Raw genomic sequence first — 112,518 nt, 5'->3', positions numbered from 1 at the left:
GATGGTGGTGCGGCCGCGCATCAGCCGCTCCAGCGCTCTTTGCACCAGCGTCTCGCTCTCGGCGTCGAGCGCCGAGGTCGCTTCGTCGAGCAGCAGGATCGGCGCGTCGCGCAGGATGGCGCGGGCGATCGCGATGCGCTGACGCTGCCCGCCGGACAGCGTCACGCCACGCTCGCCGACCTGACTGTCATAGCCCTTGTCGAGTTTTAGAATGAATTCATCGGCAAGCGCATCCTTCGCTGCCGCTTCGATCTCGGCCTCGCTGGCGCCCGGCCGGCCAAAGCTGATGTTGTCGGCAGCGCTCGCCGCGAAGATGGTGACGTCCTGCGGCACGATGGCTATGCGCGCGCGGATGGCGGCGGGGTCGGCCTCGCGCACATCGACGCCGTCGATGACGATGCGCCCGCCCTCGGGATCGTAGAAGCGCAGGATCAGCGAGAAGACGGTGCTTTTTCCTGCGCCCGAGGGACCGACGATCGCCACTGTCTCGCCAGGCTTCACCTGGAAGCTCAGGCCGTGCACGGCGGCACGGTCCGGGCGTGCCGGATAGGAGAAGGAGACGTCGTCGAAACTGACGGCGCCTTTTGCCTTGGCCGGCAATGGCAAAGGATCGGCGGGTGGCAGGATGGCCGGTTTCTCGGCCAGGATCTCCGTTAGCCGCTCGGCGGCGCCCGCCGCCTGCGACAGCTCGCTCCAGACCTCCGACAGCGCGCCGAGCGCGCCGGCGGCAAACACCGAATAGAGCAGGAACTGGCCGAGCGTGCCCGGCGACAGGGTGCCGGCAAGCACGTCGCGCGAGCCGAACCACAGCACCGCGACCACCGAGGAGAAGATCATGAAGATGGCGAAGAAGGTCAGGAACGAGCGCGCGAACACCGAGGCACGCGCCGCCTCGAAGGCGGCGTCGACAGCATCCGCAAAGCGGCCGGTGACCAGCTTTTCGTTGGTGAAGGCCTGCAGCGTGCGCACCGCGCCGATCTGCTCGCTGGCATAGGCGGTGGCCTCGGCGAGCGTGTCCTGCGCTTGCCGGGACTTGCGCCGCACCGAGCGGCCGAAGGCGACCAGCGGCAGCACGATCACCGGAATGGCTGCAATCACCAGGCCGGAAAGTTTCGGACTGGTGACGACCATCATCGCCACCGCGCCGAGGCCCAGGATCAAATTGCGCAACGCGACCGAGGCGGTTGCGCCGACCGCCGACTTCACCTGCGTGGTGTCAGCGGCAAGCCGCGACACGATCTCGCCCGAAAGCGCGCGATCGAAGAACGCCGGCGACAGGGTCGTGACATGCGAAAAGACGTCGCGGCGTATGTCGGCCACGACCCGCTCGCCGAGCGTGATGACGAAATAGTAGCGGCTGGCCGAAGCGGCCGCCAGCAAGGCCGCCATCAGAACCAGCGCCGCGAAATACTCCGCGATGAAGGTGGAGCTAGCGGCCTGGAAGCCATGGTCGATCATGCGCCGCACGGCCATCGGCAAGGCAAGCGTCGTCACCGCCGCCACGATCAGCGAGATGACGGCGCCTATTACCAGCTCCCGGTAGCGGGTAACGTACGGAAAGAGGCTGCGGAGCGGCCGGACCGAGCGTCTGCGCTCGCTTGCGCTGCCACCGATTTCCGCCATGAGCGTTTCCTCTGGCCGCTTGGCGGGACCGCGCTTCAATATGCGCCCGCCGCGGCCTTGTGATTCAATTCCGGCTGATGTATAGGCTCGCCGACCGTTTTAGAAGCCGTGGCTTTTCATTAGCTGCGGCTTCGAGTTTTAAAAAGGGGCGCATCGACGCAGGCCTTCAGGCCCGTTGCCAGCGCCGGCAGCCAGGAAACACGACAATGAAGGCCGATATCCATCCCGACTACCACACCATCAAGGTCGTCATGACCGATGGCACCGAATACCAAACCCGTTCGACCTGGGGCAAGGAAGGCGACACGATGAACCTCGACATCGACCCGACCACGCACCCGGCCTGGACCGGCGGTCAGCAGACCCTGCTCGACCGCGGCGGCCGCCTCTCGAAGTTCAAGAAGCGCTTCGAAGGTTTCGGCCTCTAGGCCTTTGTCAGCTTTGTCGCAGATCAAAAACCCGCCTTCGTGGCGGGTTTTTTGTTGGCCGCATTCCTTCTCCCCGTTCTACGGGAGAAGGTGCCCGAAGGGCGGATGAGGGGCAGCGCCGACCTCGACAAGTTGGTCATCGGGCAAACAGGCTCATTGAGGCGCACTTTTCAGAATTCGGCGACAGTGCGCCTTTTCGACGACGCCAATGTCATAGGCCGGCGCAGCCCCTCACCTGCCTGCCGGCATCCTCTCCTCGTATAGTGACGGGGAGAGGGGCGCTCTCGCCGGCGATTTCGCCAATCGCCGACGCTGTGGGAAAGCGCCTGGGTTGTACCTACTCGCCCACCAGCTCCCTCAGCGCCATGCGCTTGTAAGCCGCGACCAGCCTGTCGCCCTCGTCCCGCTCGACGGAGATCGCCAGCCGCACCGCGGCCTCGCCCATCTGCCAGACGAGAAACGCGGCCGTCTCCAATTCGATCGGATCGGCATCGGGGCGAATCCGCTTCAGCACCGCGAGCAGGAAATCGGCATTGGCGCGGCTGTCGGCGAGCTCCAATTCGCGCAGCGCCTTGTCGGCTTGCGTGCCCGACCAGATGTCGCGCATCACCGGCTCGGCCAGGAACAGCTGGTAGTAGATATCGACCAGCTCCGAAAACGACCTGCGCAGGCCTTCAGCATCGCTGACATCCTTCAGCGCCGCGGAAATGCAGGCCTGGCTTTCGGCCGTGTAGCGCTCGGCCAGCGCCCAGACGATCGCCCGCTTGTCCGGGAAGAACTGGTAGAGCGAGCCGATCGACACCCCCGCCCGTTCCGCCACCTCGCCCATGCGCATCGCATCGCTGCCTTGCTCGGCAATCAAGGCCGACGCGGCGGCAAGCATGCGCTCGACCCGCTCGCGGCTGCGCTGCTGGCTCGGCGACCGGCGCGGCGAAGCGATTGCCGCCTGATCCGGCTTGGCGGTGACTTTTCCATCCATGGCTCTCTCCAGGCGATTCTCCGAAACCGGCTTGACTCACAAAATACGAGGGTTTATCACGTTTTGCAAATGTGAGGATTAGTCGCATTTTGAAATCGAGCAAAACCCGGCATTGGAGCAACTGAGATGATGAAACTTCTTCCCACCCTCACCTTTGTCGCCGCGATCGGCTCCGGCGTCGTCGGGGGCGTCTTCTTCGCCTTCTCGAATTTCGTCATGGCAGCACTTGCCCGGCTGCCTGTCCCAAGCGGCATCGCCGCGATGAATTCGATCAACGTCACGGTGATCACGCCGACCTTCATGACGGCGCTGTTCGGCACCGGCCTCATCTGTCTCGTGCTCATTGCTGCGGCTCTCTTCGGCTGGAGCCAGTCGGGCACCTATTGGCTGCTCGCCGGGGCCGTGATCTATTTCGTCGGCAATCCGATCGTGACCATGGTCTTCAACGTGCCGCTCAATGACGCTTTAGCCGCCGTCGATCCTGCCAGCGCCAACGGCGCCGCCGTGTGGGCGAACCATCTGAGCGAGTGGGTAATGTGGAATCACGTCCGCACCGTCACCGCGATCGTGGCGATGGCTTGCTTCATCATGGCATTGATCTGAAGACGGCGGCCCGCGAATGCACCCCCCGAAGGTTGCGTCCAACTTTCGGGGGCAGTTCGTCAGGCGGGGTCTTTTTTGCGATCCTTGCGATCGGCGTGACCGAGGTCGCGGTCGGGATCGATGACATCGCGAACCAGTTGCTTGAGCCTTGCCGCGTCCGGAAAGCCGCCGTCCCGTTTGCGATCCCAGATGAGCTGATCGTTGCAGGCGATGGTGAAGATGCCGCCGGTGCCAGGCACCAGCGTCACCTCGCCGAGATCGGTGCCGAAGGTCGAAAGCAATTCCTGCGCCATCCAGCCTGCCCGCAGCAGCCACTGGCATTGCGTGCAGTAGGTGATGCGGATGACGGGCTGCGGCTTCTCGCTCATGTCGTGTCGCGTGGCCGGTCAGGCCGCGCTGAGCTTGGCCATCGTCTCGTCGTCGACCTCGAAATTGGCGTAGACGCTCTGCACGTCGTCATCGTCCTCGAGGGTGGCGACCAGCTTCATCAGCGACTGCGCCCGCTCTTCGTCGACCGGGACGTTGTTCTGCGGCTGCCAGATCGGCTTGACCGATTCCGCCTCGCCGAGCGCCGCCTCGAGCGACTTCGAAACGTCGCCGAGATTCTCGAAGGCGCAATAGATGGTGTGGCCTTCCTCGTCCGATTCCACGTCGTCGGCGCCGGCCTCGATCGCTGCTTCCATCACCTTGTCGGCGCTGCCGGCCGAGGCCGAATAATAGATCTCGCCGGCACGGTTCCACATGAACGACACCGAGCCGGTTTCGCCGAGCGCTCCGCCGGCCTTGGTGAAGGCCGCGCGCACATTGGAGGCCGAGCGGTTGCGGTTGTCGGTCAGCACTTCCACGATCAGCGCCACGCCGCCGGGGCCGTAGCCTTCGTAGCGCACCGCCTCGTAATTCTCGCCGTCGCCCGTGGACGCCTTGTTGATGGCCCGCTGGATGTTGTCCTTCGGCATCGACACTGCCTTGGCGTTCTGCACGGCGAGGCGAAGCCGCGGGTTCATCGATACATCGGGCGTCCCGGTCTTGGCGGCAACGGTGATTTCGCGTGCCAGCTTGGAAAACATTTTCGACCGCACCGCGTCCTGGCGGCCCTTGCGGTGCATGATATTCTTGAACTGCGAATGGCCAGCCATGGCACCCCTGTCGTGTTCGCTTAGAGCATCTCGAAGCGAGGTTTTATCACCCTTGTCTTCGGGAAATGCTCGAATTCAAATTCTCAGAACGCCCCGGGCATGCCTGCGAAGGCGCGCGGCGCTCTTTGTCGGAATGGCCGGCTTATAGATAAATCGGCTCAATTCGTCCAGACGCTGTTGCTTCGGCGTTGAGCCGGCCGCTCACCCTTCCAGATCGGTTTTCAGCCGATCGAGAATGCTGATGGCGTGGCCGGCATACCGGCTGATCCAGCGGTCGTGGATCTGCTTGATCGGCAGCGCATTGAGGTGGTTCCAGCGTTCGCGCCCCTCTCGCTTCGCCACCACCAGATCGGCCTCCTCCAGCACTTTCAGGTGCATCATCACCGTGCAGCGGTCCATATCCGGGAAAGCCTCGCACAGCGCGCCGGTGGTCTGCGGCTGATCCTTCAGGCGATCCAGCAATTCGCGCCGGCGCGGATGCGCCAAGGCCTTGAAAACATGGTCGTCGGAGGTTTGACTTGACATGTTATATTTCTATAACATATCGTTTTAAGCAGCAAGGAAGGAGCTGTGGATATGTCCCTTGGTTTCAGGATTTCCGGGCGCATCGGCAAACCGGTCGCCGAGGTCTTCGACGCGGTCGTCAACCCGACAAAGCTCAGCGGTTATTTCACCACCATCGGCGGCGCCTCGGCTCCGCTTGTCGCCGGCACCACCGTCACCTGGTGGAAGTCTGCGCCGGTGGAGGTCGACGAGGTAACGAAGGACAAGCGCATCGTGCTGCGCTGGGACGCGACAGACGCCGACGGCAAGCCCGCCTACAAGACCCGTATCGAAATGAATTTCGAGCCGCTTGAGGACGGCGGCACCTTCGTCACCATCGCCGAGTCCGGCTGGCATGAAGGCGAGGCCGGCCTGAAGAAATCCTACCTCAATTGCGAGGGCTGGTCGCAGATGCTGGCCTGCATGAAGGCCTATCTCGAATACGGCATCAATCTGCGCGACGGCTACTACCGCAGCGAACTGCGCGGCGAGCCGGCCAACGAGACCAACATCTGAGGCCGACATTCAGGTCCCGATATCCGGCAGGAGAGGTCGCCCGATGACGAAAGCAACGCCATTCCTGATGTTCGAGGGAAAGGCCGAGGAGGCCATGACCCTCTATTGCGAGACCATTCCCGAGAGCCGTGTGCTCGACATCACGCGCTATGGCTCGGGCGAGGACGGGGCGGAAGGAACGCTGAAGCTGGCGCGCGCCTCGATCGGCGGCGTCGAGGTCAGGGTCTACAACAGCCCCGTCCACCACGCCTTCACCTTCACGCCGTCCTTCTCCTTCTTTGTCGACTGTTCGTCGCAAGAGGAACTGGAGCGGACGGTCGACGTTCTTGCCAAGGATGGTGGATTTCTGATGCCGCCAGGCAATTACGGCTTCAGCCGTCGTTTCGCCTGGCTCAACGACCGCTTCGGCGTCTCCTGGCAGATCAACCTGCCATGAACCGGCAATTTCAAGAAAAGCGTGCAGCGGTTTTAAGACCGGACGTGCGTAGCCACAAATACCTGCCGGCAATCGAGGAGGACTACAGTGGAACTCGAACGAGCCCCGATCGCCGAAACCGCCATGCTGATCCGTCGGCCGGTCGCTGAGGTGTTCGAAGCGATCGTCGATCCAGCGGTCACCACGAAATTCTGGTTTACCCATTCCAGCGGTCGCCTGGATGAGGACAAGTCGGTCGAATGGGAATGGCGCATGTATGGCGTCTCGACCAAGGTCGAGGTGAGCGAGATCGTCCGCAACGAGAAGATCATCATGCGGTGGAGCGATCCGCCGACCACCGTCGTCTGGACGTTCACCGAAATGCCGGATGAAGCGACCTTCCTCGAAGTCCGCAATTTCGGCTTCGCTGGTTCCGCCGACGAGCAGGTCAAGCAGGCTGTCGAATCCACCGGCGGCTTCGCGCTGGTGCTTGCCGGCGCCAAGGCATGGCTGGAGCAGGGCCTGGCGCTCGGCCTGATCGGCGACCGTCACCCGAAGGGTGTAGAATGAATTCGTCATGCTAGGGCGGAGCAAGGAGCGAAGCGACGCGCGCAGACCCTAGCATCCATGCCGTGACGCCGACGTTCCGCCGCGTCTCAGGATGATGAATACCCCAGTCGTTCGACAGCTGACACTCAGCCGTTACTTAATTCTGCTCCGCTGCATTCTTCGGCGTGGGTAACGGAATGGATTCTAGGGTCTGCGCTCCGCTTCGCGTCGCTCCGCCCTAGTTCTCCGACACAGGGATTTTGAAAGGTTGTCGTTTGTCTTGGTGCAAGATTTTCCGTTCATTTCCGTGAAACCAGCACAAACCGCCGGGGATTGGTTGAAGCCGCCCCAACCTCGTCATTCTATGGCGGAGCAAGGAGCGCAGCGACGCGCGCAGACCATAGAATCCATTCCGTGACTTGGAGGCGCCGCCTCGGTGCAGAAGTTTGCTCCGTTGCACGCCTTGGCGAAGGTAACGGCATGGATTCCAGACGTTATGACCGTGGTCTGAGCGGCGGCCCGTCCTTAGTCTTTGCAGCTGTAAAGCAAACGGGGGTTGCTTCGGGGAGTGCCCGAGCCGAGCCCCAAGCGAAGAAAGGACGGGCCATGACAAAAGATAATGTTTTTTACGTCGGTGTCGATGTGTCGAAAGCCAAGCACGCGATTGCGATTGCCGAGGGTGGCCGAGAGGGGGAGGTCCGCTTCTTCGGCGAGATCGATGCGACGCCGGCGGCGGTGGAGCGGTTCGTGCGCAAGCTGGAGCAAAAGCATTCTCGCCTGCATTTCTGCTATGAAGCCGGCCCGACCGGTTACGGGCTCCATCGCCAGATCGTCGCGCTCGGCCACCGCTGCGATGTCGTTGCACCCTCGCTGATCCCCAAGCGCCAGGGCGAACGCGTCAAGACGAACCGGCGCGATGCGGTCAGCCTGGCGCGGCTTTTGCGGGCCGGCGAGTTAAAGGGGATCTGGGTTCCCGACGCGGTGCATGAGGCGGTGCGCGATCTGGTGCGGGTGCGATCCACGGCGAGCGAGGATCTGCGCAAGAAGCGCCAGCAGCTGCTGTCCTTCCTGCTGCGCCATGGCCGGGTCTTTAGCGGCCACAGGAATTGGAGCTTGGCACATGCCCGCTGGCTGGCGGCGCAGAAATTCGATCATCCGGCCCAGCAGATCGTCTTCCAGGACCAGATCGACGTGATCACCGATGCGCAGGCTCGGCTGGAGCGGCTCGATGCCCAGCTGGCCGAGCTGGTGCCGAGCTGGTCGATGGCGCCGGTGGTGGCGGCCTATCAGGCGCTGCGTGGTGTGTCCTTCATCGTCGCCGTCACTTTCGTCAGCGAAGTCGGTGATGTCCGCCGCTTCGACAATCCGCGCCAGCTGATGGCCTTTCTGGGCCTGGTGCCCTCGGAGCGCTCAACCGGCGACACGGTCAAGCGCGGCGGTCTGACGCTGGCCGGCAACCGCCGCGCCCGCCGCGTCCTGGTGGAAGGCGCCTGGAGCTATCGCTATCCGGCCCGGGTGACGGAACCCATTCGCGCCCGCCTCGAAGGCCTGCCGAAGGCCGTGCGCGAGATCGCCTGGAAGGCACAGACCCGGCTTTGCGGCCGCTACCGGCGCCTGACGGCGGCGGGCAAGAAGACCCCCATCGTCGTTGCGGCGATCGCCCGCGAGATGGCGGCTTTCCTGTGGGCCATCGGCCACCAGGTCGAACCGGTGCGTTGAGATGCAGTGCGCTCCTGCATTGAAGATCAGGATCCCGGCAAGCGTCCCCTTGGCGCGGGCGCCGCCGGATTGAGGGCTCTGCCCGCGCCGGATCTCCGGCAGAAAAACCGGGCAGCACGGCGACGGGATGTGGCCACGGTGGGAATTCCCGTAGACCCTATGTGGCTGGCCCCACGGTCCAACGCCCGAATCCAGACAGGGAAAGCCCAAGACGAATTACGGAAGTGCGGTAACCACTCCGCGGATAAGAGTTGGATCAACCGTCGTCTCAAGGCCCATCCCGTCCCCGTGCTGCCCATCAACGAAGGACAAACCTGTGACAAAGGACATGGGGCGGAAAACTTCATCCATCACTCTTGACCACGGTCATAAGAGGGTCTTCGCGACGGAGCTTCGCTCCTGCTCCGCCCTGGAATGACGATCGCGATGGGCGTTTCGGCCAATCTCCAACGCATGCCACCAACGCAAACAGAGCCGACGGTCAAAATCCCTGTGCAGCGCCCTAGAATGACGAAGCTGTACCAGCCTCAATGCCCCTCGCCAGACCTCTGCCTCTTGCGCCGCCGCGCCAGCATGTTGAGGCCTTCGACCAGCGCGGAAAAACCCATGGCGGCGTAGATGTAGCCCTTGGGCACATGGTAGCCCATGCCGTCGGCGATCAACGTCATGCCGATCATCAAAAGGAAGCCCAGCGCCAACATGACGATAGAGGGGTTCCTGGCGATGAAATTGGCAAGCGGCGTCGCCGCCAGCATCATCGCGCTCACCGCCACGATCACCGCGATATACATGATGGCGATCTCGTCGGTCATGCCGACGGCAGTGATGATGGAATCGATCGAGAAGACGAGGTCGAGCAGGAGGGTCTGGAAGATCGCTCCGGCAAGGCTCATCTGCAGCGTGCCGCCGACCATCGTGTCCTGATGATCCTGCGGATCGACCGTGTGATGGATTTCCTTGGTCGCCTTCCAGACCAGGAACAAGCCGCCGGCGATCAGGATCAGGTCGCGCCATGAAAAGCCGTGGCCGAGGGCGGTGAACACCGGCGTCGTCAATTGCACGATGATCGAGATCGTGGCGAGCAGGATCAGTCGCATGATCAGCGCCGCCGAAATGCCCAGCCGGCGTGCGCGGGCGCGCTGCGCCTCCGGCAGCTTGTTGGTCAGGATCGAGATGAAGATCAGATTGTCGATGCCGAGCACGATCTCGAGCACCACCAGCGTCAAAAGCGCGACCCACGCGGTCGGATCGGAAACAAAATGAAAGTGCGGCGCCAGAAATTCGACAAGCTGCATGAAGGTCGTCCCCTCTACGATCTAGAGCAGTTTTCGCGGGTTTCGTCGCCAGTTAGGTATTGATCTTGCTTATATCAATGTCACGACCAGAAGGACGGCGCCGTTTCTTCCAGCCGCGGTCCGCGACGAAACGGCGCGATTTTCTCGGCAAGCCCGGTGCGATCGGAAATATCGACGCCGACGCCGCAGAGCGTCGCGGGTCCTGACGACGCCTCGAAACGGCCCTTCGGTACCTTCGAAAGGAACCGGTTCAGCGGTTCTTCCTTGTCCATGCCGAGCGAGGAATCATAGTCGCCGCACATGCCGGCGTCCGAAATATAGGCGGTGCCGCCATTGAGGATCTGATGGTCGGCGGTCGGCTGGTGCGTATGCGTGCCGACCACCAGGCTGGCGCGGCCGTCGACGAAATGCGCGAAGCACATCTTCTCCGAGGTCGCCTCGGCGTGGAAATCGATGACGGCCGCATCGGCCTGCTCGCCGAGCGGGCAGGCGGCAAGCTCACGCTCGCCGGCCTGGAAAGGGTCGTCGAGCTCGGGATGCATGAAGACGCGCCCCATGATGTTGGCGACCAGCACGCGCGCGCCATTGCGCGCAATGTAGACGCCCGAGCCGCGGCCCGGCGTGCCCCTGGGAAAATTGGAGGGACGCAGAAAACGCTCCTCGCGCGGCGCGAAGATCAGCGCATCGCGCTGGTCCCAGACGTGGTTACCGGTGGTGACGACATCCGCGCCCGCCGCAAGCGTCTCGCGAAAGATCTCCTCGGTGATGCCGAAGCCGCCGGCCGCGTTCTCGCCGTTGACGATGACGAAGTCCAGCTTGAAGTCGGAAATCAGCCCCGGAAGCTGCTCCCAGACTGCCGTGCGTCCCGTCTTGCCAACCATGTCGCCGAGGAAGAGAAGTCTCATACGATCCCGAGCCGAAGTCTGCCAAGCTGCATGACTTCCGCGAAGACCATCAGCCTCGCCGACTATCTATAATTGCGGCGTGAACCGGCGCAACCCGCTCTCGGTCAGTATTTCCGGAATGATGACGTCATGGTTCTCATCCGGCACGCGCTCGACTTCCTGGCAGTCGAAGGCGACGCCGATCAGCCTCGGCGTGATGCCCTTATCGGCAAGCCTGGCAATGGCGCGGTCGTAATAGCCGGCGCCGTAGCCGATACGGTGGCCGCGGCCATCGAAGGCGGCGAGCGGCACCAGCATCAGCATCGGGTCGAGCACTTCCGCCTCTTCATGCGGCCCGACCGTCCCGAATCCCATCTCGACCATCGGCGCGCCGCGCACCAGCTCGCGAAAGACGATCGTGGTCTTGTCGAGGATCGCCGGCAGGCAGAGCCTGGCGCCCTTCTCGCGCAGCGCGAACATCAGCGGCCGCACATCGACCTCCGAGCGCATCGGCCAGAAACCCGAGACGACCCGGCCAGGCTCGAAGTCGACTTCTTCCTTCGCGGTCTCGGCCATTTCGAGCGCTATCTCGACGCGCCAGAACTCGTCGAGCGCGTCCCGGCGCGCCAGCGCCTCCTTGCGAAGCTGTTTTTTCAGGTCTTTGGAAGGTGACATGCGCCGACGCTAGAAAAGGCCAGATTTGGATGGAGTTTTAGGAGCGACGCTTTCTAGCGCAATTCCAGGAAAACTGCGCAGCGGCTTTCCGTCCGGAATTACGTCAAAAACAGAGAGAAGACGCATGTCTCCCGAAAACGGGAGAGCGACGATCCACACAACCGGTGGAGAGGTCGATCCCGGGTGCCTACAAAGTAGGTGGGCGCCGTGTGAGAAAACCCACGGGTCTTCCCAGGGACAGCTCCCTAAGGATCGATAAGGCCCCGGGGATAAGTTTCTCCTGCCGGGAAGCGCAGACCGCCAGGAGTGAATATAGGCCGATGGTTAGCCGTGCGCCAGAGAAACGGGTCACCATTTGCGCATAATTCGTCTTGCGGACCGTCCCGATGGGAAGCTGTCCGGCAACCGCCCTTGCGCGGCCCGTCCAGCCTCCTTACGGTCCGCCGCACCGACAGGAGAAAAGATGCGCTTCGAAGGCACCGCGACTTATGTCGCCGACAAGGATTTGATGGTTGCGGTCAATGCCGCAATCGCGCTGGAGCGGCCCTTGCTGGTCAAGGGCGAGCCCGGCACCGGCAAGACCGAGCTTGCCCGCCAGGTGGCTTCGGCGCTTGGGCTCGAGTTCATCGAATGGAACGTCAAATCGACCACCAAGGCGCAGCAGGGCCTCTATGAATATGACGCCGTCTCGCGGCTGCGCGACAGCCAGCTCGGCGACGAGCGCTTCAACGACATCGCCAACTACATCAAGCGCGGCAAGCTGTGGGATGCGTTCGCTGCGCAAAAGAAGGTCGTGCTTTTGATCGACGAGATCGACAAGGCCGACATCGAATTCCCCAACGACCTCCTGCAGGAGCTCGACCGGATGGAGTTCTTCGTCTACGAGACCGGCGAGACGATCCGCGCCGAGTTCCGGCCTATCGTCATCATCACCTCGAACAACGAGAAGGAACTGCCGGACGCCTTCCTGCGCCGCTGCTTCTTCCACTATATCCGCTTCCCCGACATCGACACGCTGCACCGGATCGTCGAGGTGCACTACCCCGGCATCAAGCAGAACTTGGTGCGGTCGGCACTCACCCAGTTCTACGAGATCCGCGATGTGCCGGGACTGAAGAAGAAACCGTCGACCTCCGAAGCGCTGGACTGGATTCGCCTGCTGGTCGCCGACGACATCGCGCCCGAGGACCTGCGCGCCGATCCCAAGAACATGCTGCCGAAGCTGCACGGTGCGCTGTTGAAGAACGAGCAGGACGTGCACCTGTTCGAGCGCCTGGCCTTCATGGCCAGACGCCAGCAGCAATAGCGCTTTCCCCGGCTGTGGACCGTTGCCGGCAATCGGTCGCTGCCGCAGCTTCGGACCGAAAGCACTGGAGGAGAAAAGATGTCCGAGATCGCCATTCGCCCGTTCACGCAGTCCGACCACGCCGACTGGCGGCGCCTGTGGACCGCCTACCTCACCTTCTATGAGACGAAGCTGCCGGAAGAGGTTTACGACGTCACCTGGAAGCGTTTGTTCACGGCAGGCGAATTCGAGCCGAAAGGTTTCATCGCCACGCTCGACGGCAAAGCGGTTGGGCTGACCCACTACCTCTACCATCGCTCCTGCTGGTCACTGGTCAACAACTGCTACCTGCAGGATCTGTTCGCCGATCCGGAGGTGCGCGGCAAAGGCGTGGGCGCGGCGCTGATCAAAGCCGTGCAGGACGAGGCCGGCAAGATCGGCGTCAAGAACGTCTACTGGATGACGCACGAGACCAACGCCACGGCGCGAAGACTCTACGACAATGTGGCAAGGCGGACCGGATTCATCGAGTATGATCTGCTATGATGAGCGCGGGATTTTAAGCCGTAGAACGAATGACTGGCTATGTTGGAATTTTGGATGGCTCCAACGATGTATGGGCGTGCGGGTGCCCGACCTTCCAGGTTGCCACGGAGGCGGCGTAAGCCCCGGGCAAGCGATTGCCGACGCTGAGCTCGCCGTCCGCGAGTGGACCGAAGCACGGACGGCGAAGCGCTTGCCCATTCCCAAACCGCGTGCGCTGGTGGATTTGCTTCGATCCGGCGAAATCGACAGTGCCAGCGGTGATTCCGCCGTGATCTTGAGGCAGAGATAGCAGGTGTTCATCCCCTTCTTCCTCGAACTGAAGGCTGCGCGGGTTCCTGTTTCGCTCAGGGAATATCTGTCGCTGCTGGAGGGGCTGGAGGCCGGGCTCGTCGATTATGACGTCGAGGCTTTCTATTACCTCGCGCGCTCGGCGCTGGTGAAGGACGAGCGCCATATCGATCGTTTCGACCAGGTCTTCGCGCATGTCTTCAAGGGCGTTGAGGCGCTTGGCGGCCCGGATGCCGTCGATGTCGCCAACATTCCCGAGGAATGGCTGCGCCGTTTGGCGGAAAAGCACCTGACCGACGAGGAAGAGAAGCTGGTCGAAGCGCTTGGCGGCTTCGAGAAGCTGATGGAGACCTTGAAGCAGCGCCTCGAGGAGCAAAAGGGGCGCCACCAGGGCGGTTCGAAATGGGTCGGCACCGGCGGCACCTCGCCCTTCGGCGCTTATGGCTACAACCCTGAAGGCGTGCGCATCGGTCAGCATGAAAGCCGGCATCGCCGCGCGGTGAAGGTCTGGGACAAGCGCGAATTCAGGAACTTTGACGACACCGTCGAGCTCGGCACCCGCAACATCAAGGTGGCGCTGAAGCGGCTGCGCCGCTGGGTGCGCGAGGGCGCCGAGGAGGAGTTCGACCTGCCCGGCACCATCCACGCCACCGCCGAGCACGGCTATCTCGACGTCAAGACCCGGCCCGAGCGGCGCAATGCCGTGAAGCTTCTGATGTTTTTCGATGTCGGCGGCTCAATGGACGACCATATACGCGGCGTCGAGGAACTGTTCTCGGCCGCGCGCGCCGAGTTCCGCCAGCTCGAATATTTCTACTTCCACAACTGCCTTTACGAGCGCGTCTGGAAGGACAACCGCCGGCGCCTGGCCGAGACGATCCCGACCTTTGATCTCATCCACAAATACGGGCCGGACTACAAGGTGATCGTCGTCGGCGACGCCTCGATGAGCCCTTACGAGATCGCCCATCCCGGCGGCTCGGTCGAGCACTGGAATCCGGAGGCCGGAAGCGTGTGGCTGGCCCGCCTGTTGCAGCAATGGCCGAACGCGATATGGCTCAATCCCGAAGCCGAGAAGAACTGGCGCTACACGCACTCGATCCAGTTGATCGGCGATATCTTCGGCGGCCGCATGTTCCCGCTGACATTGGCCGGGCTTGAAGCTGCGACCAGGCAGTTGTCGCGCAGGCACTAGTTCCCCCGACACAGCGATTTTGAGAGATTGCCGTTGTCTTGGTGCAAGATTTCCGTTCATTTCCGGGAAATCAGCGCAAACGCCGGGGATTGGTTGATCCGCCCCAACCTCGTCATTCTATGGCGGAGCAAGGAGCGAAGCGACGCGGCGCAGACCATAGAATCCATGCCGTGACTTCGAAGCGTTGCTGCGGTGCAGAATTCTGCTCCGTTGCATTCCTTGGCGAAGGTAACGGCATGGATTCCAGGGTCTTCGCGACGGAGCTTCGCTCCTGCTCCGCCCTGGAATGACGATCGCGATGGGCGTTTCGGTTAATCTCCAAGGCATGCCACCTGACAACGCAAACAGAGCTGACCGAAGCCGACCGGTCAAAATCCCTGTGCAGTGCCACTAGCTCGCTTTCACTGGCGGCATTTGTAACAGATGCCTATGTTTGTGCGAATATCCGTTGCAAGCAACAACGAGCCGCCAAGGCCGAGGAGATTTCATGGACACCCACGCCTATCCCGTCACCCGCACCGATGCCGAGTGGCGCGCCCGGCTGACCCCGGAGCAGTATGCCGTGATGCGCAACCACGGCACCGAGCGCCCCGGCAGTTGCGCCCTGCTCTACGAGAAGCGCGCCGGCACCTTCTATTGCGTCGGCTGCGACCAGCCGCTGTTCGAATCCAAGCTGAAGTTCGAGAGCGGCACCGGCTGGCCGAGCTTCAACGATCCGGTCCCGGGCTCGATCGAGACCACCGTCGACCGCAGCTACGGGATGGTGCGCACCGAATGCCATTGCGCGCGCTGCGGCAGCCATCTCGGCCATGTTTTCGAGGACGGCCCGCCGCCGACCGGCCTGCGCTACTGCATCAATGGCGTGGCGCTGCGCTTCGAGCCTGCGGCCTGATCTGGGCTTCCAGTCTTCGCAAAGGGCGGCCTCGGCCGCCCTTTTTCATGCTCCGTCCGGCTCTACACAACGACCGTTGCGATTAGCCAGAGCGCGGAACCGAGCATTATCAGCTGCGCCTTGAAGCCCCCGACCTTCTCCGCGGTCCGCCAGACGGCGACCGTCAGGAAGATGGTGTAGGGAACCGGGAGGAAATGCACCGCCAGCACCAGCCAGAGCGGCAGCCTCAACCCGAGCAGGACCAGCGCCAGCGCCGAGGAGGCGATGTTCAGAATGGTACCGACCAGCAGCATATCGCGCCAGAACAGCCGGTCGAGCGGAACCTGGCCTCTCCAGCGCGAACGGAAAAAACCCGTCATCGCCGGCGACCTATCGCTGCCCGAGAACTTCGGTCACAGCTTCTTCGAAGCGTGAGCATTCCCGCACCAGCCAGTCGCTCATGGCCGGCCAATTATCCTCGGCGTAGCAGTTCACCCGCCACATCGAGTTGATGCCGAGACCTTCGCAGCTCTGCTCGGGCCTGAGCTTCAGCCTGGACTCGATCGCCGGCTGGAACGGTTTCAGCCGCGACCAGGACTCCGTGGCGCCGAACTTCTCATTGCGCCCGAAGAAGACGCCGACATGGTTCTGCGCCGGCGCGACATACATCGAAAGGACCAAAGCGAAATCCGGCAGCCCGCGCTGCCAGAACCATGGCCCGCGCCGAGCGAGCCTTTGCCTTTCTTGCGGGTGCCGTTCGGCGAATAGCGCCCAAAAGCCGCGATGGCGGAACTCCGAGGCGCGACGGCCGCCGAAGTCGAATTCGTTCATGGCCGGCCTCCGGCCACGCGCCTCAGACCATGCCGAGGGCGGCCTTGTAGAGATCCAGGATCGACTCTTCTTCCTGGCGCTCGGCCTGGTCCTTCTTGCGCAGCCGCACGATCGTGCGAACCGCCTTGGTGTCGAAGCCGGTGCCCTTGGCTTCGGCATAGACATCCTTGATGTCGTCGGAGATCGTCTTCTTCTCTTCCTCGAGCCGCTCGATACGCTCGATGATGGTGCGCAGCTGGCCGGCGGCTACAGTCTGGCTGGTCTCGGTGATTTCGTCGGCCATTTTTCTCTCCGCGTCTTCTGGAGCCGTGGCGATTCCCGCCACGGCAAATTGGAGCGGGTTCCCTGCCCGAGCGGGCGCGGCGGGTCAAGACACTTGTCGAGCGCCTGTGGACGGTTGCTGCCAACCGCCCTTCAAGCATCGCGCTGCGACCGTCATTTAAATGCGATCAACAGATCCTTCGCATCGATCTGATCGCCGGCCTTGACCAGCACCTCGGCGATCTCGCCGTCGCGTTCGGCGTGGAGTGCGGTTTCCATCTTCATCGCCTCGATCGACAAGAGCACGTCGCCCGCCTTGACCGCCTGTCCGGATGCAACGGCAAGCGCCGATACGACGCCGGGCATCGGCGCGCCGACATGTCCCTCATTGCCGGGTTCAGCCTTGCGGCGTGCCTTGGCGGCGGAAGCGCCATGCGCCCTGTCCGGCACCTTGACGCGGCGTGGCTGGCCGTTGAGTTCGAAGAACACGGTGACCATGCCCTTCTCGTCGACATCGCCGAACGCCTGGCAGCGCACCACCAGCGTCTTGCCCTTCTCGATGTCGAGGAAGATCTCGTCTTCCGACTTCATGCCGTAGAAATAGGTCGGCGTCGGCAGCACGCTCACCGGCCCGTAGGTCTCCTGCGCCGCGGCGAAGTCGGTGAACACCTTCGGATACATCAGCCAGGAGGCGAATTCATACTCCGAGAGCTTGCGGTCGAGCTTGCCCTCGATGTCCTTGCGGCTCGCCTTGAGGTCGGCGGACTTTAGCAGCGAGCCCGGTCGAACCGTAATCGGCTTGTCGCCCTTCAGCGCCTTCTTCTGCAGCGCAGCCGGCCAGCCGCCTGGCGACTGGCCGAGATCGCCGCGCAGCATCGACACCACCGAATCCGGGAAGGCGATGTCCTTGGCCGGGTTCTCGACATCGGCGACGGTGAGATCCTGGCTGACCATCATCAGCGCCATGTCGCCGACCACCTTGGACGACGGCGTCACCTTGACAATGTCGCCGAACATCAGGTTGACGTCGTGATAGGCCTGCGCGACCTCATGCCAGCGCGTCTCCAGCCCGAGCGAGCGCGCCTGTTCCTTCAGGTTGGTGAACTGGCCGCCGGGCATCTCGTGCAGGTAGACTTCCGAGGCGGGTCCCTTGAGATCGCTCTCGAAGGCCGCGTACTGGTTGCGCACCGCTTCCCAGTAGAAGGAAATGCGGCGAATCCATTGCGGATCGAGACCGGGGTCGCGCTCGGTGCCCTTCAGCGCCTCGACGATCGAGCCGAGGCAGGGCTGCGAGGTGTTGCCGGAGAAGGAATCCATCGCCGCGTCGATCGCGTCGGCGCCGCTCTCCACCGCCGCCAGCACCGTCGCCGCCGACAGCCCTGACGTGTCGTGCGTGTGGAAATGGATCGGCAGGTCGGTCGCCTCCCGCAGCGCCTTGAACAGCACGCGCGCCGCGGCCGGCTTCAACAGGCCGGCCATGTCCTTGACGGCGATGATATGCGCGCCGGCCGCCTCCAGCTCCTTGGCCAGCCCGACATAGTATTTCAAATCGTACTTCGCCCGCGCCGGATCGAGGATGTCGCCGGTGTAGCACATCGCCGCTTCGACCAACTTGCCCTCGGCGCCGACCGCGTCCATGGCGACGCGCATGTTCTCGACCCAGTTAAGGCAGTCGAAGACGCGGAACAGATCGACACCGCCGGCTGCCGCTTGGGCGACGAAATGCTGGACGACATTGTCGGGATAATTGGTGTAGCCGACGCCGTTGGCGCCGCGCAGAAGCATCTGCAGCAGAAGGTTGGGCGCGGCCTCGCGCACTTTGCTCAGCCGCTCCCACGGATCCTCGGTGAGGAAGCGCATGGCGACGTCGAACGTCGCACCGCCCCAGCATTCCAGCGAGAGCAATTGCGGCAGCGCTCGCGCATAGGTGCCGGCGATGCCGGCGATGTCATAGGTGCGCATGCGCGTGGCGAGCAGCGACTGGTGGCCATCGCGCATCGTCGTGTCGGTGACCAGCACCTGTCGCTCCCCGCGCATCCAGGCCGCGAACTTCTCGGGACCCAGCGCGTCGAGCCTCTGCTTGCTGCCGTCCGGAACATGCCCGTTGAGATAGGGCACCACGGGTGCCGCCGCAGTCGCCTTCGGCATCGGCCGGCCGCGCGTCTCGGGGTGGCCGTTGACGCTGACATCGGCGAGGTAATTGAGCAGCTTGGTGGCGCGGTCCTGCCGCTTCACCTGCTCGAACAGTTCCGGCGTCGTGTCGATGAACCTAGTCGTGTAGGAATTGTCGGCGAAGCGCGGGTGATTGATGATCGCTTCGAGGAAGGTGAGGTTGGTGGCGACGCCACGAATGCGGAACTCGCGCAGCGCCCGGTTCATGCGCGAGATCGCCTCGCCGGGCGTCGGCGCCCAGGCCGTCACCTTTTCGAGCAGCGGGTCGTAGAAGCGGGTGATGACCGCGCCCGAATAGGCGGTGCCGCCGTCGAGCCGGATGCCGAAGCCCGCCGCCTCGCGATAGGCGGTGATGCGGCCGTAGTCCGGAATGAAATTGTGCTCCGGATCCTCGGTGGTGATGCGGCACTGCAGCGCGTGGCCGTTCAGCCTGATGTCCTTCTGCGCCGGCACGCCCGATTGCTTCGCGCCGATGGCGAAGCCGTCGAGGATGTGGATCTGCGCCTTGACGATGTCGATACCCGTCACCTGCTCGGTGACGGTGTGCTCGACCTGGATGCGCGGATTGACCTCGATGAAGTAGAACTTGCCGGTGTCGGCGTCCTGCAGGAACTCGACCGTGCCGGCGCCGATATAGCTGGTCTCGCGCGCGATCTTGAGCGCATAGCCGCAAAGCTCCTGGCGCAGCTCCTCGCTGAGATAGGGTGCCGGCGCGCGCTCCACGACCTTCTGGTTGCGGCGCTGGATCGAGCAGTCGCGCTCGAACAGATGCACCGCATTGCCGTGGGTGTCGCCCAGCACCTGCACCTCGACATGGCGGGCGCGCTCGATCAGCTTTTCGAGATAGACCTCGTCCTTGCCGAAGGCTGCCTTGGCCTCGCGCTTGCCTTCCATCACCTCGCGCGCAAGGTCGGTCTCGGCGCGGATGGCGCGCATGCCCCGGCCGCCGCCGCCCCACGAGGCCTTGAGCATCACCGGATAGCCGATCTGCGCGGCGAGCTTCTTCACCTCGTCCATGTCGTCCGGCAGCGGATCGGTTGCCGGGACGACCGGGACGCCGACTTCAATCGCCAGGTTGCGCGCGGCGACCTTGTTGCCGAGCCGGCGCATCGTTTCCGGCTTCGGGCCGATGAAGGTGACGCCGGCCTCGGCGCAGGCCTCGGCGAATTCCGGGCTTTCCGACAGCAGGCCGTAGCCGGGATGGATGGCGTCGGCGCCCGATAGCCTAGCGACCCGGATCACCTCCTCGATCGACAGGTAGCTCTCGATCGGACCCATGTCCTTGGCCAGATGCGGTCCGCGGCCGACCTGATAGCTCTCGTCGGCCTTGAAGCGGTGCAGCGAATATTTGTCTTCCTCCGCCCAGATCGCCACGGTTTTGAGGCCGAGCTCGTTGGCCGCGCGGAACACGCGGATGGCGATTTCGGACCGGTTGGCGACGAGTATCTTCGTGATGGCCAAGGAGTAGGCTCCAGCAGCGGAAGGGAGATGAACCGGCGCAATGATTAACGTGAAAATGCTGCAGCGCAAACAAATTTGCGCGACAGCTAAAACGATTTAAGTCGCCTGTTTGCGCCAAATCGTCATTGCTGTTCTTCGAACACGGATCATGGGTGGTGGACGGGTATTGCCCGGGGCGCGGCGCGGAGCTTCCGGTTGGCCTCGCCCGCAACGAAAATGCCCGGCGCGAGCGCCGGGCATTTCGAACAGTCGGCTAAAGCATGTCTCCCGAAGTGCGCAGCGGTTTCGGGACGAAGACATGCTTGAAATGAAGGACCTAAAGCAGGTCTCACGACCTGCTTTAGAGTTTGCCGGCTTATTTCTCGAAGTAGCTGTACTTGCCGTCGTCGCCCTTCTTCCATTCATAGATGACATAGTCAGGACGGGTGATGTCGCCCTTGGCGTCGTAGCCGATGTCACCGATGGCGGTCTTCCAGGTGTTGGCCCTGATCGTCTCCGCAACCTTCTGCGCGTCGTCGGCCGAGCCGGTCTTGGCGATGGCCTGGGCGATGATCTGCACCGCGGCATAGGAGTAGAGCGTGTAGGCTTCCGGCTCGAAGCCGTTGGCGCGGAACTTCTCGACCACTTCCTTGGCGGCCGGATTCTTGCGCGGATCCGGAGCGAAGGTATTGAGCGTTCCGGCAACGGCGTCGCCCGCGATCGAGGCCAGTTCGTTGGAGACGATGCCGTCGCCCGAGAACAGCGGCGCCTTCAGGCCCTGATCGGCCGACTGACGGATGATCAGGCCGGCTTCGGTGTGCAGGCCGCCCCAGTAGATGAGCGTGACGCCGTTTTCCTTCATCTTGGCGATGAGGGCCGAGAAGTCCTTGTCGCCGACATTCACGCCTTCGTACAACACTTCCGTGATGCCGTTGGCGTTGAGGTTCTTCTTGGTCTCGTCGGCAAGGCCCTGACCATAAGGCGTCTTGTCGTGGATGATGGCGATCTTGGCATCCTTGAAGTTCTTGGCGATGTAGTCGCCGGCCACCTTGCCCTGCTGGTCGTCACGACCGCAGGTGCGGAAGGTGTTCCACATGCCGCGCTCGGTGAACTTCGGGTTGGTCGCGGCCGGCGTGATCTCGAGGATGCCGTTTTCCTGGTAAACTTCCGAGGCCGGGATCGACACACCGGAGTTGAAGTGGCCGTCGACGAACTTGACGCCGTCGGCGACGAACTTGTTGGCGACCGAGATGCCCTGCTTGGGATCGGAGACGTCGTCACCGATCTCGAGCTTGAGCTGCTGGCCATTGACGCCGCCCGCCGCGTTGATGTCGGCGACCGCCTGTTCCGCGCCCTTCTGCAGCTGTGCGCCGAAGGCGGCGTTCGGGCCGGTGATCGGACCGGCGACGCCGATCAGGATGTCAGCGGCCCACGCGCTGCCGCTGAACGCGACGAACGCGGTCAGCGCAACGGCGGACAAGAGTGATTTTTTCATTGAAACGCTCCCATTTACGGAGTGGGCGTGGATGATACTTTCATGCGATGCCCACCCTTATCGCAGAAAGCATAGAATGCCGATTTTCAGGCACTTGTCACGCCGATTCATCCCCGAAACGGCGTAATGGTGAACGTCAACCTTTCGGTTTCCAGCTTAACAAGGAAGCTCTTTCATAGAGCCAGTTATACTGCGTGACCATTTGGTTGGTGCGCGTGTATTGATAGCCGAGGAAGCCCAGTATCATCAGCACGATGGTGTCGACGATATAGTAATGCAGCGAGAACATCGTGCCGCCGAACAAGGCGTGATGGATGAACCTGACGCCGATACCGAGACCGAGCAGGAAGAAAAACAGCCGCAGATACGTGCTCCAGGTCTGGGCCGCCGCTTTGCCTGTCATCCATGCCGCCCCGCCGCCAAGCAGGCCTGTGACGAACAGAAACTGCCAGATCGTGGCCTCTTCGTAGATAATGCCCTGCATGATAGATGTCCCCAGATCTTAGCTTGATCCCGAAAAGTCGCAGACTTTTCGGAGAAGATCATGCTTCAAGAACAAAGCCCTAGAGCGAGATGGCGATCCTGGGAAAGTCATCGCGCTCTAATGATGTCCGCCTTCGAGATAGGCGGCGCGCACTTCCGGATTGGCAAGCAATTCCTTGCCGGTGCCGCTCATCGTCACATTGCCGTTGACCATGACATAACCGCGCGTGGCGAGCTTGAGCGCGCCGAAGGCGTTCTGCTCGACCAGGAACACGGTCAGCCCCTGCGTCTTGTTGAGCTCGCGGATGGCGTCGAAGATCTGCTTGACGATCAGCGGCGCGAGGCCCAGCGAGGGCTCGTCCAGCAACAAAAGCTTCGGCCGCGCCATCAGCGCGCGCCCGATCGACAGCATCTGCTGCTCGCCGCCCGACAGCGTGCCGCCGCGCTGGGCGATGCGCTCTTTCAGCCGCGGGAACAGCGTGAACACCCTCTCGACGTCCTCGTCATAATGCCTGAGGTTGTCGAGGCTGGCGCCCATCTGCAGATTTTCCATCACCGTCATGCGCGGAAAGATGCGTCTGCCTTCCGGGGATTGCGCGATGCGCAGGCGTGCGATCTCATGCGTCGGCATCTTGGTGATGTCGGTGCCGGCGAAGGTGATGGTGCCGGTGCGGGCGCGCGGCGCGCCGAAGATGGTCATCATCAGCGTCGACTTGCCGGCGCCGTTGGCACCGATCAGCGCCACGATCTCACCCTGGTTGACGCTGACATCGACGCCGTTCAGCGCCCGGATGTTGCCGTAGTAAGTTTCGACACCCTTGATGTCGAGCAGCGTTGTGCCGGCCATTATTTACGCCCTCCACGCGTCGCGGGCTTGGCCGCCGCTTCCTTCGCCAGCGTCTTCGCCTGGCCGATCCAGTCTTCGCGAGCAATGCGCCCGTCAAAGGCGAGATAGGCCTCCGCGGCCTCGATGTCGGCCTTCTTCCAGGCCGCTATCTGGTCGAAATGGAAGATGCCGTGCTCGTTGAGCTTGCGCTCGTTGACCGGGCCGATGCCTTTGATGCGGATCAGGCTGTCCGCCTTGCCGCCGCGTGGCGCGTCGAGGCGATTCGAGATGTCGCCGGCTTTCGCCGGCGCCTTGCCGGGAGCCTTCTTTGCAGGGGCTTTCGCCGTCGGCTTGCCTTTCGCGGCGGCCGACTTTGTCGCTGGCGCTGGAATCGGTTTGCTGGCTATCGATGCGGCGCGCGCGTCGACTTGCGCCGCCTTCGAGGCGCCCTTCGACACCGTGACCCGCTCGCCCTTATTCCCATGTTCGACCGAATCGGAAACCGGCCCGGCCATCATGGAAGCGGAATTTCCCGGCCCATGCGCGGAATCGGGGCCGGTATCGAGCTGTTCGATCACGTCCTCATCGCCGACCTCGGTCAGCACCGTCTCGACCTCCTCGTCGTCGACGCCGAGATAGGCCGCGATGACGCGCGGATCGGTGCGGACCGACGCCGGATTGCCGTCGGAGATCTTGCGGCCGTATTCGAGCACGACGACATGGTCGGAGATCTGCATCACCACCGACATGTCGTGCTCGATGAGCAGGATCGACGTGCCGGTGCTCTTGATGCCCATCAACAGCTCGTTGAGCGCCGCAGATTCCTTCGGATTGAGGCCGGCGGCCGGTTCGTCGAGGCACAGAAGCTCCGGCCCCGTGCACATGGCGCGCGCGATTTCCAGGCGCCGCTGCGCGCCATAGGGCAGGTCGCCGGCCGGATCGTCGGCGCGCTCGACAAGATCGGCCTTCTCCAGCCAGTGCCTGGCGAGCTCGATCGACTCGGCCGAGGCCTGGCGATAGCTCGGAAAGCCGAACAGGCCGAGGAGAGTATAGCCCGAAGCCTTCATCAGCTTGTTGTGCTGCGCGACCAGGAGGTTCTCCAGCAGCGTCATGCCCGAGAACAGGCGGATGTTCTGGAAAGTGCGCGCCACCTTGGCGCGCGCCGGGATCTCGTGGTTGGGCAGGCGCTCGAGCAGATAGGTCGAGCCGTCGTTCCGGTTCAGCGTGATCATGCCTTCAGACGGCTTGTAGAAGCCGGTGATGCAGTTGAACACCGTGGTCTTGCCGGCGCCGTTCGGGCCGATCAGCGCGGTGATCTCGCCGCGCCTGGCCTGGAACGACAGGTCGCCGATGGCGACCAGGCCGCCGAACTTCATCGACAGATGCTCGACCTGCAGGATGAAATCGTTCGAGGAAGGGGTCGCGTTCATCAGCCGTGCCCCTCCTTGGTGAAGGAGCTTGAAACCGCTCTTCGCTCCTTCAGGAAGGCTGTCGGCTCGCGGCTGCCGACGAAGCCGCGCGGCTTCCACAGCATGACGATGACCATGGCCATGCCGAAAAGCAGCATGCGGTAGAGTTCAGGCGTGAAATCGGGACCGAAGACCCGCTTCAGGAAGTCGAGTTCCCGCAACGCTTCGGTGCCGCCGATCATCACCAGCGCCGCTACGGCGATACCGACCAGCGAACCCATGCCGCCGAGCACGACGATGGCGAGGACAATCGCCGATTCCAGGAAGACGAAGGATTCGGGGCTGACGAAACCTTGCCGTGCGGCGAAGAACGAACCGGCGAAGCCGCCGAACATGGCGCCGGTGGCGAACGCCGTCAGCTTGGTGGTGGTGGTGTTGATGCCGAGCGAGCGACAGGCGATCTCGTCCTCGCGCAGCGCTTCCCACGCCCTGCCGACCGGCAACCGGCGCAGCCTGATGGTAACGAAGGCGGTCAAAAGACAGAGTCCGAGGATCAGATAGTAAAGGAAGATTTTGTAATAGGCGCTCGACGTGGCGATGTGCAGCACCTTGGCGATGTAGTTCGGGTCCGAGACGTTGAACGACATCAGGCCGAAGAAGGAGACCTTTGGAATGCCGGAAATGCCGGCCGAACCGTTTGTCACCTCGCGCCAGTTGATCAGGACGAGGCGGATGATCTCGCCAAAGGCAAGGGTGACGATCGCCAGGTAGTCGCCGCGCAGCCGCAGCACCGGGAAACCGAGCATGACGCCCCAGAAGGCGGCCATGCAGCCGGCGGCCGGAAGCAGGATCCAGAAGGAGAGGCCGAAATGCGTGCCGAGCAACGCGTAGGCATACGCGCCGACGGCATAGAAGGCGACGTAGCCGAGATCGAGCAGGCCGGCGAGGCCGATGACAATGTTGAGCCCCCAGGCCAGCATCACATAGATCAGGATCTGGATGCCGAAATTGTCGACCCACTTCAGAGAGCCCTGAAAACCTCCCGCCATCGATCCTGTTACCAGCGCAAGCACCAGCACGACGACGATCGGATAGAGCGCCAGCGCACTGACGCCCAACGCCGAGAAGTGGGCGTGGATGAAGGCCCGGAAATAATACATTACCCAGGCGACGGCATAAATGATCGCTAGCGCCCGCACAAAGCGTGCGTAGCCGGCAAGGTCGGGTCCGAGCAGCCCGTCAAGCGAGCCGGCCAGCACGAACAGCAAGGCTACGACAACGACCGCGGCTATGAAATAAGGCGCCCTGAAGAAGCGTGCCGCCATGGTGTCGGGCAGCAGGCCTGTGTCGATGTCGGCGATCTTCAGGCTGGCCAGGAAGGGCTGGCCATAGGCGACATAAAGGAAGCGGCCCCCGGCGGTGGCGATGACCACCAGGGCGAGCAGGCCCCAGCGCTGCACCAGGATCAGTTCGTTGGAGATATTCTGATCGGTCCTGAGACCGATAAACAGCACGAACAGGCCGAGCGCGATGGCGCCTGCATAGAGCGCTTCGCGAAAAGCGCGCTGAACTGGAGTGGCGACGGTGTCGCGCTCCGAAGACACGGTAACGGCCATCAGGATCAGACCTTTTCGACTTCAGGCCGGCCGAGGATGCCGGAGGGCAGGAAGATGAGCACGATCGCCAGGATCGAGAAAGCGGCGACGTCCTTGTAGTCGATCGAGAAATAGGCCGACCACATGCTCTCGATGAAGCCGATGAGCAATCCTCCGAGCACCGCGCCAGGCAGCGAGCCGATGCCGCCAAGCACGGCCGCCGTGAAAGCCTTCACGCCCGGCACGAAGCCGTCCGAGAACACCACGACGCCGTAATACATCAGGAACAGGGTGCCGGCGACGGCGGCAAGGGCTGCGCCCATGATGAAGGTGATGGAGATGGTGCGGTCGACGTCGATGCCGAGCAGCGCAGCCATCTTGCGATCCTGCTCGCAGGCACGCTGCGCCCGCCCGAGCGCGGTTCGGTTGACGAGGTACCAGAAGATCGCCAGCAGCGCGACGGTGACGATCACGATGATGATCTGCTTCAGCGAGATGCTGATGCCGTCGATCGTGTAGACTTGGCTGACCAGCGGCGGGATCGGCTTGTTGCGCGGGCCCTGCGTGACCTGCACGAAATTGGACAGCGCGATCGACATGCCGATGGCGGTGATCAGCGGCGCCAGCCGGAACGAGCCGCGCAGCGGCCGGTAGGCCACCTTCTCGATCGTCCAGTTGTAGAGGCTGGTGAGAAGCATGGCGACGATCATCATGATCAGAAGCGCCACCACGACCGGCACCGAATAGAACAACGCGCCGAGGATCAGGAAGACGATGAGGGCGGTGAAGGCGCCGACCATGAAGATATCGCCATGGGCGAAATTGATCATGCCGATGATGCCGTAGACCATCGTGTAGCCGATTGCGATCAGGCCATAGATAGATCCCAGCGTCAGCCCATTGATAAGCTGCTGGACGAAATACTGCATATTTACGCGGCTCCCCTGGAATGTCGCCCGTTTCCGGGTCGCACTCCTTTTCGTATTTCCCCTAGTCGTAAAGTCTCGAGCCCGGATTGCAACGTGATTTTTCAATCGTCGAGCGTGTTTTGGAAGCACGCCGCCCGATTGTCCGTTTTTCGTACCCGGCCCCCTGGACTATCGCGGACCCTATCATTGGCACAACGCAATGTCTTTGACGATTCAGCCCTATAATGCCCACCCGCTCGAAGAAATCGCCGTCAAAATAAGTTGATGAGAAGATTTCTTGCGCGAACAGAGGCTGCCCATTTTGCGCGGCACGCCTTCCGTTGCGTGAGGCCGTGACGCTTATGTGACGACGAATCCATGCGCGAACGGATCGCGGTCGTCGATGAAGATGGTGTTCAATCCTGTCATGCGCGCCCAGCCGCCGATCGAGGGGATGATCGCCGGCTTGCCGGCCACGCTGACCTCCTTTTCGACCTTGCCTTTGAACAGCGAGCCGATGATCGATTCATGGACGAAACTGTCGCCGGCCTTGAGCTTGCCCTTGGCATGGAGCTGCGCCATGCGCGCCGAGGTGCCGGTGCCGCAAGGGCTGCGGTCGATCGCCTTGTCGCCGTAGAAGACGGCGTTGCGCGCATCGGCCTCGGCATGTTTCGGCTTGCCCGTCCACAGCATATGCGACAGCCGGTTGATGCCGGGGTTCTCCGGATGCACGAAGGAGTATTTCTCGTTGAGGCGCTGGCGCACCACCGGGCTCCAGGCGATGAGGTCGCCGGCCGAATAGTCGGCCATGTCCCGGTAGTTCTTCTGCGGCTCGACGATGGCGTAGAAATTGCCGCCATAGGCGACGTCGACGCTGATCTCCCCGAGCACCGGGCAGTCGACGGTCAAGCCTTCGGCATGGAGGAAGGAGGGCACGTTGGTGATGCGCACCTCCTCGACATATTCGCCGACCTGCTTGTATTCGGCGACGACCAGGCCGGCCGGCGTGTCGAGCCTGAGCACGCCCGGCGTCTTCGGCTTTATCAACCCGTGCTCGATGGCCATCGTGACTGTGCCGATGGTGCCATGCCCGCACATCGGCAGGCAGCCCGAGGTCTCGATGAACAGGATGGCGATATCGCAGTCCTCGCGCGTCGGCGGGTAGAGGATCGACCCCGACATCACGTCATGGCCGCGCGGCTCGAACATCAGTCCGGTGCGGATCCAGTCAAATTCGGCGAGGAAATGCGCTCGCCGCTCCATCATCGTCGCGCCCTCGAGCAGCGGCCCGCCGCCGGCGACTAGGCGCACCGGATTGCCGCAGGTGTGGCCGTCGATGCAGAAGAAGGATTTTTTGGCCATGGTTGCTCTCTTGCTGTCAGAACCGTTGCGGGCGGAAAGGGGCGAGATCGAGGGGCGGAGTCTGCCCGAGAACGAGATCGCGGATCAAGCGGCCGGTCGCCGCCGACTGGGTCAGGCCGAGATGGCCGTGACCAAAAGCGTAGTAGACCTTCGGCGCGCGCGAGGCGCCGATCACCGGCAGGGAATCCGGCAGCGAGGGGCGAAAACCCATCCACTCGCGGCCGCCCGACGGATCGAGCCCGGGCAGGAAGCGCTTCGCCTTCTCCAGCATCGCTTTCGAGCGAGCGAAATTCGGCGGCCGCTCGATGCCGCCGAGCTCGACGGCGCCGCCGACGCGCAAGCCGGTCTCGAGCGGCGTGATGACGAAGCCATGGCCGGAAAAGATCAGCTGCCGTTTCACGTCGAAGGCCGACACCGGCAGCGTCGTATTGTAGCCGCGCTCGGTTTCAAGCGGGATGCTGTCGCCGAGATCCCTTGCCAGGAGATGGGACCAGGCGCCCGCGGTGATCAGAAGCGTCTTTGCCGTCCGCCTGCTGCCGTCGGCCAGAACGATCGAGGCGCCCTTTGCGTCGGCCTCTATGCGCGCGACCCGCGCATGCTCGAAACGGGCGCCAAGCTTTTCCGCATAGGTCCAGACCGCTTTGCCGAGCAGCTTCGGATCGGCGACCGTCTTCCAGCCCGGTACGAAGGTGCCCTTAACGAAGCGCGGCGAAAGACCCGGCTGCAGCGCGGCCATCTCTTCGCCCTCGACATGGCGAAAGCCGATGCCGAAGCGCTCGCGCTCGGCCCAGCCGGGCAGCGAGGCGCGGAACTCCGCCTCGCTCTCATAGAATTCCAGCGAACCATCCTCGCGCAGCATCGGCCGCGTGCCGGAGCGGTCGAGCAGCGCCATCCATTCGGCTTCGGCGAGCTTCATCATGCCGACCTGCGCCGCCAGGCTCGCTTCGTAGTGCCTGGCGGCACCCGCCCGCCAGAAGCGGATAAGCCAGGGCAGCAGCTTGGGCAGATAGGCCGGCGGGATGGTCAAAGGTCCGAGTGGGTCGGCGAGCCATTTCGGCAATTGCCGGATCATGCCCTTATGCGCCAGCGGCAGCACGTCGGAGAAGGCGAAGGCGGCGGCATTGCCGGAACTCGTCTCCTCGCAGATGCCGGTGCGGTCGAAGACGGTGACGCTGCGCCCGGCCTCGCAGAGCAGGGTCGCGGCGCAGATGCCGATGATGCCGCCGCCGATGATGGCGATGTCTTCCGCTTCTCCCCGTGCACCGGCAGAAGATGCCCCAGTGGCGGAGCGCCGCTCCTGTTCCGAGGATTTGGAATTTCCTGGCACGTCGGTGCTGTCCCTTATTCGGCCGCCGCCAACCTGTCCGTCGATCGAGTAGACGTCTGCAACGCCGGCAGCGTCGGCCGCACCGCCAGCGCGTCCCGGACGATCTTCTCGACCGCCTCGCGGCGTTCGCCCGACAGCGGCTGGCGCGGCATACGCACGCGATCATTGGTACCGATAGCCAGCACTTCGGCAAGCTTGATGTTTTGGACCAGATAGGTCGAGACATCGAGGTCGAGCAAGGGTCGGAACCAGCGGTAGATCGCCAGCGCCTCGTCGCGGCGGCCCTGCCGCATCAGCTGGTAGATCGCGACCGTCTCGCGCGGGAAGGCGGTAACGAGGCCGGCGACCCAGCCGATGGCGCCAACCGACAGCGCCTCGAAGGCGAGGTTGTCGACGCCGGTGAAGAGATCGTAGCGACTGCCGAAACGGTTGATGATTTCTGTCGAGCGGCGGATGTCGTCGGAGGATTCCTTGATGGCGACGAAGCGGCTGTCCGGCGCCAGCTCCTCCATCAGGTCGACTGTGACGTCGACACGGTAGGCGAGCCGGTTGGAATAGATCATCACCGGCAGGTCGCCGGCTTCCGCGACGGCGCGAAGGGCGGCGACCGTCTCTTGCGGGTCGGTGTGGTAGATCGGGCTCGGCACCACCATCAGGCCGTCGGCGCCTTCCTTGGCGGCGCGCTTGGCGATAACGGCGGCCTCACGCGTGCCGGGCTCGTTGACGGTCAGCAACACCGGCTTGTCGCCGGCGACTTTCCGCGCCGTCTTCAGCACCTCGATCTTCTCGTCAGGCGACAGCATGGGTCCTTCGCCGAGCGAGCCGCAGACGATGATGCCGTCGCAGCCAGCCTCCATCTGCAGGGAATAGCAGCGCTCCATCTCGGCATGGTCGAGACGGTCGTCGGCGGTGAATTTCGTCGTGACGGCGGGGAAAACTCCGGCCCACATGGTTATTTCTCCTCTGATATATCAGTTGTATATCTATTAAGGATTAGCCTGTCAACGCTGAATCACCTATGATATATGAAAAATATATCAGGAGCCCGCCTTTGATCTCTCCGCTGATATCCATCGAGGCGAACGCGACCTTCGAGCCGGCGGCGACGAAGGCCTATCGCGCGCTTGAGCATATGATCGTCACGCTCGAGCTGGCGCCGTCGGGCTTCGTCACCGAAGGCGCGCTGATCGAGCGGCTGGGTCTCGGACGCACGCCGGTGCGCGAGGCGATCCAGCGGCTCGCCTGGGAAGGTCTCCTCGACATCAGGCCTCGCGCCGGCATCGCGGTCGCGCCGCTTCACGCCGGCGACTGGCTGCGGGTGCTGGATGCGCGGCGCGGCATCGAGGTGGTGCTCGCCCGCTCGGCCGCCCGCTTCGTCACCCGCGAGGCCGCCGACCTGTTCCATGAAGCAGCCCTGGCTATGCAGAAGGCGGTGATCTCGAGCAATGTGCTTGCCTTCATCCAGGCCGACAAGGCGCTCGACGAAGCGCTGGCGATCGCCGCCGACAACCCCTTCGCGGCGCGTGTGGCAGCCCCCTTGCAGACCCACAGCCGCCGCTTCTGGTATCGCTACAAGGCCGACACCGGTCTCGCCGAATCGGCCGAGCACCACGTGGCGCTGATCCGTTCCATCCTCGACGGCGACGAGGAAGCCGCCGCCAAGGACGCCAAGAAGCTGATAGCGCTGCTGCGCGGTCATGCCGAGGTGGCCGCCACGCGCTGAGCAGGACCAGCGCCTGCTCGAGGCGTCTCAGCCGCCCGGCTGCCCGACCGCGGTGGCCAGCGTGTCTTCCCACCCCTCGCCGGCGGCCAGGATGCAGCTCTGGCCTTTGACGTCGGTCATCAGGATGGTCCAGGTTCCGCCTGCCGAGACGAACACCTCGAAGATGGCGACTTGTCCGGCCACGCCATAGCCCAGCCGCTTCTCCTCGAATGCCTCCGCCAGCCTCGCGACCAGATAGTCATGGCCGCCGCAGATGACTTGCGCCCGCGCCGGAACTGCCGGCAGCGCCACCATGGCGCCAACGGCCGCAAGCTTGACCCATTGAAACGAAAATTCGCGTGCCATGGGGCACCTCCTTTGCCGTCGCATTCCGGCAAGGGAGGCACATTCGGCCGCCTCAGTGTGCCGGAAGGCTCCAGGCCGGATTGGACGTCTTCATCGCGTCACTCCTTCTGGCTTCCGGTCTGTCGTCGGGAGATCATGACTCCCTGGATTCGATATGGTGAAGCTCCGCTCCGTAAACAAGCGGCGCCGCGGAGAGCGCCTTGCTTGGCGCCACTTGACGCCCGAGCGCAGGAGCCGTTGTGGCGCGCACCCCGGCTCCCTGCCGGTTTCAGGCGCCCGGCATCGCCGCCGTGATCGTCGGGCTGTCCCAGCCCTCGCCGACGGAAAGCACGCAGCTCTGGCCTTTGGTATCGGAGGCGAGCACCGTCCAGCTTCCCTGGTCGGAGACGAAGATCTCGAGCACGACGTTCGGATTGATCAGGCCGCGCCCAGCCTCGGTTTCGTGGAACTTGTCGCCAAGCGCCTTGATGATGTCGGCGCGCGCCGCGCATTGCGCCGCCGCGCTCGCCGGCGCGGCTCCAACGGTCATCGCCGTCGCCGCCAACATTGCCGCCACAACAAATCGTGTCATCTGACACCTCCTCGCGCCAGACGAGAACCCCGGCTTGAACCGGCGCTGCTTGGTTGCCTGCACGAATGGCAGGAATACAGCCTAAGGCAGATGGTGGTCTGTTGGTTCCATCATACGGCGATGGAATTATTAGAATATGCGGATGCTCTCGACGTGCCGCGCGTCGAATCTTGCACTGGAATTGCGCCGCCATGACACGGGGCCGAAAGCGAGAGTGATGCTTGATAAAAGAAAGCGCGGCTTGCACCGCGCTTTCTCCGGTCTGCTTCGAAACCGTCAGGCTAGTTCATCGTCGGGATGACGAATTCCGCGCCGTCCTTGATGCCTCGCCGCGCGCCCGCAGCCACGAAGTGGCGAGGACGCGCAAACGAGCAAACCGTCGGGCTAGTTCATCGTCGGGATGACGAATTCCGCGCCGTCCTTGATGCCCGACGGCCAGCGCGAGGTGACCGTCTTGGTCTTGGTGTAGAAGCGGAACGCGTCCGGGCCGTGCTGGTTGAGATCGCCGAAGGACGATGCCTTCCAGCCGCCAAAGGTGTAGTAGGCGATCGGAACCGGGATCGGCACGTTGATGCCGACCATGCCGACCTGGACTCTGGATGCGAAGTCGCGCGCGGCGTCGCCGTCGCGGGTGAAGATGGCGACGCCATTGCCCATCTCGTGGTCGTTGGCAAGCTTGATGGCATCCTCGTAGCGCGGCGCGCGCACCACCGAGAGCACCGGCCCGAAGATCTCTTCCTTGTAGATGCGCATGTCGGCGGTCACATTGTCGAACAGGCAGCCACCCATATAGTAGCCGTTCTCATAGCCCTGCATCTTGAAGCCGCGGCCGTCGACGACGAGCTTGGCGCCTTCCTTGATGCCGATATCGACATAGCCCTTCACGCGCTCCAGCGCCTGTGCCGTCACCAGCGGGCCGAAATCGGCGGAAGAATCCGTCGAGGGGCCGACCTTCAGGCTTTCCACGCGCGGCACCAGCTTTTCCATCAGTCGGTTGGCAGTGTCGTTGCCGACCGGGACGGCCACCGAGATCGCCATGCAGCGTTCGCCGGCCGAGCCGTAGCCGGCGCCGATCAGCGCGTCGACCGTCTGGTCCATGTCGGCGTCGGGCATGATGATCATGTGGTTCTTGGCGCCGCCGAAGCACTGCACGCGTTTGCCGGAAGCGGTGCCGCGCGAATAGATATAGTGCGCGATCGGCGTCGAGCCGACAAAGCCGATGGCCTTGATGTCCGGATCGTCGAGGATGGCGTCGACGACTTCCTTGTCGCCGTTGACGACGTTGAGGATGCCGGCCGGCAGGCCGGCCTCGATGAACAGTTCAGCGATGCGGATCGGCACGCCCGGATCGCGCTCGGACGGCTTCAGGATGAAGGCGTTGCCGCAGGCGATCGCCGGCGCGATCTTCCACAGCGGGATCATGGCCGGGAAATTGAAGGGGGTGATGCCGGCGACGACGCCGAGCGGCTGGCGCATCGAATAGACGTCGATGCCGGGGCCGGCGCCGTCGGTGAACTCGCCCTTCATCATATGCGGCGCGCCGATGCAGACCTCGACCACTTCGAGGCCGCGCTGGATGTCGCCGCGCGCATCGGCGATCGTCTTGCCATGCTCGCGCGCCAGGATGTCGGCCAGCTCGTCATAGTCGCGGGCGACCAGCTCGAGGAATTTCATCAGCACGCGCACGCGGCGCTGCGGGTTGGTGGCGGCCCATTTCGGCTGCGCCGCCTTGGCGTTCTCGACCGCGGCGCGCAGCTCCGCCTGCGAGGCCAGCGCCACCGTGCCGCGCACGGAGCCGTCCATCGGCAGCATCACATCCTGCTTGCGCCCGCTGGTGCCGGCGACGCGCTTGCCGCCGATGAAATGACCGTATTCGATCATGTTTTTCTCTCCCTGTTTTGGTGATGGCACATTGTCCGCCTTTGCGGCGGCGATGGCAACGCGAGCCAAAACGCAACCGTTGTGCGGAAAATAGACAACGATCCCGAGGTGTGCATTAATTGCCGCAAATGATGGATTGCCTGCCGTGAAGGATTTCATAGGTTGAGTTTTGTCGCGCCCCCCTCTGTCCTGCCGGACATCTCCCCCTCTTGGGGGGAGATTAGCAGCTTCACCGACAGCGCTTTCGGCGATTGGCGAAATCCGCCGCGACATCTGATCTCCCCCCTAGAGGGGGAGATGGCCGGCAGGCCAGAGGGGGGCGCGAAGGAACGCAGCGTTGACAATCACAGAGCGGACCATTCCCATGAACTGGGATGATGTCCGCATCTTCCTTGCAGTCGCCCGCGCCGGCCAGATCCTCGGCGCGGCGAAGCGCCTGGAGCTCAACCATGCCACCGTCTCGCGCCGCATCGCCGCGCTCGAGGAGGCGCTTCGCACAAAACTCTTCCGCCGCCTGACCACCGGCAGCGAGCTGACGCCGGCCGGCGAGCGCTTCCTCGACATAGCCGAGCGCATGGAAGGCGACATGATCGCTGCGCGCTCGACCATTGCCGGCGAGGGTGACGATGTTTCGGGCACGGTGCGTATCGGCGCGCCGGACGGATTTGGCGTCGCCTTCCTGGCAAAGCGGCTGGGCGAGCTGACTGCGCTGCACCGCGAGCTCACCATCCAGCTGGTGCCGGTGCCACGCTCCTTCTCCCTGTCGCGCCGCGAGGCCGATATCGCGATCACAGTCGAGCGGCCGAGCGAAGGACGGCTGGTGGCGGGCAAGCTGGTCGACTACACGCTCGGCCTCTTCGCATCCCGCGCCTATGCCGAAGCCAACGGCCTGCCGAAAGTGCCGGCCGAGCTCGTCCGGCACACGCTGATCGGCTATGTGCCGGACCTCATCGTCAGCCCCTCGCTCGACTATGCTGCCGAGTTCAGCGCCGAATGGCGCACCAGCTTCGCCATCTCCTCGGCGCTTGGCCAGGCCGAAGCGGTGCGCTCCGGCGCGGGCATCGGCATCCTCCACACGTTCGTCGCCCGTTCGATGCCGGAGCTGGTGCCGGTCGACATCGTCGCGCCCATCCGCCGCGCCTACTGGCTGGTCTATCATGAATCGGTGCGGCCGCTGCGCCGCGTCCAGCTGGTCGCCAACTTCATCACCAAGGCCGTGGAACGCGAGCGCGGCCTTTTTGTCTAGAACATGATCCAAGGACCGCTTGACCAGAACGTTCCCGGCACGGAAATCTTGACCGGTCGGCTATGTTCGCGTTGGCATGTGGTTTGCTTTGGAGATTGGCCGAAACGGTCCGGCCTCATCATCCACGGGCGGAGCAAGGAGCGAAGCGACGCGCGCAGACCCGAGGGTCCTTTCCGTGATATCCGAGCGCTGCTGCGGTGCAGAATTCCGCTCCGCTGCACGCTTCGATCAAGGTCAAGGCATGGATTCCAGGGTCTCCGCGACGCCGCTTCGCGGCTGCACCGCCCTGGAATGACGAGATTGAGAGGCTTCAGCCATGCGCCGGCGTTTGCGTCGCAAAAAGAAAAAGATGCATCCCTCGCTGCGGCCGATTCTATCACAGGCAGTTGGTCGCCGCCGCCTTGCCAAGGCCAGGCTCTACCGGCTGCTGTTCAGCGACAGCAAGGTCAGGGAGGCGTTCTGAGCCGAGCCCGCCGAAGCAACTGCAAAGCCCCTCAGATAGGCTTCAGATACCGCTCCGGGCTCAGGTCGCGCGCGTTGATCTCCGGCACCCGGTTGGACATGATGTCGGCGAGCACCTTGGCCGAGCCGCAGGCCATGGTCCAGCCGAGCGTGCCGTGGCCGGTGTTGAGATAGAGGTTGGCAACCTCGCTTTGCCCGATCAAGGGCGGTCCATCCGGCGTCATCGGCCGCAAGCCGCACCAGAAGCTCGCCGCCTTGAGGTCGCCGCCGCCGGGGAAGAGATCGCCGACCGAATATTCGAGCGTGCGGCGGCGCGATTCCTGCAGGCGAAGGTCATAGCCCGAAATCTCCGCCGTGCCGCCGACCCGGATGCGGTCGCCGAGCCTGGTGATCGCCACCTTGTAGGTCTCGTCCATGACCGTCGACACAGGCGCGGCCTCGACATTGTCGATCGGCACGGTGATCGAATAGCCCTTCACCGGATAGACCGGAATCGGCCGCCCCAGCGAGCGCATGAACTGCGCCGAATAGCTGCCCATCGCCATCACGAAGGCGTCCGCCGATTTCCATCCGCTCTCCGTGAGGACGTTAGTGAGGCGGTTGCGGTTCCTGACGATGCGCCGGATGGTCGAGCCATATTCGAAGGTTACGCCGCGCGCCACGCACAGTTCGGCGAGCTTGTCGGTGAACATCTTGCAGTCGCCGGTCTCGTCGCCCGGAAGCCTGAGGCCGCCGACGAATTTCTCGCGCACCGCCGCAAGGGCCGGCTCGGCGCTGATACAGCCGTCGCGGTCGAGGATCTCGTAAGGCACGCCGTATTTCTTCAGCACCTCGACGTCGCCGCCGGTGCCATCGAGCTGCTTTTGCTTGCGGAACAGCTGCAGCGTGCCTTTGGTCCGTTCGTCATAAGTGATGCCGGTCGCCTCGCGCAGCGCCTTCAGCGTGTCGCGGCTGTATTCGGCAAGCGGCACCATGCGCGACTTGTTGAGCGCGTAGCGCTCGGCCGTGCAGTTGCGCAGCATCTTGAGGACCCAGGTCCACATATTCGGGTCGAAGGCCGGCCGCACCACCAGCGGGCCGTATTTCATCAACAGCCATTTGACGGCCTTGACCGGAATGCCGGGCCCGGCCCAAGGCGAGGCATAGCCCGGCGATATTTCGCCGGCATTGGCGAAGCTGGTCTCGAGCGCCGGCCCCGGCTGGCGATCGTAGACGGTCACTTCATGACCGGCCTCGGCGAGGAAGTAGGCGGTGGTGACCCCGATCACGCCGCCGCCCAGCACGATGACTTTCATTCAAAGCTCCCTCAAAGCCGATCATGCCGCCTGAGACATGGACATTCCCCTGTCTGCCGGATTTTGCGGCACCCGCCAAGTGCTGGGTTATCCGCCGATGTAACGGCGGTGAAAGCGCGCGCCCAGGCTGGTCAATATCTCGTAGCCGATGGTGCCGGCATGGCCGGCCGCGTCGTCGACGCTTTGCGACGGACCGATGAGGTCGACGAGGTCGCCTTCGCCGAGCCGGCCGACCGGAAGCGCCGAAATGTCGAGGATGATCGAATCCATCGACACGCGTCCGACGAACGGCAATCGCACGCCCTCGAACCAAGCGGCCGAAGCGGCGCGCCGGTGCCAGCCGTCGCCATAACCCAGCGAAATGGTCGCGAGATCGAGCGGTCCATCCGCCTGGTGGGTATGGCCATAGCCGATGCCGGCGCCGGCGCCGATCTGCCGCGTCTGCGCCACCTTGGCTTGCAGCCTTATGACCGGCAGCATCGGATTGGGCGCGTGTGGCGTCGGGTTGACGCCGTAAAGCGCGGCTCCCGGACGGGCAAGGTCACAGTGATAGGTCGGTCCGAGAAAGATGCCGGACGAGTTGGCCAAAGAGGCGGGCGCCGCGGGCAGCATCTTGCGCAGCCGTTCGAATTCGTGCCGCTGCCTCTCGTTCGCCGCCTGTTGCGGCTCGTCGGCGCGGGCGAGATGGCTCATGACGAAACGAATGTCGACGCCATCGAAGGCGCCGGCCTCCCCCGCGACCGCCTCGACTTCCGCTGGCGCCATGCCCAGCCTGGCCATGCCACTGTCGACCTGGATGGCGGCGGCAAGGCTTTGGCCCATGCCTCGCGCGATCTCGCGCCAGGCCTTCAGTTGCATGGCGCTGTTGATGACCGGCCAAAGCCGGGCCGCCGCGGCTTCCGGTTCCGAGCCGGGCGGCAGGCCGTTCAGCACGAAGATGTCCGGCCCCGGGCCGATCGCCTTGCGCAGCGCGATGCCTTCGCCGAGCAGCGCGACGAAGAAGATGTCGCAGCCCTCTTTCGCCAGCGCCGATGCCACCTGGGCGGCGCCAAGCCCGTAGCCGTCGGCCTTGAGCACGCCGGCGCAGCGGACGCCGTTCAGCCGCGCCTTCAGCCGGCGGTAGTTTTCGCGGATGGCCCCGAGGTCGATCGTCAGGATTGCGCCGGCGGCCGCCTCGCTGACCGATTGGCTGCCGGTCCCGCAGCGTCCTCCCAAAGCATGGCTGGCGTCGTCATCCATGGCGACTCTCCATCATTACATCGACAATCTGTCATCGACGCAGCACCTGCTCTGAGGCTGTCGAGATTCAGGTCAGGCCGAGTCGAAAATGGTGGCTTCCGAGAACCGGAGCGGAGCGTACTTGAAGTACGTGAGCACCGGAAGCGCAGGAAGCCGCCATTTGCAGACCGGCTTCACCTGAATATCGACAGCCTTAAGGGACGAGATGCTGGAACGCCGCCACCACCTGCTCATAGACCTTGCGCTTGAACGGCACGATCAGGTCGGGCAGCTCCCGCATCGGCCGCCAGGCCCATTCATCGAACTCGGCCTTATGGCCACCAGGCGGCGGATTGATCTCGATCTCACCTTCGTCGCCCTCGAAGCGGTAGGCGAACCATTTCTGCGTCTGGCCGCGATAGCGGCCCTTGAAGGCGACGCCGACCAGATGCTCCGGCAGGTCGTAATTGATCCAGCGCGGCGCCTCGGCCAGCAGCGACACGCTGCGCATGCCGGTTTCCTCGTAGAGCTCGCGCCCGGCGGCCTCGATCGGCTCTTCGCCCTTGTCGATGCCGCCCTGCGGCATCTGCCAAAGCTGCGTCGTGCCGGCAAACTCGCTGTCCGGTTCGGCAATGCGGTGCCCGACCCAGACCAGGCCTGCTTTGTTGAGGATCATCAACCCAACGCACGGACGGTAAGGCAGCGTTTCGGGATCGGTCTTCTTGGCCATGGGTCAGCGTTCCGTGTGAGTAGTGAGTAGTGAGTGGTGAATGGTGAATGGTGACGGCATCAAAAACCGTGGCGCGGCACTGAAAATCTTCTACTACTTACCACTTACTACTTACTACTACTTACTACTTACCAATTACTATTCACCACTGACCATTCACCCAGCTAGCCTTTTTGCGGATCGATCGCCACCGCCGAGATCGGCACGATCTCGATGCCGCGCTTCTTCGCTTCGGCAATCCAGGACGCCACCGTGTCGACGGTGATATCGAAGGCCGAACCGATGCCGACGGCGCTGCCCTTGGCCCGCGCCGTCGCTTCCAGGCTGTCCAGCTTCTTGAGGATTTCGCCGCGATCCTGCACGGCATCGATCGCCATGTTGCCGGCGACGAATGGCACGCCATCCTTCAATGCCAGGTCAGGCGCCACACTGCGCGATGACGAGCCGTCGTCGATATAGGCGAGCCCCCGCTTGCCGAGCTCAGCCATCAACGGCTCCATCGCCGCGGCGTCGGTCGAGAAACGCGCGCCCATGTAGTTCATGACCCCGGTATAGTTGGTGGTGCGCGACAGGGCCCAATGCAGGCTCTTCAAGTTCTCGTCCGGGCTGGCCGCGACAGTCAGCGTGTTGCGGCCGGGATTAACGTTCGGATAATCGAACGGCTCGAGCGGCACCTGCATGACGATCTCATGTCCGCTTTGCCTTGCCGCCTGCATCCAGCGGCCGATGCTGTTGCCTTGCGGCGCGAAGGCCAACGTCACTTCGGCCGGCAGCTTGGCGATCGCTGCCTGCGTGCCGGTCTGCGAGACGGCGAGCCCGCCGATGACGATCGCCACCCGTGCCCCGCGCGCGCCCGACCAAGGCCGGGCATAGACATCGAAGGGCCGCCGGCCGTCGGCGCCGCGTATCGGCAGCGGTCCGGTGTCGCCGGCCTCGATCAGCGCCCTGTCCGGGATATGGGCGACCTTGAGGTTCTGGCCGAGCGTTGACGGATCGCGAATCACGATCGCGGCCTTCGGCGGGCCGTCGCCTTCTTCGGTCTGGACGTGGACGATCTGCGGGCCGCCGCTCTTCATCGGCGTGCTGGCCTGTGGCGCCGCCGCCATCGGAGCCGGCGCGGGCCCAGGCGTCGCTGCCGCCGCAGGAGCAGCCTCGGCGGTGACCTTCGGCGTGGAAACGGCGACTTCTTCCGGCTTGCGGAACGGCTTTTCACGCAGCGCAATAGCGCCGGAAACACCGATCACGCCAAGCACGGCCAGCACAGCGATGAGCGAGCCGGAGCCGATGCCGCGCGAGGCCTTGCGCTGAGGCCGGATCGTCTGTCCGAGCGGGCGTTCGATGTCCTTGCCGATCTCAGCCAAGTCGTGTTTCCCCGGAAGCACGCCAGGGTCACTTTTTCGTGACATCTCGCGTGAACTTCGCAATCGCCGGCGCGATACCCAGACGCGTGGCGCCCCAACCGCGGTCCCCGAATCAAACTGCCGGAACCTCGCGGCCCCGGCAGCATTGCATTGCTTCGCGCAGCCGGCCAGAGCCGGACCGCATTACTGGTTCATCACGGCCTTGTCCGGGTTCGGCGGGAACGACGGATCGGTCTTTTCGCCGCGCAGAAGCTGCTCGGCATAGATCAGCTGCAGGTCGTTCTTCGGATCCGGCGGCACATAGGCGGCCGAGCCCGAGCCGGTGGAGCTCTCGTCGGCGCCCTTGATGTGGCCCTTGAGGTCGGATTCGCCGCGGGTCAGGTCGCGGCCCTGCAGATCCGGGGGCAACGGCTGGTCGACCTTGATGTCGGGCGTGATGCCCTTGCCCTGGATCGACTTGCCCGACGGCGTGTAATAGAGCGCCGTCGTCAGCCTGAGCGCGCCGTTCTCGCCGAGCGGGATGATGGTCTGCACCGAGCCCTTGCCGAATGACTGCGTGCCGACCACCGTGACGCGACGCAGGTCCTGCAGCGCGCCGGCGACGATTTCCGAGGCGCTCGCCGAGCCGCCATTGACCAGCACGATCATCGGCTTGCCGTTGATGTCGTCGACCTGCTTCGGCTTGGCATCGAAGCGGGTGACGTCCTTCGGATCGCGGCCGCGCGTCGAGACGATCTCGCCGCGCTTGAGGAAGGCGTCAGACACGCTGACCGCCTGGTCGAGCAGGCCGCCCGGATTGAGGCGCAGGTCGAGCACATAGCCCTTCAGCTTATCGTTCGGCACCTGCTTCTTGATGTTCTCGATGGCGTTCTCGAGATCGTCATAGGTCTTCTCGGTGAAGGAGGTGATCTTCATGTAGCCGATGTCGTTCTCGACCCGGTACTTCACCGCCTTGACCTTGATGACGTCGCGAACCACCGTCAGCTCGATCGGCTTGTCGGCGCCCTGGCGCAGGATGGTGAGCTTGATCGGCGTGTTGACCGGCCCGCGCATCTTCTCGACCGCGTCGTTGAGGGTGAGGCCGCGAACCTCCTCGCCGTCGATCTTGGCGATGTAATCGCCGGAAAGCACGCCCGCCTTGGCGGCCGGCGTGTCGTCGATCGGCGTGATCACCTTGACGAGGTCGTTTTCCATGGTGACCTCGATGCCGAGGCCGCCGAACTCGCCCTTTGTCTGCACGCGCATGTCCTGCGCCTGCTCGGCATTCATGTAGGAGGAGTGCGGGTCGAGCGAGGACAGCATGCCGTTGATGGCGTTCTCGACCAGCGATTTGTCATCCGGCGGCGTCACGTAATTGGCGCGCACGCGTTCGAAGATGTCGCCGAAGATCGCCAGCTGCTTGTAGGTCTCCGAACCCGCAGCATTCGCCGCCGAACCCGGTGCACCGTAAACCAGGCTCATTGCCGATGCGCCCATCAGCGCGCCGGCAAACAGAAGCGACAGTTTCCGCATCATTTCACGTCCTTCCAGAAAATCGGTCCGCCCACCATGGGGCCGGATCGACGGGTTTTCCATCCTTGCGGAACTCAACATAGAGTTCCAGCGCCGCATTTCCATTTCGCGAGGCCGAGGTGCTTGCCACCCGGGCCTCTCCCATCGCGCCGATCGGCTCTCCTGCGAGCACCGACTGTCCGGTCGCGACGCTGATTCTGCTCATCCCCGCCAGAACGACATGATACCCGTCGCCTGCGTTGAGGATCAAGAGTTGACCATACGAGCGAAACGGCCCCGCATAAAGCACGTTTCCATCCGCCGGCGCGGTGACGATGGCTCCCGATTGTGTCGCAACCATGTCGCCTTGCATCGCCGCGCCATTGCCGTCGTCGGCGCCGAAACGCAGCTTGATCTTGCCGATGACCGGCAACGCGATCTGGCCTTGCAATGCCGAGAACGGCGCCGATCCCGTGAGACGGTTCGCTTCCGGCACCGGCAGCGCGGCGAGCTCGGTGGTCGAGGCCGTGGTGTCGTTGTCCGTCGATTTGCGCTCGCCCGCCTTGGCCTGGTCCTGCGCCTTGCGCGCCTTGTCGGCTTCGAGCGAGACGATCAGGTCCTTGAGGCTGCTCGCCTTCGCCGCCAGCTGCTGCGAGTGCTGCTGTTCGGCCGCCATCGCGGCCTGGGTGTCGGCCTGCAGTTTCTTCTTGGCCTCGAGCAGCATGGTGAGTCGCTTCTTCTCCGCCGTCTGGTCCGTGACGGCGGTGGTGAGCCTGGCCCGCTCGGCCTCGATCGAGGCCGTTACACGCGTCTGCTCCTTGAGGTCGGCCATCAGCCGGTCGGTCTGCTGGCGCAGTTCCGGCACGACGGCGCCGAGCAGGATGGCGCTTCGCACCGACGACAGCGCATCCTCGGGCTTGACCAGGATCGCCGGCGGCGGATTGAGCCCCATGCGCTGCAATGCGCCGAGCACTTCGGCCAACACGTCGCGCCGCGCCATGAGCGAGGCGCGCAGCTTATTTTGCTCGGCCTTCAGCCCTTCGAGCTTGGCGCCGATGTCCTCGATGTCCTGGCCGAGCTTCTGCTCCGTCATCGCCGACTGGATGAGCGCTGCGGTGATCGAAGCATAGTCCTTGCGCACCGAAGCGATGTCGGCGGCGAGCTTGCCCAGCCGCTCCGACGAGAGCGTGATCTCCCTGGAAACCTGCTCGTATTCGGCCCGGCTCTGATCCGGGTCGGGCGCAAGGTCGAGCGAATTTTCGGCCGCCCGAACCGGCCCGAGCACCACCAGGGCGGCGACAACGGTCAAGCCGCAGCGGCCGCGCCAGGTGCGCGTAATCGGAGTCCAGCCTTCAGACATCAGGCCTCTAACCTATCCGCCGCTTCGTTAACGAACCATCAACCATGTTGGAAGCGCCGCTCAGAGCAATTCCAGGAAAAGTGTGTACGGTTTTCCGTCCCGGAATTGCGTAAGCACAATAATGACCGTGATGTCGCGCCATTGAGGCGGGAATCTGGATAGCCATGTGTCTCCTGGTTCCCCGACACAGGGATTTTGAAAGGTTGCCGTTTGTCTCGGTGCAAGATTTTCCGTTCATTTCCGTGAAATCAGTGCAAACGCCGGAGATTGGTTGAAGCCGCCCGATCTCGTCATTCTATGGCGGAGCAAGGAGCGAAGCGACGCGCGCAGACCATAGAATTCCGTGACTTCGAAACGACGCCACGGTGCGGAATTTTGCTCCGTTGCGATCCTTGGCGAAGGTAACGGCATGGATTCCAGGGTCTTCGCGCGTCGCTTCGCTCCTTGCTCCGCCCGGGAATGACGAAGGGGTAGGCGTTTCGGCCAATCTCCAACGCATGCCACCTGCCAACGCAAACAGAGCCGACCGTCAAATCCGTGTGCAGTGCAATTAGAGGCTTCGGCCCTGATTGCGCTGAATAACGTCCTGGGCCGACGCAGCGCGGAATTCGCTCTCGTCAGCTCTAAGACCCGGCTCAAGCTCGCGCTTCAGTAGGGCCCACACTTCGTTGCTGCCCTGCAAATCGCGACGAACCAGGGAACGGAATATGCTCGCCGGCGCGGACATGAATGCTGTTATCTGCGGCCATGACCCAATCCACTGTGTTCGTTGAAAATACGAAAACGCCGCAAATATCGCCACAGCGACATCACGACCGGTGATACGGGTGACCCGCCAGGATCGTCGCGATCCGGTAAAGTTGCTCGCCCAGCATGACGCGCACCAGCTGGTGCGGCCAGGTCAGCGCGCCGAAGGACAGCACAAGGTCGGCCTGCCCGCGCAGGGATCTGTCATGGCCGTCGGCACCGCCGATCGCGACGACCAGCGCCTTGCGGCCGCCGTCGCGCAAATGGCCGATGCGGGCGGCCAGGTCTTCCGAAGAAAGCGACTTGCCGCGTTCGTCGAGCAGGACGAGAACGGTGCCGGACTGCAATTGGGCCTGCAGCTTTTGGGCTTCCTCGCGGCGGCGCTCGTCGGCGCTCTGTCCGCGGCTCTCGGGGATCTCGACAATGCCGGCAAACTCCAGCCCGACCGCGGGCCCGCTCTTGGCGAAGCGCTCGAAATAGCGGTCGGCGAGTTCTCTCTCGGGGCCGGTCTTCATCCGGCCCACGGCATGAACGGTGATCTTCATCCTCGCCCCGGCGAGCTTGTCCTAACGCGCACCGTGACGGTTCACGGCACGCGGATCAAGGCTCAGTGCAAGGTCTCTTCCTCGAGATCCGGCGCCTGCCACATCTTTTCGAGATTGTAGAATTCGCGGACTTCGGGGCGGAAGACGTGGACGATGATGTCGCCCGAATCGATCAGGACCCAGTCGGCGCCGGCCAGCCCCTCGACGCGTGCCGTGCCGAGGCCGGCATCCTTCAGCGCCTTGAGGAGGTGATCGGCGACAGCCGAGACATGACGGTGCGATCGACCCGAGGCGACGACCATATAGTCGCCGAGGCTCGATTTTCCCTGAATGTCGATTGAGACGATGTTTTCGGCCTTGGAGTCTTCCAGACTGGCAAGGACTGTGTCGATGGCGAGGGACGCGGCGTCGTTTCCGCTGATCCCTGCCGGCGAAGGCATGATGTCAGCCTTCTTCCGCAGTGCTGTTCTCAGTGTGTTTCCTTTCCCAACAAGAACAACCAAATCACCAGGCAAATCAGGTGACACCACTTAGATAGGCAGAGTTCCGTTGCAGTTTCAAGACGGGCGCCTTCGAAGCGTGATCTCCGCGCGATGTTGAGGAGGCGCTCCGCCAAGCCGCAAAAGGCGGGAACCGATGCCAGGCGCACGGGTTATCGGCGCATTGACCAACGGGGCCCCCGCCATGCCCACCGACCCGCAAAGCGCCTTCATCACCATCCAGGCCGGGCTTGCGCAGCTGAGCACGCTGATCGTCTCCTATTCCTTCTCGGCCGTCGGCGCCGTCATCCTCCTGGTTGTCGGGTATCTCGTCGCCGGGCTTGCCGAGCGCTCGATCTATGCCGGCCTCGGCCACATCCACGGCTTCGATGAGACCTTGCGGCATTTCTTCTCGCAGGTCGTGCGTTATGCCATCCTGATCCTTGTCGTCATCATGGTGCTCGGCCAATTCGGCGTGCAGACCGCCTCCATCATTGCGGCAATAGGCGCTGCCGGCCTGGCCATCGGGCTGGCGCTGCAAGGCACGCTGCAGAACATCGCCGCCGGCATCATGCTTCTGGCGCTCAGGCCCTTCCGCATCGGCGAATATGTCGAGGTCGGCGCGATTGCCGGCACCATCGAGGAGATCGGTCTCTTCGCCACCAAGCTGCGCTCCGTCGACGGTGTCTATGTGATGGCGCCCAACTCGACGCTGTGGAACCAGCCGGTGCGCAATTTCACCCGCAACGGCGTGCGACGCACCGACGTCACCTTGAGCATCGGCTCGTGGAACGACATCGACCGCGCGCAAAAGACGCTGCTTGCCATCGCCGCCGCCGAAAAGCGCATCCGGCGCGAACCGGCGCCGATCGCCTTCGTGGCCAGTCTCGGCGACACCACCGTTTCGCTCACCTTGCGCTACTGGACGTCGGCCGCCGACTATTTCTCGACCCAGATCGACATGACCAAGCGCGCCAAGCAGGCTTTCGATACCGAGGGCATCTCGATCCCGCTGCCGCCTCCGGAAATGCCGGCGCCGGAGGCGCGCAAGCAGTAGTCTCGCAACAGCGATTTTCAATCTGCCGGCATCCTGAACCGATTTCGAGGTATCTCGGCCATTGCCGTGATTTCGATCTGCAAGTCCGGATGATAAAGGCGCACGATCTCGACGGTTGTCGTCACGGGATAGGGCTCTGAAAAGAACTCCTTGCGGATATCTCCGGACGCCATGAACCGCTCGATATCGGTCGTATACTGGGTCAGCGATACGATATCGGCCATCTCCCCACCGATAGCCGCGAGCACGGCCTTGATGTTTTCGAGGGTTTGCCGGACCTGAACCCGCATGTCGCCCTTCCCGACAATCTGCCCTTCACGGTCAAGCGAAACTTGGCCTTTAAGGTGAACGAGTTGCCCGCCCTCATGAATTTTCACCATGGAGAACGCGCCAAAAGGCTTCCACACCGTTGCGGGATTATAGCTCTTCGACATCTCTGATCTTGCTCGAATTTGGGCCAAAAAGTCGCGAAGATGCGCAGCTTGTCAATCTTTGACGTGTCGCTGCTGTTCGTCCGGCGCGAAGGCTAGCTCCACCGGCAAGGGCGTCTGCGCCGACATTGGCGCGAAACTGCCGCTTATGGCCGCGGGTGTCGGCCGGCCCGCCATCACGCGCCACAGCACGAACAGGCAGAAGGCCGCCGCGATGACGATGCCGACATAGATGAAGGTCTCGGTGCCGAAGACGGCGGAAAGCGCCGTCACGATGCCGGGCACGATGAAGCCGGCCAGCGACCAGGCGAACAGCATCGAGCTCGACAGCGCCAGAAGCTCGTCCTTGCCGGCGCGGTCGGCGGCATGCGCGCTGGAGAGCGCGTAGATCGATTCCGACGCTCCGTCCCAGATGAGATAGATCACCACCAGCGCCATCAGCGCGCCGCCGTCGAAGACGATGGCGAGCACGCTGGCGATCGTCGCGAGCGCCGCCGCGCCCGCCAGCACGTAGCGCCGGTCGGTGCGGTCGGATATCCAGCCGAGCGGAATCTGCAGGATGAGCGTGCCGACCGGCATCGCCGACAACAGCAGCGCGACGTCGGCTTGGCTGTAGCCCTTGGCGGTGGCATGGATCGGCGCGAAGCCGGAGACGATCATCGACAGGCCGCCGACCGCCAGCATGCCGGCGACGCCGACCGGCGAGATGCGCCAGGCGCGGCGCAACGCCACCGATGCGGCCTGCGGCGCCGGCGGCTGCGCCAGCCGCGTCATGCCGACCGGCAGGATGGAAAGCGCCGTGAAGGTGATGCCGATCAGCGATGCCGCGGCCGTGTGGATATCGATCACGGCGAGCGTCGCGTACCCCACGCCGAGCCCGCCTATATAGGCGACATAGAATACCGCCATCACCCGGCCGCGGATCGAGTTCGGCAACGCATCGTTCAGCCAGCTCTGCGCGACGATGAACAGCCCGCAGATAGCGAAGCCGTAGAGCGCCCTGGCCGCGATCCACAGCAGCGGGATCGGCCCGGCGCCGATCGCCGCGTTGGAAAGCGCGATCAGCGCTGAAAGCACCATGAAGGCGCGCGCGTGACCCACTCGCTTGACGAGCGGCCCGGTCAGGATGCAGCCGGCAAGACCGCCGGCCGAAAGCCCGGTGACGATCAGCCCGGCCCAGGTCGGGTCGAATCCGTCGGCACCGAGGCGCACCGGGATATAGGCGAACATCAGCCCATTGCCGATCGCGATCAGCGCCATCGACACGATGACGCTGGCAATGGCGATAAGCGGCGCCGATTGCGCGGCGCGGGCGGGTTCGGTTGTGGTGGGGTTCTGCTTCAGCATGCTTGTGCAGCTTGGCTTAGCCGCAGGTTAAAAGCCGCCTCAAAAGCGACATGCCGCGCTTCCCCTTCTCCCCTTGTGGGAGAAGGTGGATCGGCGCATAGCGCCGAGACGGATGAGGGGTGTTCCAGCAAAATGAGACGTCTGCATTCCCTGGAACACCCCTCATCCGCCGCCTTCGGCGGCACCTTCTCCCACAAGGGGAGAAGGAGGGCGCCTACCCCTCCGCCGCGTTGCGGAGCGCGGTGGATGACAGCGACGAACGCGGACCGTGGATGAAGGTCCAGGCCGGTGCCGGCATGCGGGCAAGCAGCGGCGCGTCGCCCTCGTCGATACGGGCGTAGTCGAAGGTCTTGGCGACAACCGACGACAGGAAGGAGAGCGTGGCGCCCGGACGATCGATGACCGCGATGGGGAAGGTCAGCACGATCTCGCGCCAGCGCTGCCAGCGGTGGAAGTCGCGCAAACTATCCGCGCCCATGATCCAGACGAAATCGACGCCCGGGTTGCGCGCCTTGACCAAGGCAAGCGTGTCGGCGGTGTAGCGCGCATGCTGCGCCGCCTCGAAAGCGGTGACCTTGATTTTCGGATTCCTGGCGATCTTTTCGGACAGCTCGATGCGCTCGGCGAGCGGCGCCAGTTCGCGCGCGCTTTTCAGCGGATTGCCGGGCGTCACCATCCACCACAGCTGGTCGAGCGCGAGCCTTCTCAACGCGATCTCGGCGACCAGCGCATGGCCGGCATGCGGCGGATTGAACGAGCCGCCGAACAGACCGACGGTCAGCCCCTTGCCGGCATGGGGCATGCGAAGGTAGCGGGCGGGGACTGGCTGCTCAGGTTGGGAAAGCATGGTGCTAGGCCCCCCTCTCTGCCCTGCCGGCCATCTCCCCCTCGAGGGGGGAGATCAGATGTCGCCGCGACTTTCGCCAATCGCCGGCGTTGCAAGCCGAGCGCCGGCGCCGAAGCTGCCAATCTCCCCCCTCGAGGGGGAGATGGCCGGCAGGCCAGAGGGGGGGGCCTGGGCGCAAGCTTCAACCCTTTAAGGCAAACGACTTCAAGGCCTCACCTGTCCCGATCCGCGCACGCGGTATTTGAACGAGGTGAGCTGCTCGACGCCGACCGGCCCGCGCGCGTGCATCTTGCCGGTGGCGATGCCGATCTCGGCGCCCATGCCGAACTCGCCGCCATCGGCGAACTGCGTCGAGGCGTTGTGCAAGAGGATCGCCGAGTCGATCTCGTTGAAGAAGCGCTCAACCGCAGCCGTATCCTCGGCGACGATCGCCTCGGTGTGGTGCGAGGAAAACGTCTCGATATGCTCGATCGCGCCGGCGACGCCGTCGACCAGCTTCACCGCGATGACGGCGTCGAGATATTCCGTCACCCAGTCGGCGTCGGTCGCCGGGCTGGCGTCGGCGAAAGTTTTCATCACTTCGGCATCGGCGTGGATCTCGCAGCCGGCGGCGCGCAGCGCTTCCAGGATCGGCACCAGATGCTTGGAGGCCACCGCGCGGTCGATCAGCAAGGTCTCGGCAGCGCCGCACACACCGGTGCGCCGCATCTTGGCGTTGACGGCGATCTTGACCGCCATGTCGCGATCGGCCGAGCGGTCGACATAGAGATGGCAGATGCCTTCCAGATGCGCGAAAACCGGCACACGCGCCTCGGTCTGCACGCGCCCGACCAGGCTTTTGCCGCCGCGCGGAATGATGACGTCGAGATTGCCGCCGAGACCTTTCAGCATCTCGCCGACGGCGGCACGGTCGGTGGTCGGCACCAGCTGGATAGCGTCCTGCGGCAGGTCAGCGGCCTTCAGCCCCTCGACCATGCAGGCATGGATCGCGGCCGAGGAATTGAGCGAGTCCGAACCGCCGCGCAGGATCACCGGATTGCCCGCCTTGAGGCAGAGCGCGCCGGCGTCCGCCGTCACATTCGGCCGGCTCTCATAGATGACGCCGATGACGCCGAGCGGCGTGCGCACACGCTCGATATGGAGCCCGTTCGGCCGGTCCCAGGCGGCAATTGTTTCGCCGACCGGATCCTTGAGCACTGCAATTTCTCGGATACCGTCGGCCATCGCCTTGATGCGAGAGGGATTGAGCTTCAGCCGGTCCATGAACGAACCCGACAGGCCGGCCTCCTCGCCATTCGACGTATCGATGGCGTTGGCGTCGAGAATGGCCTGCTCGTTGCGCAGGATGGCTTCGGCCATGGCAACCAGCGCATCGTTCTTGGCCTTGGTGGAAGCGACGGCCAACGGTCGGGCGGCGGCGCGAGCGCGGCGGCCGATATCGGCCATCAGCGCCACGGTGTCTTCGCCGGACTTTTCATGCAGCTTCAGCATGGTTCATCCCTCCGCCCATCTCTTTATTCCACGCAACCCGAACGGAAAACCGCTCCGCACTTTTCCCGGAATTGCTCTAGTCGTCGGCCAATACTTGGTCGCCGGCAACGCTTACCACAAGGTCGTCGCGATGGATCATCGCCGATCGCGCCTCGTAGCCGAGCACGTTTTCGATCTCGGCCGTCTTCAAGCCTGCGATCCTTACGGCATCGGCGGCATCGTAGGCAACCAGTCCGCGCGCGATCTCGCGGCCCTCCGGAGATAGGATCGCCACCGTGTCGCCGCGCGAGAAATTGCCGCTGACCAGCTTGACGCCGGCAGCCAGCAGCGACTTGCCCGACATGAGCGCCCCGACGGCGCCCGCATCGACGGTGAGCCGTCCGGCCGGCTCGAGCTGCCCGGCGATCCAGGTCTTGTAGCCCTTCACCGGATTGGCGCTCGGCTTGAAAAACGTCGCGCGCTCGCCGCGCTCGATCGCCATCAGCGGCGACAGCCTTGTGCCGGACGTGATGATCATGGCGGTTCCGGCGGCATTGGCGATCTTGCCGGCATCGAGCTTGGTACGCATGCCGCCGCGCGACAACTCGGATGCGGCCGCGCCCGCCATCGCCTCGATGTCCGGCGTGATGCGGTCGACCACCGGGATGAACTTCGCTTGCGGGTCCTTGGCCGGCGGCGCCGTGTAGAGCCCGTCAATGTCGGAAAGCAGCACCAACAGATCGGCGCCCATCATCGTCGCCACCCGCGCCGCGAGCCGGTCATTGTCGCCGTAGCGGATTTCGGAGGTCGCCACCGTGTCGTTCTCGTTGATGACCGGCACCGCCTTCATCTTGAGCAGGGTCGAGATCGTCGCGCGCGCGTTGAGGTAGCGGCGACGCTCCTCGGTGTCACCAAGCGTCAAAAGGATCTGGCCCGACTTCAGCCCGTCCTTGCCGAGCGCGTCCGACCAGGCGCCGGCAAGCGCGATCTGGCCGACGGCGGCCGCCGCCTGGCTCTCCTCGAGCTTCAGCGCGCGTTTGCCGAGGCCCAGGATAGTGCGCCCGAGCGCGATGGCTCCCGAGGAGACGACGAGCACTTCGGCGCCGGCACCGGCAAGCACCGCGATGTCGTCGGCGAGAGAGGTCAGCCAGTCGCGCTTCAAACCGGTCACGCGATCGACGAGCAGCGCCGAACCGATCTTCACTGTGATGCGCCGGTATGATTTCAGCGATTTCATGGGTCTTATCGCCAGCGCGTGTCGACAGGAGCCGGAACGGCATCGCGCGCTTCCGCGACCACCGCCATCAGCGCGCGCAGCACGGCCTCGACGCCTTCGCCGGTGACGGCCGAGACCAGCATCGGCGCGCGGCCGGCGGCACGCTTCAGCGAGGCCGCCTTTTTCTTGCGGGCGTCCGCGTCGAGGATGTCGACCTGGCTGAGCGCCACGATCTCGACCTTGTCGGTCAGCCCATTGCCATAGGCATCGAGCTCGGCGCGAACTGTCTTGTAGACCTTGCCCGGGTTTTCCTCCTGCGCGGAGACGAGGTGGAGCAGCACGCGCGTGCGCTCGACATGGCCGAGGAAGCGGTCGCCGATGCCCACCCCCTCATGCGCGCCCTCGATCAGGCCGGGGATGTCGGCGAGCACGAATTCGCGGCCGTCGATGCGGGCGACGCCGAGGCCGGGATAGAGCGTGGTGAACGGATAGTCGGCGATCTTCGGCTTGGCCGCGGTGACGGCCGCAAGAAAGGTCGACTTGCCGGCATTGGGCAGGCCGACCAGGCCGGCGTCGGCGATCAGCTTGAGCCGGAGCCAGATGCTCAGCTCCTCGCCCGGCAGGCCGGGATTGGCGCGCCGCGGCGCCTGGTTGGTCGAGGTCTTGAAATGCTGGTTGCCGAAGCCGCCATTGCCGCCCTTGGCAAGCAGGAAGCGCTGGCCGACGACGGTCAGGTCGCAGATCAGCGTCTCATTGTCCTCGGCAAAGATTTGCGTGCCGGCCGGCACCTTCAGCGTGATGTCGGCGCCCTTGGCCCCAGTCATGTTGCGGCCCATGCCGTGCATGCCGGTCTTGGCCTTGAAATGCTGCTGGTAGCGATAATCGATCAGCGTGTTCAGCCCGTCGACCGCTTCCGCCCACACATCGCCGCCGCGGCCGCCATCGCCGCCGTCGGGCCCGCCGAACTCGATGAACTTTTCACGCCGGAACGACACCGATCCGGCACCGCCGTCGCCGGAACGGATGTAAACCTTGGCTTGGTCGAGGAATTTCATCGTTTCAAGTTTCTGCTATTGCACTTGCGGGATTGCTCTAAACCAAGGCAGGGCCGAGGGCGAGGCCGATTTGCGACTAAAGCGCCGGATGCCCTTTCGGCGCGCACGCGGTAGCACTGGCGGGGACCAAAGGGGCGCGGGAATGAAGATCGTTTCCTACAACATCCAGTACGGCATCGGCCTCGACCACAAATACGATGTCGGGCGCATCGCCGACGCCGTGCGCGGCGCCGACGTGATCGCGCTGCAGGAAGTGACCCGCAACAACCCGCGCAACGGCGACCGCGACATGGTGGCCGAGATCAGCGAGGCGCTGCCCGATTATTTTGCCGCCTATGGCAGCAATTTCGAGGTCAATATCGGCTCGCGGCTGGAGAACGGCCGCGCCATCTCGACTTCCTTCCAGCTCGGCAACATGGTGCTGTCGAAGACGCCCATTCATTTGTCGCGCAACCTCCTTTTGCCGCGCAGCCGCAGCCTCGAGGCCATGAACTTCCAGCGCGGCGCGCTCGAGGCGCTGATCGAGACGCCGCTCGGCTTCATCCGCTTCTATTCCACCCATCTCGACCACCGCAGCCCGGTCGAGCGCCAGAGCCAGATCCGCTTCCTGCGCCAGCGCCTCTTGAACTATGCGCTCGAAGGCGGCGGGCTGTCGGGCATTCCCGAGATCGGCCTGCCGGATCTGCCCTATCCGGAAGCCTTCATCGTCATGGGCGACTTCAACATGCTGCCGGGCTCCCCCGAATATGTCGAGCTCGCCGGCCGCCCGGATCATGAGTTCGGCATGCCGCTGACCGCCGATCTCGCCGTCGACGTCGCCCAGCGCCTTGCCGTCGCCGACCTCGTCACCTGGGTCGACCCCGACCGCCCCGACGACAAAAGCCGCCACAAATGCATCGACTACATCTTCACCAGCGCCTCGCTGGCCAGATCGCTGAAGCGTCTATGGTCCGACCGGGACGCCGTCGGCTCCGATCACCTGCCGCTCTGGGCCGAGCTGGGCTGAGCTCTGGACTCCCCCTCATCCGGCCGCTACGCGGCCACCTTCTCCCCGAGGGAGAAGAGATTGGCGCCGGCGCTTACCTGCTCCTCTCCCCTGGGGAGAGGTCGGATTGCCCCGAATTGCCCTTCGCAATTCGGTTGGCAATCCGGGTGAGGGGGCGCTTGCCCAGCCCAGCGAAGCAACCGTCAAAAATGCATCCAATTCCTCAGGCTCGTCCAGGTCTTCCTGTCGAGCCTGTAGCGCTCGACCGGCACCTGGCCCGCGACGATCGAGTTCAGCATGCCCTGGCCGGCATACTGGAAGCCGCATTTGTGGATGACCCGGCGCGAGGCCGGATTGATCACCCGGGTCGAGGCATGCAGCACCTGGATCGAGGTCCGCTGGAAGGCGAGGTCGACCAGGGCGTGCGCGGCCTCGGTGGCATAGCCGCGCTTCCAGTAAGGCTCGCCGATCCAGTAGCCCAGTTCCAGGCCGCGATCGGTGGTGTTGAGCCCGGCGCAGCCGACGAAGGTGCCGGCATCCTTGAGCGTCAGGGCATAGACGATGCCGGCGCGGCGCGACGCCGCCATGGCGAGGAAGGTGCGGCCCTCGGCCTCGCCGTAGGGATGCGGCATGCGGGCCAGCATTTCGGCGACATGCCGGTTGTCGGCCAGCGTGACGAGTTGCTCGAGATCACTCTCGCGCGGGGCGCGCATGGCCAGACGCTCGGTGGCCAGCACCGGGCAATCGATCACGTAACTTTCGTCTTCGGTATCTTCCGCTTCGGCAACCATTTTAGTCCTCCAGGGCAAGAAAAAATGAAAAAGGAGAGAGGGCAAACCCATCTCTCCTGATCCTTTTCCTGGCTTGGCCAGACACCGGTTCCCGAGATGGGCGCCGGTGTTATGGTGCGGAACCGGCTACTCCGCTGCTTTGGTAATCGGGTTCACCGATACGTAGGTTCGGCCGTTGGCTTTCTTGTTGAAGGTGACTGCGCCGGCTTCGAGCGCAAAAAGGGTGTGGTCCGTGCCCATTCCGACATTGACGCCGGGATGCCACGAGGTGCCGCGTTGGCGGATGATGATGTTGCCCGGGATGACGGCTTCGCCGCCGAACTTCTTCACGCCCAGACGCTTGGAGTGCGAATCGCGACCGTTGCGCGACGAACCGCCAGCTTTCTTGTGTGCCATCTAACTAACTCCGATACGCCGCAAGGGCGTTTGAATGGTCTTATGAACGCGTTCGCGTTCCGTTTCAAGTCCGCACCGGCGACGATCGTCGCCGGAAAAATTACTTCTTCGCCAGTTCCTTGGCCTGCTCGCGCCAGTCCTTGATCTGGTCGGCGCTGAACGGCATGTGCTCGTCGATCTTGGCGACATCCTTGTCGGAGAGCTTGGCGAGCTGCGCGAAGGTGACGATGCCCTGCTCGGCGAGGTCCTTCGCCGCGACCGGGCCGATGCCCTTGATGACCGTCAGGTCATCCGGCTCGCCCTTCGGCGCCTTGAACAGCGGCGCAGCCTTTGCCTCTTCGCCGGAAGCGGCCTCAGCCTTGGGCTCCTTCTTGGCCTTGGCCTCGTTCGGAGCGGCTTCGGCCTTTGCCTCGGCGGCGACTTCCGCCTTGGCTTCGGGGGCCTTGGCCTCTGCCTTGGCTTCCGGCTTGGCGGCAGCCTTCTTCGACGGCTTGGCGCCGCCCAGCAGGATCTCGGCGATCCTGACGGTGGTCAAAAGCTGGCGGTGGCCGATCTTGCGGCGCGAATTCTGGCGGCGGCGCTTCTTGAAAGCGATGACGGTGCGGTTCTTGCCCTGCTCGACGACTTCCGCCGTGACCAGAGCGCCGTCGACGAACGGCGCGCCGAAGGTGACATTCTCGCCCTCGCCATGCGCGAGCACATTGCCGATCTCGACGATGTCGCCGACCTTGGCTTCGAGTTTCTCGATCTTCAGAAGATCGTTGGCGGCGACGCGATACTGCTTGCCGCCCGTTTTGATGACTGCGAACATTTTTTGCCTTTCGCTGTTCGGTCGGCCTCGATGAACCGCCTCGGGCGGTTCGGCCGTCTTTTTGTCAGTCTGCGGGTTCAAAAAACAAGCGGCGCGGAAGAGCCTCCACGCCGAATGCGGGCTGTCCCTAACCGAAGGTTGCGCCGGAGTCAAGGCAAGCGGCTTGTCCTTGGGCGGCTTGTCCTTGGAGAGGCCGCGAGCGACGTTGCCGGCAAATATCGGTCCGTCCCGTCGCAATCGCTTTTCGCGGAAGCCGGAAATCGGTCGGATAGGGCCTTGTAACCGGAGCGGTCAGCCGTTATCTAGTGCGCCGCGCCGGCAACGGCCGACCATGACCTCGCGGAGAGGTGGCAGAGTGGTCGAATGCACCGCACTCGAAATGCGGCATACTCGCAAGGGTATCGGGGGTTCGAATCCCTCCCTCTCCGCCATCCTGCATTCGCGCTGCGCGCTTCGCAGGACAAGCGCGAAGCAGGATGCCCTCCGAAGCTTTAGCGAAGGAGGGGCGGCCCGGGAGCTGCTAACATCCCCTCACCGCGCCACGTCGGCCTCGCGAATTCCAAAGCCTTCACGTGACAAAAATCCGACCGTGATCGATAGTAATATGATCTCGGGGAGTCATTGCGCACAGGACCATTCGACATGTGCTCGGGGCGAAATCCAACAATGCCCGTCGCGGCTTCACAACGGGGGACAAGATGATCGCGCGAACAATCGCGGTTGCCCTTGCAATTGCGTTTTCCCTTTCACCTTCGCATGCGCAACCGCAGCATCGTCTGCCGAGCGGCTATAAATGGGGTCGCTGCCTGCTTGTCGTTAATGGTCAGACCCGCATCTCCGGAAAATGCTCTTACCAAATCGAGAAGGGCGGCGATTTCAACATCCAGGGGCCTCGTCAGGTTTTTGCGGGCATCGATTATCCCGACACTCACAGCGGGGCCGGTGAGATGTCGAAAGATTACTGGGCGGTTGTCTACAAGGACGGCGATCTTTGGGCAGGCTATGCGAACGCTGACATTCGCGACACGCACGGCGAGGCAGGCGATTGGGGAGAGCTTCGCCGCGAAGGCGCCTGCTATGTCGGGAAGGACGTCCGGGTGTGCCTTTGGCGTTGAACAATTCCAGGAAAGGCGATTGGGCTCGGCGGTTTCGCCGTAGCCGTCCGTCCGCAATTGCATAAAAACAAGGGGATAGAGTGGTTCGCCGTTTCCGTGAAACGGTGAACCGCTCCAGCCGGCTCAAGCGATTGCAGGGTTGAGTTCAGGCAGATCGATTGGCGAATAAGCGGGTCGCCGGCTGTTTTATCGGTGGTCTTCCATCCTTCCTCGCTCTTCAAGCTTCGCACGCGATTGCTTCGCGAAGGCGCCCTCCGAGGTCCCCGGCGAATGAAGGCGGCCGTGGAGAAAGCTATCCCAGCGCCACCAGGCGTTCGAGGAAGCGCCCCTTCCCGGCATGGCGCTCCCGGATCGACTGAAGCCGGAGACGGAAGTCCTCGGTGCTGCCCTGTTTTTCGGCTAGTGCCAAGAGATCGGAAAGGAGCGCCGCCGCCTTGTCGTAGCCGGCGGGGTTGCGCCGCCCGATCTCGATCTCGACCTCTTCCCAGACATTTTCACCCCGCTGGCGAAGGACCTCGACCCGGATGTCGCGGGCCTTCTCAGCCGCTTCCGCTTCCGATCGCCGCTGCGCTTCCGCCAGCTCCGCCTCGGCGCGCTCGCGGGCAAGGCGGATTTCTTCGGCCCGCGCCTGCAGATCCGCCGCTGTGCGCAAAGGGCCAAGCGAGATTGTCGTTTCGGGTTCCAAACGTGCCCGGATCGTGGCCCGCAACTCGGCGGACATATTCGGCTCACCATTGAAAACCCGCATGAGCAGACTGGTTTTCTCGACGTCGCTCATCGCCGCGACCACCCGCCGGGCGATATCCGGCGCCGCGCCATCGGGACCCGTTGTCGCGCTTCGCTCAGCCGCCGCCCGGACGAGATCACGACCGATGCCGAAGAAGGCTGCGAACGCTTCGAGCGCCTCGGTCAGCGGCCCGATTCCCGGCATCGGCTCGGGTTCCTCGGGTTCAATCGCGTCGGTTTCGACGGCCATTAACCAAAGCAGATAGAAAAGCCGAAGATCGCCCGCGAGCAGATCGGCCCGCAACGGCGCCAAGGCCGCGAGCCAACCCGAATCGTCACCGTCAGGGTACTCGAACTCCAACTCGTCGCGCGCGATGCTTATAATGATGTTCTCGCCAACGACCCTGAGCATGACGTCATCGGTCGCTCCAAGGAAGGCGTCCATGCGATCCCGGTCGACCAGCCGGGCCGGCAGCTTGATCATCAGGCGGCGGGAACCCCAATTGGCCCAATAAAGATGAAGATCGAACCAGCGCTCCATGAGCTCGTCCGGATCGCCTTTGAAATCCCCCCACTCATAGAAATTGGCGAAGCTTGTGGCGGTGATCCGCGCCCGCGATGACAGGTCGCGAAGCGCCTGGCGATCCGCGCTGCCAAGGGGACGGTCGACCGCCTGGAATTCATAGTATTGGTATTCGCTCATCGTCGCTCTCAGGATTGACACAAGTGTGCGGCTGGGGGATCGATAGCATACCGCTGGGCCGGGGCTCTATCGACGCGACTGAATGCGATGAAAAAAGAAGATCTGGAAAAACTGCTCTCCAACGACAGCGGCGACTTCGAGTTGTATCCGATAGACCGCTATCTCCAGGCCGTGGCGACCGAACGGCAGGTGCCGAATCTCGCAATCGCGGTCTGCACGATCAGGATAGAAGAATCAGCGCCGCCGCTGCGCGCGGTCCTTGAACGCGCCGCCAACGGACAGCCTTTGTCGGACGATGAAGAGATGCTGCTCTTCAGGGGCGTGTATATCCTCGGCGGCGCCCGCGACACCCAGGCATGCCAAGCTTTGCTGCGTCTGCTGCGCCGCCCTGGGAAGGAAGCCGACCGGCTGCTTGGCGACGCCATAACCGAAACCCTCTCGCGCATCATCGTAGGCGTGTTCGACGGCGACGCCGGCGCGCTGTTCGACATCATTGCCGACCGCTCCGCCGACGAATTCATCCGCGACGCCGCATTTGGCGCGGTGACCTTCTTGACCTGGGAAGGTCGCATCGAGCGCGACCGGACAAGGGATTTCGTGGAACGGTTCTACAAAGAGAGGCTGGCCGACGACTGGGATTACGCGTGGGTCGGCTGGCTGCAAGCCATCGCGATGCTTGCCCTGCGAGACCTCGTTCCGCTTGCCTACAGCGCCTGGGATGAGGGCCGCATCCCGGAAGATGCGCTTGAACGCAGCGATTTCGAAAGCGACCTGCGGGAAGCCGAGCAGCAACCCGGCGACATCGGCCGGTTCGATCGCGCCAGTCTGAGTTACATCGAGGATGTCCTTGTGGCACTGGATTGGACCCGCGGCCTTGACGATGACGACGATTTCGAGTTCGGCGACGATTTCGAGTTCGGCGACGACGATTTCGATCTTGACGAGGACGAGGATGGGCAAGCCTCATGGCTGGACCGGGCCTTGACCAGCGTCACTCCAGCCACCAACCCCTGGCGCGACGTCGGGCGCAACGATCCGTGCCCTTGTGGAAGCGGCAAGAAATTCAAGAAATGCTGCTTGGCAATCGCGGAATGACGGGGTGACGCGTCAAGGAAAACCCGTTCGTCAGTTCGACCCGCTCGCCTGATACGCCGCGATCGCGCTTACGAAGATCTCCCCGAATTCCTTGAGCTTCGCTGCGCCCACGCCGTTCACTTCGGCGAAGTCGTCGAGGTCGCGCGGACGGCGCTCGGCCATATCGATCAGGGTGCGGTCGGAAAACACCACATAGGCAGGTACCTGGCGTTCCTTGGCGAGCCGCAGCCGCAGCGTCTTGAGCGTCGCCAGCAAGGAAGTGTCCACGCCCTCGCCGCCCGTGGCGGAGCCCTGCGCGGCACGCTTCCTGCCGCGCGCCAGACGGTCCCGGCCTTCGACACGATATTCGAACGCAACCTCGCCGCGGCCGAGCGCGCGGCCGCTTTCCGAGATGGCGAGGCCGCCATGGCCGTCGGGATCCGGCACCAGGAAGCCGCCGGCGACAAGTTGCCGGATGAGCGACAGCCAGACCGGCTTCCTATGCATGATGCCGGTCCTGAAGCTGGCGAGCTGCTGATGGCCTCTAGCCAGCACCTTTTCGGTCTCATGGCCGAGCAGGATGTCGATGACATGGGCGGCGCCGAAGCGCTCGCCGCTCTGCGCGACGGCCGCGAGGATGATCCGCGCCTCCGTCCCGCCATCGGCGCGCGGCGCCTGGTCGAGGCAGTTGTCGCAATTGCCGCAGGCTTGCGCCTCCTCGCCGAAATAGCCGAGCAGCACCTGGCGCCGGCACTGCGCCGTCTCGCAATAGCCGATCAGCGTGTCGAGCCGCCGATGCGCCCGTCTTTTGTGCTCGGGCGAGGTATCCTCGTCGTCGATGAACATCCGGCGCGTGCGGATGTCGCCGGCGCCGTAGAGCATGTGCGCTTCCGCCGCCCGGCCGTCGCGGCCGGCGCGGCCGATCTCCTGGTAATACGCCTCCAGGCTGCCGGGCAGGTCGGTGTGGAAGACATAGGCGACGTCGGGCTTGTCGATGCCCATGCCGAAGGCGATGGTCGCCACCATGACGACGCCCGAAAGGCTCATGAAGGTGTTTTGGTTCGCCTCCCGCGCCTCCTTGCTCATGCCGGCATGGTAGGCGAGCGCGCGCACGCCGTTCTTCTCAAGGAAAGCCGCCATCTCCTCAGTCTTGCGGCGCGACAGGCAATAGATGATGCCGCTCCGGCCCTGGTGCCGCTCGATGAAGCGCAACAGCTGGCGCTTGCTGTCCTGCTTGGGTTCTATCGCCAGCTTGATGTTGGGCCGGTCGAAGCCCAGCACCAGGGTCTCGGCGCGCCCGGCAAACAGCCGCGCTTCGATGTCGGCGCGCGTGGCCTCGTCCGCCGTTGCCGTAAGCGCGATGATGGGCACCTGCGGAAACACGCCGCGCAACTGCGACAGGTCTTCATATTCGCGCCGGAAGGCCGGCCCCCATTGCGAGATGCAATGCGCCTCGTCGATGGCGATCAGGCCGACATCGAGCCGGGACAGGGCTTCCAGCATCCGCTCCGTCATCAGCCGCTCCGGCGCCATGTAGAGCAGCCGCGTCTGTCCGGACGCGACGCGGCGCCAGGCAGCGACATTGGCGTCGCGGTCGAGCGAGGAATTGATGGTGTCGGCGGCCACGCCGGCAAGGCGCAACGCGGCGACCTGGTCCTGCATCAGCGCCACCAGCGGCGACACCACGATGGTGAGCCCGCCTTTGACCAGCGCTGGAACCTGATAGCAGAGCGATTTGCCGGCGCCTGTCGGCATCACCGCCAGCACATGCCGCCCGGAGAGCAACGCCTCGATCACGGTCGCCTGCCCGGGGCGAAAATCGTCGAAGCCGAACACGTCTTTCAGGACGCGCCGCTTGTGATCCTCGGCCCGGATGCTCGCTGCCTGCGCCGGCATCAGGCAGACACCGGACAGGAGGTCGTTTTCGGGTTTATGTGAAGACCAGCCAAATGATTCACCGTGTGATGCCTTGGAGTAGCGCAGCGCTCATCAGGCCACAACCGCGCTTCGCGGGAAACCTGCCGCCTCACGCCGATGCCGTCATCGAAAAGTCGTCGCTGACCATCGGCTGGGGAGTTCCGCTGACGCATTCTCCGATGCTATGATTTTGAGCCGACCGCTGCCGGCGGCCGACGCAAAAGGAACCTTGGGCATGATCGATCCCGCCACGCTCGTCACCTACATCGCGGTCGTGTTCGGCTTCGTCTTCATCCCGGGCCCGGCGACGCTGCTCACGGTCGCGCGGGCGACGAGCTCGGGCACGAAGGTCGGCATCGCCACCGGCGCCGGTGTCGCGGCTGGCGACGTGATCCACACCATCATGGCAATCGTCGGCATCTCGGCCGTCATCGCCGCTTCGGCGATGCTGTTCAGCATCGTCAAATATATCGGCGCGGCCTATCTGGTTTATCTCGGCATCCGCGCCATTCTCGAAAAGGCGCCGGCAGATCTGGCGGCCAGGATGCTGCCCATCTCGGCGGGCAAAGCCTTCCGGCAGGCGATCCTGACCGAAGTGCTCAATCCGAAGACCGCGCTGTTCTTCCTGGCCTTCCTGCCGCAATTCGTGCACCCGCAAGGCGGTTTCGTGGTGCTGCAGCTGATGCTGCTGGGCATCATCTTTGTTCTGCTCGGGCTCTTCAGCACGGTCGTCTTCGCCGTCAGCGCGGGCGGCCTGGGTTCCTTCCTGCGCCGCAATCCGGCGGTGTTGAAATGGCAGGGCAAGGTGGTCGGCGGTATATATTGCGCGCTCGGCATACGCCTGGCGCTGCAGCAGCGCTGAAACGCTTCACCCGGCGGCGCCGGTCCAGGCAGGCATGTCATAGCCGAATTCGCGACAGAAGGCCCGCATGGCCGGCGTCGGCGGGGTGACGAGATCGGGCTTTCTTATAAAAGAAACCAAGCATATTCTTGCAGAACTCAGCCGCGGGCTTGCTGATATTATTCTTCCGCAGTCGTCCTGCTTCTCCGACACCAGCAATGGAATCCGTCTCTCCGCCATGGATTCGTCCGCGCCCGCGCTCATCTTCTATGCCCGCAACGACGCGCTTGGCGACGGCTTGCTGCGGATTCCGGCCCTGCGGGCGGCGAGGACGGCCTTTCCGCAATGCCATATCGTCTATGGCGCCATGCGCGGTTCATCGCTCTCTCATGTGTTGCGCAAGCATGTCGCGCATCTCGTCGATGATTTCAGGACGAAGACGCCGCTTTCCGCCATCCTCGCCGAATTCGCGCCGCGCGGCCGCAAGACCATCGTCGTCGATCTGCGCACCGGCGTGCCGGGCCTCATCCTCACGGCCCTGCAACTTGCTGGCCGGGGCATCCGCTATGAAGCGAACTTTGCCGGCCATCTTCTGTCACTGCGCTGGGGCACGCGGTTGACGCTGCGGCCGGAACACAATGCCTGGCGCTACCACCGGCTGGTCGAGCGCCTGGCGGGGCGGCACCTGCCTTTCGACCACAGGCTCGATGTGCCGGACGCCGCCCGGACACTGGCGCGCCAGCTGCGCGGCAGTTGCGGCCGTCCGCTCGTCCTGCTTGGCGGAAATGCCCAGGGCAGGAAGTGCATGAGCGAAGATCAGGTGGTGGCCGTTGCCGGCAATCTCATCGATGCCGGCTACCGGGTGCTGTATCTGGCGACCCCCGGCGGCGGACCGACGCCACTGGCGCTCCTCGCAAGGGAAGGCCGCCTCCAGGTGGCCGGTCCGGAACTGGCGCCGGACATTGCAAGCTTCGACGATCTCCTGCTTGCGCTGGGCGAGATGGCGGTCGCCTATATCGGCATGGAGGGCGGACTGGCGCATCTCATGGCCGCCGTCATGACGCCGGCGGTGATCGTCAACAACGGCGCCAATATGGAGCGCTGGCGCCCCCTTTCGAACGCGGTCGAAGTCGTCGCGGCGCCAAGGCGAGGCCGTTCGGCCAATGTCGCCGACGCGCAGGTCGAGGCCATACTCGAAGCCGCGCATCGCCTGCTCGCGGCAGGCCGCCGCGATCACATGGCTGCCGGAGCGGTTCCGGAAAAGGTCTAGTCGAGGAAATCGGCCCGGTAGGGCGCAAAGCTGTCGACCAGCCGCCCGGCCTCCAGCGCCTTGACGCCATGCACGAGATTGGACGGCACGATGAAGCTGCTGCCCGTTTCGAGGATCTCCGATCGGCCGTCGACAGTGACCTCGAAGCGACCCTCGGCGACATAGCTTGCCTGGACATGCGGATGCGAGTGCAGCGCCCCGACGCCGCCCTTGTCGAAGGCGAACTCGACCATCATCAATTCATCGGTATGCACCAGCACGCGCCGCCTGTTGCCGTCCGGCGTCGGCTCCCAGGCTTTTTCGCCCGCATGGCAAAAGATATCGGTCATCGCTCAGCTTCCGTTCGAAATTGGCAGACGGTCACCGCGCCAGCCAGCCGCCATCGACCGGCACCACCGCGCCATGCATATAGTCCGACGCCCGCGCCAGCAGGAACACGGCCGCGTCGCCGATGTCGTCGGGCCGGCCCCAGCGCGCTGCCGGAATGCGCCCGAGGATGGCGGCGCTGCGGTCCGGGTCGGCGCGTAAGGCTTCGGTGTTGTTGGTCTCGACATAGCCCGGCGCGATGCCGTTGACGTTGATGCCTTTGGCCGCCCATTCGCAGGCGAGCAGCCTTGTGAGGCCGAGCACGCCGTGCTTCGAGGCCGTATAGGAAGCGACGCGAATGCCGCCCTGGAAACTCAGCACCGAGGCGATGTTGACGATCTTGCCGCGCCGTCCCGGCTCCGCCAGCACGCGCCCGGCAAAGCTCTGGCACAGGCGAAAGACCGTCTTCAAATTGACGTCCATCACCTCGTCCCAGTCGGCTTCGCTCAGGTCGACCGCATCGGCGCGCCGGATGATGCCGGCATTGTTGACGAGGCCGTCGAGCGGGCCGCTCTCGCTCCAGACCCGGTCGAGCATGGCGGCCGCCTCGGCCGGATCGCCGAGATCGGTCTTCACCGCTTCGAAGCTGCCGCCCGCGGCGGCGACTTTCGCGGCGGTATCATCCATCGCCGAACGGCCGACGCCGACGACCAGGCCGCCGGCGCGCGCGATCGACACGGCGATGCCTTGCCCGATGCCGGTGTTGGCGCCGGTGACCAGAATGCGCTTGCCCGTGAGGCTGAAGGCGGAAAGATCGCTCACCGCAATTGATCCATCGCCACCTGGTCGACGTCGGTATAGTCGACATTGTCGCCGGCCATCGCCCAGATGAAAGCGTAGTTGGACGTGCCGGCGCCCGAATGGATCGACCAGCCCGGCGACAGCACCGCCTCCTCGCTGCGCATGACGATGTGGCGCGTCTCGTCCGGTTCGCCCATGAAGTGGAAGACGCGCTGCCCTTCCGGCAGATCGAAGTAGAGATAGGCTTCCATGCGCCGGTCATGCACGTGGCAGGGCATGGTGTTCCACACCGAGCCTGGCGCGAGCTGCGTCATGCCGACGACGAGCTGGCAGGTCTTGACGCCGTCGGCGTGGATGAACTGGAAGATCGAGCGTTCGTTGCTGGTCGCCTGGCTGCCGAGGTCGAGCCGCCTGGCGTCGCCGATCCGAATCAACTGGCTGGGATAGGTCCGATGCGCCGGTGCGCTAAGCAGGTAGAATTTTGCCGGCCTGTCGGGCTCCGCCGAGGCGAACGACACCTGCTCGGTGCCCAGGCCGAGATAGACCATGTCGCGCGCCGCCAATTCGTAAGCCATGCCGTCGGCCGTGACGGTGCCGGCGCCGCCGATGTTGACGGCGATCAGTTCGCGGCGGTCGAGGAAAGCCTTGGTTCCGGTCGGCTTGATCGCCTCGAGCGGCAGGATCTTGTCGATAGGCATGGCGCCGCCGACGATCATGCGGTCGTAATGCGTGTAGGTCAGGCTTACGAGCCCCGGCTGGAAAAGCCCCTCGATGTGGAAATGGTGGCGCAGCTCGTCTGTTCCCATGGCCGCGGCGGTGATGGGATCGATGGCGAAACGCGAGGAAAATTCGGTGTGTGTCTGGTCCATTCTAGGCCTTGTCTGACGGTCACTCGGTCGATGCGGCTTTCAGCGAATTGGCATAATAGGCCTGTCTGGCCTGCAGCCGCTCGCGGTAGCGCTGCTGGCTGCGGGTCAGATGCGTGCGCATCGCCTCGCGCGCGGCCTCGGCATCGCCTGCCGAGATCGCGTTCAGAATGACGAGATGCTCGCGCTGCAGGCCGCGCTGGTACTGGTCCGACTGGACGAGCTCTGTCGACCAGGGCGAGGTCACGTCGCAGGGAATGGCGCGGCGTCCCAGCACATCGAGCATCTCGACATAGAACGGGTTGTTGGTGGCGCTGGCGATCGCGCGGTGGAAGGCGAGGTCGGCCGGGCCGGTCGGCTGGCTGGCGAGCAGCAGCCGCTCGAACTCGAAGAAGGCCTCCTGGATCGCGGCCTCCTGGGCGGCGTTGCGGCGGATGGCGGCGAGGCCCGCCGATTCGATCTCGATCGCGAGACGGACCTCGAGCACGTTGAGCGCGACCGAATCCTTGGCTCCCATGTCGGCGGCCAGAACGCCGAAGCTCGTCGAGATGTGCTCGCTGACGAAGACGCCGGCGCCTTGCCGCGCTTCGACCAGGCCATCGGCGGCAAGCTTGGCCAGCGCCTCGCGGATGACCGTGCGGCTGACGCCGAAAGTCTCCGTCAGCTGGCCTTCGGTCGGCAGCTTCTGTCCGGGCGGAATCTCGCCTGCCAAGAGCTGTTTGCGGATCGCCGCGACCACGGTCTCCGACAGTTTCGGCTTGCGTTCGACCCTGAGGTCGGCAGCTGTTTGGGACACGTCGTGCCCTCCTAATGGAACAGGCTCGGCAGCCACAATGAGATTTCCGGTATGTAGGTGACAAGCATCAGCACCATGAAGGCCGCTCCATAGAACGGCCAGATCGAGCGCATTGCCGTCCAGATGGGAATGCGGCCAATGGCGCAACTGACGAACAGTACCGCGCCCACCGGCGGCGTGCAGAGGCCGATGCCGAGATTGAGGATCAGGATGACGCCGAAATGCACGGGATCGACGCCATAGGCCATGACCACCGGCAGGAAGATCGGCGTGGTGATGATGATGAGCGGCGACATATCCATGAATGTGCCGAGGATGAGCAGGACGACATTGATCAGGAGCAGTATGACCAGCTTGTTGTCGGACACGGACTGCAAAAACGCGACAAGCGCTGCCGGAACGCGGAGATAGGCCAGCAACCAGCCGAAGGCCGCGGCGCAGCCGATGATCATCAGCACCATCGCTGTCGTGCGCACCGCCGCGGTCGTCGCGGTGACGAAATCGTTCCAGCTCATCGAGCGGTAGATGATCAACGTCACCAGGAAAGCATAGACGATGGCAATGCAGGAGCTTTCGGTGGCGGTGAAGATGCCGGAGCGGACGCCGCCAAAGATGATGCCGATCAGGATCAGCCCGGGAATGGCGGCGACAAGCAGCTGCAAGGCCCGGCCGAAACCGGCAAAGGGTTCCGTCGGATAGCCGCGCCGGCTTGCCACCACATAGGCGGTGACCATCAGCGACAGGGCCAGCAACAGCCCCGGCAGAACGCCGGCGGTGAAAAGATCCGCGATCGAGATGCGGCCGCCGGCCGAGATCGAATAGATGATCATGTTGTGCGACGGCGGGATCAGCAGCGCAATGATGGCGCCGACGGAGGTGATGTTGACGGCATAGTCGACGCCGTAGCCGCGCGCCTTCATCTGCGGGATCATCAGCCCGCCGACCGCTGAGGCATCGGCTACCGCCGAACCGGAAATACCGCCGAACATGGTCGACGCGGCAATGTTGACTTGGCCCAGACCGCCGCGCAGATGGCCGACCAGGGACCCGGCCAATGCCACCAGGCGGGCGGCGATGCCGCCGCGAACCATAAGGTCGCCGGCGAAGATGAAGAACGGAATGGCCATCAGCGAAAAGACGCTGACGCCGGAATTGAGCCGCTGGAACACAACGACCGGTGGCAGGCCGATCGTGAGGATCGTCGCGAAGCTGGCGACGCCGAGGCAGAACGCGATCGGCGTGCCGATAACCAGCAGGAAGACGAAAGTGCCGAAAAGCACGATCAGCGCCATGGTTCAGAGCTCCTCGCCGGTCGCGTAGATGTCGGCATCGACCGGCAGCCCGGCAAAGCGCCCCGCCAGCCGCTCGAGTGAAAACAGGCAGACCAGCCCGCCCCCCAGAATGACCGGCAGGAAGCTGACGCCGCCGGGCAAGGCGAGCGATGGCATTACCGTGTTCCAGGTCAGCCTGGCCAGCTGCACGCCGTAGACGATCATGCCGGCGCCGAAGGCCAGCACGACGAGATCGGAAATGCTGCGCAGCACCGCCTTGGCCGAGGCAGGCAAGACATAGAGCAGCACGTCGAAGCCGAGATGCGTGCGCTCGCGCACGCCGACGGCGGCGCCGAGAAAGATGAACCAGCCCATCAGCAGCACGGATGAGGACTCGGTCCAGCTCGGCGAGCGGTTCAGCACGTAGCGCGAGAAGACCTGCCAAAAGATGATGACGGTCATCAGCGTCAGCCCGGTTCCGCTGACCCACAAGGCCAACCGCGCCAGCCCAGAAAGGGCCCGTTCCACCCGCAGCCAGAACCCTTTCGGACCCGACCGGCTGGATGGCAGCACGGAAGCCTCCGTGCCGCCGGGCCCGTTGCCGATCCCGGTCATTTCGTCGCCTGGATACGGGCGGCGAGGTCCTTGAGCTCGGGCGTCGACAGATATTTGTCGTAGACCGGCTTCATGGCGTCGATCAGCGGCTGCTTGTCGATCTCGCTGATCTTGACGCCGGCCTTCTCGACGATGTCGCGCGACTTCTTCTCCTGCGCGTCCCACAGCTCGCGCATCTTGACGACGCTGTCCTTGGCCGCCTGGCGCACGATCGCCTGGTCTTCCGGCGCCAGCTTGTCCCAGCTTGCCTTCGACATCACCAGCACCTCCGGCACGATCTGGTGCTGATCCAGCGTGTAGTGCTTGGCGACCTCGTAATGCTTGGCGGATTCGAAGCTCGGCCAGTTGTTCTCGGCGCCGTCGATGACGCCGGTCTGCAGCGCCGAATAGACCTCGCCATAGGCCATCGGCGTGGCGTTGGCGCCGAGCGCGTTCACCATGTCGACGAACACGTCCGACTGGATGACGCGGAACTTCATGCCCTTCATGTCTGCCATCGAGGCGATGTCCTTCTTGGTGTTGTAGAAGGAGCGCGCGCCGGAATCGTAGAAGGCGAGTCCGACAAGGTCATGCGCCTCGAACGCCTTCAGGATCTGGTCGCCGATCGGCCCGTCCATGACATGCCGCATATGCTCGACCGAGCGGAAGATGTAGGGCAACGACGGCACAGCGGTTTCCGGCACGATGCCGTTGAACGGCCCCATGGAGACGCGATCGAGGTCGATGACGCCGGCCTGGGTCTGCTCGATCGTATCCTTTTCCTCGCCGAGCTGCGCCGAATGATAGACCTCGATCGAATAGCGCCCGTTGGTGCGCTGCTTGATCAGCTCGCCCATATATTTGACCGCCTCGACTGTCGGATAGCCGTCCGGATGGGTGTCCGAAGAGCGCAGGACGGTTTCGGCCTGCGCGGCGCCGATCATCAAGGACCCGATGGCGAATGTCGCCGCCAGCAATCTCGAAATACGCAACATGTCTTTCCTCCCTTCAAAAATCACGAATACCTTGGTTCAGAGTCGGTACGCTTTCTTGGCAAGCGAGTAGGCAAGCTCCCGCGCCAGCTCATGCGCCTCCTCCTCCCGGAGGCGATGCTCGGCGACCAGCCGCGCCAGAAAGGCGCAGTCGACACGCCGCGCGACGTCGTGACGCGCCGGGATCGACGGGAAGGCGCGCGTGTCGTCATTGAAGCCGACGGTGTTGTAGAAGCCCGCCGTCTCCGTGGTCATCTCGCGGAAGCGGCGCATGCCTTCCGGGCTGTCGTGGAACCACCAGGCCGGCCCGAGCTTGAGCGCCGGATAGACGCCGGCGAGCGGCGCCAGCTCGCGCGCATAGCTCGTCTCGTCGAGCGTGAACAGGATGATCGTGAGGTCGCGCTCCAGCCCGACGCAGTCGAGCAGCGGCTTCAGCGCCGACACATAATCGGTCCGCGTCGGGATATCGAAGCCCTTGTCGCGGCCGAATTTCTGGAAAACGGAAGGCGAATGATTGCGCCATGATCCAGGATGGATCTGCATCGCCAGGCCGTCGTCGCGGCTCATCTTGGCCATCTCGGTCAGCATCTGGGCCCGGAACAGTTTTCGCTCGCGCTCATCCTCGGAGCCGCGCCGGATGCGGTTGAACAACTCCTGCGCCGCCGCGTCGGAGAGATTGGCGGTCTCTGCCGTCGGATGGCCGTGATCGGACGAGGTCGCGCCGAACTCCTTGAAATAGGCGCGCCGCTTTCGATGCGCATCGAGATATCCGGACCACGTGCCGGTATCGCATCCGGTGATCTCGCCGAGCCTATCCAGATTGGCCGCGAAGCCCCCGAAATCGGGATCGACCACGGCGTCCGGCCGATACGCGGTGACAACGCGGCCCTTCCAGCCGCTGTCGCGGATCGTCCGGTGCCATTGGAGGTCGTCGAGCGCGCCTTCGGTCGTCGCGATCACCTCGATGTTGAAGCGTTCGAACAGCGCGCGCGGCCGATAGTCGTCGCGTTGCAGCAGCGCGGCGATCGTGTCGTAGATGCGGTCGGCGCTGGCTGCGGTGAGCGGCTCCCCGATGCCGAACAGATGCTCGAACGCATGGTCGAGCCACAGCCGCGTCGGCGTGCCGCGGAAGAGATAATAATGCTCGGCGAAGCGTCGCCAGATGGCCCGGCCGTCGGTTTCGACGGGTGCGCCGTCGAGCGTCGGGACGCCGAGTTCCTCAAGCCGCACGCCCTGGCTGAACAGCATGCGGAAAATGTAATGGTCCGGCACGATCAAGAGCTGCGCCGGGTCGGAAAACGCTTCGTTAAGCGCGTACCAGCGCGGGTCGGTGTGGCCGTGCGGACTGACGATCGGCAGGTCCTTCACACCCGCGTAGAGGGCGCGCGCCAATGATCGCGTTTCCGGCGCGAACAACAGGTCCGGATCGGTCAATGCGGCCACGCAGCTCCTCCCAGGCTTCGCTATTGGTAGATCGGCCGGAGATAATGTCAACATACAAATATTATGCAGTTGTATGATGACTTTCGAATGGAACCCGGCCATTGTGCACGGCGACAGCGGGTGTTAGGTCGCTGCCGTCGTTTTCCGATCGGAGACCCAGCTTCCATGAACGGCCGCCTGTCCAACGCCACCCTTGCGGAGCTGCCGGCCGAAGTTCTGGTGCCTCGCTACGACCGCAAGTCCGTCGCGCCCGGCATCGTCCATCTTGGCGTCGGGGCCTTTCACCGTGCCCACCAGGCCGTCTATGTCGATGCCTGTCTGGCGGATGGCGAGAGCGATTGGGGCATCATCGGCGTCTCGCTGCGCAGCCCTGACACGCGCGATGCGCTCAAGCCGCAGGACGGGCTCTACACGCTGGCAATCAGGGACAGCGCCGGCGAACAGTTGCAGGTCATCGGCTCGATTCAGTCCTTGCTCGTCGCTCCGGAGGACCCTGGCGCGGTGCTCGCCGCGCTCACCGATCCGCGCACCCGCATCGTCACGCTCACCATCACCGAAAAGGCCTATCTCAGGGCAGCCGACGGCACGCTCGACACTGCGCACCTCGATATCGTGCACGACCTCGCCAACCCCGGATCGCCGAAGACGGCGCATGGGTTTCTCGCCGAGTCGCTCGCGCGCAGACGCGCGGCGGGCACGCCCCCTTTCACCGTGCTCTGCTGCGACAACCTGCCGGCCAACGGCGCGACGCTGCATCGGTTGTTGGTCGAGTTCGCGAAATTGCGCGATGCCCAGACAGGCTCCGGCGACCGGCCGTTGGCAGGCCATATCGCCGATGAAGTGGCCTTCCCGTCCTCCATGGTCGATCGCATCGTGCCGGCGACCACTGACGCCGATCGCGCCCGCATCGCTGGCGAGCTCGGCATTGATGATGCGTGGCCGGTGATGACCGAGCCGTTCCGCCAATGGGTGATCGAGGACCGCTTTCCCGCCGGGCGGCCGGCCTGGGAGAAATTCGGCGTCACCATGGTCGAGGACGTCGGCCCCTTCGAGGACATGAAGCTGCGGCTGCTCAACGGCGCGCATTCGGGCATCGCCTATCTCGGCCTGCTCAGCGGCCACGCCACCGTCGACCGCGCCTTTGCCGATCCGGCGATCCGGCAGTTCGTCGATAGGCTCTGGGCCGAGGCCATTCCAACCCTGCCGCAGGATGCCGGGCTCGACACAAGCGCCTACACGGCCGAGCTCGCCGCTCGCTTTTCCAACACCGCGCTTGCCCACCGCACTGCGCAGATCGCCAATGACGGCAGCCAGAAGCTGCCGCAACGCATCGTCGCCTCCGCCCTCGCCCGGCTGGAGGCCGGCTCGCTGCCGGAACATCTGTCGCTGGTTGTCGCCGCCTGGATCGCCGCCTGCGCCGCGCGCGGTAGCAGCTTGCCTGAGGGCCATTTCACCGACCCGCTCGATGCTGCCCTCGGCGAGCTGTTCGGCCGCAATCTGCCGACGGCGACAATGGCCGAGGCCGTGTTCGACCTCGCCGGCTTCGCCAAAGGCCACCCGGAACGGCGGAAATTGATCGAATTTGTCGCCACGCACCTCGTCCATTTCAAGCAGGGCGGCCCGCAACTGGCTCTCGCCGCGCTCGGCATTAATGGCAAGAGCAGAAAGGCCGATTAGGTCTAGTGGCCCTGCACAGGGACTTTGACCGGTCGGCTCTGTTTGCGTTGGCAGGCGGCATGCCTTGGAGATTGGCCGAAACGCCCATCGCGATCGTCATTCCAGGGCGGAGCAGGAGCGAAGCTCCGTCGCGAAGACCCTGGAATCCATGCCGTTACCTTCGCCAAGGCGTGCAACGGAGCAGAATTCTGCACCGCTGCAACGCCTACAGGTAACGGAATGGATTCTATGGTCTGCGCGCGTCGCTTCGCTCCTTGCTCCGCCATAGAATGACGAGCTTGGGGCGGCTTCAACCAATCTCCGGCGTTTGCGCTTATTTCACGCAAATGAACGGAAATCTTGCACCAAGACAAACGCCAACCTTTCAAAATCCCTGTGTCGGGAAACTAGCGGCTCGACGGCGGCTTACCGGCCGACCCGTTCACGACCTGGCGCGAAGCATAATCGAGACCTCTCGAGTTCCAGAACAGCCGAGCGGCCCCCAATGGGCCATGCTTTGCTATTCAAACCAGCATTGTGGGAACGGCACCTCGATCAGTACATGAGTGACCTTGACGGCCCACGCAATCCTAGATCCGCTGCGTTGTAGGTCCGGCATTTTTCGCGGCAAGGAGACAATCTGTGGCGCATGAACTTTCACCAAGAAGATATCCTGAAATGAGCGGCAAGATTGCTCTTGTGACGGGCGGCAGCACAGGAATTGGTCTGGCGACAGCCCAAGCCTTTGCTCATGAGGGGGCGACCGTCATCATCGCTAGCCGCAATGAAAAGCGCGAAGCAGGCTCTAACAACGCTCTCGGACGATGGCCGTGGAAGATGGACGCAGTGCGATGTGACGGACGGTCGCGATGTCGATAGGCTTATATCTTCAATACTGAAAGAACACGGACAGATCGACTACGCCTCTTTAACAATGCTGGCAGCGGAGGAAAAATGTCTCCAATCGCGAGCATGAGCGAAGATGCATGGGGTAAGACGATCAACGGTTATCTTACGTCCGTTTTTCTCTGCATGCGCTATCAGTTGCCCGCCGTGCTCAAAGCCGGGCGCGGTGTCATCGTCAATAATTCGTCGGTCGAAGGACTGCGAGGTTATCCGCTTCCGGAGGGGCGGCATATGCCGCTGCCAAGCACGGAGTGTTGGGCTTAACGCGAAGCGCGGCACTTGAACATGCCAAGGACGGCGTTCGTATTACAGCGATTTGCCCTGGCTGGATCGGCACACCGCCTGTCGACAATTTCATAAAAAAGAACGGGAAAATTGGCGCTTAGATCACGGCGCAAGAGCCGATCGGTCGGCTTTGAACGCCTGCTGAAGTCGCAGGCGGCGTTCTCTGGCTTTGCTCGGATGCGGCATCCTTCATGCTCGGAAGTCCGCTAATTCTCGATGGCGGTTATATGGCGTAGTATCGCAGAAATCCTAACTTCCGCGACAAAAACGGGATTGCTGATTTTCTGGGAAGTTCCGTCGCAAAAATCAGGTGCAAAAGCCAGATTTTCGCGGCAGGAAGTATTCCACATTTAGGTTAGGGGGCTGGGGCAAGGCCCCGCTTTCAAAATTGTCGCCCGATGCGGATCGGTCTGTCTTCCGAGACGGACTTCAGGCCGGCAGCAGCGCGCCTTCCAACGTGGTGAGCTGGCTAAGGAACTGCTCAGCCTTGCTGCGGCTCTCGTCGTCCTTGGCGTCGGCCGCGTCTTCTTTGGCCTCCTGGATGCGGCGAGCCAGATCGGCGCGATCGATGTCGTTCACATGCGTCGCCGATTCGGCAAGAAGCGTGCAGCCGGAAGGCAGGATGTCGGCGAAACCGCCGAACACGACGAAGCGCTCTTCCTTGCCGCCCGCGGTCTTTATCGTAACGACGCCGGGCTTGATGGTCGTCATGACCGGCGCGTGCTGCGCCATCACCGTCATCTCGCCTTCGGCGCCCGGGATGACGACGGACTCGACCTGCTCGGAAACGAGCAGCTTTTCCGGCGAGACCAGTTCGAACTTGAAAGCTTCAGCCATGTTCAATTTTAGCGAGTAGGGAATAGCGAGTAGCGAGTAGTGAAGAAACTCGCCAAACCCTTTGCTCCCTATTCGCTACTCCCTATTCGCTATTCGCTTTCTTATGCCGCTTCAGCCGCCAGGCGCTGCGCCTTCTCGACCGCTTCGTCGATGCCGCCGACCATGTAGAAGGCGGCTTCCGGCAGGTGGTCGTAGTCGCCGGCGCAAAGGCCCTTGAAGCCCTTGATGGTGTCGGCGAGGTCGACCAGCTTGCCCGGAGATCCGGTGAACACTTCGGCCACGAAGAACGGCTGCGACAGGAAGCGCTCGATCTTGCGGGCGCGGGCAACCGTCTGCTTGTCCTCTTCCGAAAGCTCGTCCATGCCAAGGATCGCGATGATGTCCTGCAGCGACTTGTAGCGCTGCAGGATCGACTGCACCTGGCGGGCGACCTGGTAGTGCTCCTCGCCGACGACCATCGGGTCGAGCATGCGCGAGGTGGAATCCAGCGGATCAACGGCCGGATAGATGCCCTTTTCCGAGATCGCCCGGTTGAGCACGGTCGTGGCGTCGAGGTGGGCGAAGGACGTCGCCGGCGCCGGGTCGGTCAAGTCGTCGGCCGGAACGTAGATCGCCTGCACCGAGGTGATCGAGCCCTTGGTTGTGGTCGTGATGCGTTCCTGCAGCGCGCCCATGTCGGTGGCCAGCGTCGGCTGGTAACCCACGGCGGAAGGAATGCGGCCGAGCAGCGCCGACACTTCCGAGCCAGCCTGCGTGAAGCGGAAGATGTTGTCGACGAAGAACAGCACGTCCTGCCCCTGGTCGCGGAAATATTCGGCGACGGTGAGGCCGGTCAGGCCGACGCGGGCGCGCGCGCCCGGCGGTTCGTTCATCTGGCCGTAGACGAGCGCGGCCTTGGATCCGGCACCGCCGCCCTTCTTGTTGACGCCCGATTCGATGAACTCGTGATAGAGGTCGTTGCCTTCGCGGGTGCGCTCGCCGACGCCGGCGAACACCGAGAAGCCGCCATGCGCCTTGGCGACGTTGTTGATCAGCTCCTGGATCAGCACGGTCTTGCCGACGCCGGCGCCGCCGAACAGGCCGATCTTGCCGCCGCGGGCATAAGGCGCCAGGAGGTCGAGAACCTTGATGCCGGTGACCAGGATCTGCGCTTCCGTCGACTGATCGACATAGGCCGGGGCGGGCTGGTGGATGGCGCGCATTTCGACGCCGTCGACCGGGCCTTCCTCGTCGACCGGCTCGCCGATGACGTTGATGATGCGGCCGAGCATGCCGGGACCGACCGGAACCGAGATCGGCGCGCCGGTGTCATAGACCTGCTGGCCGCGAACGAGACCTTCGGTCGAGTCCATGGCGATGCAGCGCACGGTGTTCTCACCGAGATGCTGGGCCACCTCGAGCACCAGGCGGTTGCCGACATTGTCGGTCTCCAGCGCGTTCAGAATGGCCGGCAGGTGATCCTCGAACTGCACGTCGACGACAGCGCCGATGACCTGGCGGACCTTGCCGGCGGCGCCGACCCGCTTCGTCGATACGCTTGCCGCCTTGGCCGGAGCCGCAGCCTTGGCCGGAGCGGCCGCCTTCTTCGCCGGAGCGGCGGCCTTCGCGGCTGCTGCCGGGGCCTTCGCCGCCTTGGGGGCCGGTGCCGCCTTGGCGGCGGTCTTCGGGGTAGCTGCTTTCGCCATCGTCTTTGCCCTTTTCGTCTATCCGTTGTTCACGCCGCCCGCCGGTATCCCGCGCGGCGCGTGATTAGAGCGCCTCGGCGCCCGAAATGATCTCGATCAGTTCCTTGGTGATCTGCGCCTGCCGCTGGCGGTTGTAGGTGATCGACAGCTTGTTGATCATGTCGCCGGCGTTGCGCGTCGCATTGTCCATCGCGCTCATCTTGGCGCCCATCTCGCCGGCCGCGTTCTCCAGCAGCGCGCGGAAGATTTGCACGGCGATGTTACGCGGGATGAGGTCGGAAAGGATCTCGCCCGGCTCCGGCTCGTATTCGTAGACGGCATTGCCGCCATTGGTCGCCTCAGGAGCTGTGGATCCGGCGCCCGCCGGTATGATCTGCTGGGCCGTCGGGATCTGGCTGATCACCGACTTGAACTGCGAATAGAACAGCGTGCAGATGTCGAAGCCGCCATCGTTGAAGAGATGGATGACCTTGCGCGCGATCGCATCGGCATTGGCGAAGCCGAGAGTCTTCACCTCGCGCAGGTCGACACGCTCCAGGATCATCGAAGCGTAGTCGCGGCGCAGGATGTCATAGCCCTTCTTGCCGACACAGATGATCTTCACCTGCTTGCCGTCGGCCAGCAGCCTGCGGATGTGATCGCGGGCGAGGCGCGCGATCTGCGAGTTGAAGCCGCCGCACAGGCCGCGCTCGGCCGTGCAGACGATGAGCAGATGCACATCGTCCCGGCCGGTGCCCGTCATCAGCGCCGGGGCATCGCCGCCGCCGCCGATCGCCTGGGTGATGTTGGCCAGGACCGCGCCCATGCGCTCGGAATAGGGTCTAGCTGCTTCCGCCGCTTCCTGCGCGCGACGCAGCTTCGCCGCGGCGACCATCTGCATCGCCTTGGTGATCTTCTGCGTCGCCTTGACCGAGGCGATACGGTTACGAAGGTCTTTTAACGAAGCCATGCTTCAAACCCGATCCCGTCCAGCTTCGTTCAAGCGAAGGTCTTGGCGAAGGCGTCGATCTCGGCCTTGAGCTTGGCGCGCAAATCGTCCGACAGCGCCTTCTCCTTGCGGATGCCGTCGAGCACGTCCTTGCCGGCCGAGCGCATATGGCTGAGCAGCCCATGCTCGAACTTGCCGACCTGGTTCAGCGGCAGCTTGTCGAGATAACCGTTGACGCCGGCGAAGATCACCGCGACCTGTTCCTCGACCTTGAGCGGCGAGAATTGCGGCTGCTTGAGCAGCTCGGTCAGGCGCGAACCGCGGTTGAGCAGACGCTGCGTTGCCGCGTCGAGATCGGAGCCGAACTGCGCGAAGGCAGCCATTTCGCGATACTGCGCGAGCTCGCCCTTGATGGAGCCGGCGACCTGCTTCATCGCCTTGATCTGCGCCGAGGAGCCGACGCGCGACACCGACAGGCCGACGTTCACCGCCGGACGGATGCCCTGGAAGAACAGGTTGGTTTCGAGGAAGATCTGGCCGTCGGTGATGGAGATCACATTAGTCGGGATGTAGGCCGACACATCATTGGCCTGCGTCTCGATGATCGGCAGCGCGGTCAGCGACCCGTTGCCATTGTCGTCATTGAGCTTGGCGGCGCGCTCGAGCAAGCGCGAGTGCAGGTAGAAGACGTCGCCCGGATAGGCTTCGCGGCCCGGCGGGCGACGCAGCAGGAGCGACATCTGGCGGTAGGCGACGGCCTGCTTCGACAGATCGTCATAGCTGATCAGCGCATGCATGCCGTTGTCGCGGAAATATTCGCCCATGGTGCAGGCGGTGAACGGTGCCAGGAACTGCATCGGCGCCGGATCGGACGCGGTGGCGGCGACGATGATCGAATATTCGAGCGCGCCGCGCTCTTCCAGCACCTTGACGAACTGCGCCACGGTCGAGCGCTTCTGGCCGACGGCGACGTAGACGCAGTAGAGCTTTTCCTTCTCTGGGCCGTTGTCGTGCACCGACTTCTGGTTCAGCATCGTGTCGAGGATGATGGCGGTCTTGCCGGTCTGGCGGTCGCCGATGACCAGCTCGCGCTGGCCGCGGCCGACCGGGATCAGCGCATCGATGGCCTTGAGGCCGGTCGACATTGGCTCATGCACCGACTTGCGCGGGATGATGCCGGGCGCCTTGACGTCGACACGCTTGCGTTCGGTCGCCTTGATCGGGCCCTTGCCGTCGATCGGGTTGCCCAGCGCGTCGACGACGCGGCCGAGCAGGCCCATGCCGACAGGCGCGTCGACGATGGCCCCGGTGCGCTTGACGGTGTCGCCTTCCTTGATGTCGCGGTCAGCACCGAAGATGACGACGCCGACATTGTCGGCCTCGAGGTTCAGCGCCATGCCGCGGATGCCGCCCGGGAATTCGACCATCTCGCCGGCCTGGACGTTATCGAGGCCGTAGACGCGGGCGATGCCGTCACCGACGGACAGAACCTGGCCGACTTCGGAAACCTCGGCCTCCCTGCCGAAATTCTTGATCTGGTCTTTCAGAATTGCGGAAATTTCCGCGGCGCGGATGTCCATCAGCCGACCTCTTTCAGTGCAAGCTTGAGCGAATTGAGTTTGGTTTTGAGCGACGTATCGATCTGGCGCGAGCCCATCTTGACGATCAGCCCGCCGAGCAGCGACGGATCGACGGTCATGGCAATGGCCACGTCCTTGCCGGCGATGCTCTTCAGCGTCGCCTTGAGTTCATCTTGCTGCGCGGCCGTCAGCGCATGCGCCGAGGTGACCTCGGCTGACGCCTCGCCGCGATGGTCGGCGGCGATCTGGCGGAACGCCTTGATCATGCCGGGCACCGCGAACAGGCGGCGGTTCTTGGCGACCACGCGCAGGAAATTGCCGACCAGGCCGGTGATCTGGGCCTTATCGGCGATGGCGGCGATGGCCCTTGCCTGGTCCTCGCCGGAAAACACCGGGCTGTTGATCAGCCGCGCGAGATCGTCGCTGCCGTTGAGCATTGCCTCGAAGCTGGCGAGGTCGGCCTCGACTTTGGCAACTGAATTGTCCTGCAGCGCAAGCTCGAACAGCGAGCCTGCATAGCGTTCGGCGACAGCTGAGATTGGCGATGACGATTGGGCCACGGACCGTCTTTTCTCTTGTCTGACAGGCCGCAGATTGTTGGCGCGAGCGAAAACTCTGGCTAAATCTTTGACCTTACTGCATTTTTCCAAGCACGGAGGCGCGGCTTCCGCTATCCCCGGTCGAAAGTCGATTGCCGTCTAGCACAGGCTTTTTAAGACCGCAATGCATCGTCCGGCATGGTTTTCAGGCACTTTTGTCGCATCAGGCGGCTGGGGTGAACCCCAAGCGCCGGATTCACGGTACAAAGCCGAAGGCAAAGGCCAGCGGCAGCGCCGCCAGCGCCAATTCAACCACGATCGAAACCCAGTTGAAAGGGGTGTTGGCGCCGTCCGACATCATCGACAAGAGCCGGCCGAAGGCGGTGAACAGCCAGGAGAAGCCCAGCGCCATGTAAAGCAGCGGCTGCGCCAGAAGAATGCAGCACAGGCTGACGCCGAGATAGAAGCCCGACATGCGGCCGCGTCCCTCGGCGATCGCCGCCGCTTTCTCGGGCCTTGGCTGCAGGCGCAGCGCGCGAAACGCAAGCCCCGGCGCCAGGAACAGGAACAGGCCGAGCGCCAAAGTCACGACGGCGCTCGACCAGGCCAGCCATTCGCCCTGGCTCGCCGGCCACGGAAACGCGAAGTCCATAAAAAAATCCCCCTTTATTTCTCGTTCTGAAACAGCGGCATTCTAGCCGGGGAATGAAGGCGCGCCAGAGGACGGCGGGCGCATTGGGAATCCCGCATCAGGCGAGCGCGAAATCGACCGCGGCCTCGGCGTGGATGCGCGTCGTGTCGAAGACTGGAACGTCGAAATCGCCCTGGCCGATCAGCATGGTGATCTCGGTGCAGCCCATGATGACGCCGTCCACCCGGTCGGTGCGCCGCATCCGGCCGACCTCGTCGAGATAGGCGGATTTCGATTCGGGCCTGATGATGCCCTGGCAAAGCTCGTCATAAATCACCCGGTGCACCATGTCGCGGCCGGCCTGGTCCGGCACGATCGGCTGCAGGCCGTATTTGTCCGCGAGCCGTCCCTTGTAGAAATCCTGCTCCATGGTGAAACGCGTCGCCAGCAGCGCCGGCCGCTTCACGCCGGCATTGATGACGGCATGCGCGGTGGCGTCGGCAATATGGATGAGCGGGATCGATATGGCCGCCTGCACCGCGTCGGCCAGCTTGTGCATGGTGTTGGTGCAGATCACCAGGCCCTCGGCGCCGCCCGCCTCCAGCTTGCGCGCGGCTTCCACCAGAAGGACGCCCGCGCCTTCCCAGTCGCTCGCATGCTGGCGTTTGGCGATCTCGGCGAAATCGAACGACCACAACAACAGCTTGGCCGAATGAAGCCCGCCCAGCCGCTCGCGCACGATCTCGTTGAGCAGGCGGTAATAGATCGCCGTCGATTCCCAGCTCATGCCGCCGATCAGGCCGAGGATTTTCAGCTGGACTTGTTCCCTTGCTATGCAATCTCTATATTGTGACCACACGAGACTACAAGCGAGGCAACCTTGAAAACCGTCCAGCTTCGGGAGGCTAAGGCAGGGCTGTCGGCACTCGTCGAGGCCGCGGGAAATGGTGAGCCTACGACCATCACCAGGCATGGCAAGCCAGCAGCGGCCATCGTATCCGTCGAAGACTTGCAAAAGCTTTATCCGGTCAAGCGTCGAAACTTCGGAGAGTTCCTTCTGACTTATCCGGGGGGGATCGAGCTTGAAAGGAACGCGTCACCGTCGCGGGACGCCGATCTTTGAGCGGCTATCTTATCGATACGTCCATCTTATCGGCACTCGCGCCTGGAAAACCGCCTCTTGCAAAAGACATCGCCGACTGGATCGTGGCGCAGGGCGCAAAGCAAGCACTTTTCGTACCGGTTATAGCCATCACCGAGATCGAGAAAGGCATTTGCAAGCTGGCTCGCGCCGGAGCGACAAAACGCGCTGAGGGTCTCGCTGCCTGGCTCAACGAAACTATCGAAGACTTCGCGGAACAAATTCTGGAGATCAATTCTGATATAGCGCGCAGGGCGGGTCAAATGGAGGAAGCGGCCTCCGCGCAAGGAAAGAATCCGGGGCTGGCGGACATATTGATCGCGGCCACCGCGGCAACCAACGAACTCACTGTGATAACCGCAAATATCAGGCACTTTGAGACGCTGGGCGTTTTGTGCAGGAATATCCTGCAAGACCCGCCAATCCCCGACTAGTTACAAAAAGCTCTGCGGGTCGATGTCGACCTGCACCCTGACCGAGCCGCGCAGCTTCGGTCCATTCGCCAGCATGGCCCGAATAAAACCCTGCATGTCGGCGCGCCGTTCGCCCTGCACCAGCAGCCGAAAGCGGTGCCGGCCGCCGATCAGCGACAAGGGCGCCTCGGCCGGGCCGAGCACGAAGAGGTCAGTAGCTTGCGGCGCCGCGCGCCTTAACCCCCGCGCATGGCTTTCCGCCTCGCCGCGTGTCGCGGCGCTGACGATGATGCCGGCGAGCCGGCCGAAAGGCGGCAGCGCCGCCCGTTCGCGCTCGGCGATCTCGCGCTCGTAAAACGCTTCCGAATCGCCCGAGACGATCGCCCGCATCACCGGATGATCCGGCTGGTAGGTCTGAAGAAGGCCGAGGCTCTTCTTGCCGGTGCGGCCGGCGCGCCCCGTCACCTGGCTGAGCAGCTGGAAGGTGCGCTCGGCGGCGCGCGGATCGCCGTTGGCCAACCCCAGATCCGCATCGACCACGCCGACCAGCGTCATGCCGGGGAAATTGTGCCCCTTGGCGACGAGCTGAGTGCCGATGACGATATCGGCCTCGCCATTGGCGACGGCCTCGAGCTCGAGCCTGAGCCGGCGCACGCCGCCCAGAAGATCGGACGACAGCACGATGGTGCGGGCATCGGGGAAATGCCCGACCACTTCCTCGGCGATGCGCTCGACGCCTGGGCCGCATGCCACCAGATGGTCGAGCGTGCCGCATTCCGGACAGGCTTCCGGCCGCCGCTCATTGTGGCCGCAATGATGGCAGACGAGCTGGCCGCGAAACCGGTGCTCGACCAGCCAGGCCGAGCAGACCGGGCAGCCGAAGCGGTGGCCGCAGACGCGGCAGAGCGTCAGCGGCGCATAACCGCGCCTGTTGAGGAAGAGCAGCGACTGCTCCTTCCTCTCCAGCGTGCGCTGCATCTGCTCCAGCAAGGCCGGCGACAGAAAGCCGCCGCGCGCGGGCGGCGAGCGCCGCATGTCGATCGACTTGAGGTCGGGAAGCGCTGCCTCGGCGAAGCGCGACGACAGCACGGCCCGGTCGTAGCGGCCCTGGCCGGCGTTGACCCGGCTTTCCACCGAGGGCGTCGCCGAAGCGAGCACGACGGGGAAAGCGCCGATATGGCCGCGCACCACGGCCATGTCGCGCGCATTATAAAAGACGCGGTCTTCCTGCTTGTAGGCGGGATCGTGCTCCTCGTCGACGACGATCAGGCCGAGTTCCTTGAACGGCAGGAACAGCGCCGAACGTGCGCCGGCGACGACGCGCACGCCGCCTTCCGCAATCTGGCGCCAGACGCGTTCGCGCATCCGCGGCGGCAGGTCGGAATGCCATTCCGCCGGCTTGGCGCCGAACCGGTCCTGGAAACGTTCCAGGAAGGCATGCGTGAGCGCAATTTCAGGCAACAGGATCAGAACCTGCCTGCCCTTGTCGAGCGCCGCCGCTATCGCCTCGAAATAGACTTCCGTCTTGCCCGATCCGGTGACGCCGTCGAGAAGGGTGACGTTGAAAGTGTCGGCCGCGATTGCCGCGCGCAGCTTCTCCGCCGCCGCTTTCTGGTCAGGCATCAATTCCGGCACGGCATGAGAGGGATCGGGCGCCGCCACCACCGGACGCGGCGGGATCATCACCGTCTCGAATACGCCTTGTGCCCGCAACCCATCGATGACGGTCGAGGAGACGCCGGCGGCATGCGCCAGCCCCGAGCGCGTCCAGGCAAGCCCGCCTTCGGCCGTCTCCAGCACCCGCCGCCGCGCGTCGGTCAGCCGGTCGGGTCCGGCAAGCGTGCGCTGCAGCCCTTCGATCCACGGCTCCGGATCGAACGCTTCCGGCGCGCGCAGTAGCATGCGCGCCACCATGCCAGGGGCCGACAGCGTGTATTGCGCGATCCAGTCCACGAAGCGGCGCATCGCCCTGTCGATCAGCGGGCAGTCGAACACCTCCTCGATCGGCCGCAGTTTCTTCGCATCGACGGTTTCGACGGCGCCGTCCCAGACGATGCCCGCGACCTGGCGCGGCCCGAGCGGCACGCGCACGATCGAGCCCGGCACCACGCGCATGCCTGGCGGCACGGCATAGGTGTAGGGCCGCTCGGCCGGCATCGGCACCAGCACGGGAGCGGCTGCGACAAAGGGCGAATCTTCCATCATCAGGCGTGACCTTGCCCTGACTTTGGTCTAGATCAAAGGGGACCCTCGCATCTGCCTGGCTGGCGCCCGGCAATCCCCAAGGAGACCGCCATGAAATTTTTTGTCGACACCGCTGACATCAAGGAAATCAAGGAACTCAACGATCTGGGGCTGCTCGACGGCGTCACCACCAACCCCTCGCTGATCCTGAAATCGGGTGGCAAGATCATCGAGGTCACCAAGCAGATCTGCGACATCGTCGAAGGTCCGGTTTCGTCCGAGGTCGTGGCGACCGAGTACAAGGACATGATGGCGGAAGCCAAGGTGCTGGCCAAGATCGCGCCGAATATCGCCATCAAGGTGCCGCTGACGCTCGACGGCCTGAAGGCCTGCAAGACCATCCGCACCGAGATGGACCGCATGGTCAACGTGACGCTCTGCTTCTCGGCCAACCAGGCGTTGCTGGCCGCCAAGGCCGGCGCCTCCTTCATCTCGCCTTTCGTCGGCCGCATCGACGACACCGGCTCGGACGGCATGGAGTTGATCTCGGAAATCAAGCAGATCTACGAAAACTATGATTTCAAGACCGAGATCCTGACCGCCTCGGTGCGCACGGTGAACCATGTCAAGCAGGCCGCGCTGATCGGCGCCGATATCGTGACCGCGCCGCCGGCCACGCTGAAGGCGCTGGTCAATCATCCACTGACCGACAAGGGCCTCGCCGCCTTCCTCGCCGACTGGGCCAAGACCGGCCAGAAGATCGGCTGAGGCCGGCTCCCGTGAAACCTGAAAGGCCGGGTGACCGGCCTTTTTAGTTTCAAACGGTGCGCCAAGGTGTGTCGAGATTCAGGTCAGGCCGCGCCGAGGACGGTGGCTTCCGAGAACCGGAGCGGAGCGTACTGAAGTACGTGAGCACCGGAAGCGCAGGGAGCCGCCGTTCGCAGGCCGGCCTCACCTGAATATCGGCACAGCTCAGGCTTTCTTGCCATGCTTGGCTAGATCCTGCGCGATCGACAGCCGCAGCAGATCGGCAAGCTCCCGTGCAGCGCGGTTCTCGGCGTCGATCTGTGCGCGGTAAGCCGCGAATTCCTGGCGCGGCCGGTCGAAGGACGAGGGGATCGAGCGCTTGCCGACGGCAATCACCGTGTTGGTCGCGGTATCCCTGAGCACGTAGTTGGCGGTCAGCGTGACCGTGCCCGCCGTCGGCTCGTCTTCCTGGGTCTGCACCTGCACGATGGCCGCCGATTCGACGAGCTCGGTGACGCCGAGATCGAGCGTGTAGGCCGGCGCGGCCGGCTCGCCCGAGCCTTGCCCGAAGGCGAAGATCAGATTGTTGCGCACCTGCTGCGCGTAGCGGGTATTGACCGGCTTGATCGAGATCGAGCCGAGCTCGGCGGAGGCGCTGAGCGATCCGGGCGACAGCGGCTGGCTGGAATAGAGTGGCCGCACGGTGCAGGCCGAGACCAGCGCCAGCGCGGCGACCATGCCGCAGAGCGCCAAGCGGCCGCGCAGGCGGACCACATCTGACTTCACCGGATCAGGCAACGACATTGACGATCCTCTGCGGCACGATGATCACCTTGCGCGGAGCCTTACCTTCCAGTGCTTTTTGCACGAAGTCGAGAGCCAGCACCGCTTTTTCGACGGCACCTTGATCCGCGTCGCGAGCAATTGTCAAATCCCCGCGCTTCTTGCCGTTGACCTGCACCGGCAGCACGATCTCATTGTCGACGACGAGCGACGGGTCGTAGACCGGCCAGGGCCGCTCGGCGACCATTTCGGCGCCGCCCAGCTCCTGCCAGCATTCCTCCGCCAGATGCGGCATCACCGGCGCAATGATGTGCACCAGGATTTCCACCGCCTCGCGGCAGGCGCCCTTCAGCGCGTCGTCGGCCTTGCCTTCGGCAACGTCGGCGAGCGGCGCGGCCAGCGCATTGGCGAGCTCGTAGATGCGGGCGATCGCACGGTTGAAGCCGAGCTTCTCGATATCCTCGCCGACCGCCTTCAGGATCTTGTGCGCCGCCTTGGAAACGGCTCCCGCATCGCCATCCTTCGCCGCCGCCGGCTTCACGCCGGGCAGTTGCTCGGCCGCGATCTGCACCAGGCGCCAGATGCGCTGCACGAAGCGGTGCGCGCCGGCCGCGCCCTCGTCGGTCCATTCGACGTCGCGCTCCGGCGGCGAGTCCGACAGCATGAACCAGCGTGCCGTGTCGGCGCCGTAGCCGTCGGTGATCTCTTCCGGGCTCACCGTGTTCTTCTTCGACTTCGACATCTTCTCCAGCGCGCCGACCGTCGCCTCCTCGCCGGTGGCGATCTCGACGGCGCGGCGCTTGCCGTCGACGTCCTCGAACCTGACCTCGCTCGGCGACAGCCAGCGTCCATTGTTGGAAGGGCCACCGACGCGGTAGGTCTCGTGCACCACCATGCCCTGCGTGAACAGCCCCTTGAACGGCTCGGCCAGATTGAGGTGCCCGGTCTCGCGCATGGCGCGGGTGAAGAAGCGCGAATAGAGCAGGTGCAGGATCGCGTGCTCGATGCCGCCGATATACTGGTCGACCGCCAGCCATTCGTCGGCCGCTTTCGGCTCGGTCGGCTCGTTTGCCCACGGCGCGGTGAAGCGCGCAAAATACCAGGACGAATCGACGAAGGTGTCCATCGTGTCGGTCTCGCGCCGCGCATCGCGGCCGCATTGCGGGCACTTCACATGCCGCCATGTCGGATGACGGTCGAGCGGGTTGCCTGGGCGGTCGAACTCGATGTCGTCGGGCAGCTTCACCGGCAGGTCGGCCTTCGGCACCGGCACGACGCCGCAGGCCTCGCAATGGATCATCGGGATCGGGCAGCCCCAGTAGCGTTGGCGCGAAATGCCCCAGTCGCGCAGGCGGAAATTCACCTTGCGCTCCGCCATCGGCCGGCCGCCGATGCTTTTCTGCTCCAGGAGCTTTGCCACTTCATCGGACGCCCTCTCGGGCTTCATGTCGTCGAGGAAGCGCGAATTGATCATCACACCGTCGCCGTCATAGGCCTCCTCGATGATCTGGAAGCTCCCCTGGTTTTCGCCTTCCGGCATCACCACCGGAATCACCGGCAGGCCGTATTTGTTGGCGAAGTCGAGGTCGCGCTGGTCGCCCGACGGGCAGCCGAAAATGGCGCCGGTGCCGTATTCCATCAGCACGAAATTGGCGACATAGACCGGCAGCGTCCAGTTCTCGTCGAACGGATGGACGACGCGGATGCCGGTGTCGAAGCCCTTCTTCTCGGCCGTCTCGAGCGCGGCCACCGAGGTGCCCATGTGGCGGACCTCCTCGATGAACTTCGCCAGCTCGACATTGTTCTCGGCGGCTTTTCTCGCCAGCGGATGGTCGGCGGCGACCGCCATGAAGGAGGCGCCGAAGATGGTGTCGGGCCGGGTCGTGTAGACTTCCAGTTCGTTCGTGTCGCCGACCGGCTTTGCCAGCGGCCAGCGGATCAGCAGCCCTTCCGAGCGGCCGATCCAGTTGTGCTGCATCAGCTTGACCTTTTCGGGCCAGTCCGCGAGTCCGTCGAGCGAGTCCAGCAGATCCTGCGCGAAGTCGGTGATCTTGAAGAACCATTGCGTCAGCTCGCGCTGCTCGACCAGCGCGCCCGAGCGCCAGCCGCGGCCGTCGATGACCTGCTCGTTGGCGAGCACCGTCATGTCCTCCGGGTCCCAGTTGACCTTGGAGGATTTGCGCGTCACCAGCCCCTTCTCGACGAAGTCGAGGAACAGCATCTGCTGGCGGTGGTAATAGTCGACGTCGCAGGTGGCGAACTCGCGCGCCCAGTCAAGCGACAGGCCCATCACCTTGAGCTGCTCGCGCATGACCGCGATGTTTTCGTAGGTCCAGTCCTTGGGGTGGATCTTGTTCTGCATGGCGGCGTTTTCGGCCGGCATGCCGAACGCGTCCCAGCCCATCGGGTGCAGCACGTTAAAACCCTTGGCGCGCTTGTAGCGCGCCACCACGTCGCCCATCGTGTAGTTGCGGGTGTGGCCGATATGGATCTTGCCCGACGGATAGGGGAACATCTCGAGCACGTAGTATTTCGGCTTCGGATCGTCGTTGCGGGCCTCGAACAGCTTCTTTTCGGCCCAGGCCTTCTGCCATTTGGGCTCTGACGTGCGCGGATTGTATCGTTCGGTTGCCATCGGATGTTTTTCACTTAAAAGCAGGTGCGCGGTGCTGGATTTAAGGCGTGTCGATATTCAGGTCAGGCCGAGCCGAAAATGGCGGGTTCCGAGAACCGGAGCGGAGCGTACTTTTCGTACGTGAGCACCGGAAGCGCAGGAAACCGGCATTTGCAGGCCGGCGTCACCTGAATACCGACACGCCTAGGCCGGCAGCCGAGACAATGTCGTCGCGGTGTTCACCATGGATTGCCGGACCCGTCAACTGCGGCGAGCGGGCCGGCCATGAAAACTATGGGCAGGATGGTGGCATGACGAACGCCGTAGAGCAGCTTCACGCGGTCAGGGCGAAGATCGCGAATGCCGAACGCGAGGCGAAGCGAGCGGCCGGCGCCGTCACGCTGGTGGCGGTGTCGAAGACCTTCGCGGCCGAGGACATCCGCCCCGCCATCGAGGCAGGCCAGCGCGTCTTCGGCGAGAACCGCGTGCAGGAAGCGCAAGGCAAATGGCCGGCGCTGAAGGCGGCATTTGCCGATATCGAGCTGCACCTGATCGGCCCGCTGCAATCCAACAAGGCCAAGGAAGCGGTGGCGCTTTTCGACGTCATCGAGACGCTCGACCGCGAGAAGATCGCCGCTGAGCTTTCAAAAGAAATGACCCGGCAGGGCCGGGCGCCGAAACTCTATGTCCAGGTCAACACCGGCTCCGAGCCGCAAAAAGCCGGCATCGAGCCGCGCGAGGCGGTCGCCTTCGTCAAACGCTGCCGCGACGTGCATGGTCTCGCCATCGAAGGCCTGATGTGCATCCCGCCAGCCGATGAAAACCCCGGCCCGCATTTCGCGCTGCTGGAAAAGCTCGCCCGCGAGGCGGGCGTCGCGAAACTTTCGATGGGCATGTCCGGCGACTACGAGACCGCGATCGCCTTCGGCGCGACCGGCGTGAGGGTCGGGTCGGCGATTTTCGGCAACCGGTGACGCCGTCACCCGCTACCTTTCGCTGGAGTTGATTGATATTCCGCTGCGCGCTATATCTAGCCAAGCTAGCTAGTGGCACTGCACAGTGATATTGACCGGTCGGCTCTGTTTGCGTTGGCAGGTGGCATGCGTTGGAGATTGGCCGAAACGCCCATCGCGATCGTCATTCTAGGGCGGAGCAGGAGCGAAGCTCCGTCGCGAAGACTCTGGAATCCATGCCGTTACCTTCGCCAAGGAATGCAACGGAGCAAAATTCTGCACCGCGGCGGCGCTTCCAAGTCACGGAATGGATTCTATGGTCTGCGCGCGTCGCTTCGCTCCTTGCTCCGCCATAGAATGACGAGGTTGAGGCGGCTTCAACCAATCCCCGGCGTTTGTGCTGATTTCACGGAAATGAACGGAAAATCTTGCACCAAGACAAACGGCAACCTTTCAAAATCCCCATGTCGGGGAACCAGGAGCTGCGGATGAACTGGCATCTTCAGGACGCGAAGAACAATTTTTCAAAAGTGGTCCAGCGCGCCCGCACAGAGGGGCCGCAGACCGTGACGCTTCGCGGCGAACGGGCAGCGGTCGTGCTGTCCGCCGAGGACTACGACCGCCTGGCCGGGAAGAAAAAATCGCTCGCCGAATATCTTCTGACCGGCCCAGGCTGGGACGATGAGTTTGATAAGGAAATCACCCGCCGCCCGGATACGATGATCCGGGACGTCGACTTCTAATGTATCTGCTCGATACGAACGTTGTTTCAGACGTACAAAGGCGGCAACCGAAACCAACCGCCTGGCTGGCTTCGGTTGATCCGACCTCGATCAGTCTCAGTGTGATCACCATTGGTGAGATCGAACGTGGGATCGTCAAGCAGCGCAAGACCGACCCCGACAGGGCAGCCCGGCTTGACGTCTGGCTGCGGGAACTGCGCCGAGACAATACGGACCGCATCCTGGCGATCACGGAAGAGATCGCCCTCGCGTGGGGCCGCATCACGGCGGGACGTACGCGAGGGAACGCCGACACCCTTATTGCAGCGACCGCCCTCGTGCACGACCTGATCCTGGTCACTCGAAACGTCGCTGACTTCGAAGACGTGGGCGTGACGGTCGTCAATCCCTGGGAAGTCTGACGTTTCAAGATCCGCTGATTGGCAACTTCACATCAAGTTGACCACCGCGCTTGCGCCAGAACTTGAAACGAAACGGGCCGTTCCTATTTGCTTGGTGCACATTCACTCCTTTCTCGGGGAATCTCACCATGCGTTATAATCAGCTCGGCAACACCGGCCTGTTCGTTTCCGAACTCTGCCTCGGCACCATGACGTTCGGCGCCGCCGGCGAGAATGCCCAATGGGGCCTGATCGCCAGTCTCGACCAGAAGGGCGTCAACGAGATCGTCGGCCGCTCGATTGCCGCCGGCGTCAATTTCTTCGACACGGCGGATGTCTATTCCTTCGGCCAGTCAGAGCAGCTGCTGGGACAGTCGCTCAAGGATCTCGGCGTGAAACGTTCGGATGTTATCATCGCCACCAAGGTGCATGGCGCCATGGGCAGCGGACCCAACGAGCGCGGCTCCTCGCGCGGCCACATCATGGATTCGGTCGACGGCAGTCTGAAGCGGCTGCAGCTCGACCATATCGATTTATACCAGCTCCACGGCACCGACACGGTGACGCCGATCGACGAGACGCTGCGCGCGCTCGACGATCTGGTCGCCAGCGGCAAGGTCCGCTATGTCGGCGTCTCCAACTGGCAGGCCTGGCGCGTCGCCAAGGCGCTGGGCATCGCGGAGCGCAAGGGCTTCGCCCGCTTCGAGACCATCCAGTCCTACTACTCGATCGCCGGCCGCGATCTCGAGCGCGAGATCGTGCCACTGATCAACGAGGAAAAGCTTGGCCTGATGGTCTGGTCGCCGATGGCCGGCGGGCTGCTTTCCGGCAAATACGGCCCCGGCGCGCCCGGCAATGGCGAGGGCCGCCGCGCTTCCTTCAACTTCCCGCCGGTCAATGAGGACCGCGCCTGGGCGGCGGTTGCCGTCATGCGCGAGGTCGCCAGGAAGCACGATGTCAGCGTCGCCACGGTAGCATTGAGCTATGTGCTGGCCAAACCTTTCGTCATGAGCGTCCTCATCGGCGCCAGCCGCATGGACCAGATCGAGCAGAACCTCGCCGCGACCGGCTTGAAGCTCGATGCCGACGACCTCGCCAGGCTCGATGAGGTAAGCGCGCTGCCTGCCGAATATCCCGGCTGGATGCTGGAGCGGCAAGGCGCCGGCCGGCGCCCTGCGCCGTTCGTGCCGAAGGCGTAATTCCGCTCAAGCAGACAGGTCGGAGCCGCGTGCCACTAGCGCGCGGCTCTTTCCTCATTCAGAGACGAACGGTTTCCGCGAGGAAGTCGAGGAAGGCTCGGACGCGGGCCGGCAGATGCTTGCCCTGGCCGACATAGACGGCATGCGTCGGCTCCTCGTCGCCGGGATTGAACTCCTCAAGCAACGGCACGAGCAGCCCGGCGGCGATGTCGGGTTCGACATGCCAGCGCGCCAGCCGCGCTATGCCGGCTCCTGCCAGCGTCGTTCGCCGCATCGCTTCGCCGTCGGTCAGCGACATGTTTCCGACAATAGGCATGATGATCGATTTGCCCGTCGCATCGACAAACGGCCAGCCCTCTATGTGCCTGGCGAAGCCGAAGGCCAGCATGTTGTGGCGAGCGAGGTCGGACAATGCGCGTGGCCTGCCGCGCGCTGCAAGATACGCAGGCGACGCGACCAGGACCATCCGGCTCTGGCCGAGCTTGCGCGCAACCAGACGCGACTCGCGCAGCGGCCCGGCGCGGATAGCGACATCGGCGCGCTCTTCCAGAAGGTCGATGACACTGTCGGTCAGCACGGCTTCGACGAAAATCTCGGGATAATTTTCCAGGAAGCGCGGCAAGAGCGGCATCAGCCGGTGCTGGCCGAACGGCACATAGGAGTTGACCCTGAGTCTGCCGCGCGGCGCAGCGCCCGCCGCCGCTTCACGCTCGGCCGCGTCGAGATCGGCGAGGATGCGCAGGCCGCTGTCATGGAAGGCAGCTCCTTCCGGCGTCAGCTGCAGCTTGCGCGTCGAGCGGCTGATCAGCCGCGCGCCAAGCCGCGCCTCCAGCCGCGCGATCAGCTTGCTCACCGCCGACGGCGTCATGCGCAAAGCCCGCGCCGCGGCCGAGAAGCTGCCCGCCTCGACCACGCGGACGAACACTTCGATCTCGCCGGAGCGGTTGATGTCCGGTCTCGCCATTCGTGAATCTATTTCACAGAAAATATGCCCGATGCAAGGCTGGTTCACAACCTGGCGGATCACGATCTTCCGGTCCGGGCGCGGGACTTATTGCGTCCTTCAGCACAAACGGACGATCGCCATGCCTCTTGCTCTTTATGCCCTTACCGCCGGCGCCTTCGGCATCGGCGTCACCGAATTCGTCATCATGGGCCTGCTGCTCGACGTCAGCGCCGATCTCGGCGTCTCGATCTCGGCCGCGGGCCTGCTCATTACCGGCTATGCGCTGGGCGTCGTCGTCGGCGCGCCGCTGCTTGGCGCCTTGACCGGACGCCTGCCGCGCAAGACCTTGCTGCTTGCCCTGATGGTGGTCTTCACCGTCGGCAACCTCGCCTGTGCGCTGGCGCCCGACTACTGGACGCTGATGGCGGCGCGTGTGCTGACCGCCTTCGCCCATGCCTCCTTCTTCGGCGTCGGCTCCGTCGTGGCCACCAGCCTTGTCGCGCCCAACCGGAAGGCCTCGGCAATCGCACTGATGTTCACCGGCCTTACCGTCGCCAACATCCTCGGCGTGCCCTTCGGCACCTGGCTCGGCCAAGCCTATGGCTGGCGTTCGAGCTTCCTGGCCGTCACGCTTGTCGGCGTCATCGCCTTTGCCGTGATCGCGCTGCTGGTGCCGCGCGACCAGCCCGCAGCCACGGAGGAAGAGGAGACCTCCGAAGGCACGCTCGCGGTGCTCGGCCGCCGGCCGGTGCTGCTCGGCCTTTTGACCACGGTGCTGAGCTGGGTCGGCGTCTTTGCGGCCTTCACCTATCTGGCGCCCAGCCTCACCCGCGTCACCGGCTTTTCCGAGTCAGCTGTCTCGCCGATCCTGCTGGTCTTCGGCGGCGGTCTGGTGGCGGGCAATCTGCTCGGCGGACGCCTCGCCGACCGCCATCTGGTGCCGACGGTTATCGGCACGCTGGTCGCGCTGTCGGCGGTGCTGTTCGTCATGGCCGCTGCGATCCACCAGCCCATTGCAGCGATCGTCGCCGTCGGTCTGCTCGGTGCCGCAGCCTTCGCCACCGTCGCGCCGCTGCAGATGTGGGTGCTGGACAAGGCCGAGGGCGCCGGCCAGGGCCTGGCCTCCTCCTTCAACATCGCCGCCTTCAACCTCGGCAACGCCATCGGCGCCTGGCTTGGCGGCTTCGTCATCGATCACGGCCCCGGCCTCGGCGCCGTCCCTCTCGTTGCCGGCCTGGTGCCGCTCGCCGCGCTCGGCGTCGTGCTCATGGCGCTGCGCCTCGAACGCGGCCGGGCGATCGGCAAGCCGGTCACGGCGCAGTGTTGATCGGCTGAACTCCGCCTTCAACGTCCCAAGGAGAAAAATCATGGAATATAGATCTCTCGGTGCCTCCGGCCTGAAAGTGCCCGCGCTTTCCTTCGGCGCCGGCACTTTCGGTGGCTCCGGCCCGCTGTTCGGCCACTGGGGCAACAGCGACGCGAAGGAAGCGCGCCGGCTGGTCGACATCTGCCTGGAAGCGGGCGTCAACCTCTTCGACACGGCCGATGTCTATTCGAACGGCGCTTCGGAGGAGGTGCTGGGCGAGGCCATCAAGGGCCGCCGCGACGCAGTGCTGATCTCGACCAAGACCGCGCTGCCGATGGGCGATGGCCCGGCCGACTGGGGCTCGTCCCGCTCGCGCCTGATCCGCTCCGTCGACGCGGCGCTGAAGCGCCTCGGCACCGATTATATCGACTTGCTGCAGCTCCACGCCTTCGATGCCTCGACGCCGGTCGAGGAGGTGCTGTTGACGCTGGATCACCTCGTGCGATCCGGCAAGCTGCGCTATGTCGGTGTCTCCAACTTCTCCGGCTGGCAGGTGATGAAGTCGCTCGGTCTGGCCGACAGGCACGGCTACCCGCGCTATGTCGCGCATCAGGTCTACTATTCGCTGGTCGGGCGCGACTATGAATGGGAGCTGATGCCGCTCGGCCGCGACCAGGGCGTCGGCGCATTGGTATGGAGCCCGCTCGGCTGGGGCCGGCTCACCGGCAAGATCCGTCGCGGAAAACCCTTGCCGGAAAAGAGCCGGCTGCACGGCACCGCCGATTTCGGCCCGCCGGTCGAGGACGAGCATCTTTTCAAGGTGGTCGACGCGCTGGAAGCGGTCGCCGCCGAGACCGGCAAGACCGTGCCGCAAACCGCCATCAACTGGCTCCTGCGGCGGCCGACCGTGGCATCGGTGATCATCGGCGCGCGCAACGAGGAGCAGCTCCGCCAGAATCTCGGCGCCGTAGGCTGGGAGCTGACGCCGACGCAGATCAAGGCGCTCGATGAAGCAAGCGCGGTGACGGCGCCTTATCCGTACTTCCCTTATCGCCGCCAGGAAGGTTTCGCCCGGCTGAACCCGCCGGCGGTGTAACTAAGTCGCGGCCGTCCATATCCAGGGCGATCATGAAACTTATGCGATTAGCCGCACCCTTGCGAGCTTCGTCATCCACGGGCGGAGCAGCCGCGCGCTTCGCTCCTTGCTTCGCCGTGGATGACGAAGCGAGGGGCGTTTCCGCCAAACACTCTGCGCCGCCTCAGTGCACCAGAAACTCCCCATCCAGCTTCCGCCACTCGTTCGGCGCGATCAGCTTGTGATGCGTATAGGTGACCGAATGCAGCGGGCCGTCGAGCTTGGTCTTCCAGAACTCGATGAAGCGGATCAGCACCGGGAATTCCGGAGCTAGGTCGTAGTCCTGCCAGACATAGCTCTGCAGCAGATGCGGATGGTCCGGGAAGTGGTAGAGAATCTTGGCCGTGGTCAGCCCATAGCCCCTGAGCATCAGGTCCATTTCGGAATGGTCATGCATCGCAGCCCCTTACGGTCGATCTCCTTTCCTCCCAACGCCGGATTCTGCGCCCGGTTGCTTAACTGTCTATTGATTTTCGCATACCAGACCCGAGTTTTCCATCGAAAAAACAGTTGGTTAGCAGCCTTTGAACGCGAGTGCTGACAGCGCTTCGGCATGCCCCTGCGTCATCCCGCCACGCGAATCCAACGTCTAATGTTGCCGTCGCCGCGGAACTGTTAATAATGCCCGCGAATTCGCGGCCGCTTCGCCGCGATGCCGCCGGCGGCGCAAGCCGGTGGATGGTTCGGGAGGAAAGCAAAGAAATGTCCGATGTGCATGTCCACCGCGTCCAGCCGGCGTGGAAGAAGAACGCGTTGATCGACAACGACACCTATCTCAAATGGTATGCCGACAGCGTGAAAAATCCGGATAAGTTCTGGGGCAAGCACGGCAAGCGCATCGATTGGTTCAAGCCTTTCACCAAGGTCAAGAACACTTCCTTCAACGGCAACGTCTCGATCAAGTGGTACGAGGACGGCCAGACCAATGTCTCCTACAATTGCATCGACCGGCATTTGAAGAAGCGCGGCGACCAGACCGCCATCATCTGGGAAGGCGATAACCCTTACGACGATCGCAAGGTCACCTATAACGAGCTCTACGCACATGTCTGCCGCTTCGCCAACGTGCTGAAGAAGCACGGCGTCAAGAAGGGCGACCGCGTCACCATCTACATGCCGATGATCCCGGAGGCGGCCTATGCCATGCTCGCCTGCACGCGTATCGGCGCGATCCACTCGGTCGTGTTCGGCGGCTTCTCGCCCGATGCGCTGGCCGGCCGTATCGACGACTGCAAATCGACCATCGTAATCACCGCTGACGAGGGCCTGCGCGGCGGCAAGCCGATCCCGCTCAAGGACAACACCGACAAGGCGATCGACGTCGCCGCCAAGGCCGGCACCAAGGTCGAGAAGGTGGTGGTGGTTCGCCGCACCGGCGGCAAGACCGGCTGGGTGCCGGGACGCGATGTCTGGTACCACGAGGAGGTGCAGACCGTTAAGGCCGACTGCAAGCCGGAGAAGATGAAGGCGGAAGACCCGCTTTTCATCCTCTACACCTCCGGCTCGACCGGCAAGCCGAAGGGCGTGCTGCACACCACCGCCGGCTATCTCGTCTATGTCTCGATGACGCACCAATATGTCTTCGACTACCATGACGGCGACATCTACTGGTGCACGGCCGATGTCGGCTGGGTCACCGGCCACAGCTACATCGTCTACGGGCCTTTGGCCAATGGCGCCACGACGCTGATGTTCGAGGGCGTGCCGAACTATCCCTCGCAGTCGCGCTTCTGGGACGTGATTGACAAGCACAAGGTCAACATCTTCTACACCGCGCCGACGGCGCTGCGCGCGCTGATGGGCGCCGGCGATTCCCATGTGAAGAAGACCTCGCGCAAGTCGCTGCGCGTGCTGGGCACGGTCGGCGAGCCGATCAATCCGGAAGCCTGGGAGTGGTATTACAACGTCGTCGGCAACGCCAAGGTGCCGATCGTCGACACCTGGTGGCAGACCGAGACCGGCGGCATCATGATCACGCCGCTGCCCGGCGCCACCGACCTCAAGGCGGGTTCCGCCACGCGCCCCTTCTTCGGCGTCCAGCCGCAGCTGGTCGACGGCGAAGGCAAGGTGCTGGACGGCGCCACCGACGGCAATCTCTGCATCGCCGATTCCTGGCCCGGCCAGATGCGCACCGTCTATGGCGACCACGACCGCTTCGTGCAGACCTATTTCTCGACCTACAAGGGCAAATACTTCACCGGCGACGGCTGCCGGCGCGACGCCGACGGCTATTACTGGATCACCGGCCGCGTCGATGATGTCATCAACGTTTCCGGCCACCGCATGGGCACGGCCGAGGTCGAATCGGCGCTGGTCAGCCACGACAAGGTCTCGGAGGCCGCCGTCGTCGGCTACCCGCACGACATCAAGGGCCAGGGCATCTACTGCTATGTCACGTTGATGGCCGGCACCCAATCGAGCGAGGAATTGCGCAAGGAGCTGGTCGCGCATGTCCGCAAGGAGATCGGCGCCATTGCCACGCCCGACAAGATCCAGTTCGCGCCGGGCCTGCCGAAGACCCGTTCGGGCAAGATCATGCGGCGCATCCTGCGCAAGATCGCCGAGGACGATTTCGGCGCGCTCGGCGACACCTCGACGCTGGCCGATCCGGCCGTGGTCGACGACCTCGTCGCCAACCGGCAGAACAAGAAGGGCTGATGACCGGCGAGGCAATCCTCGGCACCGTCAGCCAGCTCTGGCGTTATCCAGCGAGCTCGCTCGCCGGCGAGCGGCTCGATGCCATCTCCGTCGGGCTGAGGACCGTCGACGGCGACCGGCTGTTCGGACTGGTCGATGCTTCCAACGGCGAGATCGCCAGGCCCGACCGCGAGGCCAGATGGCACAAGGTGCCGCTGATCCGCACCCGGCTGAGCGAGGCCCCGGTGAACAAGGAATGGCGGCTCGAAGTGGCGGTGCCCGGCGGCGAATGGCTGCCCGCGCCGGATCCTGAAAGCGATCGCACGGTATCGGCCTTTCTCGGCTTCGAGGCCTCAATCCGGCCGTTCGGCGCGGAGGACGCGGCACCCGGCTACGCCGGCCCGCTGACCGAGGTCCGCTATCTCAAGGCGCCGATCCATCTGCTCACCACCGCCTCGCTGGCCAGGCTGAAGGCGCTGCATCCCGAAGGCGTGCCCGATCCGCGCCGCTTCCGGCCCAACATCGTCGTCGACATGGACCCGGTCGAAGGCTCCTTTCCGGAGACGGAGTGGATCGGCAGGAAGCTCGCGGTCGGCGATCTCAAGCTCACCGTCTGCGAATCCTGCCGCCGCTGCGGCTTCACCATCATCGCCCAGGACGGCTTCGACACCGACCCCGGTATCCTGCGCAATTTGGTACGCCATAACGCCCATAATCTCGGCGTCTACTGCACCGTCGACCGGCCGGCGCGGATCGAGATCGGCGCGCCGATGCGCTTGATGGACTGAAGCGGGCGGATCTACCGGTACAAATCCGCCCGTGTCGGCGGCAGGCCGCTCGGGCCGCGGGCGCGCCTGGTAGCCACAGTCTGGAAAATCTGCGCCGAACCGCGCTCGAAGGTGATCGAGCAACCCGTCAGATAGAGCAGCCACAGCCGCGCCTTGGGCTCGCCGACCTCGGCGACCGCCTCGTCGAAGCGCGCATGTAGGCGCTCCGCCCACAGGCGGCAGGTTTGCGCATAATGCTCGCGCAGGTTTTCCACGTCATAGACGAGGAAGCCGTGCGCCTCGAGATTGCCGAGCGTCATGCCGATCGTGTCGAGCTCGCCGCCGGGAAAGATGTATTTGATCAGGGCCTTGTATTCCGGCCCCTTGCGCAGGGTCTTCTTCAGGTCGCCCTTGCTGCGCCGGGTGATGGCATGATGCAGATAGAAGCCGCCGGGTTTCAGCAGGCGATGGACAGTCGAGAAATAGGCAGCGTGGTTGGCGATCCCCAAATGCTCGAACATGCCGATCGACGAGATCTTGTCGAAAGTGCCCGAGAGTTCGGCATAGGATTTTATCTCGATGGTGATGCGGTCCTGCAGACCCTCGGCGCGAATGCGCTCGCGGGCAAGCTCCGTCTGGGCTTGCGACAGCGAGACGCCGTGGCCGACGACGCCGTAATGCTTCGCCGCATGGATCAGCATCGCGCCCCAGCCGCAGCCGATGTCGAGCAACGTTTCGCCCGGCTTCAGCCTGAGCTTGCGGCAGATATGGTCGAGCTTGTCGATCTGCGCCTGGCCGATGCCGTTGGCGAAATCCCTGAAATAGCCGCAGCTATAGACCATGCGCTCGTCGAGGAAGAGCCGATAGAAGGCGTTCGAAATGTCGTAATGGTGCTGGATCGCCTCCTTGTTCGACCCGCTGACATAAGGGTTGCGGCCGGAAAGATCGCTGCGCGCCGTCATTTGTTTGCGCGAGAAAAGCACCGCCGGCAGGTCGCGCAAAATCGCCAGCTTCGGCAGCGATCTGAGCTTCGTCTTGAGCTTGCCTTGCGAAGGCAAGGCATAGAAATCGAACAGCGTGCCTTCTTCGATGTCGACGGTCTTGGAGATCCACATCTCGACCAGCGTCGAGAAGCGCGGCCGGCGAAGCAATTGCCAGACGATATCCTGGTCGTTGATGGTGAGCACCGGACCGCCGGCGGGACCGATGCGCTCGCCGGTCCAGAGCTTGACCGCGAAACCCGGTTTCAGCGTCTCGACGACCGTTCGTGCGATCCGCGCGGCTTTGTCGGCGGCGTCCATTCTCACCTCCCGATGAATGCGGACCTTCCCGGGCGCCACTGTCATCCAACTGGCCTGCGTAGCGCAATCCCGATCTGTTGCCCAAAAACACCGCGGGCAGGGATTTCCCGCCTGCCATTCCGTTGCGGCACCTTGCCATTTGCCGCGACGCACCCCATCATCTGTGTGTGTTCAACGAACTGAAAGGAGGTGATCCGATGTCGAGTGATTTCGTTTTCCATAACGTGAGCTCAGCGGATTGCACTTTCGGGAAGCAGTCTTCCCGTTAAGGCGCGAGACGCGCGGCAGGTAGCCCGATGGGGTTGCCGCCGGAAGCCGCGTCATGGACGGAAACACGGAAGGCCGCCGGCTTCGTCAAGAAGCGGCGGCCTTTTCCTTTTGGCGTCGGCGCTGCAGGTCAGCGGCTGATTGTAAGCTTTTCGATATTGCGGCTGATTTCGCCGAAGGCCTGTTTCAGTTCGGCGCCGTTGGCGGCCTCGTAATAATGCTTGAGCGACGAGGTGTCGTCAGTCGCGCAGTCCTTCAACAGGGACTTGGCCTGATCGCGTTCGGTCGCGGACATGCCCGGGTCGTTGAGATCGAAGCCGATGGTGAATATCTCGATGCCGTCGCGCTTCATGTTATCGCAGATGTTTTCGGCATTGGCGCGCGACTTTTGACCTTGATCCTGCGACCGCGACGCGCCGCGTCCGCCGGCAAAGGCAGTGTTGAACTGGCCGTCCGTCATCAGGATGGCGATCTTGGCCACCCTGTTCCGATCGAAGTTGGCGGGGCCGGCACCCAGGCGGGCGCTCGAGATTGCCGTGCGCCAGGATGGCGAGAGCATGTAGTAACCCCATTGCGCGGCAATGCCACCTGCGGTCACGCCCCCAGCCTGAAAATGATCGATCGCCGTCAGCAGCTTGTCCGCATCGGCAGTCAACGGAACCAGCGCAGCCGTAGGGCATAGCTTCATGCGGTAGTCGCGGTTGACTTTGGCCAGATAGATCTTGCCCTGGTTGTCCCGGCGTTGCGTGTAGGGCCCGTCCGATGAATAATCGGCGTAGCCGTCCTTGTCCTTGCGCTCGGTTGCGCAATGGTCGGACACCGTAGCGGAAACCGCAACCGGGGCATCGATCGGCGGAGGCACTTTCGGCCCCGCCTCGGTCTCGACGAAGACGGTATCGGCCAGACCACCGGTGTTGACGGCTTCGGCGTAGGGTATGATCGATACGCGAATCCGGGGATCGTTGGAATCCCGGTTCTGATCCAGGAGATCCTTGACCGTCTGCGATGCGGCCGTCTGCAGGTCGCCGATCTTGTTGGTCTTGGTGCGCCAGTCGGGCCTCATCGAACCGGTGACGTCGAGCATCATCGCCACCTCGACGGTCTTGTCCGAATAGAGCGCCGTGGTCGAGGCAGTCACGCGCCGCATATTGCTGGTGCTGAACAGCGGGAAAAAGAGTCCGACATCGACATGCGCATCCGCCTGCACGGTATTGGCCGTCCTGTTGACCGTGAGCTTGTCGAGCACGATCTTGTTGGCCTGCAGTATGCCGGCCGTGCTGTTGGCGTCGAGAAACGCCTGCACCGTTTTGCTGGCATCGGTTTCCGTAATGACGCCGAGGGTGAGATCGCGGGCCGTCGAGGTGACAGCGGCGTCGACGACGCCCTGCAGGCTCGACCTTGCATTGTAGAGTTGCGAGATATTGACCGCGAATCCCACCCCCAGCGCGAGGACCGATGCGGCAGCTCCGAACAGAACCGCGAAATTGCCTTCGCGATTGCGGGCAAAGCCGTCCACCCCACGAACGACACCTCTGAACTGCCGCATCCCTTCCGCCTCCACTGTCCGCAGCACCGTACCGCTCGGCAAAGGCGTTGCAGGAATTCGGCCAGACGCGGGCGACGGCCGCCGCAAGGCGATCAACAAGAGGTTAATCCATTGTTTTTGCTGGCTTTCGGCAAATCTGAAGGTGAACCGGAAGTAAACGAAAATGCGCTGGCAGGCAGACGTTCATGAAGCCCTTACCATGATGCCGGCGGCTGTCGCGGTCGTTCCCGCTTCGGCACAAACGGCCTGTGCCGAAGCGGACCAGCGATTGTCGTGAAACAGGCCTCTACCCGAGCATCTGTGTGCTGGCCGTGCGATCAACGCCGTGATGCGGGGGATTGAAGCGGTTGCCTTCCTGCTCGTAGGTCCACACCTTGAACAGCGTGAGCCGGTGCGAGCCGAAACTGTGCAGGAGCGGCACGTCGGTGGCGTCGCGGCCGTGGGCGATGACGACCCGGCCGAGAAGTCCATCGGCGCCGCCTTCTCAGGCGGTGCCGGCCGGTCTAAACTGGGCTCTGCGTTTCGCCCCTCCCCGAAAACGATTCTCCAGGACATCCGATGTTTGCAGGCTCGAAATTCGCCGCCTTCCTATTCGACATGGACGGCACGGTGCTCAACTCGATCGCGGCAGCGGAACGGGTGTGGGCAAAATGGGCGGAGCGTCACGGCCTCGACGTGGCGGCTTTCCTGCCCACGATCCACGGCAAGCGCGCGATCGAGACGATCGCGGAACTGAGGCTGCCGGGGGTAGACGCCGTCGCGGAAGCCGATGCGCTGCTCAAGGCCGAGGCGGAGGACCTCGAAGGCATCGTGCCAATTCCCGGCGCCATCGCGTTTCTGCAATCGCTGCCGCCGGAGCGCTGGGCGATCGTCACCTCGGCGCCGCGCGAGCTGGCGCTGCTGCGCATCGAGGCGGCCGGCATTCCGGTTCCCGCCATGATGGTCACGGCCGAAGACGTCACCCATGGCAAGCCGGCGCCGGACTGCTTCCTTTTGGCGGCAAAGCGTCTCGGCGTCGAGGCGCGCGACTGCCTGGTCTTCGAGGATGCGCCGGCGGGCGTCGCGGCAGGCGAGGCCTCCGGCGCGTCGGTAGTGGTGATCAGCGCCACGCATGTCCACCCGCTGGTCACACCACAGCCGACAATCCGTTCCTATGACGAAATCGGCATCGCGGTGGACGATACCGGTTTCATCGCGTTGTCGCCGACACGGGCTGCGGCCTAAGTCGCTCGTACAGGGACCTTGACGGATGCAAGGCTTGTTTTCACCGTTCGTTTCGCCGAATCAGCCAAACCTTCGAGATTGGCCGAAGCCTACGAACTTCGTCATCCACGGGCGGAGCGACGCGCAGCGGCGCGCAGACCCGAGGATCCATTCCGTGACCTTGGCCGAGGAATGCAGCGGAGCAGAATTCTGCTCCGTTGCAACGCCTCAACGTCACGGAATGGATTCTATGGTCTGCGCGCGTCGCTTCGCTCCTTGCTCCGCCATAGAATGACGAAGCGATGGGCATTCGACCAATCGCCAACGCATGCAATCTGCGTGACCACTATCCAACCGGTCAAGATTTCCGCGCTAGGGAACCGGTTCTGGTCAGAAATCGGTGGCGAGCCCCTTCACCTCCCAGTCGCCGTAGCGGCCAGGTTCCTTGCCGCCGCGACCGCCGATTTCCTTCGGCAATTGCGCTTCCGCCGCTCGATACTTTTGACGACGGGCTTCAGCCTCTGCTAACGCCCGCTGCGCTTCGGGCGTCAGCGCCTGCGTGTCGGTCGCGGCAACCGGTCCGGTTTTGTATGGTTCTTCGGTCATTCGATACTCCCGCCGATTGAAACGACGACCGGCGTCTCCCATCATATAGCCATGACGACAGAAGGATCGACCCCTATTCGCCACCAGACCAGACGGATGAAACGATGAACACGCTTCGCACCGCAATGCTTCTTGCCGCGATGACGGCGCTGTTCATGGGCGTCGGATATCTGATCGGCGGCTCGGGCGGCATGGTCATCGCGCTTCTGATCGCCGCCGGCACCAATTTGTTCAGCTATTGGAACGCCGACAAGATGGTGCTGTCGATGAACCGCGCCGTCGAGGTCGACGCGAAGAACGCGCCCGAATATTACGCGATCGTGCAGGCGCTGGCCAAGCAAGCCGGCCTGCCGATGCCGAAGACCTATCTGATCGACAACCCGCAGCCCAACGCCTTCGCCACCGGCCGCAATCCCGAGAATGCCGCCGTGGCGGCATCGACCGGCCTCCTGCAGCAGCTTTCCGACGAAGAGGTCGCGGCGGTGATGGCGCATGAGCTTGCCCATGTGCAGCATCGCGACACGCTGACCATGACGATCGTGGCGACGCTCGCCGGCGCCATCTCGATGCTCGGCAATTTCGCCTTCTTCTTCGGCGGCAGCCGCGAGAACAACAATCCATTCGGCTTTGTCGGCGTGCTTGTAGCGATGATCGTTGCGCCACTCGCCGCGATGATCGTGCAGATGGCGGTGAGCCGCACCCGCGAATACGAAGCCGACCGACGCGGCGCCGAGATCTGCGGCAACCCGTTGTGGCTGGCTTCGGCCCTCGCCAAGATCGCACGCGGCGCCGAACGGATCCCCAATGAGGATGCCGAGCGCAATCCGGCGATGGCGCATCTTTTCATCATCAATCCTCTGCATGGCGAGCGCATGGACAATCTGTTCTCGACCCACCCGAACACCGAGAACCGCATAGCCGCGCTTCAGGAGATGGCGCGCGCGATGGGCGGCGCATCGCCGGCCGCCCGGCGCCAGGCTTCTCCGCCACCCATCCAGCCCGAGGAGCCGTCGGCGGGGCCATGGGGCAAGCCGGCGGACCCGCCGCCGGAGGAGGCTGAGCCGGCGCCGCCAAAGCCCAATCCCTGGGGCCGCAACCCGACCGGACCGCGCAATGTCCGGTCGAAGGGTCCCTGGTCGTGACGCCGCCGAGGCGCGGACATTCAGGCAATCCGCAACACAAGGCTGGTGACGAGAACGTCGCCGGCCTTGCCGCGCGCAAGGCGGCGGCGCGGCTGCTTGCCGCCGTCATCGATGCCCGCACGCCGCTGGACGGGTTGACCGACAACGAGCACGGCCATCCGCAATACAAGGCGCTGGACGGCCGCGACCGAGCGCTGGTGCGCGCCATCCTGGTCACCGCGCTGCGCCACCGCATGACCATTGCCGGGCTGCTGTCCAAGCGCCTGGAAAAGCCGCTGCCGGCCAACGCCACGGCGCTCTCGCATATCCTCAATGTCGCCGCCGCCCAAATCCTGTTCCTCGATGTTCCCGACAGCGCCGCCGTCGACCTTGCCGTCACCCACGCCAAGTCCGATCCGCGAACGCTGCGTTTCTCCGGCCTCGTCAACGGCGTGTTGCGCTCGCTGGCCCGCGCCAAGGAGGCTGAGCTTGCCCCGGCGCCTGCCGCCACCAGCGAGGCGCCGCAATGGTTTTCGGAGCGGCTGACCGCCGCCTACGGAGCCGACAAGGCGCGCGCCATTCTTGCCGCCCATCGCCACGAGGCGCCCGTCGACTTCACCGTCAAGGCCGATCCGGCGCTCTGGGCCGAGCGTCTGGGCGGCATCGTGCTGCCAACCGGCACCGTGCGTGTCGAAAAGCTTGCCGCCAATGTCATCGACCTGCCCGGCTTCGCCGACGGCGCCTGGTGGGTGCAGGATGCCGCCGCAAGCTTGCCGGCACGCCTGTTCGGCGACATCAAGGGCCAGCGCGTCGCCGACCTTTGCGCCGCGCCCGGCGGCAAGACGGCGCAGCTTATCCTGGCCGGCGCCGAGGTGACCGCGGTCGACGCCTCGAAGAACCGGCTGGCGCGGCTCAGCCAGAATCTCGAGCGCCTCGGCCTGGCCGCCGAGCTCGTCCAGGCCGACCTCCTGGATTACCGGCCGGCGCAATTGTTCGACGCCGTCCTGCTCGATGCGCCCTGCTCCTCGACCGGCACGGTGCGCCGCCACCCCGACGTGCCATGGACCAAGACCATGGCCGATGTCGAGAAGCTAGCCGACCTCCAGCGCCGGCTGCTTGCCCATGCCGTTGGCCTCGTCAGGCCCGGCGGCCGGATCGTCTTTTCCAATTGCTCGCTCGACCCGATTGAAGGCGAGGAGCTTTATCGGGATTTCCTCGCCGGGAGCCCCGGCGTCGTCGCCGATCCAGTCCGTCCGGGCGAGTTCGCCGGCATCGATCGATTCCTGACGCCGGAGGGGACGTTGCGCACCACGCCGGCCGACCTGGCGCTGGGAACGCCAGGGATTTCTGGCCTGGACGGCTTCTTCGCCGCACGGATGCGGCGGGTTGGATAGGGTTTTCCTGGCACTGGGGACAGAGGTTTGCTGTGTTCGCGTGAGCCGATCGCACGCTTTCGCGATTAGCCGAGGCTTTCGAACCTCGTCATTCTATGGCGGAGCAAGGAGCGAAGCGACGCGGCGCAGACCATAGAATCCATTCCGTTACGCTGAAGCGTTGCGACGGTGCAGAATTCTGCTCCGCTGCATTCCTCGGCGAAAGTAACGGAATGGATCCTCGGGTCTCCGCTCCGCTTCGCGTCGCTCCGCCCGTGGATGACGAAGTTCGGAAGGCTTCGGCCAATCGCGAGGCTCAGCATCGAAACGAGAGGGAGATCTGACGTGCCGATCGCTCCAGGAAACCCTCGTCCATACTCTCACCTCACCTGAATACCAGCCCACCCTAAAGCATGTCGTCGAGGCTCCAGTGATCCCCCCAGCGGGCGTCGATTTCGTCGTCGACATTCTGGTAGCGGATGTCCGTCGACAGGCGGATCAGGCCATCGACGCTCCGGTTGGTCGTGGAGGCGTGGATCATGTAGGGCGAGTGCAGCACGACGTCGCCCGCCTCGTAATCCGCCATTAGCCAGCGCGCATCGAACCGCTCCGCCATCGCCGGCAGGTCCTTCGACACCCAGCCGCCTTCGCTCATGTTGCGGTTGTAGGCGCTGATGCGCTCCTCCGGGCCGAGCCCGGCATTGTCGCTGCTGAAGCGGGCCTCCATCGTTGCGCCGACGGCGTGCGATCCCTCCAGGTAGACAAGCCCGCCCATGTCGATGGAGGTATCGCCGATCGGAATCCAGACGGTCACCACGCGGTTTGTGCCGCCGCGCAGATAGACGAGGTCGTAGTGCGCCGGCGTGGCGGTGGCGGTTCCAGGCATGGTGAAGCGCATGATCTTTCGCTTGTGCAGGTAGGACAGGCCTCCGACAAACGCATCCATCAGCCGCGACAGGCGGGGCTGCGCGCAAAAGCCTTCATAGGCGCTCGAACGGACCAATGACATCAGCCGGCGATCGGCGAGCTGGCGATCGAACGCGCCGGTGGACGCCATGCCCAGCGAAGCATCGGTCTCCGGCTTCAGCAATCCGCTTGCGGCAAGATGCGAAAGCGCGAAGCCGCGAAAATCGATCACGTCGCGGCGCCGTAAAAGCCCCTTCAGCCAGACATAGCCTTGCGTCGCATAGAGACGGCGAATGGCCTCGACGCCGACCGCCGGATCGGTCGGCGAGAGATGTCCCAGCCTGTCCGGCGCCGTGGACAGCGCCTTGCCGTTGGCCGTCAAGGCGACCGGGGGAAGATCGTTCACGGAAGCTTTCCCGAAGCAAGATACCGACATTTCAATCATCCGGAGTTCTTCAATTGGCGCGGACAATGGCCTAGTCTCGCGGCACTTCCCATGGACAGAAATTCCAACTGGACTTTTCGCTCATGCCGGATTCGTCCTATGCGCTATATCGATCGCCGCCGGCCGCGATGGGCGGGCTGTCGGTGCGGGGAATAGGCCGACATCGTGTCAGCCGGGCCATCATCCGGCGAAAGCTGCCGGACTTCGCGGTCGTTCTCGTTCAAGAAGGCCGGGGCTGGCTGGAAACCAAGACCGCGGGCAGGCACGCGATCGTGGCGCCCAGCCTGTTCTGGTTGTTCCCGGACACGGCCCATTCCTATGGACCCGACGGCCCGGGCTGGAGCGAGCGCTGGGCGCTTTTCGGCGGCGCGCTCACGCGAGACTTCACGCGCATGCGGCTCATCGTCGAGCCGGCCCCGGTCGTTCCCTTGTCCGACCTCGGCGGCATGTGCCTTCTGTTCGACCGGCTCCATGCCGAACTTTCCCGAGACACGCCGCTAAGCCAGGCGGAGGCCGCCGCCACCCTCTATCGTCTGGTCGTGCAGGCTGCCCGGCAGGGAGTGGACCGAAGCAGCGGCGACCTCGATCCGGATTTCCGCGAGGTCGTCGACGACTTGCGCGACCACGCCGCCGAGCCGATCGATTTCAGCGCCTTTGCCTCAAAGTTCGGCATGTCGCCGGCGACGCTGCGGCGCAGGTTCGCGCTGCACACCGGCCTGTCGCCAAAATCGTTCCAGTTGCGCATCCGCCTCGACCTCGCCAAGCAGCTGTTGGCGGCGACCGATTCGCCCGTCGAGGCGGTGGCGCAGGCTGTGGGCTTTGCCGACGCCTTCTACTTTTCCCGGCTTTTCCGCAGCCGGGAGGATTGTTCGCCGAGCGAGTTCCGCCGCCGCCACAGGAGGGCATAAGCCGCCGCGCCGCCGCCGGCATGTCCCGGAAAGCCCGGACTTTTTTAGGGAGGACCCGGCCGCGGCCGCGTGAATTGCTTCACTTCGGCGAAATCCGCCTTCGCATAAGTTCTTGAATCGCATAAGCTTGTGCTCGGGTTATGGGGACATCAGGAGGGCTATTGGCACTTGTTGCCGGCAGCACGACGCGTCTGTGGACGCTTGTCGCGAGGGAGTTCTGGCGCAAAACGCGCCGGCGCCTCCGCGCCGGGCCGGTTTATCGCTGGCGCTATTCCGGCCGCACGCCCGAACGCGTCCTGATCGCGCCGCCGGATCTGCGGCTCGCCGATCCGCAAATCGCGCTGGAGATCTATTACGGTCGCTACCCGCTGTCCGGCCACATGGTCGAGACCGGCGGCAGATCGCCCTTTCAGCTCGACGTGCCCAATCGTGGCTGGCAGAAATCGTTGCATGGCTTCCGCTGGCTGCGCCACATGCGCGCCACCGGCACCGAGCTCGCCGCCGCCAACGCGAGAGCCCTGGTGACCGACTGGATCGCCATGCATGGCAACCAGATCTCCGGCATCGCCTGGGAGCCGGGAACGACGGCCAAGCGGGTGATCGCCTGGCTGCAGCATTCCTCGGTGGTGCTGCAAGGCGCCGAATTTCCTTTCTATCGCGCCTTCCTGAAATCGCTCGCCGTGCAGATCCGCTACCTCCGCTCGATGGTGCGCGAGATGCCGGATGGCGAGGCCAGGCTGCGCGCCCGCATCGCGCTCGCCTTCGCCGCGCTGTCCCTGCCGGCGCCGGCCTCGGCGCTGCGTGCCGCGACACGCAACCTGGCTGAGGAGCTCGAGCATCAGATCCTGCCCGATGGCGGCCATATCTCGCGCAAGCCGATGGCGGTGCTGGAGCTGCTGGCCGACCTTCTGCCGTTGCGCCAGACCTATGCCAACCAGGCCGAGGCGCCACCGTCGGCCTTGATCGGCGCCATCGACCGGATGTTGCCGGCGCTGCGTTTCTTTCGCCATCAGGACGGCAGCCTCGCCCGCTTCAACGGCATGGGCGCCACCATCCACGACCGCATTGCCACCATCATGCGCCATGACGACACGGTGGGCGCGCCGCTGCTGCACGCGCCGCATTCCGGCTACGAGCGGCTGTCGATGGGCGGCGTGACGGTGATCGCCGACACCGGCCTGCCGCCGCCGCTCGACGTCTCCAACGCAGCACATGCCGGCTGCCTCGCCTTCGAGCTCTCCTCCGGGCGCCAGCACTTCATCGTCAATGCCGGCATCGACACCTATGGCGCCCCGGAATTCCGGCCGCTGGCGCGCGCCACCGCCGCGCATTCGACCGCCACGCTCAACGACACCTCGTCGGCGCGCTTCAGCCACTCGCTGCGCGTCAGCGACCTGTTGGGATCGCCGCTGATCGGCGGCCCGCAGCACGTGCCCTGCAAGCGCCTCGACCAGAAGGGCGTGCACGGCTTCGTCGCGCGCCACGACGGCTATGTCGCGCAATTCGGTTTCCTGCACGAGCGCGAGCTGAAGCTGACCGCGAACGGCAACGTGCTTGCCGGCCGCGACCGTTTCCTGCGCCCGGGCAATGCCGCGATCCGCAACAACGGCCGCGACTTCGTCACGGTGCGCTTCCACGTCCACCCCGACATCAGCCTGCTGCAGGACGATCACGACCGCCTGACCCTGGCTGCCGCGCAGGGCGACACCTGGGTTTTCACCTGCGCCGAAATGGCGCCGGAGGTCGAGGAATCGATCTACTTCGCCGGATTGGGCGGCCCGCGCCGCAGCCGGCAGATCGTGCTCGCCTTCAGGGCCTCCGAGATCGCCGAGGTCCATTGGCAGCTGACGCGTACCGATATCGCAGGCTATCCCGAAAGCAATTGAGCTGACGCTTCTCAGCCAGGAATCCCGAAGGCGTCATAGGTGGCGAGCGACGGCGGTTCAGCGAAGGCAAAACGGATCTTGTCGACCATTGCCGCGGCCTGGCCGCTCCGCTCGTAGCGTTCGGCGTCCTCGGCGGTGTCCCAGACGGTGATGGCCATGAAGGCATCCCGCGCCTGGTGCTGCTGCAGCAACAAGGCGCTGATGTTGCCTCGGGCGGCGCGGATGGCAGGGATCGCTTCGGCCTCATAGATAGCGCGCAGTTCCTCGACCCTTGCCGTCAATGCCTTGAACTGGCCTACACGCACGAATGCCATGATTGTTTCCTCCGATGATGAGCGAGCCTAATCCCGTAAACGACGCAGCGCCCTTGGGCAAACTTCACCCTTTCGGGAAGCCGGCGCGCAACTGCCAAGGACGCGGCGCTTGATTTCCGGGGCTCATATGCTAGGGCCGGCCAACGCTCCCAACAGTCGTGAAAGGCCCCCGCATGGCCGTGCCCACAAAAAACATTCCGGCGCCCGACCTCGTTCCGGTGCGCCGCGCGCTGCTTTCCGTCTTCGACAAGACCGGCCTGGTCGATTTCGCCAAGGCGCTCGCCGCCGCCGGCGTCGAGCTGGTTTCGACCGGCGGCACGGCAAGGGCCCTCGCCGGGGCGGGCCTGGCGGTCCGCGACGTCTCCGAGCTCACCGGCTTTCCCGAGATCATGGATGGGCGGGTGAAGACCTTGCATCCGTCGGTGCATGGCGCGCTGCTCGGCATCCGCGACGACGCCGAGCATGCCAAGGCCATGCACGACCACAGCATCGAGCCGATCGACCTCGTCGTCTGCAATCTCTATCCGTTCGAGGACGTCCGCCGCTCCGGCGCCGGCTATGCCTCGATCGTTGAGAACATCGACATCGGCGGGCCGGCGATGATCCGCGCCTCGGCCAAGAACCACGCCTACGTCGCCATCGTCACCGACCCGGCCGACTATGCTTCCGTCGTCAACGCGCTGGAGATGAATCTGGGCTCGCTGTCGCTTGATTTCCGCAAGATGCTGGCGGCCAAGGCCTTTGCCCGCACCGCCACCTATGATGCCGCGATCTCCGGCTGGTTCGCCGAGGCGCTGGAGATCGAGCATCCGACATGGCGCGCATTCGGCGGCCGGCTCGACCAGGTGATGCGCTATGGCGAGAACCCGCATCAGGGCGCAGGCTTCTACCTGTCGGGAGACAGGCGGCCGGGCGTGGCAACGGCAAAACAGTTGCAGGGCAAGCAGCTCTCCTACAACAACATCAATGACACCGACGCCGCTTTCGAGTTGGTCGGCGAGTTCGATCCGGCGCGCTCGGCGGCGGTCGCCATCATCAAACACGCCAATCCCTGCGGCGTTGCCGAAGGCTCATCGCTGAAGGCGGCCTACGGCAAGGCGTTGGCCTGCGATCCGGTCTCGGCCTTCGGCGGCATCGTCGCCATGAACCGCATCCTCGACGCCGAGGCGGCGGAAGAGATCGTCAAGACCTTTACCGAGGCGATCATCGCGCCCGATGCCACCGACGAAGCCGCCGCGATCGTCGCGGCGAAGAAGAATTTGCGCCTGCTGGTCACCGGCGGCCTACCCGATCCCCGCGCCGCGGGCACGACGGTGAAATCCGTGGCCGGCGGGCTGCTTGTGCAAAGCCGCGACAATGCCGTGGTCGACGACCTCGAATTGAAAGTGGTGACGAAGAGGGCGCCGACGCCGGCAGAGATGGCCGACCTCAAATTCGCCTTCCGCGTCGCCAAGCACGTCAAGTCCAACGCCATCGTCTATGCCAGGGACGGCGCGACCGTCGGCATCGGCGCCGGCCAGATGAGCCGCGTCGATTCCTCGCGCATCGCCGCCCGCAAGGCGCTCGACGCTGCCGAAGCGGCCGGCCTCGCCGAACCGCTGACCAGGGGCTCGGTCGTCGCCTCGGACGCCTTCTTCCCCTTCGCCGACGGCCTCTTGTCGGCGATCGAAGCCGGCGCCACGGCGATCATCCAGCCCGGCGGCTCAATGCGCGACGAGGACGTCATCGCCGCCGCCGACGCGCACGGCATCGCCATGGTGTTCACCGGCATAAGGCATTTTAGGCATTAGCGCTTCTTCTTCTCCCCTTGTGGGAGAAGGGAAATACTACCGCTTGTCCGCCGGATATGGCGTCTCCGCCAGGATCGCCATGCCGATGCCGAGGAACAGGATGATGGCCGCCATGCCGAGCCGCGGCGAATCGCTGATGGTGGTGATGGTCGCCACCATGAATGGCGCCAGGAAGCTGGTTGCGCGTCCCGCCAGCGCATAGATGCCGAAATAGCGGCCGGACTCGGCGGCGGTCACGCTGCGCGCCATGTAGGAGCGCGACGAGGCTTGCACCGGACCGAAGGCGAGCCCGATCAGCAGGCCGTAGAGGATATAGGCTTTCTCCGCCGCGGTGCCGAACAGGCCGCCGGAATCGACGGTGGAGAGCGGAATCAGGCCGAGCAGCGTAAAGCCCGGTCCGGTCGAGACGACGCCGATCGTGGCGACCGACAGCATCACCAGCGCGATCATCACCACATGCTTTGAGCCAAGCGCGGTATCGAGCCGCGCCGCGATCCAGCAGCCGAATATGGCGACAATATTGAGGATGATGCCGAACAGGCCGATCTCGGTGATCGACCAGTGAAACATGCCGGCTGCGAACGTGCCACCGAGCGCCAGCAGCGCATTGACGCCGTCCTGATAGATCATGCGGGCCAAGAGGAAGCGCAGGATGCCGCTGCGCTGGCGCACCTCCACCAGGGTGGACTTCAGCTCGGACAGCCCCTCGCGCACTGCCGGCCCGATCGGGATCCCCTTGGTGGCGTCCGGCGTGAAGAAGAACATCGGGAGGATGAACAGCAAATACCAGCCGGCCGACATCGGCCCGGTGAAGCGCGCATCCTCGCCGAGTTTCGGATCGAGTCCGAACAATGGATCAAGGCCGATGAGCGTCTTGCCGGTCTCGAGATTGCCCGCCAGGAACAGCACCACGAAGATCAGCGCGATCATGCCGCCGAGATAGCCAAGGCCCCAGGCCATGTTGGATACCCGGCCGATCTCTTCCTTCGGCACCAGCCGCGGCATCATGGAATCGTTGAACACGGTGGAGAATTCGGCCGCCACCGAAGCCAGCGAGAACAACAGCACGACCAGGAAAAGGTTCGAGCCCGGCGCTGCGAACCACAAAAGCGTGAGGCTGACGATCTTGATGGCCGCGAAGAAGGCGATCCACGGCTTGCGCGGCCCTGTCTGGTCGGCGATCGAGCCGAGCACCGGCGACAGCACCGCGATGACCAGGCCCGCGGCGGCAATGCCGTAACCCCACGCGGCCTGCCCGGCGGTCGGATCGCTCGCCATGCGCGAGACGAAATAGGGCCCGAAGATGAAGGTGGTGACGACGGTGAAGAAAGGCTGCGCCGCCCAGTCGAAAAACATCCACCCCCAGATGCCGCGCCCCGATGCCCGCTGCACTGTCTCTACTGCCACCATGCTGATTCCCCTGGCATCGCTCGCGTCGGGCGCCATGTCTGCATGTTTTCAGCCAGCCATGCAAATGAACAAGCATGGCGACAATTCCTCGCCCCACGAAGTGGGCTACGCGATGCATGCATCTTCTGTGACTGGTGTGACTGATCAGGCCGAGGCTTGATTGCCACGTGGTTCCCCCAATCCGTCGCTGCTTCGCAGCGCCACCTTTCCCCC

105 protein-coding genes, 1 tRNA gene, 1 other RNA gene and 1 pseudogene (1 of these 108 only partly in view) are annotated in these 112,518 nt (G+C 64.1%); 37 read left to right on the top strand and 71 right to left on the bottom strand.

Going from position 1 to position 112,518, the window contains the following annotated elements; all coding sequences use genetic code 11:
- Positions 1 to 1,623, bottom strand: the 5' portion of a protein-coding gene (locus FJW05_RS17630; RefSeq protein ID WP_140634372.1) for an ABC transporter transmembrane domain-containing protein. Its footprint begins 180 nt before the window's first position; 1,623 of the gene's 1,803 nt are visible here — the first part of the coding sequence; it begins with the start codon at positions 1,621 to 1,623; the stop codon falls past the left edge of the window.
- A gap of 206 nt (positions 1,624 to 1,829) precedes the next feature.
- Here FJW05_RS17630 and rpmE point away from each other — a divergent pair, with 206 nt between their 5' ends.
- Positions 1,830 to 2,051 (top strand): 50S ribosomal protein L31, encoded by a 222-nt coding sequence (gene rpmE, locus FJW05_RS17625; RefSeq protein ID WP_027166741.1) that lies wholly within the window; start codon positions 1,830 to 1,832, stop codon positions 2,049 to 2,051.
- 337 nt (positions 2,052 to 2,388) lie between these two features.
- On the opposite strand, the gene FJW05_RS17620 is transcribed toward rpmE, so the two are convergent.
- On the bottom strand, positions 2,389 to 3,030 hold the full coding sequence (locus tag FJW05_RS17620; protein WP_140634370.1) for a TetR/AcrR family transcriptional regulator: 642 nt from the start codon (positions 3,028 to 3,030) through the stop codon (positions 2,389 to 2,391).
- Positions 3,031 to 3,156: 126 nt separating this feature from the next.
- Between FJW05_RS17620 and FJW05_RS17615 the strand changes: the two genes are divergently transcribed.
- Complete coding sequence (locus FJW05_RS17615) at positions 3,157 to 3,633, top strand: DUF1772 domain-containing protein (protein ID WP_140634368.1); 477 nt, start codon at positions 3,157 to 3,159, stop codon at positions 3,631 to 3,633.
- 59 nt (positions 3,634 to 3,692) lie between these two features.
- On the opposite strand, the gene FJW05_RS17610 is transcribed toward FJW05_RS17615, so the two are convergent.
- The 3 genes from FJW05_RS17610 to FJW05_RS17600 all read right to left on the bottom strand — a co-directional run bounded on the left by FJW05_RS17610 (position 3,693) and on the right by FJW05_RS17600 (position 5,294).
- Entirely contained in the window at positions 3,693 to 4,001 is a 309-nt protein-coding gene (locus tag FJW05_RS17610) for a SelT/SelW/SelH family protein (protein ID WP_140634366.1), read from the bottom strand.
- 18 nt (positions 4,002 to 4,019) lie between these two features.
- Positions 4,020 to 4,769, bottom strand: a complete 750-nt coding sequence (locus FJW05_RS17605; protein ID WP_140634364.1) for a YebC/PmpR family DNA-binding transcriptional regulator — start codon at positions 4,767 to 4,769, stop codon at positions 4,020 to 4,022.
- Positions 4,770 to 4,970: 201 nt separating this feature from the next.
- Positions 4,971 to 5,294 carry a helix-turn-helix domain-containing protein gene (locus tag FJW05_RS17600; protein WP_140634362.1) on the bottom strand — a complete coding sequence of 108 codons (324 nt, stop codon included), beginning with the start codon at positions 5,292 to 5,294 and terminating at the stop codon, positions 4,971 to 4,973.
- A gap of 51 nt (positions 5,295 to 5,345) precedes the next feature.
- On the opposite strand from FJW05_RS17600, the gene FJW05_RS17595 reads away from it, so the two are divergent.
- From FJW05_RS17595 to FJW05_RS17580, 4 genes are all read left to right on the top strand, one after another.
- Positions 5,346 to 5,828, top strand: a complete 483-nt coding sequence (locus tag FJW05_RS17595) for an SRPBCC domain-containing protein (protein ID WP_140634360.1) — start codon at positions 5,346 to 5,348, stop codon at positions 5,826 to 5,828.
- Between the two features lie 43 nt (positions 5,829 to 5,871).
- Positions 5,872 to 6,264, top strand: coding sequence for a VOC family protein (locus FJW05_RS17590; RefSeq protein WP_140634358.1), 393 nt, complete (start codon positions 5,872 to 5,874; stop codon positions 6,262 to 6,264).
- A gap of 87 nt (positions 6,265 to 6,351) precedes the next feature.
- On the top strand, positions 6,352 to 6,813 hold the full coding sequence (locus tag FJW05_RS17585) for an SRPBCC family protein (protein WP_140634356.1): 462 nt from the start codon (positions 6,352 to 6,354) through the stop codon (positions 6,811 to 6,813).
- Positions 6,814 to 7,398: 585 nt separating this feature from the next.
- On the top strand, positions 7,399 to 8,511 hold the full coding sequence (locus FJW05_RS17580) for an IS110 family transposase (RefSeq protein WP_140634502.1): 1,113 nt from the start codon (positions 7,399 to 7,401) through the stop codon (positions 8,509 to 8,511).
- Positions 8,512 to 9,038: 527 nt separating this feature from the next.
- Here FJW05_RS17580 and FJW05_RS17570 read toward each other — a convergent pair.
- From FJW05_RS17570 to ssrS, 4 genes are all read right to left on the bottom strand, one after another.
- On the bottom strand, positions 9,039 to 9,806 hold the full coding sequence (locus tag FJW05_RS17570) for a TerC family protein (RefSeq protein ID WP_140634353.1): 768 nt from the start codon (positions 9,804 to 9,806) through the stop codon (positions 9,039 to 9,041).
- Between the two features lie 80 nt (positions 9,807 to 9,886).
- A complete protein-coding gene (locus tag FJW05_RS17565) occupies positions 9,887 to 10,711 on the bottom strand; it encodes a YmdB family metallophosphoesterase (protein ID WP_140546534.1) in 825 nt (274 codons plus the stop codon).
- Positions 10,712 to 10,777: 66 nt separating this feature from the next.
- Entirely contained in the window at positions 10,778 to 11,365 is a 588-nt protein-coding gene (locus FJW05_RS17560) for a 5-formyltetrahydrofolate cyclo-ligase (protein ID WP_140634351.1), read from the bottom strand.
- Positions 11,366 to 11,511: 146 nt separating this feature from the next.
- Positions 11,512 to 11,667: non-coding RNA, 6S RNA (ssrS, locus tag FJW05_RS17555), on the bottom strand.
- A gap of 161 nt (positions 11,668 to 11,828) precedes the next feature.
- Here ssrS and FJW05_RS17550 point away from each other — a divergent pair.
- The 4 genes from FJW05_RS17550 (at position 11,829) to msrB (ending at position 15,571) form a co-directional block, all read left to right on the top strand.
- On the top strand, positions 11,829 to 12,671 hold the full coding sequence (locus FJW05_RS17550) for a MoxR family ATPase (RefSeq protein ID WP_140634349.1): 843 nt from the start codon (positions 11,829 to 11,831) through the stop codon (positions 12,669 to 12,671).
- A 78-nt stretch (positions 12,672 to 12,749) separates the two neighbouring features.
- Entirely contained in the window at positions 12,750 to 13,196 is a 447-nt protein-coding gene (locus FJW05_RS17545; protein WP_140634347.1) for a GNAT family N-acetyltransferase, read from the top strand.
- 292 nt (positions 13,197 to 13,488) lie between these two features.
- Positions 13,489 to 14,679: a VWA domain-containing protein gene (locus FJW05_RS17535; protein ID WP_140634345.1), complete on the top strand. Its 1,191-nt coding sequence runs from the start codon at positions 13,489 to 13,491 to the stop codon at positions 14,677 to 14,679.
- Positions 14,680 to 15,166: 487 nt separating this feature from the next.
- Complete coding sequence (msrB, locus tag FJW05_RS17530) at positions 15,167 to 15,571, top strand: peptide-methionine (R)-S-oxide reductase MsrB (protein WP_040991646.1); 405 nt, start codon at positions 15,167 to 15,169, stop codon at positions 15,569 to 15,571.
- Between the two features lie 62 nt (positions 15,572 to 15,633).
- Here the strand turns inward: msrB and FJW05_RS17525 are convergent, their stop codons facing one another.
- From FJW05_RS17525 to FJW05_RS17465, 13 genes are all read right to left on the bottom strand, one after another.
- Positions 15,634 to 15,930: a hypothetical protein gene (locus tag FJW05_RS17525; protein ID WP_140634343.1), complete on the bottom strand. Its 297-nt coding sequence runs from the start codon at positions 15,928 to 15,930 to the stop codon at positions 15,634 to 15,636.
- Between the two features lie 10 nt (positions 15,931 to 15,940).
- Entirely contained in the window at positions 15,941 to 16,381 is a 441-nt protein-coding gene (locus tag FJW05_RS17520) for a hypothetical protein (protein WP_140634341.1), read from the bottom strand.
- Between the two features lie 22 nt (positions 16,382 to 16,403).
- On the bottom strand, positions 16,404 to 16,664 hold the full coding sequence (locus tag FJW05_RS17515; RefSeq protein WP_140546077.1) for a DUF2312 domain-containing protein: 261 nt from the start codon (positions 16,662 to 16,664) through the stop codon (positions 16,404 to 16,406).
- A gap of 152 nt (positions 16,665 to 16,816) precedes the next feature.
- Positions 16,817 to 20,275 (bottom strand): pyruvate carboxylase, encoded by a 3,459-nt coding sequence (gene pyc / locus FJW05_RS17510; RefSeq protein WP_140634339.1) that lies wholly within the window; start codon positions 20,273 to 20,275, stop codon positions 16,817 to 16,819.
- 355 nt (positions 20,276 to 20,630) lie between these two features.
- Positions 20,631 to 21,749: a branched-chain amino acid ABC transporter substrate-binding protein gene (locus tag FJW05_RS17505; RefSeq protein ID WP_140546075.1), complete on the bottom strand. Its 1,119-nt coding sequence runs from the start codon at positions 21,747 to 21,749 to the stop codon at positions 20,631 to 20,633.
- Between the two features lie 136 nt (positions 21,750 to 21,885).
- Entirely contained in the window at positions 21,886 to 22,233 is a 348-nt protein-coding gene (locus FJW05_RS17500; protein WP_140634337.1) for a DUF6867 family protein, read from the bottom strand.
- A gap of 117 nt (positions 22,234 to 22,350) precedes the next feature.
- Positions 22,351 to 23,079 carry an ABC transporter ATP-binding protein gene (locus FJW05_RS17495; RefSeq protein WP_140634335.1) on the bottom strand — a complete coding sequence of 243 codons (729 nt, stop codon included), beginning with the start codon at positions 23,077 to 23,079 and terminating at the stop codon, positions 22,351 to 22,353.
- Positions 23,079 to 24,488: an ATP-binding cassette domain-containing protein gene (locus tag FJW05_RS17490; protein ID WP_140634334.1), complete on the bottom strand. Its 1,410-nt coding sequence runs from the start codon at positions 24,486 to 24,488 to the stop codon at positions 23,079 to 23,081. The genes FJW05_RS17495 and FJW05_RS17490 overlap by 1 nt, the downstream gene beginning before the upstream one ends.
- The gene (gene livM, locus FJW05_RS17485) at positions 24,488 to 26,083 is read right to left on the bottom strand and encodes a high-affinity branched-chain amino acid ABC transporter permease LivM (protein WP_140634332.1); all 1,596 of its coding nucleotides are present in this window, start codon (positions 26,081 to 26,083) and stop codon (positions 24,488 to 24,490) included. Before livM ends, FJW05_RS17490 begins: the two co-directional genes overlap by 1 nt.
- Before the next feature lie 5 nt (positions 26,084 to 26,088).
- A complete protein-coding gene (locus FJW05_RS17480; protein WP_140634330.1) occupies positions 26,089 to 26,991 on the bottom strand; it encodes a branched-chain amino acid ABC transporter permease LivH in 903 nt (300 codons plus the stop codon).
- Between the two features lie 339 nt (positions 26,992 to 27,330).
- On the bottom strand, positions 27,331 to 28,332 hold the full coding sequence (locus FJW05_RS17475; protein WP_140634328.1) for a 4-hydroxyproline epimerase: 1,002 nt from the start codon (positions 28,330 to 28,332) through the stop codon (positions 27,331 to 27,333).
- Positions 28,333 to 28,348: 16 nt separating this feature from the next.
- The gene (locus FJW05_RS17470; protein WP_140634326.1) at positions 28,349 to 29,659 is read right to left on the bottom strand and encodes an FAD-binding oxidoreductase; all 1,311 of its coding nucleotides are present in this window, start codon (positions 29,657 to 29,659) and stop codon (positions 28,349 to 28,351) included.
- 14 nt (positions 29,660 to 29,673) lie between these two features.
- Positions 29,674 to 30,609, bottom strand: coding sequence for a dihydrodipicolinate synthase family protein (locus FJW05_RS17465; protein WP_140634324.1), 936 nt, complete (start codon positions 30,607 to 30,609; stop codon positions 29,674 to 29,676).
- A gap of 68 nt (positions 30,610 to 30,677) precedes the next feature.
- Here FJW05_RS17465 and FJW05_RS17460 point away from each other — a divergent pair, with 68 nt between their 5' ends.
- On the top strand, positions 30,678 to 31,382 hold the full coding sequence (locus tag FJW05_RS17460) for a GntR family transcriptional regulator (RefSeq protein ID WP_245340471.1): 705 nt from the start codon (positions 30,678 to 30,680) through the stop codon (positions 31,380 to 31,382).
- A gap of 27 nt (positions 31,383 to 31,409) precedes the next feature.
- Here the strand turns inward: FJW05_RS17460 and FJW05_RS17455 are convergent, their stop codons facing one another.
- The 3 genes from FJW05_RS17455 to FJW05_RS17445 form a co-directional block, all read right to left on the bottom strand.
- A complete protein-coding gene (locus FJW05_RS17455) occupies positions 31,410 to 31,727 on the bottom strand; it encodes a hypothetical protein (protein ID WP_140634322.1) in 318 nt (105 codons plus the stop codon).
- Positions 31,728 to 31,995: 268 nt separating this feature from the next.
- Positions 31,996 to 32,298 carry a hypothetical protein gene (locus FJW05_RS17450; RefSeq protein ID WP_140634320.1) on the bottom strand — a complete coding sequence of 101 codons (303 nt, stop codon included), beginning with the start codon at positions 32,296 to 32,298 and terminating at the stop codon, positions 31,996 to 31,998.
- Between the two features lie 384 nt (positions 32,299 to 32,682).
- Entirely contained in the window at positions 32,683 to 34,179 is a 1,497-nt protein-coding gene (locus FJW05_RS17445) for a CoA-acylating methylmalonate-semialdehyde dehydrogenase (protein ID WP_140634318.1), read from the bottom strand.
- A gap of 364 nt (positions 34,180 to 34,543) precedes the next feature.
- Between FJW05_RS17445 and FJW05_RS17435 the strand changes: the two genes are divergently transcribed.
- On the top strand, positions 34,544 to 35,425 hold the full coding sequence (locus FJW05_RS17435) for a LysR family transcriptional regulator (protein ID WP_140634314.1): 882 nt from the start codon (positions 34,544 to 34,546) through the stop codon (positions 35,423 to 35,425).
- Positions 35,426 to 35,919: 494 nt separating this feature from the next.
- On the opposite strand, the gene FJW05_RS17430 is transcribed toward FJW05_RS17435, so the two are convergent.
- The 8 genes from FJW05_RS17430 to rsfS form a co-directional block, all read right to left on the bottom strand.
- Complete coding sequence (locus FJW05_RS17430; RefSeq protein ID WP_140634312.1) at positions 35,920 to 37,182, bottom strand: D-amino acid dehydrogenase; 1,263 nt, start codon at positions 37,180 to 37,182, stop codon at positions 35,920 to 35,922.
- Between the two features lie 87 nt (positions 37,183 to 37,269).
- Positions 37,270 to 38,421 carry an alanine racemase gene (gene alr / locus FJW05_RS17425; RefSeq protein WP_140634310.1) on the bottom strand — a complete coding sequence of 384 codons (1,152 nt, stop codon included), beginning with the start codon at positions 38,419 to 38,421 and terminating at the stop codon, positions 37,270 to 37,272.
- Positions 38,422 to 38,614: 193 nt separating this feature from the next.
- Entirely contained in the window at positions 38,615 to 39,130 is a 516-nt protein-coding gene (locus FJW05_RS17420; RefSeq protein ID WP_140634308.1) for an RNA pyrophosphohydrolase, read from the bottom strand.
- 164 nt (positions 39,131 to 39,294) lie between these two features.
- The gene (locus tag FJW05_RS17415) at positions 39,295 to 40,491 is read right to left on the bottom strand and encodes a divergent polysaccharide deacetylase family protein (RefSeq protein ID WP_140634306.1); all 1,197 of its coding nucleotides are present in this window, start codon (positions 40,489 to 40,491) and stop codon (positions 39,295 to 39,297) included.
- Between the two features lie 183 nt (positions 40,492 to 40,674).
- Positions 40,675 to 42,006, bottom strand: coding sequence for a S41 family peptidase (locus FJW05_RS17410; protein WP_181164986.1), 1,332 nt, complete (start codon positions 42,004 to 42,006; stop codon positions 40,675 to 40,677).
- Between the two features lies 1 nt (position 42,007).
- Entirely contained in the window at positions 42,008 to 43,342 is a 1,335-nt protein-coding gene (locus FJW05_RS17405; RefSeq protein WP_140634304.1) for a murein hydrolase activator EnvC, read from the bottom strand.
- 809 nt (positions 43,343 to 44,151) lie between these two features.
- Complete coding sequence (rlmH, locus tag FJW05_RS17400) at positions 44,152 to 44,634, bottom strand: 23S rRNA (pseudouridine(1915)-N(3))-methyltransferase RlmH (protein WP_140634303.1); 483 nt, start codon at positions 44,632 to 44,634, stop codon at positions 44,152 to 44,154.
- Positions 44,635 to 44,696: 62 nt separating this feature from the next.
- Positions 44,697 to 45,074: a ribosome silencing factor gene (rsfS, locus tag FJW05_RS17395; RefSeq protein ID WP_140634301.1), complete on the bottom strand. Its 378-nt coding sequence runs from the start codon at positions 45,072 to 45,074 to the stop codon at positions 44,697 to 44,699.
- A gap of 244 nt (positions 45,075 to 45,318) precedes the next feature.
- Here rsfS and FJW05_RS17390 point away from each other — a divergent pair, with 244 nt between their 5' ends.
- Positions 45,319 to 46,170: a mechanosensitive ion channel domain-containing protein gene (locus tag FJW05_RS17390; RefSeq protein WP_140634496.1), complete on the top strand. Its 852-nt coding sequence runs from the start codon at positions 45,319 to 45,321 to the stop codon at positions 46,168 to 46,170.
- A gap of 17 nt (positions 46,171 to 46,187) precedes the next feature.
- Here the strand turns inward: FJW05_RS17390 and FJW05_RS17385 are convergent, their stop codons facing one another.
- From FJW05_RS17385 to obgE, 6 genes are all read right to left on the bottom strand, one after another.
- Positions 46,188 to 46,604 carry a RidA family protein gene (locus FJW05_RS17385; RefSeq protein ID WP_140634299.1) on the bottom strand — a complete coding sequence of 139 codons (417 nt, stop codon included), beginning with the start codon at positions 46,602 to 46,604 and terminating at the stop codon, positions 46,188 to 46,190.
- Positions 46,605 to 46,655: 51 nt separating this feature from the next.
- Positions 46,656 to 47,948 carry an MFS transporter gene (locus tag FJW05_RS17380; protein ID WP_140634297.1) on the bottom strand — a complete coding sequence of 431 codons (1,293 nt, stop codon included), beginning with the start codon at positions 47,946 to 47,948 and terminating at the stop codon, positions 46,656 to 46,658.
- A 214-nt stretch (positions 47,949 to 48,162) separates the two neighbouring features.
- On the bottom strand, positions 48,163 to 48,750 hold the full coding sequence (locus FJW05_RS17375; RefSeq protein WP_140634494.1) for a nicotinate-nucleotide adenylyltransferase: 588 nt from the start codon (positions 48,748 to 48,750) through the stop codon (positions 48,163 to 48,165).
- A gap of 249 nt (positions 48,751 to 48,999) precedes the next feature.
- Positions 49,000 to 50,286 (bottom strand): glutamate-5-semialdehyde dehydrogenase, encoded by a 1,287-nt coding sequence (locus FJW05_RS17370; RefSeq protein ID WP_140634295.1) that lies wholly within the window; start codon positions 50,284 to 50,286, stop codon positions 49,000 to 49,002.
- A gap of 76 nt (positions 50,287 to 50,362) precedes the next feature.
- Positions 50,363 to 51,502: a glutamate 5-kinase gene (proB, locus tag FJW05_RS17365; protein ID WP_140634293.1), complete on the bottom strand. Its 1,140-nt coding sequence runs from the start codon at positions 51,500 to 51,502 to the stop codon at positions 50,363 to 50,365.
- A 5-nt stretch (positions 51,503 to 51,507) separates the two neighbouring features.
- The gene (gene obgE, locus FJW05_RS17360) at positions 51,508 to 52,536 is read right to left on the bottom strand and encodes a GTPase ObgE (RefSeq protein ID WP_140634291.1); all 1,029 of its coding nucleotides are present in this window, start codon (positions 52,534 to 52,536) and stop codon (positions 51,508 to 51,510) included.
- A 142-nt stretch (positions 52,537 to 52,678) separates the two neighbouring features.
- Between obgE and FJW05_RS17355 the strand changes: the two genes are divergently transcribed.
- Complete coding sequence (locus FJW05_RS17355; RefSeq protein ID WP_140634289.1) at positions 52,679 to 53,542, top strand: endonuclease/exonuclease/phosphatase family protein; 864 nt, start codon at positions 52,679 to 52,681, stop codon at positions 53,540 to 53,542.
- Positions 53,543 to 53,724: 182 nt separating this feature from the next.
- Here FJW05_RS17355 and FJW05_RS17350 read toward each other — a convergent pair whose 3' ends face one another.
- From FJW05_RS17350 to FJW05_RS17340, 3 genes are all read right to left on the bottom strand, one after another.
- Positions 53,725 to 54,312, bottom strand: a complete 588-nt coding sequence (locus FJW05_RS17350; protein WP_140634287.1) for a GNAT family protein — start codon at positions 54,310 to 54,312, stop codon at positions 53,725 to 53,727.
- A 126-nt stretch (positions 54,313 to 54,438) separates the two neighbouring features.
- The gene (gene rpmA, locus FJW05_RS17345) at positions 54,439 to 54,708 is read right to left on the bottom strand and encodes a 50S ribosomal protein L27 (protein WP_006327539.1); all 270 of its coding nucleotides are present in this window, start codon (positions 54,706 to 54,708) and stop codon (positions 54,439 to 54,441) included.
- 100 nt (positions 54,709 to 54,808) lie between these two features.
- Positions 54,809 to 55,519 (bottom strand): 50S ribosomal protein L21, encoded by a 711-nt coding sequence (locus tag FJW05_RS17340; protein ID WP_140634285.1) that lies wholly within the window; start codon positions 55,517 to 55,519, stop codon positions 54,809 to 54,811.
- Between the two features lie 341 nt (positions 55,520 to 55,860).
- On the opposite strand from FJW05_RS17340, the gene FJW05_RS17335 reads away from it, so the two are divergent.
- Positions 55,861 to 55,950 (top strand) — tRNA-Ser (locus FJW05_RS17335).
- Positions 55,951 to 56,217: 267 nt separating this feature from the next.
- On the top strand, positions 56,218 to 56,634 hold the full coding sequence (locus FJW05_RS17330) for a hypothetical protein (protein WP_140634283.1): 417 nt from the start codon (positions 56,218 to 56,220) through the stop codon (positions 56,632 to 56,634).
- A 292-nt stretch (positions 56,635 to 56,926) separates the two neighbouring features.
- Here FJW05_RS17330 and FJW05_RS17325 read toward each other — a convergent pair whose 3' ends face one another.
- Positions 56,927 to 58,063 (bottom strand): hypothetical protein, encoded by a 1,137-nt coding sequence (locus tag FJW05_RS17325; RefSeq protein WP_140634281.1) that lies wholly within the window; start codon positions 58,061 to 58,063, stop codon positions 56,927 to 56,929.
- Between the two features lie 87 nt (positions 58,064 to 58,150).
- Between FJW05_RS17325 and FJW05_RS27470 the strand changes: the two genes are divergently transcribed.
- Positions 58,151 to 59,158: a DUF1186 domain-containing protein gene (locus tag FJW05_RS27470; protein WP_181164985.1), complete on the top strand. Its 1,008-nt coding sequence runs from the start codon at positions 58,151 to 58,153 to the stop codon at positions 59,156 to 59,158.
- A gap of 30 nt (positions 59,159 to 59,188) precedes the next feature.
- Here FJW05_RS27470 and recQ read toward each other — a convergent pair whose 3' ends face one another.
- A complete protein-coding gene (gene recQ / locus FJW05_RS17315; protein ID WP_140634279.1) occupies positions 59,189 to 61,033 on the bottom strand; it encodes a DNA helicase RecQ in 1,845 nt (614 codons plus the stop codon).
- A 256-nt stretch (positions 61,034 to 61,289) separates the two neighbouring features.
- Here recQ and FJW05_RS17310 point away from each other — a divergent pair, with 256 nt between their 5' ends.
- Complete coding sequence (locus tag FJW05_RS17310; RefSeq protein ID WP_140634278.1) at positions 61,290 to 61,916, top strand: LysE family translocator; 627 nt, start codon at positions 61,290 to 61,292, stop codon at positions 61,914 to 61,916.
- 217 nt (positions 61,917 to 62,133) lie between these two features.
- Positions 62,134 to 63,165 carry a glycosyltransferase family 9 protein gene (locus FJW05_RS17305; RefSeq protein WP_181164984.1) on the top strand — a complete coding sequence of 344 codons (1,032 nt, stop codon included), beginning with the start codon at positions 62,134 to 62,136 and terminating at the stop codon, positions 63,163 to 63,165.
- On the opposite strand, the gene FJW05_RS17300 is transcribed toward FJW05_RS17305, so the two are convergent.
- From FJW05_RS17300 to uxaC, 8 genes are read right to left on the bottom strand one after another with little or no spacing between them, the layout of a single operon-like run.
- Positions 63,162 to 63,494, bottom strand: a complete 333-nt coding sequence (locus tag FJW05_RS17300; RefSeq protein WP_140634274.1) for a cupin domain-containing protein — start codon at positions 63,492 to 63,494, stop codon at positions 63,162 to 63,164. The genes FJW05_RS17305 and FJW05_RS17300 overlap by 4 nt on opposite strands.
- 31 nt (positions 63,495 to 63,525) lie before the next feature.
- Entirely contained in the window at positions 63,526 to 64,293 is a 768-nt protein-coding gene (gene kduD, locus FJW05_RS17295) for a 2-dehydro-3-deoxy-D-gluconate 5-dehydrogenase KduD (protein ID WP_140634272.1), read from the bottom strand.
- Entirely contained in the window at positions 64,290 to 65,141 is an 852-nt protein-coding gene (kduI, locus tag FJW05_RS17290; protein ID WP_140634270.1) for a 5-dehydro-4-deoxy-D-glucuronate isomerase, read from the bottom strand. The genes kduD and kduI overlap by 4 nt, the downstream gene beginning before the upstream one ends.
- A gap of 19 nt (positions 65,142 to 65,160) precedes the next feature.
- Positions 65,161 to 65,934, bottom strand: coding sequence for a FadR/GntR family transcriptional regulator (locus tag FJW05_RS17285; RefSeq protein WP_140634268.1), 774 nt, complete (start codon positions 65,932 to 65,934; stop codon positions 65,161 to 65,163).
- Positions 65,935 to 65,945: 11 nt separating this feature from the next.
- Positions 65,946 to 67,226, bottom strand: a complete 1,281-nt coding sequence (locus FJW05_RS17280) for a TRAP transporter large permease (protein WP_140546130.1) — start codon at positions 67,224 to 67,226, stop codon at positions 65,946 to 65,948.
- A gap of 3 nt (positions 67,227 to 67,229) precedes the next feature.
- Complete coding sequence (locus FJW05_RS17275; RefSeq protein WP_140634266.1) at positions 67,230 to 67,820, bottom strand: TRAP transporter small permease; 591 nt, start codon at positions 67,818 to 67,820, stop codon at positions 67,230 to 67,232.
- Complete coding sequence (locus FJW05_RS17270; protein WP_140546131.1) at positions 67,817 to 68,794, bottom strand: TRAP transporter substrate-binding protein; 978 nt, start codon at positions 68,792 to 68,794, stop codon at positions 67,817 to 67,819. Before FJW05_RS17270 ends, FJW05_RS17275 begins: the two co-directional genes overlap by 4 nt.
- Positions 68,795 to 68,830: 36 nt before the next feature.
- Positions 68,831 to 70,234 carry a glucuronate isomerase gene (gene uxaC / locus FJW05_RS17265; protein ID WP_140634264.1) on the bottom strand — a complete coding sequence of 468 codons (1,404 nt, stop codon included), beginning with the start codon at positions 70,232 to 70,234 and terminating at the stop codon, positions 68,831 to 68,833.
- Between the two features lie 165 nt (positions 70,235 to 70,399).
- Between uxaC and FJW05_RS17260 the strand changes: the two genes are divergently transcribed.
- Positions 70,400 to 71,911 (top strand): mannitol dehydrogenase family protein, encoded by a 1,512-nt coding sequence (locus tag FJW05_RS17260; protein ID WP_140634262.1) that lies wholly within the window; start codon positions 70,400 to 70,402, stop codon positions 71,909 to 71,911.
- Between the two features lie 1,599 nt (positions 71,912 to 73,510).
- Here FJW05_RS17260 and FJW05_RS17240 read toward each other — a convergent pair.
- The 7 genes from FJW05_RS17240 to FJW05_RS17210 all read right to left on the bottom strand — a co-directional run bounded on the left by FJW05_RS17240 (position 73,511) and on the right by FJW05_RS17210 (position 80,095).
- The gene (locus FJW05_RS17240; RefSeq protein WP_140634255.1) at positions 73,511 to 73,918 is read right to left on the bottom strand and encodes a F0F1 ATP synthase subunit epsilon; all 408 of its coding nucleotides are present in this window, start codon (positions 73,916 to 73,918) and stop codon (positions 73,511 to 73,513) included.
- Between the two features lie 101 nt (positions 73,919 to 74,019).
- Positions 74,020 to 75,603, bottom strand: coding sequence for a F0F1 ATP synthase subunit beta (gene atpD / locus FJW05_RS17235; RefSeq protein WP_140634254.1), 1,584 nt, complete (start codon positions 75,601 to 75,603; stop codon positions 74,020 to 74,022).
- A 64-nt stretch (positions 75,604 to 75,667) separates the two neighbouring features.
- Positions 75,668 to 76,552: a F0F1 ATP synthase subunit gamma gene (locus FJW05_RS17230; RefSeq protein WP_140634252.1), complete on the bottom strand. Its 885-nt coding sequence runs from the start codon at positions 76,550 to 76,552 to the stop codon at positions 75,668 to 75,670.
- 29 nt (positions 76,553 to 76,581) lie between these two features.
- Positions 76,582 to 78,111, bottom strand: a complete 1,530-nt coding sequence (gene atpA / locus FJW05_RS17225) for a F0F1 ATP synthase subunit alpha (protein ID WP_140546138.1) — start codon at positions 78,109 to 78,111, stop codon at positions 76,582 to 76,584.
- A complete protein-coding gene (locus tag FJW05_RS17220; protein ID WP_140546139.1) occupies positions 78,111 to 78,671 on the bottom strand; it encodes a F0F1 ATP synthase subunit delta in 561 nt (186 codons plus the stop codon). Before FJW05_RS17220 ends, atpA begins: the two co-directional genes overlap by 1 nt.
- A 235-nt stretch (positions 78,672 to 78,906) precedes the next feature.
- The gene (locus tag FJW05_RS17215; protein ID WP_140546140.1) at positions 78,907 to 79,302 is read right to left on the bottom strand and encodes a DUF4345 family protein; all 396 of its coding nucleotides are present in this window, start codon (positions 79,300 to 79,302) and stop codon (positions 78,907 to 78,909) included.
- 97 nt (positions 79,303 to 79,399) lie between these two features.
- Positions 79,400 to 80,095 (bottom strand): aspartate/glutamate racemase family protein, encoded by a 696-nt coding sequence (locus tag FJW05_RS17210; RefSeq protein WP_140634492.1) that lies wholly within the window; start codon positions 80,093 to 80,095, stop codon positions 79,400 to 79,402.
- A 66-nt stretch (positions 80,096 to 80,161) separates the two neighbouring features.
- Here FJW05_RS17210 and FJW05_RS17205 point away from each other — a divergent pair, with 66 nt between their 5' ends.
- Positions 80,162 to 80,404 (top strand): type II toxin-antitoxin system Phd/YefM family antitoxin, encoded by a 243-nt coding sequence (locus FJW05_RS17205; RefSeq protein WP_140634250.1) that lies wholly within the window; start codon positions 80,162 to 80,164, stop codon positions 80,402 to 80,404.
- Entirely contained in the window at positions 80,401 to 80,856 is a 456-nt protein-coding gene (locus FJW05_RS17200) for a type II toxin-antitoxin system VapC family toxin (protein WP_140634248.1), read from the top strand. Before FJW05_RS17205 ends, FJW05_RS17200 begins: the two co-directional genes overlap by 4 nt.
- On the opposite strand, the gene FJW05_RS17195 is transcribed toward FJW05_RS17200, so the two are convergent.
- Positions 80,857 to 83,040 carry a primosomal protein N' gene (locus tag FJW05_RS17195; RefSeq protein WP_140634246.1) on the bottom strand — a complete coding sequence of 728 codons (2,184 nt, stop codon included), beginning with the start codon at positions 83,038 to 83,040 and terminating at the stop codon, positions 80,857 to 80,859.
- A 90-nt stretch (positions 83,041 to 83,130) separates the two neighbouring features.
- Between FJW05_RS17195 and fsa the strand changes: the two genes are divergently transcribed.
- Positions 83,131 to 83,787: a fructose-6-phosphate aldolase gene (gene fsa, locus FJW05_RS17190; RefSeq protein WP_140547111.1), complete on the top strand. Its 657-nt coding sequence runs from the start codon at positions 83,131 to 83,133 to the stop codon at positions 83,785 to 83,787.
- Positions 83,788 to 83,991: 204 nt separating this feature from the next.
- Here the strand turns inward: fsa and lptE are convergent, their stop codons facing one another.
- Both lptE and leuS read right to left on the bottom strand, forming a co-directional pair.
- Positions 83,992 to 84,570, bottom strand: a complete 579-nt coding sequence (gene lptE / locus FJW05_RS17185; RefSeq protein ID WP_140634244.1) for an LPS assembly lipoprotein LptE — start codon at positions 84,568 to 84,570, stop codon at positions 83,992 to 83,994.
- Positions 84,557 to 87,184 carry a leucine--tRNA ligase gene (gene leuS / locus FJW05_RS17180; RefSeq protein WP_140634243.1) on the bottom strand — a complete coding sequence of 876 codons (2,628 nt, stop codon included), beginning with the start codon at positions 87,182 to 87,184 and terminating at the stop codon, positions 84,557 to 84,559. The genes lptE and leuS overlap by 14 nt, the downstream gene beginning before the upstream one ends.
- A gap of 290 nt (positions 87,185 to 87,474) precedes the next feature.
- Between leuS and FJW05_RS17175 the strand changes: the two genes are divergently transcribed.
- The 4 genes from FJW05_RS17175 to FJW05_RS17160 all read left to right on the top strand — a co-directional run bounded on the left by FJW05_RS17175 (position 87,475) and on the right by FJW05_RS17160 (position 90,438).
- Complete coding sequence (locus FJW05_RS17175) at positions 87,475 to 88,137, top strand: YggS family pyridoxal phosphate-dependent enzyme (RefSeq protein WP_140634241.1); 663 nt, start codon at positions 87,475 to 87,477, stop codon at positions 88,135 to 88,137.
- 467 nt (positions 88,138 to 88,604) lie between these two features.
- Positions 88,605 to 88,859 (top strand): type II toxin-antitoxin system Phd/YefM family antitoxin, encoded by a 255-nt coding sequence (locus FJW05_RS17170; protein WP_140634239.1) that lies wholly within the window; start codon positions 88,605 to 88,607, stop codon positions 88,857 to 88,859.
- On the top strand, positions 88,859 to 89,260 hold the full coding sequence (locus FJW05_RS17165; protein ID WP_140634237.1) for a type II toxin-antitoxin system VapC family toxin: 402 nt from the start codon (positions 88,859 to 88,861) through the stop codon (positions 89,258 to 89,260). The genes FJW05_RS17170 and FJW05_RS17165 overlap by 1 nt, the downstream gene beginning before the upstream one ends.
- Before the next feature lie 128 nt (positions 89,261 to 89,388).
- Positions 89,389 to 90,438: an aldo/keto reductase gene (locus tag FJW05_RS17160; RefSeq protein ID WP_140634235.1), complete on the top strand. Its 1,050-nt coding sequence runs from the start codon at positions 89,389 to 89,391 to the stop codon at positions 90,436 to 90,438.
- Positions 90,439 to 90,496: 58 nt separating this feature from the next.
- Here the strand turns inward: FJW05_RS17160 and FJW05_RS17155 are convergent, their stop codons facing one another.
- Complete coding sequence (locus tag FJW05_RS17155) at positions 90,497 to 91,402, bottom strand: LysR family transcriptional regulator (RefSeq protein ID WP_140634233.1); 906 nt, start codon at positions 91,400 to 91,402, stop codon at positions 90,497 to 90,499.
- 121 nt (positions 91,403 to 91,523) lie between these two features.
- On the opposite strand from FJW05_RS17155, the gene FJW05_RS17150 reads away from it, so the two are divergent.
- Positions 91,524 to 92,711 carry an MFS transporter gene (locus FJW05_RS17150; RefSeq protein ID WP_140634231.1) on the top strand — a complete coding sequence of 396 codons (1,188 nt, stop codon included), beginning with the start codon at positions 91,524 to 91,526 and terminating at the stop codon, positions 92,709 to 92,711.
- Positions 92,712 to 92,751: 40 nt separating this feature from the next.
- Entirely contained in the window at positions 92,752 to 93,786 is a 1,035-nt protein-coding gene (locus FJW05_RS17145; RefSeq protein WP_140634229.1) for an aldo/keto reductase, read from the top strand.
- 163 nt (positions 93,787 to 93,949) lie between these two features.
- On the opposite strand, the gene FJW05_RS17140 is transcribed toward FJW05_RS17145, so the two are convergent.
- Positions 93,950 to 94,222: an aspartate-semialdehyde dehydrogenase gene (locus tag FJW05_RS17140; RefSeq protein WP_140546619.1), complete on the bottom strand. Its 273-nt coding sequence runs from the start codon at positions 94,220 to 94,222 to the stop codon at positions 93,950 to 93,952.
- Positions 94,223 to 94,527: 305 nt separating this feature from the next.
- Here FJW05_RS17140 and acs point away from each other — a divergent pair, with 305 nt between their 5' ends.
- Both acs and FJW05_RS17130 read left to right on the top strand, forming a co-directional pair.
- Complete coding sequence (gene acs / locus FJW05_RS17135) at positions 94,528 to 96,483, top strand: acetate--CoA ligase (protein WP_140634227.1); 1,956 nt, start codon at positions 94,528 to 94,530, stop codon at positions 96,481 to 96,483.
- Positions 96,483 to 97,250: an MOSC domain-containing protein gene (locus FJW05_RS17130; RefSeq protein WP_140634225.1), complete on the top strand. Its 768-nt coding sequence runs from the start codon at positions 96,483 to 96,485 to the stop codon at positions 97,248 to 97,250. Before acs ends, FJW05_RS17130 begins: the two co-directional genes overlap by 1 nt.
- Positions 97,251 to 97,261: 11 nt before the next feature.
- Here FJW05_RS17130 and FJW05_RS17125 read toward each other — a convergent pair whose 3' ends face one another.
- The 3 genes and pseudogenes from FJW05_RS17125 to FJW05_RS27775 form a co-directional block, all read right to left on the bottom strand.
- Complete coding sequence (locus FJW05_RS17125; protein WP_140634223.1) at positions 97,262 to 98,530, bottom strand: cyclopropane-fatty-acyl-phospholipid synthase family protein; 1,269 nt, start codon at positions 98,528 to 98,530, stop codon at positions 97,262 to 97,264.
- 397 nt (positions 98,531 to 98,927) lie between these two features.
- Positions 98,928 to 100,343, bottom strand: coding sequence for a pilus assembly protein (locus tag FJW05_RS17120; protein WP_140634221.1), 1,416 nt, complete (start codon positions 100,341 to 100,343; stop codon positions 98,928 to 98,930).
- Between the two features lie 286 nt (positions 100,344 to 100,629).
- A pseudogene (locus tag FJW05_RS27775) lies at positions 100,630 to 100,806 on the bottom strand (transglutaminase family protein); the annotation flags it as partial.
- A 95-nt stretch (positions 100,807 to 100,901) separates the two neighbouring features.
- Here FJW05_RS27775 and FJW05_RS17110 point away from each other — a divergent pair.
- The gene (locus tag FJW05_RS17110; RefSeq protein WP_140634219.1) at positions 100,902 to 101,567 is read left to right on the top strand and encodes an HAD-IA family hydrolase; all 666 of its coding nucleotides are present in this window, start codon (positions 100,902 to 100,904) and stop codon (positions 101,565 to 101,567) included.
- Positions 101,568 to 101,936: 369 nt separating this feature from the next.
- Here the strand turns inward: FJW05_RS17110 and FJW05_RS17105 are convergent, their stop codons facing one another.
- Entirely contained in the window at positions 101,937 to 102,152 is a 216-nt protein-coding gene (locus tag FJW05_RS17105; protein ID WP_140634217.1) for a DUF1674 domain-containing protein, read from the bottom strand.
- A gap of 104 nt (positions 102,153 to 102,256) precedes the next feature.
- Between FJW05_RS17105 and htpX the strand changes: the two genes are divergently transcribed.
- Positions 102,257 to 103,294, top strand: coding sequence for a zinc metalloprotease HtpX (gene htpX, locus FJW05_RS17100; protein WP_140634215.1), 1,038 nt, complete (start codon positions 102,257 to 102,259; stop codon positions 103,292 to 103,294).
- Positions 103,285 to 104,667, top strand: a complete 1,383-nt coding sequence (locus tag FJW05_RS17095) for an RsmB/NOP family class I SAM-dependent RNA methyltransferase (protein WP_181164988.1) — start codon at positions 103,285 to 103,287, stop codon at positions 104,665 to 104,667. Before htpX ends, FJW05_RS17095 begins: the two co-directional genes overlap by 10 nt.
- 385 nt (positions 104,668 to 105,052) lie before the next feature.
- On the opposite strand, the gene FJW05_RS17090 is transcribed toward FJW05_RS17095, so the two are convergent.
- Positions 105,053 to 105,988, bottom strand: coding sequence for a phytanoyl-CoA dioxygenase family protein (locus FJW05_RS17090; protein ID WP_140634211.1), 936 nt, complete (start codon positions 105,986 to 105,988; stop codon positions 105,053 to 105,055).
- Between the two features lie 92 nt (positions 105,989 to 106,080).
- Between FJW05_RS17090 and FJW05_RS17085 the strand changes: the two genes are divergently transcribed.
- Together FJW05_RS17085 and FJW05_RS17080 are read left to right on the top strand one after the other, a co-directional pair.
- A complete protein-coding gene (locus tag FJW05_RS17085; RefSeq protein ID WP_140634209.1) occupies positions 106,081 to 106,905 on the top strand; it encodes an AraC family transcriptional regulator in 825 nt (274 codons plus the stop codon).
- 161 nt (positions 106,906 to 107,066) lie between these two features.
- Positions 107,067 to 108,791, top strand: coding sequence for a heparinase II/III family protein (locus tag FJW05_RS17080; RefSeq protein WP_140634207.1), 1,725 nt, complete (start codon positions 107,067 to 107,069; stop codon positions 108,789 to 108,791).
- An 11-nt stretch (positions 108,792 to 108,802) separates the two neighbouring features.
- Here FJW05_RS17080 and FJW05_RS17075 read toward each other — a convergent pair whose 3' ends face one another.
- A complete protein-coding gene (locus FJW05_RS17075; RefSeq protein ID WP_140634205.1) occupies positions 108,803 to 109,105 on the bottom strand; it encodes an antibiotic biosynthesis monooxygenase in 303 nt (100 codons plus the stop codon).
- 173 nt (positions 109,106 to 109,278) lie between these two features.
- Here FJW05_RS17075 and purH point away from each other — a divergent pair, with 173 nt between their 5' ends.
- Positions 109,279 to 110,895 carry a bifunctional phosphoribosylaminoimidazolecarboxamide formyltransferase/IMP cyclohydrolase gene (purH, locus tag FJW05_RS17070; RefSeq protein WP_140634203.1) on the top strand — a complete coding sequence of 539 codons (1,617 nt, stop codon included), beginning with the start codon at positions 109,279 to 109,281 and terminating at the stop codon, positions 110,893 to 110,895.
- Positions 110,896 to 110,931: 36 nt separating this feature from the next.
- Here the strand turns inward: purH and FJW05_RS17065 are convergent, their stop codons facing one another.
- Complete coding sequence (locus FJW05_RS17065; RefSeq protein ID WP_246673501.1) at positions 110,932 to 112,305, bottom strand: MFS transporter; 1,374 nt, start codon at positions 112,303 to 112,305, stop codon at positions 110,932 to 110,934.
- Between the last annotated feature and the right edge of the window lie 213 nt (positions 112,306 to 112,518).

Source organism: Mesorhizobium sp. B2-9-1 (assembly GCF_006439455.1).
Classification (GTDB): Bacteria; Pseudomonadota; Alphaproteobacteria; order Rhizobiales; family Rhizobiaceae; genus Mesorhizobium.
Note: the sequence above shows the minus strand (reverse complement) of the source record. Positions and strands in the feature narration are given on the sequence as shown.

Coding starts and splice junctions, on each gene's coding strand:
- FJW05_RS17505 (WP_140546075.1), bottom strand. CDS start 21,749: ATGAAAAAATCACTCTTGTCCGCCGTTGCGCTGACCGCGTTCGTCGCG.
- lptE (WP_140634244.1), bottom strand. CDS start 84,570: ATGTCGTTGCCTGATCCGGTGAAGTCAGATGTGGTCCGCCTGCGCGGC.
- FJW05_RS17215 (WP_140546140.1), bottom strand. CDS start 79,302: ATGGACTTCGCGTTTCCGTGGCCGGCGAGCCAGGGCGAATGGCTGGCC.
- FJW05_RS17155 (WP_140634233.1), bottom strand. CDS start 91,402: ATGGCGAGACCGGACATCAACCGCTCCGGCGAGATCGAAGTGTTCGTC.
- atpA (WP_140546138.1), bottom strand. CDS start 78,111: ATGGACATCCGCGCCGCGGAAATTTCCGCAATTCTGAAAGACCAGATC.
- FJW05_RS17175 (WP_140634241.1), top strand. CDS start 87,475: ATGACGAACGCCGTAGAGCAGCTTCACGCGGTCAGGGCGAAGATCGCG.
- obgE (WP_140634291.1), bottom strand. CDS start 52,536: ATGAAATTCCTCGACCAAGCCAAGGTTTACATCCGTTCCGGCGACGGC.
- FJW05_RS17445 (WP_140634318.1), bottom strand. CDS start 34,179: ATGATCGAATACGGTCATTTCATCGGCGGCAAGCGCGTCGCCGGCACC.
- FJW05_RS17480 (WP_140634330.1), bottom strand. CDS start 26,991: ATGCAGTATTTCGTCCAGCAGCTTATCAATGGGCTGACGCTGGGATCT.
- FJW05_RS17340 (WP_140634285.1), bottom strand. CDS start 55,519: ATGTTCGCAGTCATCAAAACGGGCGGCAAGCAGTATCGCGTCGCCGCC.
- FJW05_RS17430 (WP_140634312.1), bottom strand. CDS start 37,182: ATGAAAGTCATCGTGCTGGGCGGCGGCGTGATCGGGGTCACCACCGCC.
- FJW05_RS17065 (WP_246673501.1), bottom strand. CDS start 112,305: ATGGTGGCAGTAGAGACAGTGCAGCGGGCATCGGGGCGCGGCATCTGG.
- FJW05_RS17110 (WP_140634219.1), top strand. CDS start 100,902: ATGTTTGCAGGCTCGAAATTCGCCGCCTTCCTATTCGACATGGACGGC.
- FJW05_RS17460 (WP_245340471.1), top strand. CDS start 30,678: ATGATATATGAAAAATATATCAGGAGCCCGCCTTTGATCTCTCCGCTG.
- FJW05_RS17310 (WP_140634278.1), top strand. CDS start 61,290: ATGATCGATCCCGCCACGCTCGTCACCTACATCGCGGTCGTGTTCGGC.
- FJW05_RS17370 (WP_140634295.1), bottom strand. CDS start 50,286: ATGCTGAAGCTGCATGAAAAGTCCGGCGAAGACACCGTGGCGCTGATG.
- FJW05_RS17105 (WP_140634217.1), bottom strand. CDS start 102,152: ATGACCGAAGAACCATACAAAACCGGACCGGTTGCCGCGACCGACACG.
- fsa (WP_140547111.1), top strand. CDS start 83,131: ATGAAATTTTTTGTCGACACCGCTGACATCAAGGAAATCAAGGAACTC.
- FJW05_RS17380 (WP_140634297.1), bottom strand. CDS start 47,948: ATGCTGAAGCAGAACCCCACCACAACCGAACCCGCCCGCGCCGCGCAA.
- FJW05_RS17550 (WP_140634349.1), top strand. CDS start 11,829: ATGCGCTTCGAAGGCACCGCGACTTATGTCGCCGACAAGGATTTGATG.
- recQ (WP_140634279.1), bottom strand. CDS start 61,033: ATGCCGGCGCAGGCAGCGAGCATCCGGGCCGAGGATCACAAGCGGCGC.
- FJW05_RS17325 (WP_140634281.1), bottom strand. CDS start 58,063: ATGAGCGAATACCAATACTATGAATTCCAGGCGGTCGACCGTCCCCTT.
- rsfS (WP_140634301.1), bottom strand. CDS start 45,074: ATGCCTTCGCCGGCAGGGATCAGCGGAAACGACGCCGCGTCCCTCGCC.
- htpX (WP_140634215.1), top strand. CDS start 102,257: ATGAACACGCTTCGCACCGCAATGCTTCTTGCCGCGATGACGGCGCTG.
- FJW05_RS17570 (WP_140634353.1), bottom strand. CDS start 9,806: ATGCAGCTTGTCGAATTTCTGGCGCCGCACTTTCATTTTGTTTCCGAT.
- FJW05_RS17475 (WP_140634328.1), bottom strand. CDS start 28,332: ATGGCCAAAAAATCCTTCTTCTGCATCGACGGCCACACCTGCGGCAAT.
- FJW05_RS17150 (WP_140634231.1), top strand. CDS start 91,524: ATGCCTCTTGCTCTTTATGCCCTTACCGCCGGCGCCTTCGGCATCGGC.
- FJW05_RS17455 (WP_140634322.1), bottom strand. CDS start 31,727: ATGGCACGCGAATTTTCGTTTCAATGGGTCAAGCTTGCGGCCGTTGGC.
- FJW05_RS17120 (WP_140634221.1), bottom strand. CDS start 100,343: ATGCGGCAGTTCAGAGGTGTCGTTCGTGGGGTGGACGGCTTTGCCCGC.
- FJW05_RS17420 (WP_140634308.1), bottom strand. CDS start 39,130: ATGGCCAAGAAGACCGATCCCGAAACGCTGCCTTACCGTCCGTGCGTT.
- msrB (WP_040991646.1), top strand. CDS start 15,167: ATGGACACCCACGCCTATCCCGTCACCCGCACCGATGCCGAGTGGCGC.
- FJW05_RS17165 (WP_140634237.1), top strand. CDS start 88,859: ATGTATCTGCTCGATACGAACGTTGTTTCAGACGTACAAAGGCGGCAA.
- kduI (WP_140634270.1), bottom strand. CDS start 65,141: ATGGACCAGACACACACCGAATTTTCCTCGCGTTTCGCCATCGATCCC.
- FJW05_RS17130 (WP_140634225.1), top strand. CDS start 96,483: ATGACCGGCGAGGCAATCCTCGGCACCGTCAGCCAGCTCTGGCGTTAT.
- FJW05_RS17435 (WP_140634314.1), top strand. CDS start 34,544: ATGAACTGGGATGATGTCCGCATCTTCCTTGCAGTCGCCCGCGCCGGC.
- FJW05_RS17230 (WP_140634252.1), bottom strand. CDS start 76,552: ATGGCTTCGTTAAAAGACCTTCGTAACCGTATCGCCTCGGTCAAGGCG.
- FJW05_RS17260 (WP_140634262.1), top strand. CDS start 70,400: ATGAACGGCCGCCTGTCCAACGCCACCCTTGCGGAGCTGCCGGCCGAA.
- rlmH (WP_140634303.1), bottom strand. CDS start 44,634: ATGAAGATCACCGTTCATGCCGTGGGCCGGATGAAGACCGGCCCCGAG.
- FJW05_RS17525 (WP_140634343.1), bottom strand. CDS start 15,930: ATGACGGGTTTTTTCCGTTCGCGCTGGAGAGGCCAGGTTCCGCTCGAC.
- FJW05_RS17270 (WP_140546131.1), bottom strand. CDS start 68,794: ATGTTGCGTATTTCGAGATTGCTGGCGGCGACATTCGCCATCGGGTCC.
- FJW05_RS17580 (WP_140634502.1), top strand. CDS start 7,399: ATGACAAAAGATAATGTTTTTTACGTCGGTGTCGATGTGTCGAAAGCC.
- FJW05_RS17450 (WP_140634320.1), bottom strand. CDS start 32,298: ATGACACGATTTGTTGTGGCGGCAATGTTGGCGGCGACGGCGATGACC.
- FJW05_RS17160 (WP_140634235.1), top strand. CDS start 89,389: ATGCGTTATAATCAGCTCGGCAACACCGGCCTGTTCGTTTCCGAACTC.
- FJW05_RS17490 (WP_140634334.1), bottom strand. CDS start 24,488: ATGAACGCGACCCCTTCCTCGAACGATTTCATCCTGCAGGTCGAGCAT.
- FJW05_RS17275 (WP_140634266.1), bottom strand. CDS start 67,820: ATGACCGGGATCGGCAACGGGCCCGGCGGCACGGAGGCTTCCGTGCTG.
- FJW05_RS17280 (WP_140546130.1), bottom strand. CDS start 67,226: ATGGCGCTGATCGTGCTTTTCGGCACTTTCGTCTTCCTGCTGGTTATC.
- FJW05_RS17520 (WP_140634341.1), bottom strand. CDS start 16,381: ATGAACGAATTCGACTTCGGCGGCCGTCGCGCCTCGGAGTTCCGCCAT.
- FJW05_RS17355 (WP_140634289.1), top strand. CDS start 52,679: ATGAAGATCGTTTCCTACAACATCCAGTACGGCATCGGCCTCGACCAC.
- FJW05_RS27470 (WP_181164985.1), top strand. CDS start 58,151: ATGAAAAAAGAAGATCTGGAAAAACTGCTCTCCAACGACAGCGGCGAC.
- FJW05_RS17125 (WP_140634223.1), bottom strand. CDS start 98,530: ATGGACGCCGCCGACAAAGCCGCGCGGATCGCACGAACGGTCGTCGAG.
- FJW05_RS17515 (WP_140546077.1), bottom strand. CDS start 16,664: ATGGCCGACGAAATCACCGAGACCAGCCAGACTGTAGCCGCCGGCCAG.
- proB (WP_140634293.1), bottom strand. CDS start 51,502: ATGAAATCGCTGAAATCATACCGGCGCATCACAGTGAAGATCGGTTCG.
- FJW05_RS17300 (WP_140634274.1), bottom strand. CDS start 63,494: ATGACCGATATCTTTTGCCATGCGGGCGAAAAAGCCTGGGAGCCGACG.
- FJW05_RS17605 (WP_140634364.1), bottom strand. CDS start 4,769: ATGGCTGGCCATTCGCAGTTCAAGAATATCATGCACCGCAAGGGCCGC.
- leuS (WP_140634243.1), bottom strand. CDS start 87,184: ATGGCAACCGAACGATACAATCCGCGCACGTCAGAGCCCAAATGGCAG.
- FJW05_RS17595 (WP_140634360.1), top strand. CDS start 5,346: ATGTCCCTTGGTTTCAGGATTTCCGGGCGCATCGGCAAACCGGTCGCC.
- FJW05_RS17350 (WP_140634287.1), bottom strand. CDS start 54,312: ATGGTTGCCGAAGCGGAAGATACCGAAGACGAAAGTTACGTGATCGAT.
- acs (WP_140634227.1), top strand. CDS start 94,528: ATGTCCGATGTGCATGTCCACCGCGTCCAGCCGGCGTGGAAGAAGAAC.
- FJW05_RS17560 (WP_140634351.1), bottom strand. CDS start 11,365: ATGTCACCTTCCAAAGACCTGAAAAAACAGCTTCGCAAGGAGGCGCTG.
- FJW05_RS17500 (WP_140634337.1), bottom strand. CDS start 22,233: ATGCAGGGCATTATCTACGAAGAGGCCACGATCTGGCAGTTTCTGTTC.
- FJW05_RS17305 (WP_181164984.1), top strand. CDS start 62,134: ATGGATTCGTCCGCGCCCGCGCTCATCTTCTATGCCCGCAACGACGCG.
- rpmA (WP_006327539.1), bottom strand. CDS start 54,708: ATGGCACACAAGAAAGCTGGCGGTTCGTCGCGCAACGGTCGCGATTCG.
- FJW05_RS17495 (WP_140634335.1), bottom strand. CDS start 23,079: ATGGCCGGCACAACGCTGCTCGACATCAAGGGTGTCGAAACTTACTAC.
- purH (WP_140634203.1), top strand. CDS start 109,279: ATGGCCGTGCCCACAAAAAACATTCCGGCGCCCGACCTCGTTCCGGTG.
- FJW05_RS17615 (WP_140634368.1), top strand. CDS start 3,157: ATGATGAAACTTCTTCCCACCCTCACCTTTGTCGCCGCGATCGGCTCC.
- FJW05_RS17195 (WP_140634246.1), bottom strand. CDS start 83,040: ATGATGGAAGATTCGCCCTTTGTCGCAGCCGCTCCCGTGCTGGTGCCG.
- FJW05_RS17590 (WP_140634358.1), top strand. CDS start 5,872: ATGACGAAAGCAACGCCATTCCTGATGTTCGAGGGAAAGGCCGAGGAG.
- FJW05_RS17405 (WP_140634304.1), bottom strand. CDS start 43,342: ATGTCTGAAGGCTGGACTCCGATTACGCGCACCTGGCGCGGCCGCTGC.
- FJW05_RS17075 (WP_140634205.1), bottom strand. CDS start 109,105: ATGGCATTCGTGCGTGTAGGCCAGTTCAAGGCATTGACGGCAAGGGTC.
- rpmE (WP_027166741.1), top strand. CDS start 1,830: ATGAAGGCCGATATCCATCCCGACTACCACACCATCAAGGTCGTCATG.
- FJW05_RS17610 (WP_140634366.1), bottom strand. CDS start 4,001: ATGAGCGAGAAGCCGCAGCCCGTCATCCGCATCACCTACTGCACGCAA.
- FJW05_RS17330 (WP_140634283.1), top strand. CDS start 56,218: ATGATCGCGCGAACAATCGCGGTTGCCCTTGCAATTGCGTTTTCCCTT.
- FJW05_RS17545 (WP_140634347.1), top strand. CDS start 12,750: ATGTCCGAGATCGCCATTCGCCCGTTCACGCAGTCCGACCACGCCGAC.
- FJW05_RS17600 (WP_140634362.1), bottom strand. CDS start 5,294: ATGTCAAGTCAAACCTCCGACGACCATGTTTTCAAGGCCTTGGCGCAT.
- atpD (WP_140634254.1), bottom strand. CDS start 75,603: ATGGCGAAAGCAGCTACCCCGAAGACCGCCGCCAAGGCGGCACCGGCC.
- alr (WP_140634310.1), bottom strand. CDS start 38,421: ATGGATGACGACGCCAGCCATGCTTTGGGAGGACGCTGCGGGACCGGC.
- FJW05_RS17620 (WP_140634370.1), bottom strand. CDS start 3,030: ATGGATGGAAAAGTCACCGCCAAGCCGGATCAGGCGGCAATCGCTTCG.
- FJW05_RS17565 (WP_140546534.1), bottom strand. CDS start 10,711: ATGAGACTTCTCTTCCTCGGCGACATGGTTGGCAAGACGGGACGCACG.
- livM (WP_140634332.1), bottom strand. CDS start 26,083: ATGGCCGTTACCGTGTCTTCGGAGCGCGACACCGTCGCCACTCCAGTT.
- FJW05_RS17140 (WP_140546619.1), bottom strand. CDS start 94,222: ATGCATGACCATTCCGAAATGGACCTGATGCTCAGGGGCTATGGGCTG.
- FJW05_RS17240 (WP_140634255.1), bottom strand. CDS start 73,918: ATGGCTGAAGCTTTCAAGTTCGAACTGGTCTCGCCGGAAAAGCTGCTC.
- FJW05_RS17085 (WP_140634209.1), top strand. CDS start 106,081: ATGCCGGATTCGTCCTATGCGCTATATCGATCGCCGCCGGCCGCGATG.
- FJW05_RS17385 (WP_140634299.1), bottom strand. CDS start 46,604: ATGTCGAAGAGCTATAATCCCGCAACGGTGTGGAAGCCTTTTGGCGCG.
- FJW05_RS17170 (WP_140634239.1), top strand. CDS start 88,605: ATGAACTGGCATCTTCAGGACGCGAAGAACAATTTTTCAAAAGTGGTC.
- FJW05_RS17410 (WP_181164986.1), bottom strand. CDS start 42,006: ATGATGCGGAAACTGTCGCTTCTGTTTGCCGGCGCGCTGATGGGCGCA.
- FJW05_RS17390 (WP_140634496.1), top strand. CDS start 45,319: ATGCCCACCGACCCGCAAAGCGCCTTCATCACCATCCAGGCCGGGCTT.
- FJW05_RS17375 (WP_140634494.1), bottom strand. CDS start 48,750: ATGCCCCATGCCGGCAAGGGGCTGACCGTCGGTCTGTTCGGCGGCTCG.
- FJW05_RS17145 (WP_140634229.1), top strand. CDS start 92,752: ATGGAATATAGATCTCTCGGTGCCTCCGGCCTGAAAGTGCCCGCGCTT.
- FJW05_RS17465 (WP_140634324.1), bottom strand. CDS start 30,609: ATGTGGGCCGGAGTTTTCCCCGCCGTCACGACGAAATTCACCGCCGAC.
- FJW05_RS17090 (WP_140634211.1), bottom strand. CDS start 105,988: ATGTCGGTATCTTGCTTCGGGAAAGCTTCCGTGAACGATCTTCCCCCG.